This is a genomic window from Saccharopolyspora cebuensis, assembly GCF_039542665.1.
GTDB classification, from domain to species: Bacteria; Actinomycetota; Actinomycetes; order Mycobacteriales; family Pseudonocardiaceae; genus Saccharopolyspora; species Saccharopolyspora cebuensis.
Genome location: NZ_BAABII010000016.1, coordinates 1 through 109,589 on the forward strand (window position 1 = coordinate 1; position 109,589 = coordinate 109,589).

Consider the following 109,589-nt stretch of genomic DNA (forward strand, 5'->3'; position numbering starts at 1 on the left):
GGCGGAGTTGTGCGAGCGGGTGGGGGCCGATATCGGGGATGTGACCGAGGGGATGGGGTATGACCGGCGGATCGGGGGGTCGTTCCTGGCGCCGGGTCCGGGGTGGGGTGGGTCGTGCTTGCCGAAGGACACGGCGGCGTTGTTGGGGGTGGCGGAGTCGGTGGGGTTCGAGTTCGGGTTGTTGCGGGCGGCGGTGGCGGCCAATGAGCGGCAGCGGGAGCGGGTGGTGGGCAAGGTGGTGGCCGCGTGCGGGGGGTCGGTGGCCGGTAAGCGCGTGGGGTTGTGGGGGTTGGCGTTCAAGGCCGGTACCGATGATGTGCGGGAGTCGCCGGCGTTGGCGGTGGCGGGGTTGCTGGCCGAGCGGGGGGCGGAGCTGGTGGCCTGCGATCCGGGGTTGGCGGGTCCGGTCGAGGGGATCGCGTTGGTGGAGGATCCGTACGAGGTGGTCAAGGGTGCGGCGGGGTTGGTGGTGCTGACCGAGTGGCCGGTGTTCCGGTCGATGGACTGGGCGCGGGTGGCGGGGTTGATGGCCTCGCCGGTGGTGGTCGATGCCCGCAATCACCTGGACCCGGACGCGCTGGGCCGGGCGGGTCTGGTCTGGCACGGCATCGGCCACCCCACCCCGGACACCACCGCGGTGTGACCCGGGCACGGGGGACGGCTCGCTCGTCCGGGTGATCGTGGACGGGGTGAGGGGCACCCTTGTCCCAGTGTGTTGGGCAAGGGTGCCCCTCACTCCGATCCCGTCCCCGCGCACTATCGCTCGGAAGGGTGAGAGGTGGCGGAGGGAGCGGGCGTCCTGATCGGACCGTCGTGCGGGTGCACCGTGGACGGTCCGTCCGTACCGGGTGGACGTCGCGGCGGGACGGTGGCCCGCGAGAGCGCCGGTGCCGGGGCTGGACGTTCGCCGTACCCCGAGACCGCAGCGCGGAGCGTGGTGGGCCCGCGCCCTCGGGCGGTGCGGGCGATCGCGGCGCGATCCGGGGGTTCGCCGCGCGTCCGGTGCGGACCCCGGCCTTTGGCCTTGCTCGGTGCGTCGTGGCGGGGCCTGTTTCTTGGCCGGCTGACCGGGTGTACGCGGCGCCGCGCCGGTAGCTGGACCGAGTGATCACACCGATCGTGGTCTAGCTCTGGCAGGCGGTGGCGGGTTGTAGTGATCACCGTGACAGCGATCGGATTCCCGCGGCGGCCGGTGGACCCCGGCCCCACGCCCGTTCCCGCTCGGGAGAACACCCTCCGGGTGCGGCGGGGAGTCCGAGCCCGGTCCGGGACGCGGCGCGGTGGCGCACCGCCCCTCCCCGGCCCGGGGAAGCCCGCCACCACGGGCTGAGCCGGGCCGCCATGAATCCGCCGGCGCGTCCGGCTCCTTCGCACGAACGTTCCCTGACGTCCCAGGTGCACCCTGCCGGATGGAGGAGGCGGTGATCTTGACCCGTCCCGACGAGCCGCACCACACCCGGCTCACGCGCAACCTCAACGAACTGCTCCAAGAACTGCGGGTCGCCCAAGCGGGCGTCCAGATCCTGTTCGCGTTCCTGCTCTCGGTGGCGTTCACCGAGAGGTTCCAGACCGCCGGGGAAGGGGTCCACGACCTGCACCTGGTGATCGTGCTGCTGGCCACGCTCGCGGCGGCGCTGCTCATCGCCCCGGTCGCCTGGCACCGGGTGCTGTTCCGCAAGCGGCGCCGGGCCGAGATCATCCGGGCCGCGAACTGGTGCGCGCTGGTCGGGCTGACGCTGCTGGCGGCGGCGATGACCGGCACCGTGCTGCTCATCGTGATGGTGGTGCTCGGCTCGGGCTGGATCACCTTCACGATCGGCTCCGCCATCGGCTTCGTGTTCCTGCTGCTGTGGTTCGCGATGCCGTTGCGGATCCGGTGGCGGTGAGGCCCGGCCGGGGAGCGCCGCTAGGTGAGCTCGCCGGTGGTGGTGATCCGCTCGGCGACCTCGCGGAGCTTGATGTTGCGGTTCTGCGAGAGCGTGCGCAGCAGGTCGAACGCCTGGTCGGCGGGCACCTTGTAGCGCTCCATGGTGATGCCGACGGCTTCGCCGATGAGCTGGCGGGTGCTGATCGCGGTCTGGAGCTGGGCCTCGGTGCGGGCGGTCGCGTAGAGCACCGCCGCGTGCGAGGCCAGCAGCCAGCCGACCACTTCCGAATGTTCGGTGAACACGTCGGGTCGGGTGGAGTACAGGTTCAGCGCACCGAGCTCGCGTTCCTCGGTGTAGAGCAGGAAGCCCAGCATGCTGCCCAGCCCGAGGTCCCGGGCGCGCGGACCGAAGCGGGGCCACCGCTGGTCGCAGGTACCGATGTCGGAGATCCGGTAGACGGGTTCGCGGTCGACCAGCGCGCTGAAGCAGGGGCCCTCGCCGAGCTCGCTCTGCGACCGGTCGGACTCGCGGACGAGATCGCTGGTGGCCGCCGGGGTTTCCAGCGTCCGGTCCGGGTGCAGCAGCAGGATGCCCGCCTCGTCGCAGCCCTCCACCAGGTCGACCGCGTGCGCGACGATCCGCTCCAAGGTCGCCTGCACCGAGGCCTGCGCGGCGAGGTCGCGCGCCATCTCGGCGAGCGCCACGGAGAACTCCCGCAGTCCCTCCGTCATCCGCAGCACCTCCGGTCGGGCGGCGGGGGCCTCCCGTCCGGCGCCCGGCGTGGCGCCACTGTAGCGAACGCGCTGCGGCCCGGATCACCGGTCGCGGTCCAACGCCTCCACCAGCGTCGGGTAGCAGTCCACCAGCGCGTCGATCCCGCTGATGTGCAGCGCGTGGGCCACCTCGTGCCCGGCCACCACCAGGCGCAGGCCGATGCCGCGCTGCTGGCACCGCATGTGCGCCTGGGTGAGCAGTTGCAGGCCGGGGATCCCGAGGAAGCCCACGGCGGTCAGGTCCACCACGACCGAGCGCACCGACGCGGACAGCCGCGGCCACACCGTCTCCTGCAGGCGGTCGATGCTGGCGGCGTCGACCTCGCCGGAGACCGTGATGACCAGTCTGGTCGGGTCGGGGTAGCCGACGGCGACCCGGACCGAGGCATCCGGTCGGGTGGTGATCCAGTCCGGAACGGCGCCGGTGAGTTCGTCGATGGGCCGGGACTCTGCGGTCACGATCTGCCCCTTCGCGTCGAAGGCGCCGGGCCGACAGCACGTCGCCTCCCCCTCGCCGGGGGTGGACCGGTCTGCTGCGCTCGGGCGCATTCGTCCGGTATCGGCTGGGTGCTCAACCACCCGCAGCTTACCAACGGGGCGCGGATGCCACCACGAAGTCGCCGACCTCCGGCCGGGCCGGAGGTCGGCGACTCCGCCGATCAGGGCTGGAACAGCACCTTGATCGCGCCGTCGGCCTTGCGCTGGAACATGTCGTAGGCCTGCGGGGCCTCCTCCAGCCCGACGCGGTGCGTGGCCAGGTCCTGCACGCCCAGCGGATCGGACTCGTCGGAGGCCAGCGGCAGCACGTCCGGGATCCACTTCTTGACGTGGGCCTGGCCCATGGCGAGCCGCAACCCCTTGTCGAAGAGCGTGAGCATCGGCAGCGGATCGCTCATCCCGCCGTAGACGCCGCTGAGCGAGACCGTGCCGGAGCGGCGCACCGCGTCGACGCACTGCTGGAACACCGCGAGCCGGTCCACCCCGGCCTTGCTCATCAGCGGTTCGGAGATCGACTCCGGCAACGCGCTGGCCAGCTTCTGGGCGAACTCGGCGCCGGGCGAGCCGTGCGCCTCCATCCCGACCGCGTCGATGGCCGAGTCGGCGCCCCGGCCGCCGGTCAGGTCCCGCACGGCCGTCGGCACGTCGTCGGCGTCGCGCGCGTCGATCACCTCGATGCCGTTCCGCCGGGCCATCTCCAGGCGTTCGGGCACCAGGTCGACGCCGATCGCGCGGGCACCGAGGTGGCGGGCGATCCGGCTGGCCAGCTGCCCGATCGGTCCCAGCCCGAAGACCACCACCGAGCCCTCGGGCGGGATGTCGGCGTAGGCGACGGCCTGCCACGCGGTCGGCAGGACGTCGGAGAGGTAGAGGAACCGCTCGTCGGGTGGTCCCTCCGGGACCTTGACCGGACCGAACTGGGCCTGCGGCACCCGCAGGTACTCGGCCTGGCCGCCGGGCACGCTGCCGTACAGCCGGGTGTAGCCGAACAGCGCCGCCCCGCTGCCCTGCTCGCGGACCTGGGTGGTCTCGCACTGGGCGAAGTACCCCCGCAGGCACATCCAGCAGTGCCCGCAGGAGATGTTGAACGGGACCACCACGCGGTCGCCCGGCTTGATGTCCTTGACCCCGGAGCCGACCTCCTCGACGTAGCCCATCGGTTCGTGCCCGAGCACGTCGCCCGGGTCGAGGAACGGCGCCAGCACCTCGTAGAGGTGCAGGTCCGAGCCGCAGAGGCCGGAACTGGTGACGCGGATGATCGCATCGGTGTCGGTTTCGAGCTTCGGGTCGGGGACGTCCTCGACGCGGACGTCCCGCGGCCCCTGCCAGGTCACTGCCCTCATTCGGCTCCTCCGGTCGTCAGGCTCGCGAGCGGTGGAAGATCAGTCGGTAGAGCACCAGCAGGATCAGCGACCCGATGACCGCCCAGACGAAGCTCATGACGTTGAAGCCGGAGACGCCCTCCGCGCCGAGCAGGGTGCTGCCCAGCCAGCCGCCGAGCAGGCCGCCGACCACGCCGATCAGCATCGTGACGATGATGCCGCCCGGATCCTTGCCGGGGAGGATGAACTTGGCGATCGCGCCGGCGATCAGGCCGAACACGATCCAGGCGAGGATGCCCATGACGGCTCCCTCCTTCGGTTGCTCGCGCCCGGTGGGTTCCCCGGTGGCACGCCGGTCATGCACCCACCGTGTCCGCGCCGGTGGAGCGGGCCGCCGGCGGGTAGGCCGGGTGTGCCGCTTTCGCGAGGCCCACGTCACCTTGACGCCGATACCCCCGGGGGTACATTCGGAGATGAGCGAGGAGGTGGTCGTTGTGGAGATGACGCCGGAGTTCGTCGGCGACGCGCTGACCAGGCTGCGCCGGGCGCGCGGGCAGCTCGACGGCGTGATCGAGGCGATCGAGGAGGGCGGTGACTGCGCCGCGGTCCTCACGCAGCTCGCGGCGGTGTCGCGGGCGCTGGACCGGGCCGGTTTCAAGATCGTGGCGAGCGGGATGCGCTACTGCGCCCGCTCCGGCGAGGACGGCGAGGAGCCGAGGATGACCGAGCAGGAGCTGGAGCGCCTGTTCCTCTCCTTGGCGTGACGTGGGACCGCTCCCGGGTGTTTACCCCCGGGGGTATGTGGAAGGGAGCATTCCGGATGGTGCCGGAGATCGAGGTGGCGGCGCTGGCCGCCGCCCGGGACCGGGGAGCGCGGATCGTCGACGTGCGCTCGGCCGAGGAGTACGCGCGGGGGCACGTCCCCGGCGCGGAGAACGTGCCGCTGGAGGAGGTGCTCGCCGCACCGGAGCGCTTCGCGGGCGCGGCGCCGCACGTGGTGTGCCAGGCGGGCGGTCGCAGCGCGACGGCGACCGAGGCGATGAACGCGGCGGGGGCCCGCGCGGTGTCGGTGGCCGGCGGCACCGCGGCGTGGGTCGAGGCCGGCTACGAGGTCGCCACCGGCGACGCGGCAGGAGGAGGTGCGCGGTGAGCGCGACGGGGGACACGCGGGTGGAGGTCATCGAGACCTCCTCGCTCGGCGATCGCAGCTATCTGGCCACCGACGGCGAGGTCGCCGTGGTGGTCGACCCGCAGCGCGACGTGGACCGGGTGCTGGCCCTCGCCGGGCGGCTGGGCGTGCGCATCGCCTTGGTGCTGGAGACCCACGTGCACAACGACTACGTCTCGGGCGGGCTGGAGCTGGCCCGGTTGACCGGTGCCGACTACGGGGTGGCGGCGGCCGACGAGGTCGCCTTCGAGCGGTTGCCGCTGCACGACGGCGACGAGGTCGCGGTGTCCGACGGGTTGCGGGTGCGGGCGCTGGCCACGCCGGGGCACACCTTCCACCACCTGTCCTACGTGCTCGTCGGCGCGACCGGACCGGTGGGCGTGTTCACCGGCGGCTCGCTGCTGTTCGGCACCACCGGGCGCACCGACCTGCTGGGCGAGCAGCACAGCGAGGACCTGGCCCGCCACCAGCACGCTTCGGCGGCCCGGATCGTCGAGGCGCTGCCCGACGGCGCGCAGATCTGGCCCACGCACGGCTTCGGCAGCTTCTGCTCGGCGTCCCAGGCGTCCGGCGATTCCGCCACCGTGGGCGAGCAGAAGGAGATCAACCCGGCGCTGACCCTCGGCGAGGGCGAGTTCGTGGAGCAGACGTTGCGCGGGCTGGACGCCTACCCGGCCTACTACGCGCACATGGGCGTGCAGAACACGGCGGGAGCGCCGCCGCTGGACCTGCGCGCCCCGGCCCGCGCCGACGCCGGGGAGCTGGCGCGGCGGCTCGACCACGGCGAGTGGGTCGTGGACCTGCGCTCCCGCACCGCGTTCGCCGTCTCGCACCTCGCGGGCGCGGTGAGCATGGGCCTCGACGGTCCGATGGTCACCTGGCTCGGCTGGATGATCGACTGGGGCGCGCCCCTCACCTTGCTGGGCGAGAGCCGCGAGCAGGTCGCCGAGGCGCAGCGGGAACTCGCCCGGATCGGCATCGACCGGTTCGCCGCCGCCGCGACCGGTGCTCCGGAGGAGCTCGCGGAGCACCCGGAGCGGCTGCGCGCCACCCCGACGGCCGACTTCGGGGACCTGGCCGCCGCGCAGCGCGGGCCGACCGAGCTGCCGCACCCGGACGTGGTGCTGGACGTGCGGACCAACGGCGAGTACCGCGAGTCCCACGTCGAGGGAGCCGTCCACGTGCCGCTCTACGACGTGCCCCGCCGGCTGGCCGAGGTGCCCTCCGGCGTCGTCTGGGTGCACTGCGGCAGCGGCTACCGCGCCGCGGCGGCGGCCTCCGTGCTGGAAGGCGCGGGCCGCGACGTGGTGCTGATCGACGACCTGTTCGGGTCCGCGGCGGAGTCGGGCGTGGCGATGGCGTCCTGAGGCAGCGCGGCCACCTCGCGCGCGGGCGTCCGGTTTCGCGGGGCAGACCACCGGATATTCCGGGTGCGAGGGCCGGGGCTCCCGGCCCTCGCACCGCCGGGGGTCCACCTCGGCCACCCCGCCACCCGTACCGGAGGGAACCAGATGAGCTCCGCAGCCCAGTCCCGCCGCGTGGTCGTCGTGGGCGGCACCGGCAACATCGGTACCAGCGTGCTCGAGGCGCTGTCGGCCGCGCCGGAGGTCGCCGGGATCACCGCGCTGTCCCGCCGCGCGCCCGAGGACCTGCCCGCCAAGGTGACCTGGCACGGCGTCGACCTCTGCGGTGACGACCTGGTCCCGCACTTCGAGGCGGCCGACGCGGTGATCAACCTGGCGTGGATCTTCCAGCCGACCCGGGACCCGATCGCGACGTGGCGCAACAACGTGCTCGGCGCGCTGCGGGTGTTCGACGCGGTGGCCGCCGCCGGGGTGCCCGCGCTGCTGCACGCCTCGTCGGTCGCGGCGTACTCGCCCGGCCCGGAGCGACCGGTCGACGAGCGGTGGCCGACCCACGGCTGGCCCGGGGCCGCGTACAGCCGGGAGAAGGCCTACCTCGAACGGGTGCTGGACAGCTACTCCCGGGAACACCCGGAGATCCGCGTGGTGCGGATGCGCAACGCGTTCTGCTTCAAACCGGAGTCGGCCTCGCAGCAGCGCAGGCTGTTCCTCGGGCCGCTTGTGCCCGAGCAGCTCGTGCGGCCCGAGGCGCTGCCGGTGCTGCCCGCGCTGCCGGGGCTGCGGTTCCAGGCGGTGCACAGCGACGACGTCGGGGACGCCTACCGGCGCGCGGTGCTCCACGAGGTCTCCGGGGCGTTCAACATCGCCGCGGATCCGGTGATCGACAACGAGGTGCTGGGCGAGGTGTTCGGCGCCCAGCGGGTGCGCACGCCCCGCGTGCTGGCGCGAACCGCGCTGGCCGCCGCGTGGCAGCTCCGGTTGGTGCCCGCCTCCCCGGAGCTGTTCGACACCTTCATGCGGCTGCCGCTGATGGACACCTCGCGGGCGCGCTCGGAACTGGGCTGGGAACCGGAGCACTCGTCGATCGACGCGGTGCGGGGATTCCTGGCCGGGCTGCGCGCGACCGAGGGGGCGCCGACCCCGCCGCTGGCGCCGGAACTGCCCGGCGGCCGGGCCGAGGAACTGGCCACCGGTGTCGGCCGGCGGCAGTGATGGCGGCACGGCGAACGGCCCGGAGGGCGGCAAGGGGAAGGGCCCGGAGGTTTCGCCTCCGGGCCCTTCGCCGCTCGGCTCACACCGACAGCGCGTCCACCAGCTCACCGGTGCGCGGATGCGGCAACGACCGCGCCACGTCGGAGATCGCTATCATCCCGACGAGGCGGTCGCCGTCGATCACCGGCAGCCGCTTGACGCCGTGTTCGGACATCGTCGCCATGATCTCATCGGGCGAATCGTCGGCGCCGATGGTGACCGCCTCGGCCTGGTTCAGGTCGCCGGCGGGGAAGGTCCCGGCGTCCCGGCCCTCCGCCACCACCTTGATCACCAGGTCGCGGTCGGTGATCACACCCTTGATCTTGTTGTCCGGGCCGCAGATGGGCAGGGCGCCGACACCCTGCTCGGCCATCATCCGGGCCGCGTCCGCGGCCGTCTGGTCGGTGCGGACGCACTGCGGGTCCCTGGTCATGATCTCGCGCGCACTGCCCACGCTCATCTCGATCCCTCCACAGCGACAGGGGTGCGCCGGGCGCGGGCCCGGCACCGCGGTCGTGGTCGGCGACCGGGAACGTCCCGGCCGCACGTCTGGCCTACCCGGCGTTCGCCGGTGCCAACCCCGGGCGCGGCGGCCGGTCGGTGCGCGGCGGGCTCAGAAGTCCATCCCGGCGCGGAAGCGGTCCGCCAGCGCGCGCAGGTGGTCGACGGTGTCGTGGCGTTCCAGCGCCGCGCCGCGCAGCCGGTCCCAGGCGTCGACGAAGAGCTCGAAGTCCTGGTCGTCGTCGATGTAGAGGCCGCCGGCGACGTGCTCGACGAAGATGAAGTCCTTGGTGCCGTCGCCGAAGCGCATGATGGTGAAGTCGTTGGGCACGAACGGCAGCCGCACGTCGAACGGCAGCACGTGCACGAAGACGCGCGGGTAGCGCCGTTCGAGCTGGAGCAGGTGCTCGACCTGGTCCAGCGCCACGGCGGGTTGCGCCCCACCGGGCATCCGGTGGAACGCGCCCTCGCCGAGGATGAACCGGTAGTAGGGCGGCCGGTCGAGGTCGAAGACCTTCCGGCGGTCGAGCCGGTTGCGCACCAGCGGCGTCACGTCGGCGACCCGGTCCTCGGTGAACTGGGTGAGCATGTAGTGCTCGGACTGCAGCGGTCCGGGGATCCGCTCGCCGTGCCAGCTCAGCACCTCGGTCGCCGCCGGTTCCAGATCGGTGAAGGTGCGGAACCACTGCGGGATCGCGGAGCGGTAGCCGGACCACTGGCCGCGCTGGGTGCTGCTCGAACTCGCCAGCTCCAGCATCAGGTCGGATTCGGCCTTGCCCGCGCCGAACAGTTCGAGCAGGCGCTTGAGCTCGGCGGTCTTGACCGAGACGGCGCCCGATTCGATCTTGTTGACCTTGCCCTGACCGCAGCCGAGGAAGTCGGCGACCTCCTGCTGGGTCATCCCCGCCGCCGACCGCGCCCGGCGGATCTCGTTGCCCAGCTGCTTGCGCCGGGAGGTCACCGTGCTCGGCACCGAATCTCCGCTCGTCGCGTCGCCTCCACCGTTCTCCCAGGAGCCACTGTAGAACAGGTGATCGCCGGAGGTGGGTCGGCCGCGCGGCTGATCACAGCGCGATGCGGGCCGGGCAACTCTTTCGGATCAAGATTAATCCGGTAGAGGTGGGGTCGTCACTGACGGTCGAACCGACCGGCTCGTGCGGAATCGAGGAATGCCTGCCAGCCGGCGTTGCCGAAGACCAGCGCCACGTCGCCGGTGGCCCGCTTGGTGTCCCGAACGCCGACGGCATCGTGCCTGGTCAGGTTGACCTCGACGCAGTTCCCGCCGTTCGGTCCGCACGCCTGTGCGGTCCGCCAGCCGGTTCCCGGCAGCGGGATCGGCGCGGGGGACTGGTCGTGCTGGCTCATGCCAATACTCCTTTCCGGCGAACGATCTTGGCGCAAGATTAATCTTGAATTAGGCTCGCTGGCAAGCAAGGGAAGAGGGTGAGCACCGCGGAGTCGGGGGGCTCCGGACGTTCTCCGGCGGGGAGTGCGTCGTGTGGCGGAGGGCGCGGATGCCCGGCGGGGGGCCGGGTGTCCGCGCCCTCGGTGGCGCCGCGTGGAGTTCGGCGGGAAGTTCCCCGTGCTCGCCGGTGCGACAGCTCCTTCCGCCCGCCAGCGAGCAGAGAGGTGTGCCGATTGCACCCGTTCCACTGGGTTCCCGCGGACGGGGAACGCCACGCCACCACCGCCGGACGTCCGCTCGGCGGATATCCCGATGGCACGGTGCTGGAGACGCTGTGCGGTCGTGAGCTCCGCGCGGTGAGCGGGGAGCTCGCCTGGCTGTGGTTCACCTGCCCGGACTGCGACCACGAGGCGCACCGCATGGCGGGTGCCCCGCTCCCGCGCCGCCACCGGAGCCGGGTCGCCCCTTCGTCGACCGTCTGAATCCCCGCCCGGCCGGGTCGTGCTCCCGGGGCCCGCGCCCCGTACCCATCGTGCGAACCGCGCCGGGCGGTCCCGAGGTGGGCGCCGCGCCGATCCGGCACCGGATCGGCGCGGCGCCGTGCGCCCGGGTGCGCGCTCACTGCCGCCCGTTGAGGGCCTTGACCACCGCCGAGGTGCGGTCGCCCACCTCCAGCTTGGTGAAGATGCTGCGCAGGTGGTTCTTCACGGTGCGCTCCGAAATGCCCAGCGAGGTGGCGATCTGCCGGTTGGACCGGCCGTGCACGAGGTTGTCGAGGACTTCGCCCTCGCGCTTGGTCAGGTGGGTGAGGATCGGCGCGGGCACCGGGTCGTGGACGTGGTTGCGCGCCTGGCTGTCCCGGTCGAGCTGCGCCCGCAGCAGCAGGAGCTGGTTGATCTGTTCGAGTACCTGGTTGAGCGCGACCGAGTGCTCGACGGCCTCCCGCATCATGGTGGTGATCGCGGTGTCGAGGGCCCGGTCGTAGGAGCGGATCGTCACCGGACTCCGCCCGCCCTCGCTGTGCTCGCGTTGCTCGACACTGCTGCCCCCCGGTCGTTCCGTCATCCTCGCCGAGCCGTCTTCAGCGGCCACCTTGTATGTCGTCAGACAACCATCGGCGAGTGACCACGTCCGCTGTTTTTCCCCCTAATGCCGTCGATCATGAGCCGAAATGACCACACCTGTGGTCCGGTCGGCGCACGCGAACCGAAAGTAGTAGGCCGAAGTGCTCATGGTCGTTTCCGGCTGACCGGCCGTAGGTTTGCGACCGCAAGCAGCACGAATCTCGGTGAACATGGGGGGTAGCCATCATGCGGGCTCCGTCGCCTGCGGGCCGCGTGTCCGGTTCTTCACCTGACGAGCACCAGAGCACCATCCCCGAACTCGGCGTGGACGCGGCCAAGGCGGCGGAGCTGGTCGGCGCACGGCTGAGCCAGGACGTCTCCCCGGACCGGAACCTGGCGACGTTCCTCACCACCTCCTACGAGCCGGAGGCGGCGCAGCTCTTCGGCGACTACCTCCGGTACAACCTCGTCGACCGGGAGCAGTACCCCGCCATCGAGCTCATGGAACAGCAGTGCATCCGGATGCTGGGCGCGCTCTGGGGCGAGGACCCCGGGCGCGTCGTCGGTTCGGCCACCACCGGGTCGAGCGAAGCGGCGCTGATGGCCGGGGTGTCGCTGCTGCGCCACTGGGAGACCAGGAGGGGCAGCGGCGGTCGGCGGCCCAGCCTGGTCATGGGGGCCAACGCGCACGTGTGCTGGCACAAGTTCTGCCGCTACTGGGGAGTGGAGCCGCGGGTCGCGCCCGCCCTGCCGGGCCGGCTGGGGCTGGACGCGCCGACCGCCCGGGAGCTGTGCGACGAGACCACCATCGGCGTCATCGGCATCCTCGGCTCCACTTTGGACGGGAGTTACGAACCGGTGGCCGCGATCGCCGGCGCCCTCGACGAACTCGAAGCCGAGCGGGGCGTCGACGTACCGCTGCACGTCGACGCGGCCTCGGGCGGGTTCGTGGCGCCGTTCCTCGATCCCGAGCTGCTCTGGGACTTCCGGCTGGCCCGGGTGCGGTCGATCAACGCCTCCGGGCACAAGTACGGGCTGGTGCCACCGGGACTGGGCTGGGTGCTGTGGCGGGACCACGAGACGCGCAGCGGCAAGCTCACCTTCCGGGTGAACTACCTGGGCAGCCAGCACTCGCACGAGGAGTTGACGTTCTCCCGGTCGGCCGCGCCGGTGGTGCTGCAGTACTACAACTTCGTCCGCTTCGGCTTCCAGGGCTTCCGGTCGGTGCACGCCCGCAGCCGCGCGGTCGCCGTGCACCTGGCCGGGCAGCTCCGCGAGACCGGCCGGTTCGAGCTGCTCGGCGACGGCAGCGAGCTACCGGTGATCGCGCTGGCCGCCCATTCCGACGTCAAGCTCCGCCAGCTCTCGACCTACCTCGCCGACCTGGGCTGGGCCGTACCGGTGTACGAGCTCCCGCCGGACCTGGAGGACGTCGAGGTGCTGCGGATCGTCGTGCGCAACGACATGACCGCGGCCGCGGCCGACGCGTTCGCCGACGCCGTGCGCGACTACCTCTCCACCAGTACGAAGTGACCGAGGAAGGGGCACCCATGCATCCGATCCGCATCGTCAGCCGTCTGCTCACGAGCAGCCCGCCGGAACCGGGGGCGGGTCTGCGCCTCGGGATCTTCCAGGGCGAGAACCCGGTCGGTTCGCCGGGCGCCGTGGTCGAGAACCTGGACCGGATGGAGGAGGCGCTGGCGATCGCGGCCCGCTACGGCGCCCAGCTCTGCGTGTTCCCCGAGTGCTACAACACCGGGTACTCGCTGGGCCCGGCCCTGTGCCGGGAGCTCGCCGAGACCAGCGACGGGCACAGCGTGCGGACCGCCCGCAAGCTCTCCGAGCGCCACGGGGTGTCCGTCGTGCTGCCCTACGTCGAGCGCGGCGCCGGGGACGCGGTGCACGACTCGATCGCCGTGGTCAGCCGCGGTGAGCTGCTGGCGAACTACCGCAAGACCCACCTCTACGGCGCGGCGGAGCGGGCGAACTACGTGCCGGGGGAGGAGCTGCCCCCGGTCGTCGAGCTCAACGGGTTCCGGATCGGCGTGCTCAACTGCTACGAGTGCGAGTTCCCGCCGCTGTACCAGAGCCTGGTGCGGCGCGGCGCACGGCTGGTGGTCGGACCCACCGCCGCCGACCACCACTTCGTCCTGCACGACGGCGGTCCCACGCTGGTCCCCTACCCGGACGCCACCGAGCACATCATCCCGGCGATGGCCTCGGTGTGGCGGGTGTTCGTCGCCTACGCCAACCGGCGCGGCTGGGAGGTCTCCGAGCGCGGCCAGTGGGAGTACCGGGCGAACTCCGGGATCTGGGGGCCCGACGGGCGAGCGGTGGTCGCCGCCGGACCCGAGGAGCGCCACGAGGACAGCCTGCTGATCGCCGACTGCGTCCCCGCGGCGGTCACCCCGTTCAGCCCGGAGGGCGACCACACCGCCGACTCGCGGCTGCGCGTGGACGAGACGCTGCTGCCCGCTACCTGACGCGCTGGTCGGCGACCTCGGACAGGGGCGCCGTCCGCACCCCCTCGGCTTCGAACCGGTCGAGGATCGCCCGCGCGACCTCGACCGAGTTCGGCCGGTCCCCGTGCAGGCAGAGGGTGTCGGCGTCGACGGCGATCGCGGTGCCGCCGACCGAGGTGACCTCGCCCCGGAGCACCGCGATCGCCTGTTCGGCGCACCGCGCCGGATCCTTGGCCACCGGATCGGGTTCGATGATGATGTGCCCCGCGTCGTCGTAGTCGAGGTCGGCGAACGCCTCCCGCACCACCGGGTAGCCCTTCGCCGCGACCCGGTCGGCGGTCGGACCCGCCAGCAGCACGATCCGCACGCCGGGAGCGGCCTCGGCCACCGCGTCGGCCACGGCCTCGGCCACCGCCTCGTCCTTGATCGTCAGCCCGTACAGCGCGCCGTGCGGCTTGACGTGCCGCACCGGAACGCCCATCGAGTCGGCGATCGCGCGCAGCGCCCCGAACTGGTAGAGGCAGGCGTCGGCCGCCTCCCGCGGGGACATCGCCAGCGCCCGCCTGCCGAACCCAGTCAGGTCGGGGAATCCCGGGTGCGCGCCGACCGAGGTGCCGCCGTCGGCGGCCAGCCGCACCGAGCGCCGCATGGTCGCGGCGTCCCCGGCGTGCCAGCCGCACGCGACGTTGACCGACGTGACCAGCGGGATCAGCCGCTCGTCGTCGCCCAGCCGCCAGCGCCCGAAGCTCTCCCCCGCATCGGCGTTGAGATCGATCAACGTCCGCATCCGACCACCTCCCGGTCCGGTCCAGCACGCGCCGACCTCCATTGAAGACCTCGGCCCCGGAGACTGCACCGCCCGCCGCTTGCCCGCGATACCCCGAAGGTGGGATCTTCGTTCGCGAGCACCATGCGCCGGTCACGCCGACGGCGCATCCTCGGATCAGGGTGAGGTACCTCTCCGCCGCTAGGAGGTCGACCGTGACCGGAACGAGGCTCCAGCTCCCGCCGGCCCGCTACGAGTTCGGCGGGGATGAATTCGTCTTCGTCGAGCTCGACCAGGAGATGAGCCTGCAGGCCAACTTCAAGGCCATGGCGATCACCGGGGACCTGCGACGGGAGGACATCGACGGCGTCATCGACATCTGCCCGTCCAACGCTTCCTACATGGTCCGGCTCGACCCGGACCGGCTCGACCCCACCGAGCTCGTCGACGAACTCCGGCGCCTGGAGGGCTCGGCCGCCGAGATGCCGCCGGACTACTCGGTGCGGACCAGGATCGTCGACGTGCCGGTCCTGTTCGAGGACCCCTGGACCCACGAGACGCTGATGCGCTTCCGGGATCGCCACCAGGACCCGGATGTCACCGACTTGGAGTACGCCGCGCGCATCAACGGCTTCCGCGGCGTGCCGGACCTGATCGAGGCGATCTCCGCCGCGCCGTTCATCGTCACCATGCTCGGCTTCGTGCCCGGCCTGCCGTTCTGCTACCAGATGGTGCCCCGGGACCGGCAGATCGAGGTCCCGAAGTACGTCCGGCCGCGCACCGACACCCCGGAGCGCGCGTTCGGCTACGGCGGTGCGTTCGCGGTGGTGTACCCGGTGCGGGGCGCCGGCGGGTACCAGCTGTTCGGGATCGCCCCCGCACCGGTGTTCGACCTGGCCCAGCGATTGCCGGACTTCACCGAGGGCATCGCCTTCCCGCGCCCGACCGACATCCTGCGGTACCGCCCGATCGACCGGGGCGAGTACGACGCGCTCCGCTCGGAGGTGGAGGCGGGCACCTTCCGCTACCGCATCCGGGACGTGGAGTTCTCCCCGCCCGAATTCCTCGCCGATCCCGACGGGGTGAACCGCGAGCTGCTGGAGGTGCTGTACCGGTGAGCGAGGTCATGGTGCGCAAGGGCGGCCTGTCCACCACGGTGCAGGACGCCGGGCGGGACGGGCAGTACGCGATCGGGATGCCGCCCTCCGGGGCGATGGACCAGTTCTCCTACGAGGTGGCCAACCTGCTGGTCGGCAACGACGCGGGTGCGGCGGTGCTGGAGGCCACCTACCTCGGCCCCGAACTGGAGTTCACCGACGCGCGGCGGGTGGCGATCACCGGCGCCGACAGCGCGGTGACCCTCAACGGCGAGCCCGTCGGGATGTGGCGGACGACGTCGGTGGGAGCCGGGGACGTGCTGGCGTTCCAGGGCATCCGGGCCGGGGCGCGGCCCTACATCGCGGTCTCCGGCGGCATCGACGTGCCGCCGTACCTGGGATCGCGGTCGACCTACATGCTCACCGGGATCGGCGGCTTCGGCGGTCGCGCCCTGGCCGACGGCGACCGGGTGCCGCTGGGCGAGCCGGGCGCGCCGCCGCCGGAGGGCATCGAGGTGCCCGCGCGGTTGCGCCCGGAGCTGCCGGACGCGGTGGAGCTGCGCCTGGTCGTCGGGCTCTGCGCCTACCGGCTCACCGAGGAGGCGCTGAAGTCCTTCCTGGACACCCCGTGGAAGGTGACCAAGGACGCCGACCGGGTCGGGTACCGGCTGCGCGGCGGCACCCTCGGCTTCATCGAGCGGGAGCAGCCCTTCGGCGCGGGCAGCGACCCGGCCAACGTCGTGGACCTCGGCTACCCGGTGGGCTCGGTCCAGGTCCCCGGCGGGGACGAACCGATCGTGCTGCTCAACGACGCGGTCACCGGCGGCGGGTACGCCACCATCGGCACGGTGATCTCCGCCGACCGCGACCGCATCGCCCAGGCCCGCACCGGCAGCACCGTCTCGTTCGCCGCCGTGGAGGTCGACGCGGCGCTGGCGGCGCGCCGGGAGCGCAGGGCGCGGCTGGACGAGGTCCGAACGGCGCTGTCCGCGAACGTCCGATGAGAGGAGTGGTGCTGATGTCCACGGTGAACGCTCAGATGCCGGGCGTGTTCTACCGCCGACCGGCTCCGGACAAGGAGGCCTTCGTGGAGGAGGGCGTGGTCGTCGAGGTGGGGCAGACGATCGGCCTGATCGAGGTCATGAAGACCTTCAACGAGATCAAGGCCGACCAGAGCGGGCGGATCAGCAAGATCCTGCTCGAGGACGGCGACGAGGTGGAGCCGGGGCAGAGCCTGTTCGAAGTCGAGGACGCATGACGGGCCTCGGCCGGGTCCTGGTGGCGAACCGGGGCGAGATCGCGGTGCGGACCATCCGCGCCTGCCACGCGCTGGGCGTCGAGGCGGTCGCCGTGTACTCCGATGCCGACGAGCACTCCCGATGGGTCCGGATCGCCGACCACGCCGTGCACATCGGCCGCTCGGCGGCGAGCAAGTCCTACCTGGACGGTGAGGCGCTGCTCAAGGCGGCGAAGCAGTCCGAGTGCGACGCGGTGCACCCCGGCTACGGATTCCTCTCGGAGAGCGCGGAATTCGCCCGCGCGGTGCTGGACGCCGGACTGGTGTTCGTCGGTCCGACCCCCGAGGCGATCGAGCGGATGGGCGACAAGGCCACCGCGCGGCGGACCGCGCGCGACGCCGGGGTGCCGGTGGTGCCGGGCAGCGGTGCGGTCGCCGACCTGGCCGAGGCGGAGGCGGCGGCCGGCGACGTCGGCTACCCGATGCTGATCAAGGCCGCGGCGGGCGGCGGCGGACGCGGCATCCGCCCGGTCCGGGACGGCGCGGAGCTCGCCGCGGTGCTGCCCTCGGCGCAGGCGGAGGCGCGTTCGGCCTTCGGCGACGGCACCACGTACCTGGAGCGGGCGATTCCGCACGCGCGGCACATCGAGGTGCAGGTGCTCGCCGACGAGCACGGCAACGCGGTGCACCTGTTCGAGCGGGACTGCTCGGTGCAGCGGCGCAGGCAGAAGCTGATCGAGGAGGCCCCCGCGCCGGGGCTGCACGAGGTGACCCGGCAGGCGATCACCACCGCCGCGGTGCGGCTCGCCCACCACGTCGGCTACCGCGGCGCGGGTACGGTCGAATTCCTGGTCGACGCCGAGGAGAACTACTACTTCATCGAGATGAACACCCGGGTGCAGGTCGAGCACCCGATCACCGAGGCGATCACCGGCGTCGACGTCGTGGCCGAGCAGTTGCGGATCGCGGGCGGCGCGCCGCTGTCGTTCGCGCAGGACGAGGTGGACCGGCGGGGTGCGGCCGTCGAGCTGCGGATCAACGCCGAGGACCCGGACCACGACTTCGCGCCGTCCCCGGGCACCATCGAACGGCTGGACCTGCCCGGCGGGCCCGGCGTCCGGGTGGAGACCGGCGTGGTGCGCGGCGACCGGATCAGCCCGTTCTACGACTCGCTGATCGCCAAGCTGGTCTGCTGGGGCGCCGACCGGGACCAGGCGTACGCGCGGGCCCGCCAGGCGCTCGCGGAGCTCGAACTCGAAGGGGTGCACAGCACCGTCCCGCTGCACCGGCGGCTGGTGGCCGACGCGGAGCTGCGCGCCGGGCCGGTGCACACCCTGTGGTTGGAGCAGCGGTTGGGGGAGCGCCCGGCCGACGCCGACCGGTAGCGCGCCGGTGTGGCGGCGGGCGCTGCTGGGTAAGCCGGGGGCGCACCGCGCAGCCGACCGGAAGGACGACCGCGATGACCGACCTGCCCCGCACCGCGCCGGCGCAGCAGCAGGCCCCGCCCGGCACCACCGGCCCGATGGATCCGAAACCGCGCGACGAGATGCGCGACTACACCGGGGCGGGCCACTTGGCGGGGCGCAAGGCCCTGGTCACCGGCGGCGATTCGGGCATCGGCCGCGCCGTGGCGGTGGCCTTCGCCAAGGAGGGCGCCGACGTCGCCATCGCCTACCTCGACGAGTCCGAGGACCACGACGCCGAGCACACCGCCACGCTGGTGCGGCAGGAGGGGCGGCAGTGCCACCTGTTCCGCGGCGACCTCGCCGACGAGCAGCACTGCCTGCGGGTGGTCGACGAGGCCGCCGACCGGCTCGGCGGGCTCGACGTGCTGGTCAACCACGCGGGCACCCAGATGCCGGTGGACGACCTGTCCGAGATCAGCACCGAGCAGCTCGACCGCACCTTCCGGATCAACGTCTACGCGCTGTTCTGGCTGTGCCAGGCGGCGTTGCGGCACCTGCCGGACGGCGCGGCGATCATCAACACCGGCTCGGTGAACGCCCTGCGCGGCAACAAGGGCCTGATCGACTACTCGGCCAGCAAGGCGTCGGTGCACAGCCTCACCCAGTCGCTGGCCCAATCGCTGACCCCGCGGCGGATCCGGGTCAACTGCGTGGCCCCCGGTCCGGTGTGGACACCGCTGATCCCGTCGACCTTCGGGGAGGGCAAGGTCGAGGGCTTCGGCGAGGGGACCCCGATGGGGCGGATGGGCCATCCCGACGAGATCGCGCCGTCCTACGTCTTCTTCGCCACCGAGCGGCTCTCCAGCTACTACACCGGTGAGGTGCTGGCCCCGGTGGGCGGCGAGACGCACCCCGGCTGACCCGTCCGGCCACAGTGGACGACCACCGGGATCCGGCCTTGTTCGCCGGGTCCCGCCGGTCTACCTTCGGATGCGGCGACCCCGGCGGAGGGAGGTGCGATGGCGACGGTGCCGGAGGCCGGTCTGCGGGACAAGGTGGCCCTGGTGACCGGCGGTAGCCGCGGCCTGGGGCGGGAGATGGTGCTGGCCTTCGCCGCGGCCGGGGCGCACGTGGTCGTGGTGAGCCGCAAGTACGAGGCGTGCGCCGCGCTGGCCGCGCAGGTCCGCGAGCGCACCGGTCGGGAGGCGCTGCCGGTGGCCTGCCACATGGCCGACTGGGCGGCCCAGGAACGGCTCGTCGAGCAGGTGGAGCAGCACTTCGGCCGGATCGACGTGCTGGTCAACAACGCCGGGATGGCACCGCGCTACGACAACCTCGACGGGGTCACCGAGGAACTCTTCGACAAGGTGATCGGGGTCAACCTCAAGGGGCCGTTCCGGCTCACCGCTCTGGTCGGCACCCGGATGGCCGCGGCCGAGGGCGGATCGGTGATCAACATCGGCAGCGTCGCCGCCGAGCGGCCGACCCCGCACGAGCTGCCCTACGCCGCGGCGAAGGCCGGGCTCAACGCGCTGACCAAGGGCTTCGCCCAGGCGTTCGGCCCCCGCGTGCGGGTCAACGCGATCCTGGCGGGACCGTTCCTCACCGACGTGAGCAAGCACTGGGCCCCGGAGGCGACGCACCGCCGGTTCGGCGAGTACCCGCTGGGGCGCGCCGGGCGGCCCGAGGAGATCGTCGGCACCGCCCTGCACCTGGCGGGCCCGGGTTCGAGCTTCACCACCGGCGCGGTCATCCCGGTGGACGGCGGCCGGACCGCCAAGGCGTGACCCCCTAGCGGGCCCTCCGCTCCCGGACCGGGGTGCTGCCGGTGCGGGACTACCCGTCGGCGGGTGCCACGAACGGGACGAACCCGGTGCGGCGGCCGTCGGGGCGCAGCACGTGGCCGAGCCGCTTGCCGAAGCGCGGGGTGATCCAGCGGTCGATCACCCGGGTGCCGGGGAACCCGGCGGCCAGGTGCTCCTCGAAGCCGTCGAGGTCCTCCATCCGGTGCAGCCAGACCTGCACCACCAGGTTCGCCGCGCTGCCGACGGTGACGCACAGCCGGATCTCCGGCAGCCGGGAGATCGCGGTGGCCACCGAGGTGAGCTCGCGCTGCGCCACGTCCAGCCACAGCGTCGCGGCCACCTGCCAGCCCGCGGCGTGGTGCGCGACCTCGCAGCGGACCGAGACGTGCTCGTTGGCCAGCAGCCGGCGGATCGCCCGGCTCGCCGTGCTCACCGAGCACCCGAGGCGGGCGGCGACCGCCGTCGCGGGCAGCCGGGCGTCCGGTCCGAGCAGCCGCAGCAGCTCCAGGTCGCGGGTGCCGAGCGGCTGCCGGGTGCGGGCGTCGCCGGGGCCCAGCGCCCGCTGCTGCGCGGGGGACAGCGAATCCAGCCGCCAGGACGCGGCTTCGCGGATGATCCGGCGGAAGAAGTGGGTGCGGGTGGCCCGCACCCCGGGCAGCGTGGCGATGTCGGCGGCCACCTCCTCGTCGAGGGCGAGGATGCTGGGCGCGAGCACGGTCAGCATCAGCTCGCGCCGCCCGGAGGTGGCGTCGATGTTCCACACCGCGCGTCGCCGGGCCAACCGCGCCATCACCGCATCGCGGGCCCCGGCCAGGCACTCGACCTCGACGAACGCCCCGGCGTGCCAGTCGTGCCCGGTCCAGCCGGGACCGGCCACCGGGTAGGTGCTGAACCACGCCAGCCCGTCGCGCTCCAGCCGGGCCCAGCGCCGGGTCAGCGTCGAGGCGTCCACCTCCAGCACCCGGGCCAGCCGGGCCCAGGCGATCCGGGGCCGGATCTGCAACGCGTGGACCAGGCTCAGGTCGGTCTCGTCGACCGGGCAAGAATCATGCATCCGGGTGACCCTAGTGCGAATTCCGTGCGACGTGGGCCCCCTGCGCGCCGGGACCGGCAGCCTTCGCCGGGTCCGATGCCCCCGCGCTCCCGGAGGTCGAGGTGGACCTGCCGCCCGTCGCCCAGTCGCCGGTCCTGTGGACCGCCGCGATCGGGGTGTTCGTCGTCATCGTCGTGCAGTCGGTGCTCTACTGGCGCGCGGCGGTGCGCGCGGCACCCGAGGCAGGCATGAGCAGGGCGGAGCTGGTCCGGGCCTTGCGCACCGGCGCGGTGACCGCCATCGGCCCGTCGCTGGCGGTGGTGTTCGTCGCGGTCGGCCTGCTCGCGGTGTTCGGCACTCCGGCGGTGCTCACCCGGATCGGGTTGATCGGTTCGGCCGCCTTCGAGACCGCCGCGGCGCAGACCGCCGCCGACGCGGCCGGGATCGAGCTCGGCGGCGCCGGGTACGACGACCGGGCGTTCGCGCTGGTGCTGTTCACCATGAGCATCGGCGGGGCGGCCTGGATGGTCAGCACGCTGGTGCTCACCCCGCTGCTGCGCCGGGCCGACCACCGCATCCGCGCGCTGAACCCGGTCGTGATGACGATCGTGCCGAGCGCGGCGATGACCGCCGCGTTCAGCTACCTCGGCCTGGCCGAGACGCTGAAGTCCGGCGTCCACCTGATCACCTTCGTCGTCGGCGCCCTGACCATGGTGCTGTTGCAGGTCGCCGCGGCGCGCTGGCGGCAGCGGTGGCTCAAGGAGTGGTCGCTGGGCGTGGCGATGGCCGTGGCGCTGGGCGCCGCCGCCGTCGCGCTGTGAACGGAGGAGGCACCCGATGGTCGACGATTTCGAACGCACCACCTCGCGGTGGGGGCGCCTGACCATGCTCGTCGGGCTGGCGCTCTCGCTGGCCGGGCCCGCGTACCTGATGTTCGGCCTCGACCACTGGCCGGGACTGGACCTGGTCGGACAGGCGTGGCTGGCGGTGGCGCTGGTCTACGGCGTGCTGTGGGTCGCCGAGCCGGTGTCCTACTACCCGATGCTCGGGTCGGCGGCGACCTACCAGGCGTTCATGATCGGCAACATCGCGAACAAGCTGCTGCCCTCGGCGCTGGCCGCGCAGCAGGCGGTCGGCGCGGCCCAGGGTACCCGGAAGGCCGAGATCGCGGCGGTCACCGCGATCATCGGTGCGGCGGCGGTGCACCTGGCCTCGCTGCTGGTCCTGGTCGGCCTGCTCGGCACCTGGGTGGTGTCGGTCATCCCGCCGCAGGTGCAGGAGGTGTTCGGCTACGTGGTGCCGGCGATCTTCGGCCCGGTGCTGATCCAGTCGGTGCTCGCCGCCGACCGGCCCCGGACCGCGCTGATCGCCGGTGGCTGCGGCGCGGTCGGGGTGTTCGTGCTGGTCCCGCTGGTCCCCGCCACGCAGATGTTCGCGATGGCGCTGTGCGTGGTGGCGGCGGTGGTCCTGGCCCTGCTCGCCCGCCGCCGCGACGCCGCCTGAACCGCCCGCCGCGGTGGCCGGATGCGGGCGGGGGCGGGCGGGTGCGGCAAGATGGCGGCCGCACCACGTCGCCGAGCCACCGCGAGGGCCGCCCGATGAGCGATCGCACCGCGCGCAGCGCCGCCACCCGGCGGCGCTTCGTGGACGTGGCGTTGCGGCTGTTCCGGGAGAAGGGCTACGCGCAGACGTCGATGACCCAGATCGCCCAGGCCGCGGGCGGCAGCAGGGCCAACCTCTACCTGTACTTCAACAGCAAACCGCAGCTCGTGCTGAGCCGGATGCGGGAGCTGGAACCGGAGGTGGTCGAGCTGTACGCCGCGCTGGACGCGCTGCCGGACCACGGGCCGGAGGCGATGCGGGGCTGGATCGACCGCGCCCGGGGGATGTGGCGCCGGTACGGGGCCGAGTTCGAGGCGCTCACCCAGGCGACGAGCGCCGAACCGGACGTCCTGGAGGACTGGCTGGGGCTGCTGCGCAGGCTGTGCCGGGAGCAGGTCGTCCTCTACCGGGACTGCGCCTCCGAGGGGGAGCGGCTGGACCGGGAGGCGCACCTGCTGGTCCTGATGATGAGCCTCGAACACACCTTCCACTTGTTGTACGTGCGCGGGCGCGTCGAGCAGGAGGAGCGGATCCTGGCCGCGCTGGCCGTGCAGTGGGCGCGGCTGTACGGCCGCTGACCGCGCCGGGGACCGTCGGGGAGCTCCCCGACGCCGAGTTCACCCGACGCGGGGCTCACAGGTCGAGGACGAGCCGGGGACATCCGCGGGCGGCGCGGGACACGCAGATCATCATGGTGTCCCCGGCCTCGTGCTCGGCGGCGGACAGGATCGAATCGCGGTGGTCGGCGCGGCCGGCCAGGACGCGGGTCTCGCAGGTGCCGCAGGTGCCCTCCTGGCACGACGAGAGCACCGGAAGACCGGCGTTCGCCGCGGCGTCGAGCAGGGTTTCGTCGGCGCCGACGTCGACGACGGTGCCGGACGCGGCGCACTCCACCTGGAACGGGGTGTCCGGTTCGGCGCGTTCCACCGGTTTCGGGGCGAACCGCTCCAGCCGCAGGGAGCCCTTCGGCCACCCGGCCGTGGTCCGCTCGACGGCCCGCAGCAGCGGTTCGGGGCCGCAGGCGTAGACCAGGGTGCCGCGGCGGGCGGTGCCGAGCAGGCCGGGCACGTCGATGCGGCCGGCTTCGTCCTGCGGGACCAGGGTGACCTTGTCGCCGTGCGCGGCCAACTCGTCGAGGAAGGCCATGGAGGAGCGGCTGCGCCCGCCGTAGACGAGTTCCCACCGCGCTCCGGCGCGCTCGGCTTCGGCGATCATCGGCAGGATCGGGGTGATGCCGATGCCACCGGCGACGAACACGTACCGGTCGGCCGGGGCCAGCCGGAAGTTGTTGCGCGGCCAGGACGTCGTGACCGTCGAGCCGGGGACCAGGTGGTGCGCGGCCGCCGACCCGCCGCGGCCGTCCGGCTCGCGCAGCACCCCGATCCGGTATGTGGTGCGGTCCTCGGGGTCGGAGGACAGCGAGTACTGCCGCACCAGCGGTCCGTCCGCGCCGGGCAGGTGCAGGTCGAGGTGCGCGCCGGGCTTCCAGCGGGGCAGGTCCCCGCCGTCGGGGTGGCCGAGGGTCAGCGCGACCACGCCGTCGGCCACCTGCTCGCGCGCGAGGACGTCGAGGTCGAGGGTGCGCGCGGTGCGCGCGCGGGAACGCCGCACGTCGGCGGTGTCCCAGCTGACCCGCAGGTTCCGGCGGATCGGGACCAGGGCGGTCCGCCGGAAGTCGAGCTCGACGGGTTCGTCGGGGCGCAGCGACGGCAGCCGCTCGAACAGCACCCGCAGCCCGGTGGGCCCCTGCACCCGGGCCAGCGGGTTGCCCAGGCAGGTGTGCCGCCCGGTGGAGAACGCGAGGTGGTCGGTGGGGTCGGGACGGTGGATGTCGAACTCGAACGGCCGCTCGCGGTGCGCGGGGTCGGTGTTCGCGCTGCTCAACGCCACGTGGATCATGTCGCCGGCGGGAATGGTCACCCCGCCGATCTCGACGTCGGCGGTGGCGCGGCGCGAGGTGAACGTCGACGACGGTCGGCGGCGCACGGTTTCCTCGAACACCCGCGACCACAGCTCGGGCTCGGCCAGCGCGTCCCGCAGGGTGTCGGTGTCGCGGGACAGGAACAGGATGGCGTTGGCCATCGCCTGCGCCGTGGTGTCGGTGCCGGCGGCGGCGAACTCGGCGATGTGCAGGCCGATGCGCGCGGTGTCCAGGGACCAGGTCCCGTCGGCGTCGCGGGCCGAGGCCAGCACCGAGATGAGGTCGTCGGCCTCGGAACCGCGCCGGGACTCGATGATCTCCCGCAGTTCGAGGTTGGCGGCCACGAACCGGTCCCAGATCGCCAGCCGGTCGTCCTCGGTGATGTCCTCGTGCGCGCTGGAGAGCACGACGAACAGGTCGTCGCGCACCTGGCGCAGCATGGGTTCCCGGGCCCGGTCGAGGTCGAGCAGCGCCATGATGGTCTGGGTGGTCAGCTCCAGGCAGTAGTCCTCGACGATGTTGCCGGAGCCGTTGTCCTCGAACCGGTCGACGATGCGGTGGGCGCGGGCCTCGATCTCGGGCTGGAGCCGGTCCATGCGGCCCTTGAGGAACCCGCGCTGGGCGACCCGGCGGGTCTCGGTGTGCTCCGGTGGGTCCTGGCCCACGATCATGTGGGACACGAGTTCGGGCGGGAACACCGCGCGGTGCTCGTCCGGGACTTCCGCCGCGGTGTTGGCCGCCGAGGAGAACGCCTGCCAGTCGCCGAGGACGCGCAGCGCGTCCTCCCGCCGGGTCACGACCCAGCCGTGCAGCCGCTCGTACCAGAACACCGGGGTGTCGTCGCGGGCGGCGGCCAGGTGCAGGGCGGGGTCGCGGTAGTAGGCGTCGGCGAAGACGTCGAACCCGTGGGCGACCGGGCAGCGGCCGGGGTGCGTGCTGGTCATCGGGGTCACCTCACTGGTCGCGGACCGCCGCGGCGGTGATCGAGGACAACTTCTGGAAGCGGGCGACGTTGTCGCCCTCGTCCATCACGCCGGAGGACAGGAAGCAGAACGACACTCCGGAGGCGGGGTCGACCCACAGCAGGGAGGAACCCGCGCCGTAGGAGCCGAAGGTGCGCGGGGAGACGAACGGGCCGAAGAACCGGGCGTGCGTGCCGGTTCCGGCCAGGGCCATGCCCAGGCCCATGGTGCCCGGCGGCGGGTCCCACCTGCGCGCTTCGGCGACCATGCCGTAGAGGTCGTTGATCTCGTCGCCGGTCTGGTTCGTGGTGGCGAAGTCCAGCACCGGTTCGCCGATGAGCTGCTCGCCGGCGGCGGTGCGGCCCCGGTTGCGCAGCATCTCGGTGAAGGCGAAGACGTCGTCGACGGTGGACACCGCGCCGACCCAGGGCATTTCGGCGTCGGTGCGGGCGATGACCTCGTCGAGGCATTCGATGTCGTCGGGTTCGAGCCAGGAGCCGCCGCCGGTGAGGACCTTCAGCGGCACGGCGCGGTCCCGCCACTCGGCGGGCAGGCCGAACCGGGTGTGCCGCATGCCGATCGGGGCGAAGACCTTGTCGTGCACGAGCTGCCGGAACGACTCGGCGCCGTAGGCGCGGCGGGCCATCTCGCCCAGCAGCGCGTGGTTGATGGCCGCGGAGTAGTTCAGGTTGGTGCCGGGTTCGTGGACGACGTCGACGGAGCCGAGCGCGTCGATGACGTCGGCGAGCACGGCGAAGCGGTCCGGGCCCAGTCCGGGGTTGGGGGTGGCGGGCATCCCGGCGCGGTGGGTGAGCAGGTGGGCGACGTTGATCCGGTCCTTGCGGGCGGCGCGGAACGGTTCGGCACCGAGGAATTCCGGGATGAGGTCGACCACCCGCGTGGACAGCATCAGCTTGCCCTCGCTGAGCGCGCGCAGCACCAGGGCGTTGGTGAAGCCCTTGGACATCGACAGGATGCGGTAGACGTCGGTGGGTGCGGTGGGGCGTCCGGTGGCCGCCTCGGCGTGGCCGTAGCTGCCGCGCAGCGCGATCCGGCCGTGGCGGGCGACGACGATGTTGGCGCCGTGGTAGTCGCCGCGGGCGATGTCGTCGCGGAGGGTTTCGTCGAGCACGTCGAGGAACCGGCGTTCCAGCCCGGGGACGTCGGTGATGCTCACCTGGTGCTCGTGGCCTTCGGTCATGGCGGTTCGTGCGGAGGGATTCGGCGGCATCGGAGCCTCACACCATCAGGGCGCCGCCGGAGGGCGACAGCGTCTGGCCGGTGAAGTGCCGTCCGGCGTCGGAGGCCAGGAACAGGACGGTGCGGCCGACTTCGCCGGGGTCGGCGACGCGCTTGAGGGGTTGCAGCGCCAGCAGCGCCTCGACGTGGTCCGCGCCGGACGCGGTGAACATGGCGGTGTCGACACCGGCGGGCGCCAAGGCGTTGACGCGGATGTCGAACGGCGCCAGTTCGGCGGCCGCGGACTTGGTCAACCCGACGATGGCGGCTTTGGACGCCGGGTAGTAGGCGGGCATGGGCAGGCCGATGAGCCCGGCGACCGAGGCGAAGTTGACGATGCAACCGCCACCGGCGTTCTTGAGCAGCGCGACGGCGGCGCGGATGGCGTAGAAGGTGCCGTTGAGGTTGATGGCGACGACGCGGTCGAAGTCGGCGTCGGTGATGCCGCCCAGGAACTCGGGGTGGAAGGTCTCGCCGGTCTTGGCGGCGGTGACCATCCGGTCGTTGATGCCGTCGACCCAGGCCTGCTGCGGCGCGCCCGGGGTGGACACGCCCGCGGCGTTGACCAGGATGTCCAGCTTGCCGTGGTCGGCCCCGACCTGGGCGAAGACCTCCTCGATCCCGGCCGAGTCGGACACGTCCACGGCGAAGCCGCGGGCGCGCGGCAGGGCGCTGAACTCGCCGTCCAGCGCGTCGCGCCGGAGGTCGATGCCGTAGACGGTCGCCCCGGCGTCGGTCAGCGCCTTCGCCGTGGCCAGGCCCATGCCGGAGGCGGCTCCGGTCACGACCGCGATGGCGTCGTCCACTCTCATGCGGTTCTTCCTGTCGTCGCGGGACATCGATGCTCGTGCGCGCGGCCACCGCCGCGGGATGCGGCGAGCATGCCAAAGAAACTAGACACCTGTCCAGATCCAACGACAAGAAACGTGGACAATCTGTCCAAGTCTGCGTCCCGTTTCGGCGGAGATCCGTCCGATCACCGCTCGCAGCCGTCACCGCCCACGGCCGGTCAGCTCTCGTCCGGCGCCGAGAGCCTGCGGTCAGCGCGGTGGCCGATTGCGCGGTCTCCGGCCCGGCCGACAGCACTGCGCGCCCGGCGGATTCCCCGCCGGGCGCGCGAGCACCCCGATCAGCTCGGCAGGCCCAGGGCGGCCGGGAGGTCGCCGATCCCGGCGAGGACGTCGGTGGCGCCCGCGGCGCGCAGCTCGGCTTCGCCGTGCGCCCCGGTGCGCACCCCGTAGACCGCGCCCGCCCCGGCGCGGAGCCCGCTGAGCACGTCCGAGGTGGTGTCGCCGACGACGACCATCGCCCGCACCGAGCTCGCCCCGGTGCGCAGCAGCGCGGTCAGCGGCAGGTCCGGGTGCGGCCGGCCGCGGCCCGCGGTGGCCGGGCACAGCGCGACGTCGGCGGTCTCCCGCCAGCCCAGCGCGTCGAGGATCGCCTCCTGGGTGGCCTGGGCGAAACCGGTGGTCAGCGCGATCCGCACGTCGGCGGCGCGCAGCGCGGCGAAGGTCCGCTCGGCGCCCGGCAGCGGGGTGCACCACCCCTCGGACACCAGCTCGGCGTAGGCGGTCTCGAAGGCCTCGTTGGCCTCCTGCGCCCGCTGCTCGTCACCGCCGGTGAGGTGCCGGAACACGGTGATCTTCGACTGGCCCATCGTGGCGCGCACGTGCTCCAGCAGCGGCTCGGGGCCGTCCGGGCCGATCAGCCCGGTGCGGTCGGCCGCGGCGCGGAAGGCGCGCTCCACCAGGCCGTCGTCGGCGACGGTGGTCCCGGCCATGTCGAACACGACCAGTTCGACGGACTCGGCGCTCATGCTGTCTCCTCCTGCTCGGACGCGATCTGGTCCAGGACCGACTCGGCCAGCCCCATGCTGGTGGTCATCCCGATCCCGGTGGTGACGGTGACGACCCGCACGCCCGGCAGCGGTCGCTCCACCATGAACTCGTGCTCGGGCGCGCTGGCGTAGACGCCCTGCCACCGCTCCCGCACCCGCGGTGCGCGGCCGAACAGCCGCTCGGTCTCGGCGAGCAGCACCTCGAAGCCGCGCTCGTCCTGGAACGGCGGCGCCGCGCGGTCGCGGGCGTGGGTGTCGCCGACGATGGTGCTGCCGTCGGGCAGCCCGGTGTACATCTGGTTGAGGTCGAACCCGGCGAGCTCGGGGTGCTCGGCGTGCAACCGGTCGCGCAGCGCGGTGGTGCTCGGGCAGTCCCGGAAACCGGAGTAGCGCACCATCGACCAGCCGGTGAACACCGGCAGCGGCAGCGCGGCCCCGAGATCGGCGCGCAGCATGTGCAGCCGGCACCGCTGCACCCGGTAGGCGTCGGCGATCTCCGGGAACAGGTCGCCGACGTCGTGGTTGAGCGCGACGACGACGTGGTCGGCGGTGAAGGTGCCGCGCGTGGTGCGCACCGAACCGGGTTCCACGCCGAGCACCGCGGTGTCCCGGTGGAAGGCGACGCCCTGCTCGGCCAGCCAGGCGGCGATGGCCGGGGCGGCGCTGCGCGGGTCGACCTGGAAGCACCAGGGCAGCAGCGCGCCGCCGCGCAGGGCCGGATCGGCGATCGGGGCGCGGGCGGTGACCTCGTCGGGGTCGAGCAGCCGGATCTCGTCGGCCTCCCGCAGTTCGGCGAACTCGCGCAGCACCTGCCACTCGTCCTCGGCGCGGGCGACGGCGAGGGTGCCCTGCTCGCGGTGCCAGAAACCGGCCCGCCGGGCCAGTTCCAGCCAGTGCGGCCGTCCGGCCCGGGCGAACTCCAGGGCGCGGCCGGACTGGGCGGTCACGCAGCAGTGCCCGAAGTTCTGCACCGAGGAGCCGGTGGTGGCGGCGCTGCGGTCGAGGACGGCGACCGACAGGCCGCGGCGGTGGGCGTGGTAGGCGTGCGCGAGGCCGACGATGCCCGCGCCCGCGATCACGACGTCGTGGCGGGGTGGATGCACGGGACGATCCTGTCCTGGTCGGCCCCGTCTTGTCCATACAAGTTCTGTCTTGTCACGACATGTTCACCCGGTGATCGTCCTCGGGTCCTCCCCGCCGAGCGCGTTGGTGATCGTGAAGGTGACCCGTTCCGGCCGGTAGCGGTCGTCGGAGTGCTCGAAGGGCACCCCCGCGGCGGTGCGGCTGGTCCGGCGCTGGCGCAGCAGCGGGGCCCCGCGCTCGATCCCCAGCGCCTCGGCGTCCACCTCGTCGGCGAGCACCGCGTCGAGCACGTGGGTGATGGCGGCGAAGTCGGCGCCGCGCGCGGTGAGGTGCTCGGTGATCGACCCGCTGTCCGGGTCGAAGGACAGCAGGTGCCCGCCGACGTCCTCGGTGAACGCGCTGCGCTCGACCAGCACCGGCTCGCCGTCGAGGTAGCGGGCCCGCAGCACCACCACGACGAAGTCGTCCGGACCGAGCCCGAGCGCCTCGGCGACCGGTCCGGGCGCCCGCCTGCGCGCCACCTCCAGCGTCCGGCTGCCGGGTTCCCGGCCGCAGTCGCGCGCCCACCGGGAGAACGGGGTGAAGCTCCGCAGGCTCTGGCTGGGCTCCGGGCTGCGCACCACCGGCGGGCGCCCCTGGGCGGCGGTGATCAGCCCTTCGGCCTTCAGCGCGGCCAGGGCCTGCCGGACCGGTCCCCGGCTGACGCCCCACCGGCGGCACAGCGCCGACTCCGAGGGCAGCGCCTCGCCGACCGCGCGCCGCCCGGTGCGGATGTCCTCGCGCAGCGCGTCGGCGATGAGCCGGTGCCGTGGTTGTGCCATGACCGCCTCCCCGGTGTCCGTCGCGGGCACGGTACCGCCCCCGGCCGCGCGACCCCTCGCCGGTCCACTGCGGACTCCGCTGTCCGTCTGCTGTGGACACCGCGGCGGGAGCGCCGGGCGGCCGGGTCCGCGCGCCGCGCAGCGACGTAGAATCGGCGCCGACGACGCGCCCAGCACCCCAGGACGACCATGAACGCGAAGGAACCCGGCGGGTCCCCGGTGGCGGGGGCCCAGACCCTCGACCGCGGCATCCGGGTCCTCTGGCACCTCGCCGGAGAGCCCGACGGCGCGACGCTGACCGAGATGGCCCGGTCGCTGGGGTTCAACCGCAACGCGCTGCACCGGATGCTGGAGACGCTGGCGGCGCACGACCTGGTGCGCCGCACCGAGGACAAGCGGTTCCACCTGGCGCACGGCCTGGTCGAGCTCGCCGCGGCGGTGGACGGCGACCTGCGGGCGCTGGCCCGTCCGGTGCTCACCGAGCTCGCCGACGCGGTGCTGGCCACCGCGCACCTGATGGTGCCGATCAGCGACGCCGAGGTGCAGGCGGTGCTCGTCGTGGAACCGAGGCTGACCGCGGCGCACATCGCCTTCCGCACCGGGCAGCGGCACCCGCTGCGCCGGGGGTCCGGCGGGCTGGCGATCCTGGCCGGTCGCCCGGCGCGCGAGGACGATCCCGCCGAGGTCGTGGAGGCCCGCGCGCAGGGCTACGCGGTCTCCACCGGCCAGGTGGTGCCCGGGGTGATCGGGGTGTCGGTGCCGGTGCCCGCACCGCCGGGCCGCGCGGAGGCCAGCCTGGGGGTCTCCCTGGTCGACCCGGACGCGGTCGAGAAGGTGACCCCCGAGCTGGTCGAGGCCGCGCGGCGGCTCAGCGCGCAGTTGTTCGCCGCCGGATAGCACCGGTCAGCTAGCGCCTGTGCTCCTGGGGCCTGTGCTCCTAGTGCCTGTGCTCCTGGGAGCTGTGCCGCCGCGCGGCCTCGGAGCCCGCGGTCCGGCCCAGCACGAGGGCGTGCGCCACCGAGTTGCCGCCACCGACGTAGCGCTCGCCGAGCACGCCGCCCGCCGCCTCCCCGGCCGCGTACAGGCCCGGCACCGCGCGTCCGGCGGTGTCCAGCACCCGCGCCCGGTCGTCGATGCGCAGGCCGGTGTGGGTGCACACCAGCTCGCCCGGCACCATGCGCACGGCGTGGAACGGGCCGGTCGCCACCGGGGCGAGGTGCGGGTCGGCCCCTTTGGCGGCCAGCGATTCGTGGCGCAGGAAGTCCTCGTCCACGCCCGCCGTCATCAGCGCGTTGAACCGCTCGACGCTCGCGGTCAGGTTCCGCGCCGGGACGTCGATCAGCGCGGCCAGCTCGTCGAGGGTGCCGGCCCGGCGCACCACGCCCGACTCGACCTCGGCCAGCACCCGTTCGGCGGTCCAGTCCGCGTAGCCGGGCGGCAGCGCGGTGCGCGCGGCCTCGTCGAAGACCGCCCACACCCAGCCGCCGTGGTCGGCCAGGATGCCGGGGCTCACCGCGTACGGCGCGTCCTCGTCCATGCACCGGTTGCCCCGGGAATCGACGTGGAGCCGGGACGGCGGCGGGAAGCCGCTGCGCCAGTGGTGGAAGCGCTGGAACTCGGCGGTGACCAGCAGCAGCCCCCAGCCGGAGCCGAACAGCGCGAGGTCGTGCCGCTCGGCCAGGCGGACGTGGTCGCCCCGGCTGCCCGGCGCGGCCACCACGAACAGGTGCTCGCCGGCGATCGCGGCGTCGGGGAGGTGCTCGCGCACCAGGTCCGGGTCGCGGGCCAGCCCGCCGCTGGCCACCACCACCGACTCCGCGGTGACCGAGGCGTCGTCGACCACCACGCCGCGCACCCCGTCCGGGCCGAGCAGCAGGTCGGTGGCCCGGCTGCCCAGCGCGAGGTCCACGCCGAGGCGCCGCCGGGCCCGGTCCAGCGCCAGCACGAGCCCGTAGCCCTGGTCTACGGGCACGTGCCCGCGCCACACGTCCTCCACGCCCGCGCGGGTCAGGCCCGGGGTGTGCGCGTCGCCCGAGAACCGCGCGGGGATCTCGACGCCCAGGTCGAGCAGCCAGTCGACCACCGGTCCGGAGCGTTCGCAGAACGCGCGGGTCGGCCCGGGCAGCACCCGCCACTGGTTGAGGTCCATGTAGTGCTGGAACATCCGCGCCGGCGAGTCGGCCACGCCGAGCTCGCGCTGCACGCCGGTGGCCGAGGCGGTGAGCATCCCCGCGGAGAGCTGCGTCGAACCGCCGATCTCGTCCTCGGATTCCAGCACCAGCACCCGGAGGCCGCCTTCGGCGGCCGACACCGCGGCGGCCAGCCCGGCGCCGCCCGCACCGATCACCACCAGGTCGTAGTCGTGCTCCTCAGACATGCTGGGAGCCCCCGTCGACGGGCAGCACGGCACCGGTGATGTAGCGGGCGCTGTCGGAGAGCAGGAACTGCAACGCCCCGAAGACCTCGACGGGCGCGCCCACCCGGCGCAGCGGGACCGTGCTCAGCGCCCGGTCCAGGGCGGCCGGGTCCTCCCGCACCCAGCGGGTCATCTCGGTGTCGACGAAGCCGGGCGCGATCGCGTTGACCCGGATGTCGTCGGGCCCCAGCTCGACGGCCATGCAGCTGGTCAGGTGCCGGACGGCGGCCTTGGAGGAGTTGTAGGCCGCGCGGGTCACCCGGACCCGGACCCCGGCCACCGAGGCCATGTTCACGATCGCGCCGCCCCCGTGCCGCCGCAGGTGGCGGGCCGCGGTCTGCCCGCCGTAGACGACACCGTTGACGTTGACCTGGTAGGTGGCGGTGACCTGGTCCGGCGGGATGTCGGTGAACCCGGCCTGCGGGAACACGCCCGCGTTGTTCACCCAGTGGTCGACGCGGCCGAACTCCTCCAGCCCGGCCGCCAGCAGCGCGTCGTGGTCGTCGGGGTCGGTGACGTCGGTGCGGCGGGCCAGCACGCGGCCCGCGCCTTCGGCGGCACCGCTGTTGATCTTGTCGGCCAGCGCGGCCATGCCGTCGCCGTCGATGTCGCCGCCCACCGCGTGCACGCCGCGCCGGGCCAGCTCCTCGACGAACACCGCGCCCATGCCGCGCGCGGCACCGGTCACCACGACCACCTTGCCCACGAGCTCGGGGTAGCTCGCGGTCAGCGGTGCGGCGTTGGCCCGCGTCGGGTTGCTGCTGGACTCAGTCATGGGAATCTCTCCTGGTGTGCTGCGGGCGCCGGGCGGCGCCCGCGGGGATCAGTCGACGGAGACCGCGCGTTCGGCGATCAGCCACCGCCCGTCGACGCGGACGAGGCGGTCCCGCAGCGTCGCGACCCGCAGGATCCGCACCGCGCCGTCGGATTCGGTGCGCACGACGAGCAAGGTCGAGCGGGCCACCAGTGCGTCCGCGCCGCCGGGATCGACGCAGGTGCCGGTGACGACGTGGCGGGTGCGGGGGTTGGCCGGCGCGAACGCGGCGGCGAACCGGGTGAGCGCGGCCCGCCCGCGCACCGGCTCCGGGTAGGTGGGGGAGCGGAACACGCCGTCCGCGGTGAACGTCGCGGCCCACCCCGGCCCGTCCCCGCCGTCGATGGCGTGGGACTGGCGGCCGAGCAGGTCGAGGACTTCGGGCAACGCGGTGCTCATCGGTCCGCCAGGGCGCCGGTGATGCGGTGGTAGGTCCCGCCGGAGACCAGCCCGCCGTCGACCACCAGCTCGGTGCCGTTGACGTAGGAGGCGTCGTCGGAGAGCAGGAACGCCACCGCGCGGGCCACCTCCTCCGGGGTGGCGAGCCGCCCGGCCGGGACCGACCGCAGGCTCTCCTCGACGAACCGGGGGTCGCCGGAGTGCAGCAGCGGGGTGTCCACCAGCCCCGGGTGCACCGAGTTCACCCGCACGCCGCGGTCGGCGAGCTCCAGCGAGCCCACTTTGGACAGTCCGCGCACCGCCCACTTGGTCGTGCCGTAGGTCGCCGAGAAGTAGCCGAGCATCCCGGCGATCGACGACACGTTGACCACCGAGGCGCCCGGCGCCAGCGCGGGGGACAGGAACTTCATGCCGTAGAAGACGCTGGAGAGGTTCACCTCCAGCACCCGGTGCCAGTCGGCCACGGACGTCTCGGCGATGCCGGCGCGGAAGCTGATCCCGGCGTTGTTCACCAGCCCGTGCAGCGGGCCGTCGAGCGCGGTGGCCAGCTCCTGCCACCCGTCCGGGTCGGTGACGTCGAGGTGGTGGGCCCGGCAGCGGTCCCCGCCTTCGGCGGCGGTCGACTCGGCCGCGGCGAGGTCGATGTCGGTGACCAGGACCGAGGCGCCTTCGGCGGCCAGCGCGAGCGCTTCGGCGCGGCCCATCCCGCCGCCCGCTCCGGTCACCACCACGGTGCGGCCGTCGAAGCGGCTCATCGCGCCAGCTCCTTCCCCTTGGTCTCGGTGACGGTGATGGCGGCGCCGAGGCTGATCAGCGCGCACGCGACGAAGAACCACGACGGCGCCAGGTGGTTCCCGCTCGTGCTGACCAGCAGCGTCGCGATGAACGGGGCGGTGCCCCCGAGCAGCATGTTGGTGATGTTGTTGCCCAGCGCGATGCCGCTGTAGCGGAACCGGGCCCGCAGCATTTCCGCGTAGGCGGCGAAGGACACGCCGTTGACCACCGAGATGCAGATCAGCAGCACGGCCGGGGCGAACAGGGCGAGCGCGGCGGGGCCGTCGGCCATGAGCATGAACATCGGCACGCCGAGCACCGCCGCGGCCACCGAGCCGCCGATCAGCACCGGGCGGCGGCCGAACCGGTCGCCCAGGTACCCGGCGACGGGCAGCGTGATCACGCCGACGACCATCGCGACGCAGGTGGCGGTGAAGGCGAACTGCGGCGAGCGCCCGCCCGCGGTCTGCAGGTACGTGGCCGAGTAGACCGAGGCGATGTAGTAGCCCCCGGTGATCACCGCGCCCAGCAGGACGATCCGCACGATCTGCTGCCAGGCGGTGCGCACCAGCTCGAACAGCGGGACCTCGGCGACCTCGTCGTCGTCCTTGAGCTCCTCGAACTGCTCGGTCTCCGACAGCGAGCTGCGGATCCACAGGCCGATCAGTCCGATCACGACGCTGAGCAGGAACGGCAGCCGCCACGCCCACGCGGTGACCTGCTCGGCGGTGAACAGCGAGGTCACGCCCAGCGCCATCAGGGAGGCGAACAGCGAGCCGAGGTAGGTGCCGGAGTTGACCATCGAGGTCTGGAACGCCCGCCACCGCCGGGGCGCGTGCTCGGAGACGAACGAGTTCGCCCCGCCGAGCTCCCCGCCCGCGGCGAAGCCCTGCAGGCACCGCGCCAGGGTCAGCAGCGCGGTCGCCCAGACGCCGAGGGTGGCGTAGGTGGGCAGCAGTCCCATCAGCGCGGTGGCCGCGGCCATCAGCAGGATGGTCCAGGTCAGCGCCTTCTTGCGGCCGTACTTGTCGCCGATGTGGCCGAAGAAGATGCCGCCGGGCACCCGGAGGAAGAAGGCCACCGCGAACGCCGCGAAGGTGCCCAGCAACGCGGCCGTGGGATCCTCGGCGACGAAGAAGTGCGTGCTGATCAGGGTGGCCATGTAGCCGTAGATCCCGAAGTCGTAGTACTCGACGACGGTGCCCAGGATGGCGCCGCGGATCACCTTGGCGTTGGCCTTGTCGGGGCGCGGTCCGGCCTGGTCCTCGGCAGGAGCGGATACACCCCCGGACGTGGAATTCACCATTGAATGTCCTTACTGGCCCCTCCGGGAGCCGGAGCCGCATCGGAGGTGAGTTCAAATAGTGAGCTGAGCGCTCAATTAACGGGAAGTATAGGAAGGCTGTCCCGGTCTTGGCAATGGTCCGCCGCCGCGAACGGCCGGTGCGATCCAGCGGTCAGTGCGATCCCGGCCGGTCGCGGGTGCGGCGCGCGGGTTCCATGAGATAGTTCAGGTATTGATTAGTTCGCCGCGACGGTGGGAGTGCGCATGTCCGAGCTGGACTTCTGGTCGTTCGTCGAGCGCGCCAACCGCCGGCTGGCCGCCGAGTACGGCTTCCGCCACCAGTTGGCGACCGAGGTCCTGCTGACCCTGAACCGGGCGTCCAACATCGTCACCTACGACCTGGAGGCGGCGGTGCACCGGCCCCGTGGCCGGTCCTGGTCGGGCTTCCGGCTGATGTTCGTGACCTGGCTGGCCGGTCCGCTGGAGCCGAAGAAGGCCGCCGAACTCACCGGGATGAGCCGCGCGGCGGTGTCCAACCTGGCCAAGGGCCTGGTCGGGGACGGGCTGCTGGCCCGCGCCCCCGGGGAGCGCGACGGCCGGTCGGTGCTGCTGTCGCTGACCGAGGCGGGGCACCAGGAGATCGTCGAGGTCTTCCAGGCGCACAACGACCGCGAGCACGAGTGGACCAGCGTGCTCACCGAGACCGAGCAGCGCATCCTCGTGATGCTGCTGGACAAGCTGATCACCAACCGGGACCAGTTCGACGTCCGCGGCCGCAACTGAGCGCCCGCCCGCCGCGGTGCCGGGAACCGAGCACCCGGGCGGGTCTTGCGGTCCCGCCGAGTTGGTAAATACATTAACTACCCGCGCCGCGGGCGATCCGGCCCCAGGTCTCAGCGAGGAGGCGAGGTCATGGCGTACTACCGGCAGATCGGTGAGGTGCCGCCGAAACGGCACACCCAGCACCGCGGGCCCGACGGCGGGCTCTACTACGAGGAGCTGATGGGGGAGGAGGGATTCTCCAGCGACTCCTCGCTGCTCTACCACCGCGCGTTCCCGTCCGCGCTGGTCGACTCGACCGAGTGGGAGCTGCCCGACCTGACCACCGAGCCGAACCACCCGCTGCGCCCCCGGCACCTCCGGCTGCACGAGCTGACCGGCGCCGACGGGGTCGCCGAGCGCGACGTCGTCACCGGGCGGCGCCTGGTCCTGGGCAACGCCGACGTGCGGATCTCCTACGTCGTCGCCGGGGCGGCGTCCCCGCTGTACCGCAACGGGATCGGCGACGAGTGCGTCTACGTGGAATCCGGCTCCGGCACCGTGGAGACGGTGTTCGGCGCGCTGCCCTTCCGCGCCGGTGACTACGTGGTCCTCCCCCGGGCCACCACGCACCGCTGGGTGCCCGCGGGCGAGGAGCCGGTGCGGGCCTACTGCATCGAGGCGAACTCGCACATCACCCCACCGCGCCGCTACCTGTCCCGGTTCGGGCAGCTCCTGGAGCACGCGCCGTACTGCGAGCGCGACCTGCACGGGCCGACCGAACCGCTGCTGGCCACGGGCACCGACGTCGAGGTGCTGGTCAAGCACCGCGCCAGCACCGGGATCGTGGGCACCCGCTTCGTCGTCCCGGAGCACCCGTTCGACGTGGTCGGCTGGGACGGCTGCCTGTACCCCTACACCTTCAACGTCGCCGACTTCGAGCCGATCACCGGGCGCGTGCACCAGCCGCCGCCGGTGCACCAGGTCTTCGAGGGCGAGAACTTCGTGATCTGCAACTTCGTGCCGCGCAAGGTGGACTACCACCCGCTGTCGATCCCGGTGCCCTACTACCACTCCAACGTCGACTCCGACGAGGTCATGTTCTACTGCGGTGGCGACTACGAGGCCCGCAAGGGCTCCGGCATCGGCCAGGGCTCGATCTCGCTGCACCCGGGCGGCCACTCGCACGGTCCGCAGCCCGGCGCCTACGAGCGCAGCATCGGGGTGGAGTTCTTCGACGAGCTGGCCGTCATGGTCGACACCTTCCGCCCGCTCGAACTGGGCGAGGGCGGGCGCGCCGCCGAGGACCCGGAGTACGCCTGGACGTGGGCGGGAGGGCGGCGCCGGTGAGCGAGCTGCCCGCGTTCGCCCGCGCGCTCTGCGACGACGCCGCGGTGTTCCCCCCGGGGCTGGCACCGCTGGCCGAGGCGGTGCCCGCGCACCGCGCGCACCGCGCCGCCGCGCACGCCGACCTGGTCGGGCCGCTGGTGGTGGGCGCTCCGGCGGTGCCCGAGCTCGGCGGGCTGATCACCGACGCGCTGGACCTCGCGGTGACCGCCCCGGGAGGGCCGGCGCAGCTCGCGGGGCTGTTCGCCGACCTCGCCGGGCTGCCGGTGCGGTTGGCGGCCCTGGAGGTCGCCGTGCCGGACGAGGCCGCCCCCGCCGCGTTCCTGGCCGAGCTGGACCGGGCGTGCGCGCCGGTCCCGGAGGTCGCGGTGTTCGTCGAGGTCCCCCGGGACGACCGGCGCCCGGACCTGCTCCGGGCCCTGGCCGGGACGCGGTACCGGGCCAAGTTCCGCACCGGCGGGGTCACCGCCGAACTGCACCCGGACGAGGCCGAGCTGGCCGCCGCCGTGCACGCCGCCGTCGGTGCCGGGATCCCGTTCAAGGCCACCGCCGGGCTGCACCACGCGCTGCGCAACACCGATCCGCGCACCGGGTTCGAGCAGCACGGCTTCCTGAACCTGCTGCTGGCCACCGACGCCGCCGCCGACTGCGCCGATCCGGCGGAGATCGCCGCGGTGCTGGCCGAGCGGGACGGCGAGCCGATCGCCCGGCGGGTGGCCGCCCTGGACGCCCACCGGGTCGCGGCCGTGCGCGCCCGGTTCCTGTCCTTCGGCACCTGCAGCATCATCGAGCCGCTGACCGAGCTGGTGGACCTGGGCCTGGTGCCCGCCGCCGCTCGCGGCGGAGGAGGGGACCACCCGTGACCGTCATCGACATCCCCGAAGGTTCGCCCTTCGGTCCCGCCAACCTGCCCTACGGGGTGTTCTCGACCCCGGGGACCGCGCCGCGCGTCGGGGTCCGCGTCGGCGACTCGGTGCTGGACCTCGCCGTCGCGCTGGACGAGGAGGTGTTCGCGCGGCCGACGCTGAACCCGTTCATGGCCCAGGGCCACGCCCGCTGGGTGCAGGTGCGGGAGCGGATCACCGCGCTGATCGCCGGCGAGGTGCCGGACGCCGCGGTGCACCCGGTGGCCGAGGTGGAGCTGCACCTGCCGTTCGAGGTCGCCGACTACGTCGACTTCTACGCCTCGGAGCACCACGCCACCAACCTCGGCAGGCTGTTCCGCCCGAACGCCGAGCCGCTGATGCCGAACTGGAAGCACCTGCCGGTCGGCTACCACGGCCGCTCCGGGACCGTGGTGGTCTCCGGCACCGACATCGCGCGCCCGAACGGGCAGCGCAAGGCGCCCGACGAGGAGGCGCCCACCTTCGGGCCGTGCCGCCGGCTCGACATCGAGGCCGAGCTGGGCTTCGTCGTCGGCACCGGTTCCGAGCTCGGCAGCCCCGTGCCCTGCGAGGAGTTCGCCACCCGCGTCTTCGGCGCGGTGCTGGTCAACGACTGGTCCGCCCGCGACATCCAGGCCTGGGAGTACGTCCCGCTGGGCCCGTTCCTCGGCAAGAGCTTCGCCACCTCGGTCTCCCCGTGGGTGGTGCCGCTGCTCGCGCTGGAGGCCGCGCGGGTGCCGACCCCGGAGCAGGACCCGCGCCCGCTGCCCTACCTGCGGGAGGGCGAGCCGTGGGGCCTGGACATCGACCTCGCGGTGGACTGGAACGGTCGGCGCGTGGCGAACCCCCCGTACCGGGAGATGTACTGGTCGCCCGCGCAGCTGCTGGCGCACCTGACGGTGAACGGCGCTTCCACTCGGACGGGTGACCTTTACGCCTCGGGTACGATCTCCGGGCCGGAGAAGGACCAGCGCGGTGCGTTCATCGAACTGACCTGGGGCGGTAAGGAACCGATCGAGATCGGCGGTTCCGAACGCACCTTCCTGCAGGACGGTGACGAGGTCGTGATCTCGGCCACCGCTCCGGGTGCGGACGGGACGCGGATCGGGTTCGGCCAGGTCTCCGGCCGGATCGTGCCTGCAGAAGGAGGAGCGCGTTGAGCAAGGTGGTCGCGACACCGGCCGAAGCCGTCGCGGACATCGGAGACGGTGCGTCGCTGGCGGTCGGCGGGTTCGGGGTGTGCGGCATCCCGGACCGCCTCATCGCGGCGATCGCCGCCGGTACGGCGTCCCGCTTGGAAGTCTTCTCGAACAACTGCGGCGTGGACGGCCACGGGCTCGGGGTGCTGCTCGACGCCGGTCGCATCGGGCGGGTCACCGCCTCCTACGTCGGGGAGAACAAGGAGTTCGCGCGGCAGTACCTCTCCGGTGAGCTGGAGGTGGAGCTGGCCCCGCAGGGCACGCTGTCCGAGCGGCTGCGCGCGGGCGGCGTCGGCATCCCGGCGTTCTACACCCCGGCCGGGGTGGGCACCCCGATCGGGGACGGCGGGCTCCCGTGGCGCTACCGCGCCGACGGCTCGGTGGAGGTCAGCTCCCCGCCCAAGGAGGTCCGCGTCTTCGACGGCCGCCGCTACCTGATGGAGCGCGCGATCAACGCCGACTTCTCGCTGGTGCACGCCGAGATCGGCGACACCGACGGCAACCTGGTGTTCAACAAGACCGCGATGAACTTCAACCCGCTCGCCGCGATGGCGGGCCGGATCGCGATCGCCGAGGTGGAGCGCCTGGTGGAGCCCGGGGAGATCGATCCGGCGCAGGTGCACCTGCCCGGCGTGTTCGTGCAGCGCGTGGTGCACACCGGTGAGCAGGACAAGGTGATCGAGAAGCGCACCGTGCGCGCAGCTGAGGAGGGTCGGGCATGAGCGAGAACGCGGGCTGGTCCCGGACCGGCATGGCGGCGCGGGCCGCGCAGGAGCTGCGGGCCGGGGAGTACGTCAACCTGGGCATCGGGCTGCCGACGCTGATCCCGGGGCACCTGCCGGAGGGCGTCGACGTCATCCTGCACAGCGAGAACGGCATCCTGGGCACCGGGCCGTACCCGCTGGAGGAGGAGATCGACCCGGACCTGATCAACGCGGGCAAGGAGACGGTGACGGTCCGGGCCGGGGCGTCGTTCTTCGACTCGGCGCTGTCGTTCGGGATGATCCGCGGCGGGCACATCGACACCGCCGTGCTCGGCGGGATGCAGGTCGGCGCCAACGGCGACCTGGCCAACTGGATGGTCCCGGGCAAGATGGTCAAGGGCATGGGCGGTGCCATGGACCTGGTCCACGGCGCGCGCCGGGTGATCGTGCTGATGGAGCACACCACCCGAGACGGCGGCCCCAAGCTGCTGGAGCGGTGCACGCTGCCGCTGACCGGTGCGGGCGTGGTCAACCGGGTCATCACCGACCTGGCCGTGATCGACGTGGTGGGCGGCGCCCTGGTGCTGCGGGAGACCGCCCCCGGAGTCTCCGAGGACGAGGTCCGCGCGGCCACCGGCACCGACCTCCGGGTGGCCTGACTCCACCACCCGCTCAGGTGACCTTTACCCAGGTGAGGGGCACCCTTGCCCAAGTAACTCGGACAAGGGTGCCCCTCACTCATGGCGCGAACGGGTGAACGGATCCGGCGGGGACGGTGCGTCGGGCTGGTCCCGGGGCCGGGCGTCGGTGCTGGTCGGGGCTGTGCTGTCCTGGTCGGGTCGCTGCGGCTATGCTCGGCGGCATCCGATCATGACCAGGACGCGGCCGGACGCGCCGCGAGGACCGGAGGCGCGTGCGTGCTCCGCGGGCACCGGTGCGCCGCGCCCGGTCGGCGGGCCAGGGAGCTGACCATGAACACCACGCCCACCGGGGAGTTCCCGGACGTCGACGCGACCGCGCGGCGCGGTGCGGGCCGGTGGTGAGCCCCGAGGTCCCCGGTCCGGTGCCGCGCTTCCGGGGCAGGCGGGTGCGCCAGGACCGCCCGCTGATCATGGCGATCCTCAACCGCACCCCCGATTCGTTCTACGACCGGGGCCGCACCTACGCCTTCGACGCGGCGGTGGCCGCGGTGGACCGGAAGGTCGCCGACGGGGCCGACATCATCGACATCGGTGGGGTGAAGGCCGCCCCGGGCGCCGAGGTCGACGTCGCGGAGGAGATCGAGCGCACCGCGCCCTTCGTCGCCGCCGTCCGCGCCGCGCACCCCGACCTGGTGATCAGCGTGGACACCTGGCGCCACGAGGTCGGCCGGGCGGTGTGCCAGGAGGGCGCCGACCTGCTCAACGACACCTGGGCGGGCGCCGACCCGGCGCTGGTCGAGGTGGCCGCCGAGTTCGGCACCGGGTACGTCTGCTCGCACACCGGTGGCGCGGTGCCGCGCACCCGCTCGTTCCGGGTGCACTACCCCGACGTGGTGGCCTCGGTGGTCGAGGAGACGACCGCGCGGGCCGAGCGGGCGGTCGCCGCCGGGGTCCCGCGGGAGGGGGTCCTGATCGACCCGACGCACGACTTCGGCAAGAACACCTGGCACGGCCTCGAACTGCTGCGCCGCACCGGGACCCTGGTGGCGACCGGGTGGCCGGTGCTCATGGCGCTGTCCAACAAGGACTTCGTCGGGGAGACCCTCGGCGCCGACGTGCCCGACCGGCTCCCGGGCACGCTGGCCGCTACCGCGCTGGCCGCGCACGCCGGCGCCGCGGTGTTCCGGGCGCACGACGTGCCGGAGACGCGGCAGGTGCTGGAGATGGTCGCGACCGTGGACGGTCGGCGCCCCCCGACCTCCTGCGTGCGCGGCCTGGCCTGACCCGGCGCTCGGGTGCCGCACGTGCGGTCCGCCGCCACACTGGTCGTGCCCCACGAGAGGAGATCCGATGGGACAGGTCCGGGTGCGGCGCGTGCAGGAGGAGGCCGACGCCGCCGACGGCAGCCGGGTGCTGGTCGACCGGGTGTGGCCGCGCGGGATCAGCAAGTCCGCCGCCCGGCTGGACCGGTGGTGCAAGGAGGTGGCGCCGTCCACCGAGCTGCGGCACTGGTACGGCCACGACGTCGAGCGCTTCGACGAGTTCCGCCGCCGCTACCGCGCCGAACTGGACGATCCGGAGCGCTCGGCGGCGTTGGAGGAGCTGCGCGGCTACGCCGCGGACGGCGACCTCACGCTGCTCACCGCGACCAAGGAACCCGGCATCAGCCACGCCAGGGTGCTCGCCGACCTGCTCGGCGGCTGAGCGCCGTCGGGCACCCGGCGGCGCGCCGGGGGATAGTGGCACTCGCGTCGCGGGGCGGTGCGGCCGCAGCCGCGCGAGGACGCCGACCGCGCGAGGGAGGTGCCGCATGACGGGACCGGACGAAGGCCCCCGGGAGACGATCGGGGAGGACGACGGGGTGCTCGACCCCGCCGACTCGCTGGAGACCGACGACCTCGATGCCGACCCGCTGGACACCGGCATCGAAGCGGCCGACCGCTGGTCCTCCTTCGAGAGCAAGGGCACCACGGCCGACGAGACGCGGCGCGGCGAGTCGCTCGACGAACTGCTGTCCGAGGAGGAAGCGGACGCCGCGGACGAGTCGGTGGACGACCGCTGGGCGGGCGGTCCGGGACCCCGGTCCGGGCGGCTGGTGGCCGACGACGAGCGGGCCGACGCCGACGAGCTGCTGGCCTCGGACACCGGTGCGGACAGCGGCGCGTCCGGGGCCGAGGAGGCCGCCGTGCACGTCACCGACCAGGACGCCGACCGCCGCGCGGTGCGCGCCGATCCGGACGAGGAATCCCTCGACGAGGCCATCGCCAACATGGAGGCCGACGACCTCGGCGACGTCGAGCGCCGCGACCGCCGCCGCTGATTCACCCGAACGGGGGTGGTGGGCGGGGACGATCGCCGCCCGGGTTGCACCCGGAACGGGGACTGCCGAACCTGGGCGGGGGACGACGTTTTCCCGAGCGCGGCAGCCGCCCCGGCCCGCGCGGTGGCGCCGCGCCCGCGCGGCAACCCGGGACGAAGGTCCTGTGCGCGATCGCGTCACCGTGTGCATGCTGGGAGTAATCGCGGGACCGCGAGGTCCACCGCGATGGCGTGACCCCTGCTGGTGAGGGAGAACGATCATGACACAGCCCGGACCCGGCGCGGTCGCCCCCCGCGGCGCCGCGCGCACCGAGGAGCTGTCCGGACCCCGGCAGGAGACCCGGTCAGCGGCCGCCGTCCCCGCCCCCCGCGCCCCCGCCGAGACCACGACGGCCGCCCTGGTGATCAGCCGGGGCGATGCCGCGGGCACCGAGTTCGCGCTCACCCGCGACCGCACCGTCGTCGGCCGCAACCGCGAGTGCGACGTCGTCGTGGACGATCCGACCGTGTCCCGCGCGCACGCCGCGGTGGTGCGGGAGGACGGGAACTTCGTGCTCGTCGACGGCGGCTCCCTCAACGGCACCTACCTGAACCGGCGCCCGGTGGACAGCGCCGTGCTGGTGGACGGCGACGAGATCTGGATCGGCAAGATCAGGTTCACCTACCGGGCGCCCTGAGCCGTGCAGAACACCGAGTGCCACCCGGTCGCGCCGTCCGGCACGGTCGGCGCGCGCCGGGGGGTCTGCGCGTCACCGGTCCGGTCGGTGGCGCGGCACTCCAGCCGGTGACCGCCCGGCGGCAGGTCCAGCTCGATCCGCCACATGCGCCAGGTGTCCCCGCTGACCTCGGTGGACAGCTGCGCGGTGCGCCACGGTCCGCCGTCCACCCGCACCTCGACGCGCTCGATGCCGACCGGCTGCGCCCAGGCGATCCCGGCGGCGGTGAACCGGCCGGCGGGGACCTTCTCGAACGGGCCGGGCCGGTCGATGCGGGACTGGGTCTTGATCGGCGCGCGCTCGGCCCAGCCGCGCTCTTCCCAGTAGGTCCGCCGGTCGAAGGTGGTCACCTCCAGGTCCACCAGCCACTTGGTCGCCGACACGTAGCCGTAGAGCCCGGAGGTCACCATCCGCACCGGGAACCCGTGCTCCGGCGGCAGCGGCTCGCCGTTCATCCCGTAGGCCAGCAGCGCGTGGCGGTCCGGTTCGGCCAGCACGTCCAGCGGGGTACCCGCCGTGTACCCGTCGGCGCTGGTGCTGAACAGCTGCTCGGCGCCGGGCAGCACCCCCGCCTCGTCGAGCAGGCTCCGGATCGGCACGCCGGTGAAGTCCGCGGTGGAGATGTACGGGCCGCCGACCTCGTTGGACACGCAGGTCAGGGTGATCGGGCGGGTGACCTGGGGGCGGCGCAGCAGGTCGGCGAAGCTCAGCTCCAGCTCCCGCTCGACCATCCCGTGCACCCGCAGCCGCCACGACGCCGGATCGACCGACGGGACCACGAACGCCGTGTCCACCCGGTAGAACTCCGCGTTCGGGGTGCGGAACGCCGGGGTGCCCAGGTCCGCGAAGTCGGCGCCCGGCGGCGGTGGCGGCGGGGTGGGCAGCCGGACCCGGATCGCCTCCCGCGCGGCGGCGGCACCGGAGCGCGCGCTGAGCAGCGCGCCGCCGAGACCGGCCAGCACCGCGCCGCCCGCGACCGCCGCGCCGGTGATCAGGAAGCGGCGCCTGCCGGGTGCGGTGCCGGCTGAACCACCGTGCAGCAGCACGAACCCGAACACCCCGACGACGGCGGCGACCAGGGCGGGCAGCGCGCCGACCGGACCGAGGTCCGGCCGGGACAGGGCGGCGAGCACGCCCAGCGCGCCGAACCCGCCGATCAGCAGCGCACCGGGCGCCGGGCCGCGCCGGGACAGCAGTCCGGCGAGGACGGCCAGCGCGAGCACCACCACCGCCATCCCGCCGAGCAGCACCGCCTTGTCCGCCGCCCCGAACCAGTCGATCGCGAACCGCTTGACCGGTTCCGGCGCCAGGTCGATGGCGGTGTTGCCGACGGACACGAACGGGGAGGAAGTCGGTCCGACCAGGCCCGCGAGCAGGTGCCCGATGCCGAGCGCGAGAGCGGTGGCGAGCACGCCGACCGCGGCGCGGCGTGCGGATTCTCGTCCCATGCCCGGTATTCGACACCGTCGGCCGAGTGGTGCGGTCGCCGAATCGCGAAACCCGTGATCGCGTGCCAGCGTGGGGCGGTGCGAGCGCAGGAGGACGACCCCGGGGGAAGGCGCTACGGCTTCCCCCGGGCCTGGTGGCGCGGGGTGGCCCGGAACCGGGTGCCGGGTTTCGGCCGGAGCCGGATCTGGCGCAGCCCGCTGCGGGGACCGTGGCTGACCGCGGTGTTCGGTGCCGTGCTGCTGGTCGGGATGCCGGTGGTGGTCGGCACCGGCCTGCTGTCCTACATCGCCTACGGTCCCCAGTTCGGCCAGGCGCTGCCCGCCGAGGTCGGGTGGTTGCGGCTGCCCGGTTTCGAGTGGCCGACCCGGCCCGCCTGGCTGTACCGCCTGACCCAGGGCGTGCACGTCGGTCTCGGCATGGTGCTGGTGCCGGTGGTGCTGGCGAAGCTGTGGTCGGTGGCGCCGAAGCTGTTAGATTGGCCGCCGGCCGCCTCGCTCGCCCAGGTGCTGGAACGGCTGACGCTGCTGCTGCTCGTCGGCTCCGTCCTGTTCGAGATCGTCACCGGGCTGCTCAACATCCAGTACGACTACGTCTTCGGGTTCAGCTTCTACACCGCGCACTACTTCGGCGCGTGGGTCTTCCTGGGCGCGTTCGTCGCCCACGTGGTGATCAAGCTGCCGGTGCTGGTGCGGTCGCTGCGCTCCCGTTCGTTGCGGGCCGAGCTGCGCACGCCGCGCTCGCGCACCCGACCGGAGCCGGTGGACGACCAGCTCGTCGCGCTCGACCCCGCCGAACCGACCGTCTCGCGGCGCGGGGCGCTGGCGCTGGTCGGTGGTGGGGCCGCCTTGGTGGCGGTGCTGACCGTCGGGCAGTCCGTCGGCGGTGCGCTGCGGTCCACGTCCCTGCTGCTGCCTCGCGGGCGGACCACCGGCGAGGGCGCGAACCGGTTCCCGGTGAACCGGACGGCCTGGGCCGCCCGGGTCACCCCGGCGTCGACCGAGGGGTGGCGGCTGCTGCTGCGCGGCGGGCCGGAGGAGCGGCGCCTGGTCATCGACGCGTTGCGCGGGATGCCGCAGCACACCGCCCGGCTGCCCATCGCCTGCGTGGAGGGCTGGTCCACCACCCAGGACTGGTCCGGGGTGCGGTTGCGCGACCTGGCCGCGCTGGCCGGGGTGCCCGAACCGGCTTCGGCGCAGGTGCGGTCGCTGGAGGTCAGCGGACCCTTCGATTCGGCGGTGTTGCAGCGCAACCAGGTCCTCGACCCGGACTCGTTGCTGGCGCTTCGGGTCAACGGGGCGCCCTTGTCGCTGGACCACGGTTATCCGGCGCGGGTGATCGTGCCCGCGATGCCCGGGGTGCACAACACCAAGTGGGTGAGTTCGATCGAATTCCGGAGGATCTGATGTTCACGCGCGGCTACGGGGCGGGCCCGGTGCACCTGCTCGTGGTGCTGGGGTGCTTCGCGCTCACCGCGGTCAGCGTCGACCTGCTCGCGGCCGAGCCGAGGACCGGTCTGGTGCTGGTGTGGTTCGCCGCGGCCGTGGTGGCGCACGACGCCGCGCTGTTCCCGCTGTACTCGCTGGCCGACCGGGCGCTGACCGCCGCGACCCGCGGTGGGCGTCGAGCGCTCAACCACGTGCGGATACCGCTGCTGGCCTCCGGGCTCCTGCTGCTGCTGTTCTTCCCGGGCATCGTGCGCCAGGGCACCGCGACGCACCTGGCCGCGACCGGGCAGGACCAGCAGCCCTACCTCGGTCGCTGGTTGCTGCTCAGCGCGACCTTCGCGGGGATCAGCGCCCTGGTGTACGGGATCCGGCTGCTGCTGGGCCGGTCCGGGGAGGAGCAGCGGTGCGCGTCCTGATCACCGGCGGGGCCGGGTTCATCGGCTCCCACCTCGCCGACCTGCTGCGCGCCGAGGACCACCAGGTCCGGCTGCTCGACGCGCTGCTGCCCGCGGCGCACGGCGGTGCGCCGCCGACCTACCTGGACGGCTTCGAACTGGTGCGCGGCGACCTGCGGGACCGGGCGGTGCTGCACCGGGCGCTGGCCGGCGTCGACGTCGTGTTCCACCAGGCGGCGATGGTCGGCCTGGAATCCGGGATGGCCGACATGCCCGACTACGTCGCCCACAACGACCTCGGCACCGCCGAGCTGCTGGCCGCGCTGGCCCGGCAGGACGTCGGCAGGCTCGTGCTGGCCGGGTCGATGGTGGTCTACGGGGAGGGCCGCTACTCCTGCGCCGAGCACGGGGTCGTGCGCCCCGGCCCGCGCACCGCCGAGGACCTGGAACGCGGCGTGTTCGACCCGCGCTGCCCCCGCTGCGGTGGACTGCTCGACCCCGGCACCGTGCCGGAGGACGCGCCGCCGGATCCGCGCAACGCCTACGCCGCCACCAAGCTGGCCCAGGAGCACCTCGCGGCGGTGTGGGCGCGGCGCACCGGGGGCTCGGCCGTCTCGCTGCGCTACCACAACGTCTACGGTCCCCGGATGCCGCGCGACACGCCCTACGCCGGAGTGGCGTCGATCTTCCGCTCGGCGCTGGCCCGCGGTGCGGCGCCCCGGGTGTTCGAGGACGGCGCGCAGCGGCGGGACTTCGTCCACGTCCGGGACGTGGCGCGGGCCAACGCGGCGGCGGCCCGCAACGCCCGCCCCGGCTTCGCCGCGTACAACGTCTGCTCCGGGCGTCCGCGCACCATCGGCGACATGGCGCGTGCGCTCGCCGGGGCGGCGGGCGGACCGGAACCGGTCACCACCGGGCAGTACCGGCTGGGCGACGTCCGGCACGTGGTGGCCGACCCGTCGAGGGCCGCCGCCGAGCTGGGCTTCACCGCCGAGGTCGGCTTCGAGGAGGGCATGGCGGAGTTCGGCACCGCGGCGCTGCGGTGAGCCGTCACGGGACGAGCAGGTCGACGAACCAGCGGTGCTCGCGGTGCAGCCGTTCGGCCGGGACGAGTCCGGTGCGCGCCGCGACCACCGCCAGCCCGGCGGCGTCGGCCTCGGCCCACGGGAACCACGGGCCCCGGTCCAGCCGGGCGAAGCCCGTGCGCAGCCCCGCGCCCGGAGCGGCCACCTCGACCAGCGCGTGCCCCCGGCGGTCCAGCAGCGCGCGCACCCGGCGCAGCAGCGCCGCCGGGTCACCGCCGATGCCGAGGTTGCCGTCGACCAGCAGCACGTGCCGCCAACGGCCTTCGTCGGGCAGCGGTTCGAACACGTCGCGCCGCAGCGCCACGCCCCCGCGCCGCAGCGTCATCCGGACGGCTTCCGGCGAGACGTCGATGCCCAGCGCCGGGATGCCGCGCGACCGCAGCGCGCTGGTGAACCGCCCCGGCCCGCACCCGATGTCCAGGGTCGGACCGGTGCAGCGGTCGATCAGGCCGAGGTCGACCGGATCGGGGTCGTCGCACCAGCGCTGCACCGGCAGCGCCGCGCGACTGCCGTCGTCGAGTTCCAGCACCGCGCCAGCCGCGCGCAGCGCCGGGTCGAACTCGCCGCTCACCGGCCGACCCCGACGTGGTGCCGCACCGCGTCGCTGAACCGCGAGTCCGGGATGAGCGCCGCCACCTGCCGGGCGTCGGCGATCGTGTCCACGTCGGCCAGCCCGGGTAGCGGGCCCACCGCGGGCAGCACGGCGCGCAGCGCCTCCTCGGTGCGCCGCCCGGTGTCCTCGGCCGACATCGCAACGCCGCGCAGCAGCCGGGCCTGCCGCGGGTCGCGCAGGCCCAGCGCCCACCAGCCGCCGTCGTCGGCCGGGCCCAGCACGGCCCCCGGGCCGCCCGCCGTCCGCAGCGGTTCGATCGACTCGGCCAGCAGCGGTCCGGTGATCTGCGGGGTGTCCATCCCGATCTGCAGCACCGGGGTGGTGGGCAGTTCCTCGGCGACCTGCCGGTGCGCCGCCGCCAGCCGTTCGGCCAGCCCGCCACCGCACTGCGGGAACACCGAGGTGCGGGCCAGCGCGTCGCCGACCTCCGCGTCGCGCCGGGCGCCGGCCAGCTCGCCGGTCCACGCCACCCGGACCGCCGCGTCCGGCACCGCGCACACCGCTTCGAGCGTGTCCAGCAGGCTCGCGGCGGCGATCTCGGCCGCGGCGACCGGACCGATCGAGGCGGCCAGCCGCGTCTTGGCCTCGCCCGGCCGCGGGGCCTTGGCCACCACGAGGATCACCGCCCGGCTCACCGCAGCACCCCGATCATGTCCCGCGCCGCGCGCGCGGTGCCCCGGATCGAGCCGGAGACCTTGGAGGTCGTGCCCGCCGCCCTCGGCCGGTAGGCGACCGGGAGCTCGCGCACCCGCCACCCCGCTCGTCCGGCGCGCAGCAGCAGTTCGAGCGGGTAGCCGAAGGCGCGGTCCTGGACGCCGAGCGCGAGCAGGTCGGCGCGCCGCGCGGCCCGGACCGGCGCCAGGTCGCGCACCGCCACCCCGTGGCGGCGCAGCAGCCCGGCCAGCAGCGCGTTGCCCGCGCGGGCGTGCCACGGCAGCACCCCGCGTTCCACCGGCACCCGCCGTCCCGCCGCCAGGTCCGCCGCCCCGGTGCGGACCAGCTCGAGCAGCGCGGGCAGTTCGGCGGGGTCGACGGAGCCGTCGGCGTCGAGCACGCAGACCAGGGCGGCGTCGGCGCGCACGAGACCGGCGTGCACCGCCGCCCCGTACCCCGGTCGGGACTCGGTCACCACGACGGCGCCGTGCGCGGCGGCGACCTCGGCCGAGCCGTCGGTGGAGCCGTTGTCGACCACCACCGCCCGGGCCCCGATGGCCCGGACCCCGTCGAGCACGCCCGGCAGCGCCGCCGCCTCGTTCAGGCAAGGCAGCACGACGTCGACCTCCGGCTCGTCCATCGCGTCCTCCTCCGGTCCAGCGGTACCGCTGTGCGGCCCATCTCGGAGCCATACCCGCGGCGCGGCCGTCCGTCACGTGTTCGTGTCGGTCAGCGGGGTCCGGTCCCCTTCCCAGCCCCAGCGGAGCACCTCGTGGGTCCGGGTGTCGTAGGCGTCCCGCCGCTGCGGGTAGGACACGAGCACGAACTCGCCCCAGTCGGCGTACTCGGGGGCGTCCTCGGTGCCCCGCAGCCGGGTCGGCACGGTCGTCCGGTCCCCGGCTTCGGACACCCCGGCGAAGCTGCCCCCGATGTCGCGGACGAAGGCCGCCTCGCCGCTGAAGCCGAGCTCCTCCGGGGGGATCAGCAGCGCGGTCGGCGCCTCGGCGAGGCCGCCGCCGACGCGTGGGGAACGGCGCACGCACGGGGCGTTCCACACCATCGACCAGTCCACGTAGACCGACTCCTGGGCGCGCAGCAGGCTCCGCAGCGGCACCACCCGGCGCAACCGGGGCGCGGTCGTCGCCAGCCAGCCGCCCCCGTCGGTGGTGCCGTCCACGGCGTGCACCCGGACCAGGTCCGCCCCCGGCGGGACCTCCGCGGGGTCCAGGTGCAGCGCCCGCCACTCGGGGGTGTCCTGCGGCCGGTCCCGCACCAGGCGGTCGCTCGGGTAGACCGGGCGTTCGTCGGCGTCCCGGTAGGCGTCGTCGAGTACGCGCTCGCCGAGCCACCGCACGTCACCGGCCGGGTCGCGGCGGCCGAACTCCAGCGCGAGCCGGTTGCCGTCGCCGGTGCGACCGGCCACCGACACGGTGAGCTCCTCCTCCAGGGCGAGCCGGGGGAGCCCGAACCACCGGCTGGTCATCCGCCCGGTCGACGGTGGCCCGCCGCCCGCGCTGCCCCACCACGTCCACTCCCCGGGCGGTCCGCCGGAGCGGGAGCCGCCCGCCTCCTCGAACCCGGTGAGCTCCGCCTGGCCGCGGACGGGGCGCAGCACGCCGCCGGGGAAGTCCCGGAGGGCGTCGACGTGGTCGACGATGCCGCACCCGCCCGCCGCGTCGGGGATGCTCCGGCCGCCCACCGAGAAGCTCTCCGCGCGGCGGACCGGCGCGACCGCGAACGAGCCGAGCAGCACCACGACCGCCAGGCCGAGCGCGGTGGCGGCCAGCGGCGCGGGCAGCCCGGCCAGCGCCCGCCGGGCCGCCGGCCGACCCCGCCACCGGGCGAGGGCGAGCACCGCCACGGCGCCCAGCGCCCACAGCAGCGGTGAGTCGAACGGGCGCAGCGGACCGTCGTCCCGGGGCACGCCGTGGTGCGAGTGCAGGAACCAGGTGTTGGTCCCGGCGTAGGCCAGGCCCGCCGCGAGCGCGGTCAGCCCCGCCCCGATCCCGCCGATGACCCGGACCGAGGTGTGCTCGGACCAGTGCCGGGCGGCGCAGGCGATGAGCACCACCGACATCGTCGCGGCCAGCGCGCCCAACCCCGCCAGCGCCCCGAAGTAGTGGGTCCACTTCGACGGGGTCAGCGCCAGGGCGGCCACGGCCAGCGCGGTGGCGGGCAGCACGGTGGCCGCCGAGCGCAGTCCGGGCAGCTGCTGCCCGCCCCGGGCCAGGAGCAGCGCCGCGCAGGCCAGCAGCGCCAGGGTGATCAGCACCGGCAACCGGCGGGCGAAACCACCCTGTTCGGGGAACTCCTCGAAGCCGAGCAGGTACCCGTACCGGCGGAACTCCTCGAACCACGGCACGTCCGGTCCGTAGAACCGGTGCAGTTCGGTGGCGCGCAGCACGCCGTACCAGCTCTGGTCGGCGAACATCGCCACCAGTCCCACGGCGGCCAGGCAGCAGACCAGCGCCAGCGCGGCGAGCGCGCCGAGCGCCGGTCCGGTGCCGCGCAGCGCGCGCCAGATCCGCGGTGCCAGCACCAGCACCGGCGCGAGCGCGGTGATCCCCGCCGGGTTCACCGCGATCGTCAGGCCGGCCGCCAAGGCGCCGAGCCCGAGGAGCAGCGCGCCGCCGTCCCGCTCGGTGCCCCGCAGCACGCAGGTCAGCACCGCCGTGGTGCCCAGGGCGATGAACGGTTCCGGCCGGACGCCCAGCCCGAACGGCAGCCACCAGGCCAGCAGCGCGATCGCCAGCAACCAGCGCACCCCGACGCGGTGGGCGGCGGCCGGGAGCGCGACCGGCAGCGCACCGCGGCTGAGCAGCACCCAGGTCAGCACCGCGGCCACCGCGCTGGGCAGCCGCAGCACCAGCGGAGCGGCGTGCAGCGCCACCAGCGGTTCGACCAGGTGCAGGACCAGGGTGAACGGCGCTTCGGCCGCGTTCTGCCAGCGGTAGTAGTTGGTGAACGCGCCGGTCTCCAGGGCGTTGCGCACGATGCCCTCGGTGAACGCGTCGTCCGGGGTGCGCGGCCCCAGCGCGGTCCAGGCGCCGACGGCGGCCAGCAGGCCGAGATCGGCGGTCCACCACCACCGGCCCGGAGCCCGCCGGGGCGCTCCGGGCGCGCGGTGCCCGCGGTCCCGCCGCCGCAGCAGCACCAGCGCCGCGGCGGCCAGCACGAGCTGCGCCGCCGCCAGCGCCACCTTGGCGGCGGTCGGGGAGCTCTCGAACCACGTGGCGGTGCGCGCCCGCACCTCCAACCCGGCGGCCTCCTCCGGGGCGAGGTCGGTGCTGAAGGTGACGATCTCCCGCACCCGGTCGTCGGGCAGGTCGATCCGCCATCCGCCGACGGAGAGTTCGCCGCCGCCGACACCGGAGCGCAGCCGCACCGAGCAGTCCCCGCCGGGGATCGGCGCGCGGTGCACCTGCTGCCCGCCGAGCAGCACGACCAGGTCGCCGGCGGCCGTGCCGACCGCGAAGCCCTCGGTCGGCTGACCCGGCGGCGTGCTGCTGACCAGCGTCGTCGGTGCCCCGGCGCGGTCGCCCGCGCGGACCACCGGGCACGGCACCGCCACCCGCACGTCCGCGGGCGCGTAGGGCACGAAGAAGGCGGTGGTCGATTCGGGCAGCCGTCCGGCCTGCGGCCAGGTCACCACCGTCTCCTCGGCGTGGACGGGCGCGAACGGCAGCAGCAGCGCCGCGACGACGCCGGCCAGGCCCAGCAGGAGGGTGGCGGCTCGGGAGGTGCTCACGTCGGCACGGTCCCACCGGCGGGGCTGATCCGTGCGGCACGGGGCGAGCGTCGCCACCGGAACGGGTGGGCTCCGGGGACTGTGCCCGTCCCCGGAGCCCGATCGTGCGGCGCGAGAGAGGACCGCACGAGCCTGGTCAGCTCCGCTTCGGCGGCAGCGGGACGAACCCGCTGGTGCGCGCCACGTAGTCAGCGTAGCCGGGACGGCGCTGCTCGATGTCCTTCTCCAGCATCGGCTTGCCGGTGCCCCGCGCCAGCAGCCAGGTCATCAGCAGCGGCGAGAGGACGGTCAGTGGCCCGGGCCAGTGCTGGCAGGCGATGAGGTACAGCCCCCACCAGACGCAGGCGTCGCCGAAGTAGTTGGGGTGCCGCGTGTACCGCCACAGGCCGGTGTCCAGCACCCCGCCCTCGTTGGCCGGGTCGGCGCGGAACCGGCGGAGCTGCTCGTCGCCGACCACCTCGAAGCCGAACCCGACCAGCCACACCAGCACCCCGGCGACGGTGAACGCCCCCGCGCCGGGGGCGGAGAACTGCACCGGCAGCGACACGAACCACATCGCCACCGCCTGCGTGAGGTAGGTCCGGGCGTACATCCGCAGCACCGGCCGCTTCCCCTTGCGCAGCATCGCGGCGTAGCGGCGGTCCTCGGGCCCGCCCGCGTTGCGGCGGTGCAGGTGCCAGGACAGCCGCACGCCCCACACCGCGGTCAGCGCCACCGCCACCGGGCTGATCCCGCCGACGACCAGCGAGACCGCGGCGATCACCGCGAACCCGGCGCCCCACGCGGTGTCGATGGTGTCGTACTTGCCGCGCAGGTGGGCGATGCCGAACGTCGCGGTCACCACCAGCAGCGCGGTCACCAGGGCGATCAGCGGCAGGAAGGCGTTCACGGCAGGGCCTCCCGCAGGACCGGCGGCATCCCGGAAGCACCGGTGGTGTCCGGGCGGACGGCGAGGAACTGGTCGACGCCCATCCGGTTCTCCTCGAAGGCCAGCATCCCGCCCGCCAGGTACAGCCGCCACACGCGGTACCCCTGTTCGCCGAGCAGTCGCACCACCTCGCCGCGCCGCTCCTCGAGGGTGCGGGTCCAGGCCGCCACGGTCCGCACGTAGTGCTCGCGCATCGCCTCCACGTCGCGCACCTCGAACCCGGCCTCCTGGAGGTGCCGCGCCGTGCCGGCCATCGGCACCATCGCCATGTCCGGGGCGATGTAGGACTCGATGAACGCCCCGCCGCCCGGAGCGGTGGACCCGCGCGACATCTGCTGGAGCAGCAGCCGCCCGGTCGGCCGCAGCATCCGGAACAGCGCGGCGGTGTAGGCGGGGTAGTTCGCCGCGCCCACGTGCTCGCCCATCTCGACGCTGGCGACCGCGTCGTAGGGGATGTCGGACAGCTCCCGGTAGTCCTGCAACCGCACCTCGACCGAGCCCCGCAGGCCGAACTGCTCGATGCGCCGCCGGACGTGGTCGCGCTGCTGCCGGGACAGCGTGATGCCGGTGGCGCGCACGCCGTGGTGGCGGGCCGCGTGGATCAGCAGCGATCCCCAGCCGCAGCCCACGTCGAGCAACCGCATCCCCGCCCGCAGGCCCAGCTTGCGGCAGATCAGCTCGGACTTGGCCCGCTGCGCCTCGGCGAGGTCCTCGGTGCCGGTGGCGAAGTAGCCGCAGGAGTAGGCCATGGCCGGGTCCAGCAGCAGTTCGTAGAACTCGTTGCCGAGGTCGTAGTGGTGCGCGATCGCCGATCGGTCCCGGGCCCGGCTGTGCAGCGCGCCGCGCTGCCTGGCCTCGGCGGCGGGCACCGGCGGGCGCGGGCCCACCGCGCCCAGCCGCGCCGCGCCCGCCGCGATGCCCCACCACCCGCTGATGCGCTGGATCCCGACGCCGTGCTCGCGGGCCAGGGCCCAGCAGCGGCGCAGCGCCTCGGTCAGGTCGCCCTCCACGGCGAGGTCGCCGAGCACGAACGCGCGCGCCAGGCCGAGCTCGCCGGGGGACCACACCAGGTGGCGCAGCGCCCGCCTGCGCCGCACCACCACCTGCGGTCCGCTCGCGGGCCCGGCGCGGCTGCCGTCCCAGGCCCGCAGCCCGACGGGCAGCGGTACGCCGAGCAGCTCCTCGACGAGCCGCTCGATGGCCTTCGCGGCTCCGGTCTTCGCGCGCGGCACTCGTCCTCCCGAGGTCGGTGGTCTCGTCCTGCTCTTCGGGGCGCCGGAGCACCCGGATTGGCGGATGTGTCGACCGTCACAGGAGAAGAAACCGCCGGGGGACCAATCCAGCGGTGAGCGGGATCCGAACAACCGGTATGCGCATGAACGACCCGGAGATCCGCATCCGGATGTCCCGATCGGACACCACGGACACCGTGTTCCTGGTGCTGCACGGTGGCCGGGCGACCAGCAGCGAGCCGGTGCGGGCCACCCAGCTCGCCTTCCGGCGGATGCTGCCGCTGGCCGGCGCCGTGCACCGCGGCACCGCCCACTTCGGTGCGGCGGTGTGGGTGCTGCGCAACCGGGTGCGGGGCTGGAACGACGACCGGCTCGACGCCGTCCGGGACGCCCGGTGGGCGCTGGACATCATCGGCCGGGCCCACCCGCGGGCGCGGGTGGCGCTCATCGGGCACTCGATGGGCGCCCGGGCGGCACTGCGGGTCGCCGACGCGCCTGCGGTGCGGTCGGTGTGCGCGCTGGCGCCGTGGACGCTGCGGACCGACCCGGTGGCGCAGCTGCGGGACCGGGGGCTGCTCATCGTCCACGGCGACCGCGACCGCACCACCTCGCCCGCGGCGTCGCAGGACTTCGCCCGGCGCGCCCGCGCGGCCGGGGCGAGGGTGGAACGCATCGTCATCAGCGGCTCCGGGCACGCGATGCTGCGGCACGCCCGGTCGTGGAACGAGCACGTCCGCCGCTTCGCGGTGGAGCACGCGAGGGGAGACGCGCGATGACCGGGACGATCGGCGTGATCGGCGCGGGCGTGTCCGGGCTGACCGCCGCGCACCTGCTGGCCACCCGCCACGACGTGGTGCTGTTCGAGGCCGACGACCGGCTCGGCGGGCACGCCCACACCCACGACCTGACCGCGGAGGACGGCCGCCCGGTGCCCGTCGACACCGGCTTCCTGGTGCACAACGAGCGGACCTACCCGAACCTGCTGCGGCTGTTCGCCGAGCTCGGCGTCACCACCCGCGACACCGAGATGTCGATGAGCGTGCGCTGCGAGGGCTGCGGCCTGGAGTACGCGGGCGCGCGGAAGCTGGCCGGCCTGTTCCCCACCGCCGCCACCGCCCGCAACGGCCGCTACCTGCGGATGCTCGCCCAGGTGCCGCGCTTCCACCGGGAGGCCAACCGGCTGCTGGACGACCCGGCGGCCGACCCCGGCACCACGCTCGGCGAGTTCCTGGCGCGCGGCGGCCACTCCCGCTACTTCACCGAGCACTTCGCGCTGCCGCTGGTCTCGGCGGTGTGGTCCACCGAGCGCGGGCTGGCCGAGCGCTACCCGGCCCGCTACCTGTTCCACTTCCTGCGCAACCACGGGATGCTGTCCGTCGGCGGGTCGCCGGCCTGGCGCACGGTCGTCGGCGGGTCCGGCGAGTACGTCCGGCGGATCGCCGAGCGGCTGCCCGCGGTGCGGTCCTCGACGCCGGTGCGCTCGGTGCACCCGCGCGCCGACGGCGTCGACGTCCGCGACCACGCCGACGTGGTGCACCGGGTGGACCGCGTCGTGCTCGCCACCCACGCCGACCAGGCGCTGGGCCTGCTGGCCGAGCCGACCGAGCGGCAGCGCCGGGTGCTGGGCGCGTTCGGCTACTCGGACAACGAGACGCTGCTGCACACGGACCCGGGGCCGCTGCCGGACCACGCCCGCGCGTCCTGGAACTACCTCAAGCCCGGGTGCGCGGGCGGCAGCGGCGCGGTGCGGGTCAGCTACGACCTCAACCGCCTGATGCGGCTGGCCGAACCGGTCGACTACGTCGTGACCCTCAACGGTGCCGACCGGGTGGCCCCGGACCGGGTGCTGGCCAAGATGCAGTACCGGCACCCGGTCTACACCCCGGAGTCCGTCGCGGCGCAGCGCGACCTGCCCGGCATCGGCGACGAGCGCGTCCGCTTCGCCGGGGCCTACCACGGCTGGGGTTTCCACGAGGACGGCTGCGCCTCCGGGGTCCGGGCCGCCGAGGCGATGGGGGTGCGGTGGTGATGCGGGCCCGGCTCTACGACGTGGTGGTCGCCCACCGCAGGCACGTCGACCCGGCGATGACCTTCCGGCACCGCCTGCACACCTGGCTGGTCGACCTGGACGCGCTGCCCCGGCTGCCGCTGCCGCTGCGCCCGCTGGCCCGGTTCGACTCCCGCGACCACCTCGGCGACCCGGCGCGGAGCATCCGGGAGAACCTGGACCGCTGGTTGGCCCTGCGGGGCGTGGACCTGCGCGGCGGGCAGGTGCTGATGCTGGCGAACGCCCGGGTCCTCGGCCACGCGTTCAACCCGCTCACCGTCTACTGGTGCCACGGCCCCGGCGGCGATCTGGAGTGCGTGGTGGCCGAGGTGCACAACACCTACGGCGAGCGGCACTGCTACCTGCTGCACCCGGACGCCGACGGGATCGGCGAGACCGCCAAGGAGTTCTACGTCTCGCCGTTCCTGCCCGAGCGCGGCGAGTACCGGATGCGGCTGGACCCGCCGGGGGAGCGGGTGGCGCTGCGCATCGAGTTCGGCCAGGACGGGCAGCGGATGCTCACCGCGACGCTGTCCGGCCACCGGCTGCCCGCGACCCGGCGGCGGATCCTGGGCCTGGCGCTGCGCCGACCCCTGGTCCCGCAACGGGTCTCGGCGCTGATCCGCGCGCACGGCCTCGCCCTGTGGGTCCGCGGTGCGCCGCGGACGCCCCGGCATCCCCACCACCACCAGGAAGGAGTCCGATGACCTCCGCGACCGCTCCGCCGCGCTCGACGGCGGCACCGTGGGACGAGCTCGGCGCCCCGCCGCACGCCCCGTTCCGGGCGGCCGTCGCCGAGCGGCTGTTCCGCCGCGCCGTCCGGGACCTGCCGGTCCGGATCGCGCTCGCCGGCGGGCCGCGGCTGGGCTCCGGCGGCCCGGGGTCCCCGCTGATGCGGATCGAACGCCCCGGGGCGTTCTTCCACCGGCTCGGCGCCGACGCCAAGATCGGCTTCGGCGAGGCCTACATGGCCGGGGACTGGTCCAGCCCGGAGCCCGCCGAGCTGCTCACGCCCTTCGCCGAGCGGATGGCCGCGCTGATCCCCGCGCCGCTGCAACTGGCGCGGCGCTGGGTGGACGCCCGGCAGCCGGGCACCGACCGGGGGACCGGCGCCGGCGCCCGCCGCAACGCCGAACACCACTACGACCTGTCCAACGACGTGTTCGCGGCGTTCCTCGACGAGACCATGACCTATTCCGCCGGTCTGTTCGTCCCGGGCGAGGACGACCTGGCCGCGGCGCAGCGGCGCAAGCTCGACCGGGTGCTGGACCTCGCGCACGTCACCGCGGGCACCGAGGTGCTGGAGATCGGCACCGGGTGGGGTTCGCTGGCGATCCGCGCGGCGCGGCGCGGGGCTCGGGTGACCACCGTGACGTTGTCCGCCGAGCAGCGGCGGTTGGCGTGGGAGCGGATCGCCGCGGCCGGGCTGGCCGACCGGGTGGAAGTCCGGCTGGCCGACTACCGCGAGGTCACCGGTACCTTCGACGCGATCGTCAGCGTGGAGATGATCGAGGCGGTGGGCCGCGACTTCTGGCCGGTCTACTTCCGCACCCTGGACCGGCTGCTCGCGCCGGGCGGGCGGATCGGGTTGCAGCTCATCACGATGCCGCACGACCGGATGCTGGCCACCCGCCGGTCCTACACCTGGATCCACAAGTACGTCTTCCCCGGCGGGCTGATCCCGTCGCCGGAAGCGGTGCGCCAGGTGGTCGCCGAGCACACCTCGCTGCGCGGCACCGACGGGTGCTCCTTCGGCGAGCACTACGCGCGGACGCTCGCGCAGTGGCGGGAGCGCTTCGGAGCGCGCTGGCAGGACGTCGCGGACCTGGGCTTCAGCGAGCGGTTCCGCCGCATGTGGGAGTTCTACCTGGCCTACAGCGAAGCCGGTTTCCGCGCGGGATATCTGGACGTGCGGCAGTGGGGCTTGCGCAAGCCGGGCCGGAGTTGACCGACGCCGGGGCGGACCCGGCCGGGGAGGAATCGATGGAAGACGCGACCGGCCGTCCGGCCGGGGAGACCGAGGCGGCGGACGGGCCGGGGCCGGAGCAGTTGCTCGTGGCCGTGGCCAGGGGCGACGAGCGGGCCTTCGCCCGGCTCTACGACCAGGTCGCGCCGCAGGTCTTCGGGCTCGTCCAGCGCATCGTGCGCGACGCCGCGCAGTCCGAGGAAGTTTCCCAGGAGGTGCTGGTCGAGGTGTGGCGCAGCGCCACCCGGTACCGCCCGGAGCGCGGCGGGGCGATGACCTGGATCCTCACCCTCGCGCACCGCCGCGCGGTGGACCGGGTGCGCGCGGCGCAGGCCGCCGCCGACCGGGAGGCCAAGGTCGGCAGGCAGGCCCCGGGGCGGCCCTACGACGAGGTGTCGGAGACCGTGCTGTCCCGGCTGGAGCAACGCCAGCTCCGGCGCTGCCTGACCACGCTGACCGAGCTGCAACGCGAGTCGGTGCTGCTGACCTACTACCGCGGCTACACCTACCGCCAGGCGGCGGGCCTGCTGGAGGCGCCGACGGCGACGGTCAAGACGCGCCTGCGCGACGGCCTGATCCGGTTGCGCGACTGCTTGGGGGTGGGGCGATGAACACCGATCCGTCCACGTTGACCGGTGCCTACGCGGTGGACGCGGTGGTCGGCGAGGAGCGAGCCGAGTTCGAGCGGCACCTCGCCTCCTGCGCGGACTGCGCGCAGGAGGTCGCCGAGCTGCGGGCGACCGCGGCGCGGCTGGGCGCCGACATCTCGGTGCCGCCACCGGAGGAGCTCAAGGCGAAGGTGCTGGAGCAGGTCTCCCGCACCCGGCAGGACCCGCCGCGGGTCACCGAGCTGCGGGCGCGGCGCCGCCCCGCTCGCCCCCGGGTCTGGACCACCCGGCTGGCGACCGCCGCCGCCGTGGTGGGGATCGCGCTGGCCGGGGTGTTCGGCGGGATGGCCTGGCACACCCAGCAGCAGCTCGCGCAGGTCACCGAGCAGATGCGGGAAGCGGGGGACGCCGGTCGCGAGATGGCCGAGGTGCTGCAGGCCCCGGACGCCGAACTGCTGCGCTCCTCGATGGGCACCGGCGAGACCACCGCGGTGGTGTCCCGGCAGACCGGGCAGGCCATGTTCCTCGGTTCCGACCTGCCCAGCCCGCCGCCGAGCCGCGTCTACCAGCTCTGGTTCATCGGGGAGGGCGGGCCGGTCTCGGCCGGGCTGCTCGAAGCGGATCCGGGCGAGCAGACCTCCTCCGTGGTCGCGCCGCTGCCACCGGGTACCCAGGCGTTGGCGGTCACCGTCGAACCCGCGGGCGGTTCGGCGCAGCCGACCGCGGACCCGGTGCTGACGTTGTCGCTGTGATCCGCCGAGCCCGGCGGAGGAGGGGAGGTGGGATGCCGACCGCGACCACCCGGAACCGGCCACCGGTGCGCTCCGCCGTCGTCGCGGCGGTGCTGTTCGCCGCGGCCGTCGCGCTGGTGGCCGCCGTCGGTTCGTGGGCGGCGGCCACCTCGGCCGAGCAGTACGCGGCGCTGCGGTTGCCCGGCTGGGCGCCGCCCGCCGCGCTGTTCGGTCCGGTGTGGACGGTGCTGTACGTGCTGCTGGCCTTCGCCGGGTGGCGGCTCTGGTACCGCGCGGCCGACGGTCGCGAGCTGCGCCGGTCGCTGACCTGGTACGGCGTCGGGCTGGTGCTCAACGCGCTGTGGACGCCGCTGTTCTTCGCCGCGCAGGCGCGGGCGTGGGCGCTGCTGGACATCGCGCTGCTGGACGTCGCGGTCGTCGGCCTGCTGGTGCTGGCCGCGCGCCGCGACCGGCTCGCCGCCGCGGCCCTGGTGCCGTACCTGCTCTGGGTGCTCTACGCCACCGCCCTCACCGCCGCGATCCTCACCCTGAACGGGTGAGCCAGGTGAGGGGCACCTCCATCCGACATGGCCGGAGGAGGTGCCCCTCGCTCAGTCCCCTTCCGGGTGGTCCCGGGGTGTGCGGCGCGGGGGTGGGATCTCGGCGGGGCGCCGGGCGCGGTGGTGGCGCACCCGCGGTGCGGCGGCCAGCACCCGGTCCGGGTCGAGCCGGTCGCGGAGCTGGTGCCGGACGAGCTCGGCGTCGGCGACCGTCCAGGTCACCACGACCTCCTCGCCGTGCACCCGCCCCCGCTGCTCCAGCCACCGGGCCGCGTGCCGGACGACCAGCGCGGGCCGGTCCCGTTCGGCGGCCAGCCGGGCGGCGACCGAGCAGAGGTCCTGCCACCGGTCGTGCTCGTCCACCCGGTTCCTGCTCCGCGTGGTCATCGGCCACCTCCGCGGTCGGCGTCGGCCTCCAGTGAACCGCGACGCCGGACCGCGGCGGTACCGGCGAACGGGGCGCGGTGGGTCAGCCGTCGACCGCGCGCAGCACCAGGCCGGGGTGCGGCACCGGGCGGAACGCCGTGGACTTGCACGGCAGCCGCAGCCCCGCCGAGAACGCGCTGCGCAGTTCGGCTTGGCGGGGCGGGGTGACCAGCACCGCGATCCCGCCGTCGCGCTGCACCCGGCGCACCGCGCGGCCGGGGCTGGATTCGTAGCCGATCGCGCCCGGCGCGGCCGGCACCCGCCACAACCAGTCGATCAGCGCCGCGTGCAGCACCGCCAGCTGCATCCGGTGCAGCGGGGCGGGAACCGCGGCGAGCGCCTCGGCCAGCAGCGGCTCCACCGGGTCGGTCAGCAGGAACGTCCCGTGCCCGGTGACCACGGCGAAGGCGGTGGTGTGCTCGGCGGTGTGCCGCAGCACCCGCAGCCATTCCCCCAGATCCCCGCGCAGCCGCGTCATCCGGAAGGCCCCGGCCGCGCTGTCCAGCGCCGTCCACGGGTCCGCGGCGGGCAGCACCCGGTGCACCGGGGCCACCAGCAGCGGACTGCGCCGGGTGTCCACCAGCAGCGCCGAGGCGTAGTCCCACGGCCCGGTGCCGCTGCCCCGGGCGTGCCGGAGGCGCCGGAGCTGCCGGGCGGCGATCCAGCGGTGGTGGCCGTCGGCGAGCAGGGCGGGGGAGCGGGCCAGCTCGGCGGCGATCTCCTCGTGCACGGCGGGCTGGGTGATGCGCCAGAGCTGGTGGCGCTGGCCGTCCGGGCCGAGCACCTCCGCGGTCGGCGGGCGCTGGCCGAGCGCGTCCAGGTGCCCGGCGGTGGTCCCGGTCCCGGAGTAGCCCAGCAGCAGCGGCCCGAGGTCGAGGCCGCCGGTCGCCATCATCCGGGACAGCGCCTCGGCGCGTTCGGGCAGCACGTCCTGGTGCGGCAGCAACCTGCTGTCCAGGTGCACCGCGCCGAGCACGCCGCGCTGGTCGCCGTGCGGCCCGGACTGCCGGTAGGCGTAGAGGGCGTCGCGCGGCTCCCGCAGCACGGTGCCGCTGCGCTGCCACGAGCGCAGCACCGCCGCCGCCTCCTGCGCCGCGCCGTCGGAGAGGTCGGTGAGCTGGCCCCACGGGGTCGCGTACCGCCCGGCCAGCTCGCGCATCCGCTCCGGGGCGATCCGCCACCCGCGGAACGGTTCGACCACGACGCCGCGCTCGGTCCCGGCGCGCCGCGGCGCGACCCGGTGCGGACTGGACTCGGGCACCTGAGGACTCCCGGCGTTGATCGAACTCGCCGCGCCACGGTATCGGGTCCACCGGTGGCGGCCCGCCGGGGAGGTGGTCCGCCGCTGCCGGGCGGTTGGTACATCGGCACTAGTCAGCGACCCGGCGTTCGGCGCAGCGTGCGCGCCGCTCGGCGCGGCACCGGGGGCGCGGTGCGGGCGGCTCCGAGATGCTGGCCGCGCGGTGCGACGGCGCGGTGTGCGCGCGACCCGGTGCGAGAGGACGGCGATGCAGGAGCTGCTGGCGGACAAGGCGGTGGTGGTGACCGGCGCGGGGCGGGGGCTGGGCGAGGCGTTCGCCCTGCACGCCGCGCACGCGGGCGCCTCGGTCGTGGTCAACGACGTGGACGGCCCGCTGGCCGAAGCGACCGCGGCCACCATCCGCGCGCACGGCGGCCGGGCCGTGCCCAGCGCGGCGTCGGTGGCCGACGCCGAGCAGGCGGACGGGATCGTCGAGACCTGCGTGCGGGAGTTCGGCCGGATCGACGGCCTGGTCAACAACGCGGGCCTGAACTACGAGGCGCTGCCGTGGCAGGACGACGCGGCGCGGGCCCGGGAGCTGATCGAGGTCAACGTGCTCGGCGTGCTGCACACCGGGCTCGCCGCGCTGCGCGAGATGCACCGGACCGGGGCCGGCGGGGCGATCGTGAACATCTCCTCGGGGGCGTCCCTGGGCCAGCGCGCGCTCGGCGCGTACGCGGCGAGCAAGGGCGCGGTGGCCTCGCTGACCTACTCGTGGGCGCTGGACGCCGAGCAGATCGGGGTGCGGGTGAACGCGGTGTGCCCGCTGGCGCACACCCGGATGGTGTGGAACTCCGAGCGCTCGCTGCGCAACTGCCCGCCGGAGCGGACGCCGTCCCGGATCGCACCGCTGGTGCTCTACCTGCTCAGCGACGCGGCGGCGGGGATCACCGGCCAGCTCGTCCGGTGCAACGGACCGCAGCTGCACCTGATCGGCCAGCCCCACCTCAAGGAACCGATCCTGGAGCGCGAGGTGTGGGACACCGAGGCGGTGCGCGAGGCGTTCGACGAGGTCTTCGGCGCGCACCTCGAACCCTACGGGCTGGAGAAGCGGGTGCCGCCCCGGCTGCGGAAGTGGACCGCCCGCAGCGCGTGACCGCTCAGCCGGGTGCGGTGCCGCGCAGCGGGATCCGGGCCTCGCCCAGCCGGACGCCGTCCCGGTCGATCCAGTACCGGCGCAGCACGTCGAGCACCACCGAGACCTCCGTCGACCGGATGCCCGGCAGACCGGCGAGATCGTCGGAGAGGAAGTCGGCGAGCGCGTCCTCGTCGCCGAACACGCCCTGGTGGATGACGGTCGCGCTGCCCGCCACCACCGAGACGTAGCGGGCCGACGGGTGGTTCCCGAGCGCCCGGCCGACCTCGGCGGTGGTGCCGGGCTCGGTGGCCAGCGCGACCACCGCTTCGACCTGGAAGCCGAGCACGGCGGGCTCCACCTCCACGCGGGGGCGCACGACGCGGCGCTCCAGCAGACCGCCGAGCAGCCGGTGCGCGCTGGACTGGCTCACGCCGAGCTCGCGCGCCAGGTCGCTGGAGGTCAGCCGGGCGTTGCCGTGCAGCAGCGCGGCGGCGCGCCGTTCCGGTTCCGACAGCGACTCGAAAGCGACGGCGGGGGACGGGGGATCGGCGCGCCGGTGCGCGGCCAGCGCGGCGCGCACCGGGTCGGGCACGGGGGCGCCGCACCAGGCGTCGGCCCGGCCGACGGCGCGCAGCACCAGGTCGGACCGGGTGTCGCGCACCCCGCCGACCGCCGGGATGCGCCGGGTGAGCAGATCCCGGGCCGCGGCGCGGTTCCCGGGGTGCGCGGTGCAGTAGACGTCGGCGCGACCGGAGGTCAGCGCGACGTACTGCACCTCGGGCAGCGCGGCCAGCCGGCGGGCGACCTCGGGCGAGCGCCCCGGAGCGGTGGTGATCCAGACGTGCCGGGGCCGGGTCTCGGAGACCAGGTTCCAGTCGAGCTGGCCGATCACCCGCAGCAGCCGGTCGTCGTGCAGCCGCTGCCACCGCCGGCCGATGGTGCTCGCCGAGCTGCCGAGCGCGTCGGCCAGCGCGCGCAACGGCGCGCGGGGCGCCTGCTGGAGGGCGCCGATCAGGGCCAGGTCCAGTTCGTCGACGAGCGCTGCGCCGGTCACGGACGAATAGTATCCCCGCCGCGAGCCGGTTTACCGAATGGATACACCGCAGACTTCCCCGTTCTTGACAGGAACTGCCGCGCCGGATTTGAATCGCACGCCAGTGCCCGGCGCAGCGCCGAGCGCCCCGATCGTCGAACCGAGGAGTCGCGGTGGGTCCCAGAACGAGCGCAGACGGCTCCCGGTCGATGGGCGCGGTGCTGCGGTTCCTGCACCTCGTCGAACGCGTCGGCAACCGGTTGCCGCACCCGTTCTGGCTGTTCACGATCATGGCCGGGCTGGTCGTCGTGCTCAGCGCGGTGCTCAGCGCCCTCGGCGTCTCGGCGGTGTCCCCGGTGGACGGCGAGACGATCCGGGTCCGGAGCCTGCTCTCCGCCGAGGGCGTCGGGGTGATCGTCGGCGACGCGGTGGACAACTTCGCCGCGTTCCCGCCGCTGGCGCTGATCATCGTGGTGATGCTGGGCGTGTCGGTGGCCGAGCGCAGCGGGCTGCTCGGCGCGCTGCTGCGCGGCAGCGTGAGCCGGGTACCGCCGAAGTACCTGACCTTCGCCCTGGCGCTGACCGGGATCAGCGGCAGCGTGGCCTCCGACGCGGCCTACGTGGTGCTCATCCCGTTGGGAGCCCTGGTCTTCAAGGCCGCCGGGCGCAGCCCCGTGCTGGGGCTCGTCGTGGCGTTCGGCTCGATCTCGGCGGGCTACAACGCCTCGCTGCTGCTCACCCCGACCGACGCGATCCTGGCCGGCCTGACCACCGGCGCCGCGCAGTTCATCGAACCCGGCCGGGTCGTCACCCCGCTGGCCAACTACTACTTCTCGATCGGCTCCGCGCTGTTCCTCGCCGTGGTGATCACCCTGGTCACCGAGTTCCTGCTGTCCCGGCGCACCCAGGGGATGCCCGCCGACGGCGAGGGCGCGGACGAGGAGCTCGGCGCGATGCGGCTGGGCCCGGACGAGCGCCGGGGGCTGCGCAACGCGGGGCTGGTGCTGTTCGGCTTCCTGCTCGTGGTGGTGCTGGCGATGCTGCCCGCCGGTTCGCCGTTGCGGGGTGAGGACGGCGGCATCCTCGACTCGCCGGTGATCACCGGGGTGGCCTACGTGCTCGGGCTGGTGTTCCTGCTGACCGGCGCGGTGTACGGGCGGACCACCGGCAGCATCCCGAAGGCGCGCGACGTCCCGCCCGCGATGACCGGCGGGGTGGTGGACCTGGCGCCGGTGGTGGTGCTGTTCTTCGCCGCCTCGCAGTTCCTGGCGTACTTCAAGTGGACCGGGCTGGGGGAGGTCGTCGCGATCCGCGGTGCGGCGGTGCTCGGTTCGGCCGACGTGCACCCGCTGCTGCTGTTCGCCGGGCTGATCGGCGTGGTCACGGTGATCAACCTGCTGATCACCAGCGGTTCGGCGCAGTGGGCGCTGGTCGGCCCGGTCTTCGTGCCGATGCTGATGCTGCTGGACGTGGCGCCGGAGACGACCCAGGCGGTGTTCCGGATCGCCGACTCGGCGACGAACCTGATCAGCCCGATGAGCCCGTACTTCGCGATGGCCCTCGGGTTGCTGCAGCGCTACCGCAAGGACGCGGGCATCGGCACGCTGATGTCGCTGACGCTCCCGATCGCCTTCGCGGTGCTGGTGATGTGGTCGCTGCTGTTCGCGGCGTGGTGGGCGCTGGGCATCCCGCTCGGCCCCGGCGCGCCGGTGCGGTGACGCGTGGGATCGACGACGGGAAAGGCGGCGATGTGGTGAGCAGGGCACTGGCGGACGCGGCGCGGCGGCGGCAGGAGGACGTGCTGGACGACCTGCGGCGGCTCGTGGAGAGCGAGACGCCGAGCGGTGACAAGGCCGCGCTGGACGCCGGATTGGCGGACCTGGAGGTGTGGCTGGGCGAGCGGCTCGGCGACCCCGCCGCGCGGGTCCGGCACGACGGCGGGGCGCGCGGCGACGTGCTGGACGTGACCTACCGGGGGACCGCGCCGGGCGCGGTGCTGCTGCTGTGCCACTACGACACGGTGTGGCCGGTCGGCACCTTGGCCGAGATGCCCTTCGCGGTGGACGGCGACCGGATCACCGGACCGGGGTGCCTGGACATGAAGCTGGGCATCGTGCACGGTGTCTGGGCGCTGCGGTTGCTGCGCGAGCTCGGGATCGCCCACCCGTCGGTGCGGTTCCTGCTCACCGGCGACGAGGAGATCGGCAGCCGCGCCTCGCAGCACCACATCGAACGCGCCTGCGCGGAGGTCGCCGCCACGCTGGTGCTGGAACCCGGCCGCGACGGCATGGTGAAGGTCCGCCGCAAGGGGCTGGGCCTGTTCGACGTGACCGCGCACGGCCTCGAAGCGCACGCCGGGCTGGACCCCTTCGCCGGGGCCAGCGCCGTGCACGCGCTGGCCGAGCTGGTACCGCGGATCACCGGCCTGGCCGACCCGGAGCGCGGCACCACGATCAACGTGGGGTTGTTCAGCGGGGGCACCGGGCGCAACGTGATCGCCGGCCGGGCGTCCTGCGAGGTCGACGTCCGCATCCAGGACCCGGCCGAGATGCCGCGCATCGACGCCGGTCTCGCGGCGCTGGGGCATGCCGACGAGCGCATCCGGATCGAGGTCTCCGGCGGGTGGAACCGCCCGCCGATGAACCCGGGTCCGCCGTCGGAAGCGCTGTTCGCCGGTGCCCGGGAGGTGGCGCGGGAGCTGGGGATGGACCTGGCCGGCACCTCGGTCGGCGGGGTCAGCGACGCGAACTTCGTGTCCGCGCTGGGATTCCCGGTGCTCGACGGGCTCGGCGCGGTCGGCGCCGGACCGCACTCCCGGGACGAGCACGTCGTGCCGAGCGCCTCGCCGGGGCAGATCGGCTTGGTCGGGGGACTGCTGCACCGGCTGGCCGGGAGCTGAGCAGCGCCGCCGGCTCGGTCAGCCGGGTTCGCCGCGGAGCTTGCGGTAGAGCACCCAGCCGAAGTCGACCGCGGCGATGGCGGCCAGCACGACGAGCGCCCACGCCAGCCAGCTCAGCTCGGGCAGGTTCAGGAAGATCAGGACCGCGGCGACCGCGCAGAACACGAGGCCGAATCCGGCCAGCCACAACCGCAGGGTGAGCGCGCTGCGGGCGTACGGCGCGCCGGCCACCCCGGCCATCGGGTCGTGGTAGCCGGGCAGACCGCGTTCGTAGTCCTCTCGCTTGCGCTTGGGCATGTCCCCGGAGTACCCGGTGCGGCGGGCGGCCATGCCGGTGGCGGGCCCCGACCGGGCCCGCCACCGGTGCCTCAGCCACCGATGTTGAGATCGATGCAGGCGTAGAAGGCGTTGGCGGTGTCGGCGACGTTCCACCGCGCCAGCACCGTCTGCTCCCCGCTGTAGCCGCTGAGGTCGACGGTGTGCGACAGCTGCCGCGGCGGCTGCTGACCGCCCTGGTCGAAGGTGGCGACCTTGTTGCCGCCGATGAAGTACTCCCAGGTCGAGGTGCGGTGCGGCGCCGTGAGGGTCCAGTCGAAGTTGACCGTGGTGCCGACCGGGGTGTGCACCCAGCCCTTGCTGTCGTCGTCCAGCTCGGCGAACCGGGAGTTGCCGCCGCTGCAGCTCATCAGGCCCTTCGGGCCCTCCACGCTGTGCGGCTCCCACTTGATGGCGCCGCACTCGATGGTGCCCTCGGCGCACTGCGCCTGCCTGCTCGGCGGCGAGTTGACGTAGCCGTGCGCGCTCGCGGTGCCCGCGGGGATGCCTACCAGGAGAGGTGCGATCGCCGCGCCGACCGCGGCAGCCGTCACCTTGCGCTTCTTGCTCATCTCAGCTCCTTGTCGTGCGGACGCGCGGCGAGGGGTTCCCGCGCGGCCGGGGATCCACAACGGCGACGGGGGAGTGATTGCGGTGCCGGTGGGCGGAACCGCGAACGGCCGTTGTGTGGTCTGGACCATATTCGGGTATGTCAGCGCAGGTCAAGCGCCCGCAAATCCGTCACCGACTTGGCGTAAACCAGTTTGTCGGGTGGTCCGGACGGCAATTGATGATGTCAGAGGAATTGTTCCCGCGATAACAATTGCGGACTATCGCCAACTTAAGGGCGCTTCAGCTCGTGACATCGATTCAGAGCAGTCCCGGCACCACCAGGACCACCCACGCCAGCGCCGGACCGAGCAGCACCACGGCCCCGCTGTAGGCGAGCATCCGCCGGTACAGCGCTTCCCGGGCGTCGTCGGCGGCGTTGGCCAGCACCAGCGCGCCGTTGGTGGAGAACGGGCTGACGTCCACCACGGTCGCCGCCACCGCCAGCGCCGCGACCATGCCGACCGCGCCGATCTCGCCCTGGGCCAGGAACGGCACCGACAGCGGGATCAGCACCCCCAGGATCGCCACCGAGGAGGCGAAGGCGCTGGCGATCCCGCCGATCAGGCACAGCAGCAGCGCCGCCACCAGCGGCATCCCCATCCCGGCGACCGCCCGGCTGACGTAGTCGACGGTCCCGGCCCGCTCCAGCACGCCGACGTAGGTCAGCACCCCGCCGATGAGCAGCACGGTCGACCAGCTGATCCGCTCGACCGCCCCGGTGCGGGCGGCCGGGGAGACCAGCACGAGCACCACCGACAGGGTCAGCGCGAGGAACCCGACGTCGAGGTCGAACAGCACGGTGCCCAGGGCCAGCGCCAGCACGGCGCCGCCGGTGAGCACCTGGTCGAGGCGCACCCGCTGCGCCCGCGCTCCCGCGTCGTCCTCGACCCGCAGCCGCACCAGCCGGCGCCCGCCGCGCAGCGCGAACACGACCGCGCCGGCCGCGATGTTGAACAGCAGCGGGGCCAGCGCCAGCACGACCGGATCGCCGGGCAGCCCCGCGCCGCCCACCACCCCGTTGACGAAGCTGCCGTACACGCTGGTCGGGGCGAACGCGCCGCCGAGCGCACCGTGCACGACCAGCATCCCCATCAGCAGCGGGTCGATCCCGTACCGGCGGGCGCAGCCCAGCGCCAGCGGCGCCACGATCGCCACCGCGAACAGCGCGCCGATCGACATCAGCAGGGCGGCGACCGCGAAGAAGATCCACGGCACCAGGGCGGCCCGGCCGCGCACCGAGCGCACCGCCGCGCCCACCAGCAGGTCGACGGTGCCGTTGCGCTCGGCGATCCCGAACAGGTAGGTGACGCCGACCAGCGTGAGGAACAGGTCGCCCGGGAACCCGGCGATGATGTCCTCGGTGCTCATGCCGACCGCCAGGGTGCCGACGCCGAACGCGGCCACGAAGCCGAGCACGCCCAGGTTCACCGGCAGCGTCGTCCCCGCGGCGAAGATCAGGACGAGCACGACCAGCGACACGACCTGCGGTCCCATCCGCCACCTCCACGTCGAGCGCGGTCAGCCTCCACGGGCCCCGCGCGGGTCGTCAAGATCACCCGATCGGCTGGACAGTCCCGCGACCGGCCCCTAGCGTCAGAGGGAATCGGGCGTCAGAAGGAATCGGGGCACCAGAAGGACTCGGGCGGGAGGGGATGCGATGCGCGCGCTCACCACCCGGGGGTCGGTCGTCGACCTGCCCGAGCCGTCCCCGGCCGAGGGGGAACTGCTGGTCGAGGCGGTGGCGCTGGGCGTTTGCGGGACCGACCGCGAGGTCCTGGCGGGCCGCATCGGCAGGCCGCCGCCGGACCGGAACTGGTACGTGCTCGGTCACGAATCGCTGGGCCGGGTGGTGCGGGCCCCGGAGGGCTCCGGCTTCGCGCCCGGGGACCTGGTCACCGGCATCGTCCGCCGCCCCGACCCGCTGCCCTGCCCGCTGTGCGCCGTCGGCCGGTTCGACCTGTGCGAGAACGGGCGGTACGCCGAGCGCGGCATCCAGGGCCTCGACGGCTACGGCGCGCAGCGCTTCCCCCTGGAACCGGAGTACGCCGTCGGCGTCGCCGACGCCCTCGGCGGGCTCGGCGTGCTCGTCGAACCCACCAGCGTGGTCGCCAAGGCCTGGCAGCGGATCGACCACGTCGTCCAACGCCCGCTGCGGCGCGCGCTGGTGCTGGGCGCGGGACCGATCGGCCTGCTGGCCGCGCTGCTCGGCGTGCAGCGCGGGCTGGAGGTGCACGTGGTCGACCGGGTGGTGGGCGGCCCGAAGCAGCGGCAGGCCCGCGCGCTCGGCGCCGAGTACCACGCCTCGCCGGAGGGGCTGGGCCGCTTCGACGCGGTGCTGGAGTGCACCGGCGTGCTCGTGCCGGAAGCGGTCGAGCACACCGCCGCGGCAGGCGGTGCGGTGCTGATCGGCCACGGTGGCGGGAGCCGCACGCTCGACCTGGCGGCGTTCAACGACGACCTGCTGGGCGGGAACAAGGCGGTGCTCGGCTCGGTCAACTCGCGCCGCGAGCACTTCGCGGCGGCCCACGACGCCCTGTGCGCCGCCGACCCGGACTGGCTGGCGGGCCTGGTGACCTGCACCGTCCCGCTGGAGCAGTGGGGCGTCGCGTTCGAGACCGGCCCGGACGACATCAAGTCGATCATCACCTTCGGCTAGCGGGTCGCTCGCCGGCGCGGCCCCGTCCCTCAGCACGGCGGTTCGACGGCGGCGCCCGCGGCGACCAGATCGTCGATCTCGGCGTTGGAGTAGCCCAGCGAAGCCAGCACGCCGCGGGTGTCGGCGCCGTGCCCGCGCGGTGCGCTGCGCACCGCGCCCGGCGTCCGCTCCAGCGTGATCGGGATGCCGGTCGCGCGGTAGTCGCCGTCGGTCACCACCATCCCGCGGTGCAGGACGTGCGGATCGGTGAGCGCCTCGCCGACGTCGTGCACCGGGGTGGCCGGGACCCCGCGCGCGAGCAGCGCGGTGGCCAGCTCCCGCCGCGGGTGCCGGGCGATCCGCTCGGCCAGCAGCGGGCGCAGCGCCGCCACGTTGCCGACCCGGTCGGCGTTGGTGCGGAACCTCGGGTCGTCGGCGAGTTCGGGAATCCCCAGCAGCTCGGTGAACCCGCCGAACTGGCGGTCGTTGCCGACGCCGATGAAGACCAGTCCGTCGGCGGCCTCGAAGGTGTCGTAGGGGGCGATCGACGGGTGCGCCGACCCGGTCCGGCGGGCCGGCTCGCCGTCGGCCAGCCACGACGGGGAATGCGGGTGCAGCAACGAGATCGCGGTGTCGATCAGCGCGCAGTCCACCAGCTGGCCCCGCCCGCTGCGCCGCCGCTCGTGCAGCGCGAGCAGGATGCCGGAGAACGCGTAGATCCCGGTGACCATGTCCACCACGGGCACGCCGACCCGCAGCGGCGGACCGGTGGGTTCGCCGTTGATGCTCATCAGCCCGCCGTAGGCCTGGGCCACCGCGTCGTAGCCGGGCATCCCGCCCATCGGCCCGTCGGTGCCGAAGCCGGTGATCCGGCACTGGACCAGCCGCGGGTAGCGCTCGCGCAGCACCTCGTCGGGCAGCCCCCACCCGGCCAGCGTCCCGGCCTTGAAGTTCTCCACCAGCACGTCGCTGCCGGCCAGCAGCTCGGCGAGCACCCGCTGCCCGGACTCGGTGCGCAGGTCCAGTCCGATGTTGGCCTTGTTGCGGTTGACCCCGGTGTAGTAGGCGCTCGTGGTCGCGTCCACGAACGGCGGTCCCCACGTCCGGGTCTCGTCCCCGGCCGGTGCTTCGACCTTGACGACCTCGGCACCGTGGTCGGCGAGCATCTGGGTGCACAGCGGTCCGGCGAGCACCCGCGAGAGGTCCAGCACGCGCAGCCCGTCGAGGCTTCCGGTCATGACATCTCCTGGTCAGTACGACTTGGGCAGGCCGAGCACGTGCTGGGCGACGTAGTTGAGCACCATCTCCTGGCTGACCGGGGCCAGGCGCAGGATCCGGGACTCCCGGAAGTAGCGCTCGACGTGGTAATCGCGGGCGTAACCCATGCCGCCGTGGGTCTGCACGGCCTGGTCGGCGGCCTGGAAACCGGCCTCGGCGCACAGCCACTTGGCCATGTTCGCCTCCCGGCCGCAGGGCAGTCCCCGGTCGTAGCGCCAGGCGGCGTTGCGCGCCATGAGCTCGGCGGCGTCGAGGCGGGTCGCGGCTTCGGCCAGCGGGAAGGCGACGCCCTGGTTCTGCCCGATGGGGCGGTCGAACACCACTCGCTCCCCGGCGTAGCGCACCGCGCGCTCCAGCGCGGCCCGGCCGATGCCCAGCGCTTCGTGGGCGAGCAGGATGCGCTCGGGGTTCAGCCCGTCGAGCAGGTGGCGGAACCCCTCGCCCTCCTCGCCGACCCGGGCGGAGTCCGGCACGAACAGGTCGTCGAGGAGCACCTCGTAGGAGGCCACCGCGTTGCGGCCGAGCTTGGGGATCGGGTTCAGGTGGACGTGCGCCGGGTCGAGGTCGACGAGGAACAGGCTCATCCCGTCGGTGGGGCGCGCGACTTCCTCGCGCCGGGTGGTGCGGGCGATGAGCACCATCTTCTGGGAGTCGCCCGCCTTGGTGATCCACACCTTGCGCCCGTTGACCCGGTAGCCGCCGGGCACGCGTTCGGCGAAGGTGGTGATCCGGGTGGTGTCGGTGCCCGCGTCGGGTTCGGTGACGCCGAAGCACACGTGCAGCGAGCCGTCGGCCGCGGCGGGCAGCACCTCCCGGCGCAGCCGCTCGCTGCCGTGCTTGACGATGGTGTTGAGCCCGAAGATGGTCAGGTGCATCGTGCTGCACCCGTTCATCCCCGCCCCGGCGGCGGCGACCTCCTCCAGCAGCAGCGCCGCTTCGCTGATCCCGAGCCCGCCGCCGCCGTACCGCTCGGGGATGGCGATGCCGAGCCAGCCGCCGGCGGCGAAGGCGTCGTAGAACTCCCACGGGAATTCGCCCGCGTGGTCGCGCTCGGCCCAGTACTCGTCGGAGAACGTCCGGGCGAGGGCGCGCGCCCCTTCCCGCAGCGCCTGCTGGTCCTCGGTCGGTGCGAAGTCCATCGGATCCTCTCGCGTTCTCAAATACGGACGCGAATCGTTGATCCGCGAACGTAGCGCAGTGTTGTCCGCGATCTGCCCGGCTGTCAACGCCGGAACTAATAAAGAAAAGCGGACTGTTGACGTGACCGAGGCCACTCCCTAGCATCGCCGCTCAATAGTCGTTCGGATATGCGGATGAGGGCGAGGACGATGACCGAGCAGCCGACTGCGCCGTCGAGGACGCCCCGGGCCGTGGGGCCCGCCGTGGTGATCGGCTCGGCCCTGGAGTGGTTCGACTTCTACCTCTACGCCTCGATGGCGGCGCTGGTGTTCGGACCGGTGTTCTTCCCGTCGGCGAGCCCGGCCGCGGGCACGCTGGCCTCCGTCGCGACCTTCGCGGTCGGCTTCCTGGCCCGGCCCTTCGGCGGCATCGTGTTCGGGATGCTCGGCGACCGGGTGGGGCGCAAAGCGGTGCTCACCCTGACCTTCCTGCTGATGGGGGTCTCCTCGGGCCTGATCGGGCTGCTGCCCACCTACGAGACGGCGGGCATCCTCGCCCCGGTGCTGCTGGTCGTGCTGCGGGTGTTCCAGGGCCTCGGGGCCGGTGCGGAGCTGGGCAGCGCCATCGCCGTGTCCTACGAGCACGCCGCGCCCGGATCGCGCGGCCGGATCGCCTCGTTGCCCGCGCTCGGCGTGAACATCGGCCTGCTGGTGTCCTCGCTGACCGTCACCGTGCTGACCAGCACCAGCGAGGAGTTCTTGCACGGCTGGGGTTGGCGGCTGCCCTACCTGGCCAGCTTCGCCCTGGTCGGGCTGGGGATCTGGGTGCGCACCCGGCTGCCGGAGACCCCGGAGTTCGAGCGGGTCTCGCGCGCCGAGCGCTCCGGGCGGCGCCCGCTGCGGGACCTGCTGCGCTCGGACTGGCGCGGCCTGGCGGTGGTCATGGCGATCACCATCGGCTACAACGGCGTCAGCTACATCTTCAAGACGTTCTCGCTGTCCTACCTGACCCAGTTCCAGGGCGTGGCGGCCAACGTCGGGGCGTTCGGCGTCACCCTGGCCAGCGCGGTGGCCATCGCCACCGTGCCGATCGCCGGGCGGATCTGCGACGTGGTGGGCGCCCGGCGGCTCGTGCTCCTCGGCGCGGTCGGCACCGCGGCGCTGGCGTTCCCGTTCTTCTGGCTGCTCGACTCCGGGCACGACCTGGCGATCTGGGCGGCGCTGGTGCTGGCCACCGGCATCGTGGTGCCCATGATGCTCGCGGCGCAGGGCGCCTTCCTGGCCTCGCAGTTCCCGGCCGGGGTGCGGGCGTCGGGACTCGGCACCGGGCGGGAGGTCGGCGGCGCGTTCTCCGGCGGCCTGGCGCCGTTGGCGGCGCTGGCCCTGGTGACCGCCTCCCCGACGCACGCGACGTGGGGCGTTTCGATGCTGTTCCTGGCGGGCGCGCTGTTCATCGGCGTCGGAGCGCTGTGCGACCAGAGCCGCCGCGTGGCGACCGCCGAAGCCGCCGAGGCCGAGCGCGCGCTGCGCGGGTGAGCCGGGTCAGCCGGTGGCGGGCGGATCGGCGTAGCGGCCCTCCAGGATCCCGGTCGCCTGGCCGATCTCGATCAGGTAGCCGTCGGGATCGCGGAGGTAGCAGCGGATCTCGGCGGTGCGGTCCAGCGGTTCGGTGACGAACTCGGCCCCTTTGGCGCGGGCGTCGGCGTAGAAGGCCGCGATGTCGGCCACCCGCACGTTGAGGAACGCGGAGGCGGTGTCGGTGCGCTCCGGTGGCGCCAGGGTGATGCCCGGCTTGTCCGGGGTGGGGCCGCCGCCCGGGTTCATGATGAGCCAGGAGTTGGCGATCCGGATCGTGCACGGGTTCTCCGGCAGCACCACCTCGCCGTCGAAGACGTCGGTGTAGAAGGCGCGGGAGCGGGCGACGTCGGACACGGTGAGGAAGTGCGTGACGAGCATCCCCCGCTCCGGCGCGGGAAAGCGGTGCGGGTCCATGGTGCCTGCCCCCTCCGTGGCGGGCCGGGAGCGCGGCGTCCCGGCGCAGCTACCGATGGTGGGCCACCCGGCCCCGGCCCGCCACCGCCGCGGCCGGGCGCACGGCCCCTGTCCGCCACCGGCGGTAGCCTGTCGCGGCCCGCGCTCGCCGTCGCGGGGCCTGCGTCCCGAGCGAGCCGAGGGCCGCCGTCCAGCCGAGGGGGACACGATGAGCACGGACGCGGATCCGCCCGCCGCCGACAGCCACGACCTGATCCGCGTGCACGGCGCGCGCGAGAACAACCTCGCCGATGTCAGCATCGAGCTGCCGAAGCGCAGGCTGACGGTGTTCACCGGCGTCTCCGGCTCGGGCAAGAGCTCGCTGGTGTTCGGCACGATCGCCGCGGAGTCGCAGCGGCTGATCAACGAGACCTACACCGCGTTCGTGCAGGGTTTCATGCCGACCCTGGCCCGGCCCGAGGTCGACGTGCTCGACGGCCTGACCACCGCGATCATCGTCGACCAGCAGCGGATGGGCGCCGATCCGCGCTCCACGGTCGGCACCGCCACCGATGCCAACGCGATGCTGCGCATCCTCTTCAGCCGGCTCGGGCAGCCGCACCTCGGCCCGCCCACCGCCTTCGCCTTCAACCTCCCCACGGTCCGGGCCAGCGGTGCGATCACCGCCGAACGGGGCGACCGCAAGACGGTCAAGCAGACCTTCACCCGGGCCGGTGGCATGTGCCCGCACTGCGACGGCCGGGGCGCGGTCACCGACATCGACCTCGCCCAGCTCTACGACGACACCAAGTCGCTGTCCGAAGGGGCCTTCACCATCCCGGGCTGGAAGTCGGACAGCTTCTGGACGGTGCGGCTCTACGCGGAGTCGGGTTTCCTCGACCCGCACAAGCCGATCCGCGAGTTCACCGAGCAGGAGATGCGGGACTTCCTGCACCGGGAGCCGACCAAGGTGAAGGTCGACGGCGTGAACCTCACCTACGAAGGGCTGCTGCCCAAGATCCGCAAGTCGTTCCTGGCCAAGGACCGGGAAGCGATGCAGCCGCACATCCGGGAGTTCGTGGACCGGGCGGTCACCTTCACCGCGTGCCCCGAGTGCGGCGGCACCCGGCTCAGCGAGGCGGCCCGGTCGTCGAAGATCGGCGGGACCAGCATCGCCGACGCCTGCGCGATGCAGATCAGCGACCTGGCCGAGTGGGTGCGCGGCCTCGACGAGCCGTCGGTGGCACCGCTGCTCACCGCGCTGCGGCGGACCCTCGACTCGTTCGTGGAGATCGGCCTCGGCTACCTCTCGCTGGACCGGCCGTCGGGTTCGCTGTCGGGCGGCGAGGCCCAGCGCACCAAGATGATCCGCCACCTCGGTTCCTCCCTCACCGACGTCACCTACGTCTTCGACGAGCCCACCGCCGGCCTGCACCCGCACGACGTCCGGCGGATGAACGACCTGCTCCTGCTGCTGCGGGACAAGGGCAACACGGTGCTGGTCGTGGAGCACGAGCCGGAGGTGATCGAGATCGCCGACCACGTGGTCGACCTCGGTCCCGGCGCCGGTGCGGCGGGCGGCACCGTCTGCTTCGAGGGCACCGTCGACGGGCTGCGCGCCAGCGGCACCCGCACCGGCCGCCACCTCGACGACCGCGCCGCCCTCAAGGAGCAGGTGCGCACGCCCACCGGCGCGCTGGAGATCCGCGGTGCCTCGACGCACAACCTGCGCGACGTCGACGTCGACATCCCGCTCGGGGTGCTCGTCGTCGTCACCGGCGTCGCCGGGTCCGGCAAGAGCTCGCTGGTGCACGGGTCGATCCCGGCGGGCGCGGGCGTGGTGTCGATCGACCAGGACCCGATCCGCGGTTCGCGGCGCAGCAACCCGGCGACCTACACCGGCGCGCTCGACCCGATCCGCAAGGCGTTCGCGAAGGCCAACGGCGTGAAGCCCGCGCTGTTCAGCTCGAACTCGGAGGGGGCCTGCCCGCAGTGCGGCGGCGCGGGCGTCCTGCACACCGACCTGGCGATGATGGCCGAGGTCGCCGTCACCTGCGAGGAGTGCGAGGGCAAGCGGTTCCAGCCGTCCGTGCTGCGGTACCGGCTCGGCGGCAAGGACATCAGCGAGGTGCTCGCGCTGTCGGTGGGCGAGGCGGCGGAGTTCTTCGGCGCCGGGGACGCGCGCACCCCGGCCGCGCACGCCGTCCTGCGCCGGCTCGTCGACGTCGGGCTCGGCTACCTCACCCTCGGCCAGCCGCTCACGACGCTGTCCGGCGGCGAGCGGCAGCGGCTCAAGCTGGCCTCCCGGATGGCCGAGGAGGGCGGCGTCTACGTCCTCGACGAGCCGACCACCGGCCTGCACCTCGCCGACGTCGAGCACCTGCTCGGCCTGCTCGACCGGCTCGTCGACGGGGGCACCTCGGTGATCGTCGTCGAACACCACCAGGCGGTGATGGCGCACGCCGACTGGATCGTCGACCTCGGTCCCGGCGCCGGGCACGACGGTGGCCGGGTCGTCTTCGAAGGCACCCCCGCCGAGCTCGTCGCCGCCCGCTCCACCCTCACCGGCGACCACCTCGCGGCCGCCGTCGGGCGAGGCGCCTCCCGAGCGCCCTAGCGGCCGCTCCAGCGCGGCGGGCGCTTCTCCAGGAACGCCTGGACGCCCTCCCGCTGGTCCGCGGTGTCGTGCACGGCGGCGATGGCCTCCTCGGTGGCCCGCCAGCCCTCCGCCTCCGAGGCCGCGGCCCAGCGCCGCATCGCCGCCAGGCTGGCCCCGACCGCGGTGGGGGAGTTGCGGCAGATGCGCTCGGCCAGCGCCAGGGCGGCGGGCTCCGCCGCGCCGTCCTCGGTCACCTCGTTGACGAGCCCGGCGGCGTGGGCCCGCGCGGCGTCGAAGGGATCGCCGGTGAGCGCGAGCTCGTGGGCCAGATTCAGCGGCAGCGCGCGCGGACCGCGGAACAGCCCGGCGCAGGTCGGCACCACGCCGCGGGCGACCTCGGGCAGCCCGAACCGGGCCGACCGCCCGGCCACCACCAGATCGCAGGCGAGCACCATTTCGAGGCCGCCGCCCAGCGCCGGGCCTTCCACGGCGGCGATCAGCGGGGTGCGCCGGTCGCGGCGGATCAGCCCGTACTCGCCGCCCCGCTCGGTGGAGTAGTCGCCGAGGGCCGTCAGGTCGCTGCCCGCCGAGAAGACCGCCGGTGTCCCGGTGAGCACCCCGGCCCGCAGGTCGGGGTCGTCGTCGAGGAGGTTGAACGCCTCGTCCAGCGCGTCGGCCAGCGCCCGGTCGACCGCGTTGCGCTTGTGCTCCCGGTTCATCCGGATCAGCAGGACGTGGCCGCGGCGTTCGGTGATCGTCAGGGTCATGCGGGCCTCCCGGTGGTCATCGCCGCTTGTTCCGGAACAGCGTCTCCTGGGCCAGGCTCGCGAGCAGGAGCCCGTCGGCGCCGAACAGCGACCCGGTGTACCAGCCGCGACCGGCCGCCGCCGCGTGCGGGACCAGGTCGGTGAGCACCCAGTCGTCCATCCGGGCCGGGTGGTGGAACCAGACGGCGTGGTCGAGGCTCGACCCGGGCTTGGCCTCGTCGGTGCGCAGCGGTCCCAGCCCGGTGGAGATGTCCGACAGGTAGGTCAGCACCGAGGCGTGCAGCAGCGGGTCGGCCGGCAGCTCGCTGGTGCAGCGCGCCCAGAACCGCGTCGGGTAGCCCGGGTCCTCGTGCGGCTGCGGGACCGCGCGGCCCTCCATCGAGAACAGCCGGGGGATCGGGTAGGGCTCCGACCCGGCCGGGTCCGGCACCTCGGGCATCGTCGAGAGCTGCGCCTCCACGCCTTCCTGGCGCAGGTGGAACGAGGACGACATGTTGAAGATGACCTCGCCGCGCTGGGTGGCCACCACCCGCCGCGCCGAGAAGGACCGGCCGTCCCGGTCCCGGTACACCCGGAACACGGTGGGCAGGGTGGCGTCGCCGGCGCGCAGGAAGTAGCCGTGCAGGGAGTGCGGCAGCCGGTCGGCTTCGACGGTGCGCCCGGCCGCCAGCAGCGCCTGGGCGGCGACCTGGCCGCCGTAGAGCGCGTAGGGCTCGGCGAAGACCATGCCCGCGCGGAAGATGTCGCTCTCGATCCGTTCCAGGTCGAGCATGGTCAGCAGCGGATCGTGGCCGGGCGCGGCCGGCCCGCCGGGCGCGGTGTCGAGCGTCGGTTCCATGCCGACATGATGGCAGCCCGGCGCCGCGTCCGGATGTGACGCACGGCTCGCCCGGCCGGGGCCGCGTCGCGCCGCGGTTAGTCCAATGTGGACTGGCGCCGCCGAACGGCGCAGCGGAATTGGCGCACCTGGCGGATTTTCCGTTTCGCGCGGTCCGTGCCGAGTCTTCCGCTACTGGCGGGTATACGACAATTCTGACGGTATATCGGGAATCCGACCTTGAATGAACGTCGTCCGCACTCCGCTCCCCGTTACCGGAGGAAGCAATGCGCCACGTTCCCCAGGTCGCCGCCCTCGGTGCGCTCGCCTTGGCGGGTACGCTGCTGGCCGCTCCCGCCCACGCCCAGTCCGCCGCCGAGAACTACGTCGCCTTGGGCGACTCCTACTCCTCCGGGGTGGGCACCCGCGAGTACTTCGAGGACAGCGGCGACTGCCGGCGCAGTCCGCACGCCTACCCGCAGCTGTGGGCCGACGCCAACGGCGTGGCCGACTTCGCCTTCGACGCCTGCGGCGGGGCCACCACCGACGACGTCAACGCCGAACAGCTCGGCTCGCTCGGCGCGGACACCACCCTGGTCACCCTCTCGGTCGGCGGCAACGACGTCGGGTTCGCCGACGTCGTGCAGTCCTGCTTGCTGGGCACCGACTCCAGCTGCGACGACGCGGTGACCGAGGCCGTGCAGGAGGCCACCTCGGTGCTGCCCGGCAAGCTCGACACCACCTACGCCAACATCGGCGAGGCCGCGCCCAACGCCGAGGTCGTGGTGCTCGGCTACCCGCGCCTCAACGATCTCGGGGACTGCGGCATCCCCGGCTTCACCGTGGCCAAGCGGGAGCGGCTCAACGAGGGCGCCGACGAGCTGGCCGCGGTGATCTCCGAGCGCGCGCGGGCGGCCGGGTTCACCTTCGCCGATCCGCGCGAGCGGTTCGACGGCCACGGCGTGTGCAGCGACGCGGAGTGGATCAACGGGCCCAGCCTGCCGCTGGTGGAGTCGTTCCACCCGAACGTCGCCGGCCAGGCCGAGGGCTACCTGCCCACCCTCGAAGCGGCGCTGTGACGCCTGACCCCCGCGCCCCGGGCGGCGGTGCCACCCGCACCGCCGCCCGGGGCCGTCGAGATGCGGCTCACCCGCCCGGAGCCGCGCCGCCCGGCGGACCGCCGCCCCGGGCCCGGCGGATCATCTCCTCGATGCGGCGGGAGTGCGCACCCCGCCAGTAGACCTGGCCGCAGTCCCGGCAGCGGGCGAACTCGTCGTGCTCGCGCAGGGTTCCGGGCTGGAGCCGGTGGGCGACCTCCTGCTTGGCCACCGGCTCCAGCGGCCCACCGCAGGCCGCGCAGCGGGTCCACGGGGCCAGCGCTGGGCGGAACCGGTCCAGGACGTCGGCGAGCTGCTCGTCGGTGGTCCGGCCCCGGACGTAGGCGCCGGTGGTGACCGCGCGCCGGCGCAGCAGCCCCCGGTCCTGGGTGAGCAGCACCCGGTCTTCCCGGTGCGCCCGCTCGGCGAGCTCGTCGTCGGTGGCGTCGTTGCGGTAGGACGCGTCCAGCCCGAGCAGCCGCATCCGGCGGGCCAGCGCGCCGAAGTGGACGTCCAGCAGGAAGCGGGCCGGCACCGGCTGCGGACGCCGCACCGGCCGGACCTCGACGCTCGACCCGGCGGCGGCCCGCGCGCCGGGCGCGGCCGCGGCGCCGTCCAGCAGCAGCGCCCCGACCTCGGGCAGCGGGACGCCGAGCGATTCGACGACGTGGCCGATCGTGGCGGTCGGGTCGTGGCGCACCGCGGCCTGCCCGCCCCGGTACCGCCGGGGCAGGAAGAACCGCAGTTCCGGGGCGATCAGCACCCGCACCGCTCGATCGGCCATGCGCGGTCCTCAGCCCGGGAGCCCGCTGCTCATCGCGCGGCCTCCCGCGCCGCGCGCAGCGAGGCGTGGGTGGGCGCGTCGGGCACGTGGGCGGGCCGGTCCTTGGCGAACTCCGCGCGCAGCACCGCGACCACCTCGCCGAGGTGGTCGAGCTGCTCCAGGACGGTCTTGAGCGGCAGCCCGGCGTGGTCGACGAGGAACAGCTGGCGCTGGTAGTCCCCGACGTAGTCGCGGAAGCCGAGGGTCCGGTCGATGACCTGCTGCGGGCTGCCCACGGTCAGCGGGGTCTGGGTGGAGAAGTCCTCCAACGACGGCCCGCCGCCGTAGACCGGGGCGTGGTCGAAGTAGGGGCGGAACTCCCGGACCGCGTCCTGGGAGTTCGGCCGGATGAACACCTGGCCGCCCAGCCCGACGATGGCCTGGTCGGCGCGTCCGTGCCCGTGGTGCTCGAACCGCCTGCGGTACACCTCGATCATGCGGCGGGTGTGCTCGGCGGGCCAGAAGATGTGGTTGTGGAAGAAGCCGTCGCCGTAGTAGGCGGCCTGCTCGGCGATCTCCGGGCTGCGGATCGAGCCGTGCCAGACGAAGGGCGGCACGCCGTCGAGCGGACGCGGCGTCGAGGTGAAGCCCTGCAGCGGGGTGCGGAACCGGCCTTCCCAGTCCACCACGTCCTCCCGCCACAGCCGGTGCAGCAGCGCGTAGTTCTCGATCGCCAGCGGGATGCCCTGCCGGATGTCCTGGCCGAACCACGGGTACACCGGCGGGGTGTTGCCCCGGCCCAGCATGAGGTCGGCGCGGCCGTCGGCGAGGTGCTGCAGCATCGCGAAGTCCTCGGCGATCTTCACCGGGTCGTTGGTGGTGATCAGCGTCGTGGACGTCGACAGCACGAGCCGTTCGGTGCTCGCGGCGAGGTAGCCGAGCATCGTGGTGGGGGAGGAGGGCACGAACGGCGGGTTGTGGTGCTCGCCGGTGGCGAACACGTCGAGGCCGACCTCCTCGGCCTTCTGCGCGATCCGCACCATCGCCTTGATCCGCTCGGCCTCCGTCGGCGTCCGACCCGTCGTCGGGTCGGTGGTGACATCACCGACGGTGAAGACCCCGAACTGCATGGCGCATCCTCCCGGAAAGTTCAATGTTCAACTAAACGTCCCCAACGGCGCCCTTCCGGGAGATATTCCCCGGTCGCGCGGTGTGACGCACGGCACGGGTCAACCGCGCTCCGGGGGTGAATCAGCGCTGAACGGTCGGAAACGATCGCCCGAGGGGCTGACCCGGGGTGCGGGCAGCGGCTAGGATCGGCGACCAGCGGCGCGCGGGATCCGCCCGCCGCGCCCGGGAACCACCTCGTACCCGGGTCGTGCGGTCGTCGGCGCCAACCACGGCAGGCACGGCCGGTGGAGGCGACCAGAAGGGAGGAGCGGCGGTGCCGCTCCGGTCGCCGTGTGGAGAGCCCGCTGGCCGAACGGTCAGCGGGTTTTTCGCGTCCGGACGCCGGTCCGCCGTCGCGCCGGTGGTCGTGCCGCCGATGTCCGGTCGGTGGATTTCGCCGGAGTCGATGATCTTGTGCCGGATCCACGTCCTATCATGGCCGCGCAGTCCTGGGAGGTGGGCGGAGTCGTGCGCGAGGTCGACTACTACGAGTTGCTCGGTATCGGCCGCGATGCCGGTGCGGCGGAGATCAAGTCCGCCTACCGCACGCTCGCCCGCAGCATGCATCCCGACGTCGGCGGGACGCCGGGCACCTTCCGGCTGCTGCAGCAGGCCTACGAGACGCTGAGCGATCCCGCGCGGCGCGCCGAGTACGACCGGCCCGTGCCCGATCCGCCGGCCCGGCCCGCCGCCCGCAAGCGGCCCCGGGGATTCGGCGACGATCCGCACTTCGAGCCGAGGCTGCCGAAGCTGGGCCCGCACGACGTGCCGTGGTGGTACGGCGTCGACCCGGACGCGCGGATCCGCTACCTGCCGCAGACCGGTCCGGACCGGGCGCCCGCGCTGGCCATGCTCGGCGGCTGGAGCCTGCTGCTGGTGTCCGGGCTCGCGGTGCCGCTGCCGCCGCTGCTGCTCATGGTGTGGCTGGGCGTGCTGGTGGGCAGCGGCGCGGTGCTGGTGCTGCTGCTGCGCAAGCACCTCCGGGCCCGCCGCACCGACCGCGAGTTCACCGCCGAGTTCGGCGGTCGCAAGGTCTTCGGGTTGCCCGACGGGCAGGACGAGCGGGCGCGGTTGCTCACCGCGGAGCTCTGCGCCAAGTACCTCACCCGGTTGCCGGGGGTGCGCATCTTCCACGGACTGGCGTGGCCGGATTCGGTCTTCGAGGACGTCGACCACGCGGTGCTGTGCGGGCGTCGGCTGGTGCTGGTGGAGTCGAAGTCGTGGCTGCCCGGGCACTACGCCGCCGACGAAGGCGGCGAGCTGTGGCGCAACGGCCACGTCTTCCGGGGCGGCAGCACCCGGCTGGACCGCAGCGTGGCCGCGTTCGAGGAGCTGCTGCCCGGCGTCGAGGTGTGCGGCGCGGTGCTCATCTACCCGAGCCGGGCCGGTGAAGTGACCACAGTGGACCAGCCCGAGGTCCCGGTCGCCCCGATGACCCCCGCCCAGTTCGTCCGCGACATCGGCCGCTGGCTGGCCGAGGACCCGGTGGGCGTGGACCGCGACGCCTTCGTCACCGTGCTCGACCAGGTCGTCTCGGCCTGACGAGCGCCCTTTCCCCGGATTCCCGGTGCGCCCGTGGTGGTGGAAAGCGGTGCGCACCCGCGTTTCCCGGACGCCCGTTCGGATTTCGCGAGGGCAGCGGGGATTTCCGTTCCCACCGCGCCGCCCGGCTTCGGTGCGGCGGATTAGCGGCGCATTATCCGGCGCGCCGTGCAGGGAAATCGGGGGCGGACGTCCTGCCCCGGCGGGCCGCCGCAGGAGCCGCCTCGGCGGGGGAGGTGGGAATCCGTTCCCGGGAGGCGGTTTCGCGCCGGTGGCGGACGTTCCAGGCGCCGCGGCCGTGCCGGGAGGCGGTCATCATGAGTCGTCGGAACGGCATTCGGGGCGGGAATTAACCGGATCTTAAACCCATTCCGCGCGCCGGGCGGATCCGGTTCGCCGGTCGGGACCGCGCGGGAATGCGCCCGGCGGAGGTTCGCCGCGTCTCCAAGATCACTCCGGATGGATCTGGCGGGCATTGTACTCGGCGGCTAAGGTGACCGCTCGTTACTCGGCCTCGCACCACGGGATGAGGCCAAAAGGCAATCCACCAGATCGGGGGTCACATGCGCCTCACCGATGTCACGTTAGGTAGACACGTGACAGGTCAAATGCGCAACCTGTGCACGCTCCTCGGAATCGAGGAAGAGGTGCCGTCGCGGCTGCTGGCGGACCTGCTCGGCGTGCATGCCGAACGACCGCTGACGGACCCGCCTCCGTTCCCGTCCGACGTGGCCGACGACGGCACGCCGGTCGAGTTCTCGATCCAGTTCGACGACGACGGGCGCCGCCACCTGCGGACGCTCTGCGAAGCCCTCGCCCCGGAACCCACCGCGGCGAACAACCTGACCGCCGCCCAGGACCTGCTGTCGGTGCTCGCCGAGCGCCACCACCTCGACCTCGGCAAGCTGGACGCGGTCCGCGACCTGCTGACACCGGAACACCCCCAGGGCGACTTCTCCTGGTGGTGGTCGTTCATCTTCCCGCAGGGCGCCGCCGCGCCGAAGATCAAGATCTACGTCAACCCCGCGATGCACGGCGAGGAGGAGGCGCCCAAGCTGGTCGAGGAGGCGTTCCAGCGGCTCGGTCTGCACGGCGCCTTCGCCACCGCGACCAAGTTCGGGATGCAGCGGCACGGCCAGGACAGGTTCGCCTTCTTCGCCCTGGACCTCGACGATTCGCCCACCGCCCGGGTCAAGCTCTACCTCGCCCACCGCGACGCCGACGTCGCGGTCGCCGAGCGGGCCGCGGCCGCGGTGCCGGGCATCGAGGCCGGGCGGATCCGCGAGTTCTGCGACGTGCTGGCCCCCGGCACCGCGGAATTCACCCGGCGTCCGCTGATCTCCAGCTACTCCTTCGTCGAAGGCGACGACTCCACCCCGAGCAACTACAGCCTCTACCTCCCGCTGCGGGACTACGTCGAGCACGACGGGATCGCGCTGGAACGGGTCCAGGAGCTGTTCCGCGGCCAGGACCTCGCCCCCGAGTCGATCACCGAGGTGCTGCGCGCGGTCACCGACCGACCGCTGGCGGACAACACCGGGCTGATCGCGCACGTGTCGCTGCGGCTGAGCCCCGGTACGAGCGGCAACTCCGTCTACGTCTCCTCGGAGGCCTACGGCGGTACCCGCCGCTGACCGGCGGCGTTCCCCTCGGGCGCGGAGCCGCATCCCGGGCACCGGCCCCGCTCCCTCCCCCCACCCCACGCGAGGACACCGAACACCCCATGCCGCATCTGCGACCCTTCGTCTCCGCCGTCGTGCGCCCCATCCCGGTCACCACGCGCGAGCAGCGCATCCAGGAACTCGACCGGGCGGGCCACAACCCGTTCAACCTGCCCTCCGACAAGGTCAGCATCGACCTGCTCTCCGACTCCGGGACCGGCGCCCTGTCCACCGACCAGCAGGCGTGGGCGCAGCGCGCCGACGAGCGCTACGCCGGCGCGGATTCCTTCTTCCGCTTCCAGGAGGCGGTGCGCGACGTCGTGCCCTACCGGCACATCCTGCCGGTGCACCAGGGCCGCGCCGCCGAGCGCGTGCTGTTCACGGCCCTGCTCGGTCCCGGGCGGATCAGTGTGAGCAACACCCATTTCGACACCACGCGGGCCAACGTCGAGCTCCTCGGCGCCCACGCGATCGACCTGCCCTGCCCGCAGGCGCAGGACCTCGACAGCGAGGAACCGTTCAAGGGCGACATCGACCTCGACGCGCTCAAGGACGTCCTCACCGGCCCGGACGGTCCCCGCGTCGGGCAGGTCCTGATCACCATCACCAACAACGGCGGCGGCGGCCAGCCGGTGTCGATGGGCAACCTGGAGGCGGCGAGCGCGCTGGCCCGCGAGCACGGCGTGCCGCTGATCCTCGACGCCGCCCGGTTCGCCGAGAACGCCTGGCTGGTGACCCGGCGCGACCCGGCCTACGCCGGGTGGAGCCCGCGCGACGTGGCGCGCCGCGCCTTCGAGCTCGCCGACGGCTGCGTGGCCAGCCTGAAGAAGGACGGCCTGTCCCACGAGGGCGGGCTGATCGCGCTGCACGACGGCAAGGTCGCCGACGAGTGCGAGGTCAACGTCATCGCCACCGAGGGGTTCCGCACCTACGGCGGCCTGACCGGGCACACCCTGGAGACCTTGGCCCAGGGGCTGCGCGAGGTGCTGGACCCGAACTACCTGGCCGATCGGGAGCGGGAGGCGGCGTTCCTGGCCGACCGGGCGCACGCCGCCGGGGTCGCCACCGTGCGGCCCTCCGGGCTGCACGGCGTGTACCTCAACGCCGGGCGCCTGCTGCCGCACCTGCAGCCGTGGCAGTTCCCGGGGCACGCGCTGGCCTGCGCGCTGTACCGCGAGGGCGGGATCCGCTGCTCCGAGCTGGGTTCGCTGTACCTGGGCGAGCTGGACGAGAACAACGCGCTGGTCACCCCGGCACCGTTCGAGCTGGTCCGGCTGGCGCTGCCGCGCCGGGTCTACGACCACGGGCACCTGGAGTACGTCGCCGAGGTGTTGGCCGACATCGCCAAGCACCCCGAGCAGGTCCCGGGCTACCGGTTCGTGTCGGCGCCGCCGCTGCTGCGGCACTTCCGGTGCGTCACCGCGCCGATCACCGCGAGCTGACCCGCGAACGGGCCGGGTGGGCGAGCGCCCACCCGGCCCGTTGCCGTCCGCTGCCCGTCAGGCGGTCTCGACCGGCTTGGCGACCCGGTCCAGCGCGTGCCGCGCCAGCGTGATCAGGGTCTGCTTGCACGACTCGCGGTCGCGCGCGTCGCAGTAGACCACCGGCACCTCGGGCGGGATCACGCACGCCTCCCGCAGCTCCTCGGCCTCGTAGTCGTAGGCGTCGGTGAACTTGTTCACCGCCACCACGAAGGGGATCCGGCGCTTCTCGAAGAAGTCGACCGCGGCGAATCCCTCCTGGAGCTTGCGGGTGTCCAGCAGCACGACGGCACCGATGGCGCCGAAGGCCAGGTCCGGCCACAACCGCACGAAGCGGTTCTGCCCGGGGGCGCCGAACAGGTAGAGCACGATCTCCTCGTCGAAGGTGATCCGCCCGAAGTCCAGCGCGACCGTGGTGGTGCGCTTGCGCTCCACGCCGGAGAGGTCGTCCTTGCCCTCGCTGGCAACGGTCATCTCCTCCTCGGTGCTCAGCGGAGGGATCTCGCTGACCGCGCCGACGAAGGTCGTCTTGCCCACGCCGAAGCCGCCGGCGACGACGATCTTGACCGGCATCGGCGCTGCCACGCGGTCTTCCTTCGGGCTAGAGCCTGCAGAGACCATCAAGCACCTTCTTCAAGACATCGTGACTGACTGTTGCGGTTGGGGAGTGGACGTGCACCACCCCGTGGTCGAGCAGATCGCTGCACAACACCCGGACCACGCCCAGCGGCTGCGCCAGCCGGGCGCCGAGTTCGGCCACCGATGCCGGACGGCGGCACACATCGAGGATGGTGCGGTGCTCCGGGGTCAGTTCCAGACGCGGCGCCGGCGGGCGCGGTTGCACGGTCACGACCTGGGTGGCGCGGTCGAGCCTGCTGTGCTTGCTGGGGATCCGCCCGCCCGTGATCGTGTACGGGCGGACGAGAGTGCCTGCATCGTCGTCGTACCACGCCTCGTCCATGCTCAGGTCCTCTCGCCGGCCAGGTCGGGACGGGGGGCCGCGGTCAGGAAGCTGCCGACCCGGGTGACCAGGCGGCCCATCTCGTAGGCCACCGAGGGGATGTCCGCGTCGGCACCGGTGAGCACGGCGAGGCAGGCCCCGCTGCCCGCGGCGCAGACGAAGAGGAAACCCCGCTCCATCTCGACGTGGGTCTGGGCGACCGAGCCGCGGTCGAAGTCCCGGCTGACGGTGTGGGCGATGCTGCGCAGGCTCGACGAGGCGGCGGCCAGGATGTCGGCCTTGTCCCGGTCGAGGCTCTCCGAGTGGGCCAGCGCGAGCCCGTCGTTGGAGATCACCAACGCGTGCTCGGCACCGACGACGCCGTTGACGAAGTCGTCCAGCAACCAACTCAGCTTCGAAGCGTTTTCGATCATCTCATGCCTCACTTGCGGTTATTTCGAGCGGTCGTCGGGGTTGTCGGAGAACGCACCGCGGAAGGCCTGGTGGAAACCGGCCAACCTGCCCGGGTCGGCGACGACGTTCTGCGTCGGTGTCTCCTCCTGGAGGTCTTCCAGGTGGGTGCCTGGGTCGCGGCGGGGCAGCGGGGGGCGTTCCCGCTTGTCCGCCGAGGACTGCCGCCGCTCGGGGATCGAGGTGGTGGCGGTGGCGGGCAACTGGCCGCTGAGCTCGTGGTCCGGCCACGCGGGCTGCTCGCCGGTCGTTTCCACAGTGGACAGCAGTGCGGTGGCCTCGTCCTGGATGGCCCCGTCCCAGCCGGTGGTCGAGTCGGTCAGCGCGGGGGCGCTCGTCGGCTCGTCGAGGTTGTTCAGGATGCGGTCCGGCAGCAGCACGGTGGCGCGGGTGCCGCCGTAGGCGCTGGTGCCGAACTCGACGCCGATGTCCCGGCGCTGGGCCAGCCGCGCCGCGGTGAACAGCCCGAGCTGCTCGGCCTTGCTGCTCTCCAGCACCAGGCGGTCGAACTCGGGCGGATCGGACATCATCACGTTGGCCCGCACCCGGATGTTCTCGTCCATCCCGAGGCCCTGGTCGTCGATGGTGATGGCGACCCCGCGGGCGACCGCGACGGCGGTGATGTGCACCTGGGTGTTCGGCGGCGAGAACGCGGTGGCGTTGTCGATCAGCTCCGAGGCCAGGTGGATGGTGTCGCCGACGGCCAGGCCGGAGACGGCCACGTTGGGCACGTGGCCGAGCATGACGCGCTTGTACTGGCCGATCTCCGAGGTCGCCGAGCGGAGCACGTCGTAGAGCGGGACGGGCTTGCTCCACCGCCGACCCGGGGTCTGGTCACCGAGCACGAGCAGGTTCTCCACCTTCCGCCGCGCGCGGGTGAGCAGGTTGTCCAGGTTCCACAGCCGGGCGAGCTGCTGGGAGTTCTCCTCGTTGCGCTCGAGCTGGTCGATCTCGTTGTAGGCGCTGCGCAGGAGCTGCTGGAGCCGGTGCGCCATGCCGACGAACACCGCGCGGGCGCCCTGCCGCGCCCGGGTCTCGCCGACCGCCGCGTCCATGGCCTCGCGCTGGAAGAGCTGGATCGCGTTGGCGACCTGCCCCACCTCGTCGTTGCCGTAGCGGCGCAGCGTGGACATGCTGTCGTCGACGTCGACCGACTCGCCCTCGCGCAGCTTCTCCACCACCTCGGGCAGGTGCTGGGCCAGGTGCAGCGATTCGGTGCGCAGGTTCTGCAGCCGGGTCAGCAGCGCGTGGTCGACCACGTGCGTGTAGACCCGCCGGGTGCCGATGAAGAACGCCGCCGCGACGACCAGCACCGCCAGGGCGGACCACAGCACGGTGGTCATCGCGCTGGTGCCGTCGGCGACCGCCTGCTGGGACACCAGGTCGGCCTGCTTGGCGACCAGGCCGGAGACCTGGCCGAGCACCTGGTCGGAGACCCGGCGCCAGTCGGCCGCCGAGATCGGCGGCGTGTCGCCGCTGTCCCACGGGCCGTTGACGATCAGCGCGTTCTCCAGCGCCAGGAGCTGCTGCCACTCGGGCGTGGTGGTCAGCGCCTCGTAGTCGGCCTGCACCGAGGGGCGCAGGAACTCGAGGTTGTCGTCCAGGGTGGCGTGCATCCCGCCGTTGAGCCGGGCGAACTCCTGGTGCTGCCCGGGCTGCAGCTCGCCGACCGCCAGCGCGGTCGAGATCAGGGAGCTCTGCCGCGCCAGCATGTCCGAGGCGCGGAACAGCTCGGCCGCCGCCGTACCGCCTTGCAGCGTGTCGGCCGAGGGCACGATCCGGGCCTGGGTCTCGAACAGCTGGGTCGCGGTGTCGAACGTGCCGTTGAAGTAGGCGTTGAGCTCGTTGATCGACATCGTTCCGGAGGCGATCCGGGAACGGATCTCGGGCAGCCGGTCGAACTGCCCGGTGAGCTCGGTCATCGGCTCCTTGAGCTCGTCCGGGGCGGAGGCCATCATCGGCTCGGCGGCGGAGGACATCTCGCGCAGCGTCCGGTCGGTCTCGGCCTGCTGCGCGAGCAGCTCCGGTGGGGACGACGCCCCCCGGCTGACCGCGTCCAGGCTGACCTGGCGTTCCCGCTGGAGCGATTCGAGCGCCTTCACCGCGGGCAGCGACATCTCGCGGACGCCCTGACCGACCTGCTGGGTGTAGACCGCTTCCGAGACGAACACAGCGCTGCCGCCGACGAACACGACCAGCAACACGATCCAGGGAATGGTGACGAGCCAGGTCAACCGCGTCTTGATCGACCGCTCGCCCCGCTGGTCCGATCGGTCTCCCGATGGAGCAGCGAGTTGCTCACTTTCGTTTGCCACGTCCATGCACTTTCTCTCGCGTCTGCTCGCCCGGTACCGGCGAGCTGATCCTTGTGTGCGGACACATGCCGAGGTGCACCGGCGTGCCGAAATCGGGCGCGCGTCATCGAGAACTGGCGGTCGACCGGTGCGCGCACACGACGTCGAGTGGTCGGTGCAGCCGCGCCGTTCCGCGCAGCGACGACGTTCCGCAGCCTGGCAAGGCACGCTCATCGTCCGAGTACTTCTGGAAAGAGCCGCTCCCTTCCGCTATGACCGCTGTTGGTGCTCTCCCCTGAACTCGCACCTCTCGGTGCCCCCGTGACGCGACGCACTGTAGCTGATCATGTCGCCCGGACGGGACTTGAGTCCGCTTTTGATGAGGCGATCCGGCGGGCGGCGACCGAGCTCGGCGGCAGCGCGCGCGGTCGCCGCTTTCCGCGCGCGGCGGCGGAATCGGCGTGCCGCGGCGGACGCGCGGGACGTGCGGTCCCGCGGTGGGCGGCGCGCGGAGCACCGGCGGAGGAGGCGTTACGCCCCGGGCCGGTGATCAAGATCAAAAATGGGTGCCACCCGATCGGGGACATCCCGGGGCGGTTCCGGGCGCGTCGCGGGGCCGGTCGGCGGTCGTTCCGCGCAGCGGTGCGGCCACCGCCGGCCCGCACGCTCACGGGTGCTCAGGCGCGGCGGCCCACGCCCGCCCAGCTCCGGCTCAGCTCGGGCGGGACGGTGGCGGGGCGGCCGGGCGCCGGTCGCCACTGCGCCGGTCGCACCACGCCCGGCGGGACCAGCGCGAAGCCGTCGAACAGCGCGCGCACCTCGCCGCGGGAGCGCGGTCCCGCGGCGTCGTCCCAGGGCGCCGGTCCGGTCGGGGGCACCTCGTCGTCGGTGCGGTGCGTGAGCGCCAGCAGGCTGCCCGGCACCAGCGCCTCGCGGTACCCGGCCACCACCGAGGGCGCCGGGACGTCGATGTGGTGCAGCACCGCGACCGCGAACACGGCCACCGGGCGGTCGAGGTCGAGCAGCTCCGCCGCGGCGCCGAGCACCGCGGCGGGATCGCGCAGGTCGGCGGCCAGCGCGTCGGCACCCGCGGTGCCGGACAGCAGCGCGCGGGCCGCCTCGGCGGTGTCCGGGTCGTGGTCGACGCAGAGCACCCGCGCCCGCGGGTCGGCGGCCTGCGCGGTCGGCACGACCCCGCCCGCGGTGGGGAGGCCGGAGCCGAGGTCGAGGAACTGGTCCACGCCCTCGTCGAGGCAGAACCGCACGGCGCGGCGCAGGAACTCCCGGTCGGCCACCGCGCCGAGCGCGGCGTCCGGGTCGGCGCGCAGCGCCCGGTCCACCGCGTCCCGGTCCGCGGCCCGGTGCCGCGTCCCGCCGAGCACGTAGTCGTACATCCGGGCGGGGTCGGCGACCGCGCCGGTCGAGGCGGCGGTGCCGGGGAGCTTCGCGGGCGTGGTCATGTCGCACCCCTCTCTGCGCGGACGGCCGGGTCGAGCGTAAGTCGACCGCCGGGGCCGGGACATCGCCGCGCGGGGCGAATTTCGGCGGATTTTCACGTCCCGGCGGATCGCTCGCGGCTTGCCCCGGCGGAAAATCCGCCTTCTTCACGCACGCCGAACTCCCCGGTGGTGCGGTCGCGCCCGACCGCACCACCCGCGCCGCCGGTCAGATGTGCCTGCCGCCGGTGATCTCCAGGACGCAGCCCGTCATGTAGGACGACAGGTCCGAGGCCAGGAACAGCACGACGTTGCCGACCTCCTCGGGTTCGCCCGCGCGCTGCATCGGGATCTCGGCGAGCTTGGCGGTCCAGACGTCCTCGCGCAGCGCCGCGGTCATGTCGGTGCGGATCAGCCCGGGCTGCACCGCGTTGACCCGCACGCCCTTGTGCGCGACCTCCTTGGCGGCGGCCTTGGTGAGACCCACGATGCCCGCCTTGGCGGCGCTGTAGTTGGTCTGGCCGATCATGCCGACCTTGCCCGAGATGGACGAGACGTTGATGATCGAGCCGCTGCCCTGCTCGCGCATCACCGCGCTGGCCGCCTGGGTGCCCAGCCACGCGCCCTTGAGGTGCACGTCGAGCACGGCCTCGAAGTCGGCGACGCCCATCCGGCGCATCGTCGCGTCCCGGGTGATCCCGGCGTTGTTCACCATGACGTCCAGCGAACCGAACCGGTCGACCGCCGCGCGGGTCGCGGCGGCCACCGCGTCGGGATCGGTGACGTCGCAGGTGACGCCGAGCGCGGTGTCCTCGCCGAGCTTCTCGGCCGAGGCCCGCGCGCTGTCCCCGTCGACGTCGGCCAGCACCACGCGGGCGCCCCGGTCGTGGAAGGTCCGCGCGATGGCGAACCCGATCCCCTTCGCGCCGCCGGTGATGACGGCGACCTTGTCCTCCAGCATTCGAGCACTCCGTTCCCGCGTGTTCTCGTCAGGGTTCTGCGGTCAGCGCACGTCCTCGGTGCCGAACAGCGCGGTGACCTGGCTGGACAGCACGCCGCCGTTGCCGTGCGCGAGGGCGGTCCGGGCGCCGGCGACCTGCCGGGCGCCGCACTCGCCGCGCAACTGCCGGACCGCCTCGATGATGGTGAAGATGCCGTACATGCCGGGGTGGCAGTACGACAGCCCCCCGCCGTTGGTGTTGACCGGCAGCGTCCCGCCGGGCGCCAGCGCGCCGTCGGCGACGAACGCCCCGCCCTCGCCCTTCGCGCAGAACCCGAGGTCCTCCAGGAACAGGACCGGGTTGATGGTGAAGGCGTCGTAGAGCTCCACCACGTCGACGTCCGAGGGCCGCAGCCCGGCCATCGCGAAGGCCCGGCGGCCGGAGTCGGTGGCGGCGGTGGTGGTCAGGTCGGGCATCGTCGAGATGGCGCGGTGCCAGGTCGCCTCCCCCGCACCGAGCAGGTACGCCGGGGTGACGTCGAGCTGCCGGGCGCGGTCGGCGCCGGTGAGCACCACGGCCCCGCCGCCGTCGGTGACCAGGCAGCAGTCCAGCTTCGTCAGCGGATCGCTGACCATCCGGGAGGACAGCACGTCCTCGCGGGTCAGCGGGTCGCGGGCGAAGGCGGCCGGGTTCAGCCGGGCCCATTCCCGGGCGGCGACCGCCACGTCGGCGAGCTGTTCCCGGGTGGTGCCGTACTCGTGCATGTGCCGCGCGGCGGCCAGCGCGTACATGCTGATCGGGTGGCGGGCCCGGTACGGCGCCTCGTACGGGTTGGCCTTGGACGGCGAGCGCAGCCTGCCGCCGTCGGAGCGCTGGGTGCTGCCGTAGACGATCAGCGCGGTCCCGATCACCCCGGCGTGGATCGCCGAGGCCGCGTGCAGCAGGTGCGACACGAAGGAGCTGCCGCCGATGGTGGAGCCGTCGACGTAGCTCGGCCGGATGCCCAGGTACTCGGCGGTGTCCATGCCCGACATCGGGAAGTACGAGGAGGCGGTGAACAGCCCGTCCACCTCCGACTTGGCCAGCCCCGCGTCGGCCAGCGCCCGCGCGGTGGCCTGGCCGACCAGGTCCAGCGGGGTCAGCCCGGGCGCCACCTCGCCCAGGTCGGACTCGGCGACGCCGACGACCGCGGTGGTCGCGCGCAACGTCATGACCGCACCTCCCGGAACACCGCGACCGGCTCACCGGCCTCCTCGACGACGGCGAAGTCCAGCCGACCGCCGATGGTCACCGCGTCCGGCTCGACGCCGTCGACCCGCGACATCATCCGGAAGCCCTCGTCCAGGTCGACCAGCACGACGTTGTGCGCCCCGGCGCGGGAGCGCACCGCGGTGGTGGAGTAGGTGGTGCCGCGCCCGGCGCTGCGGTGCCAGGCCAGCTCCTCACCACCGCAGCCCGGGCACAGCACGCGCGGCGGGAACACCGCGGTGGTGCAGCTCCGGCAGCGCTGGTAGCGCAGCTCCCCGGCGGACAGACCTTCCCGGTACACCACCTCCGGTGCACCGCTGGTGGGCAGTTCGGTCATGCTCGGCTCCCTTCCTCGGTCAGCAGGGCCAGGCAGTCCACCGCGACGGCGCCCGCGCCCTCGGCGCCGAGCAGCAGCGGGTTCACGTCCAGCTCGGCCACGTCGTCGGCCAGGTCGGCGGCCAGCCAGGACAGCCGCACCACGACGTCGGCCGCGGCGGCCAGGTCGCGGGCCGGTTCCCCGCGCGGGCCGTCGAACACCCGGCTGCCGCGCAACGACCGCAGCAGCCGCTCGGCCGCGGCGTGGTCCAGCGGGGCGATCGCCGCGCGGCTGTCGGCCAGCACCTCCACCAGCACCCCGCCGAGCCCGACGACCACCACCGGGCCGAACGCGGGGTCGCGCTTGATCCCGGCGATCAGCTCGGTGCCGCCCCCGGCCATCCGCTGCACCAGCACCCGGGCGTCCCCGGCGATCCGCAGCAGGTCCTCGGTCGCGGCCCGGACCTCGGACTCCTCGGTGAGCCCGAGCCGCACGCCGCCGACGTCGCTCTTGTGCGCGATCCGGTGCGACAGCAGCTTCACCGCGACCGGGCCGCCGAGCTCGCGGGCCGCCGCGACCGCGGCGTCCGGGTCGGCGGCCGGGAAGGCGCCCGCGCAGCGCACCCCGTAGGCGGCGATCAACCGGGTCGACTCGTGCTCGTCGAGCTGGGTGCGGCCCTGCTCGCGGACCTCGGTGAGCACCGCCCGGGCCACCCGGTCGTCGATGTCGGCCGGGCGCACCGGGGCGCTCAGCGGTGGGCGGAGGCTGTGGTCGGCCAGCGCGCCCATCGCCGCCGCCGCGCGGCCCGGATCGGTGTAGCAGGGGATGCCGAGCTCCTGGAGCCGCTGCCGGGGACGTCCGCTGCCGCCGGTCCACACCACGACCACCGGCCGGTCGGACGCCCGGTGCGCCTGCTCGATGGCGTCGATGAGCTGCTCCGAGCCCTTGTCGGCGTTGCCCAGCAGCACGGCGATCATGTCGGTGCCGGGGTGCTCGGTGGCCACCGCGAGCGCCCGCCGCAGCAGGTCCGGCTCGCTGATCAGGGTGGCGGTCAGGTCCACCGGGTTGCGCGGCGAGCCGAACGCCGGGATCACCTCGGCCATCCGCCGCTGCCACTCGGCGTCCCACGGCTCCACCCGCAGCCCGTGCTCGGCGGCCACGTCGGCCATCAGCACCCCGGCGCCGCCGGACAGCGACAGCGTGGTGATCCGCCGGCCCCGGGTCCGGCGCCCACCGGCGAACAGCTGCGCGGCGTCCAGCAGCGGTTCGAGCCCGTCGAGCCGGATGATGCCGTGCTGGGCCGCGACGCCGTCGAAGACCGCGTCGGCACCGGCCAGCGAGGCGGTGTGCGAGGCCGCCGCGCGCGCTCCCGCCTCGGACCGGCCGACCTTGACCGCCAGGATCGGCTTGTCCAGCTCGTGCGCCCGCCGGGCCACCTCGACCAGCCGGTCGCCGCCGCTGACGCCTTCCAGGTAGGCCATCAGCACCGACACGTCCTCGGTCTCCACCAGCCCGCCGAGGATCTCGGCCACCGACAGGTCGGCTTCGTTGCCGGTGTTGAGGAAGTGCGAGATGCCCAGCCCGGCGCGCTGGGCCGCGCTGAAGATGAAGGTGCCGAAGGCGCCGCTCTGGCTGACGAACGCCACCGGCCCCTCGTGCAGCTCGACGTCCTCGTCCATCGCCGAGGTGAAGGTCGGCATCGCCCGGTCCCGCAGGCTGATCATGCCTAGGCAGTTCGGCCCGAGCACCCGGATGCCGGTCTCGGCGATGGCGGCTTCGAGCCGCCGTTGCAGCGCCGCGCCGCGCTCGCCGGTCTCGGCGAACCCGGCGGCGGCCACGATCGCGGCCGGGATGCCCCGGCGGGCGCAGTCCCGGAGGCCCTCGACGGCGTGCTCGGCGGGCAGCATCACCATCGCCAGGTCGATGTCGCCGTCGATGTCGTCCAGGCTCCGGTAGGCGGGCAGGCCCTGGACCTCGGAGCGGCGCTCGTTGACCGGCAGCACGCGGCCGGTGTAGCCGAACCGCTTGAGCAGGTCGACGGGGCGCCCGGAGAGCTTGATCGGGTTGTCCGAGGCGCCGAGGACGGCGATGGAGCGGGGGTGCAGGAGCTTCTGGATTGCCTCGTCGGCGGCCACGGTGCCTCCTTCGTCGCGGTGGGTGCGCTCGGCGCCGGTCGGTGGGCTCGCCCTGCGCGGCGGTGGGCCGGTCGACGGCCCCGCCGCGTCAGACCCGGCGCAGGAGCTGCTTGGCGATGATCAGCTTCTGGATCTCGCTGGTGCCCTCGTAGATCCGGAACACGCGCGCGTCGCGGTAGAACCGCTCCACGGCGACCCCGCGCATGTAGCCCGACCCGCCGTGCACCTGCACCGCCCGGTCGGCGACCCGGGAGACCATCTCGCTGCAGAACAGCTTCGCGCTGGAGGGGGCCAGCCGGGTGTCGGCGCCGGAGTCGTACTCGCGGGCGGCTTCGAGCACCATCGCCCGGCCCGCGTAGAGCTCGGCCTGCGATTCGGCCAGCATGGCCTGCACGAGCTGGAACCGGCCGATCGGCGCGCCGCCCTGCTCGGCCTCGGCGGCGAAGCGCACCGACTCCTCGACGATGCGGGTCGCCAGCCCGACGCAGATCGCCGCGATGTGCAGCCGTCCCCGGGTGAGCGAGGACATCGCCGCGCCGAAGCCGGTGCCCTCCTGCCCGCCGACCAGCGCGCTCGTCGGCACCCGGGCGTCCTGGAAGTGCACCTCGGCGGTGTGCGCCCCGGCCTGGCCCATCTTGGCGTCGGGCGGACCGATCACCACGCCGGGCGTGCCGGTCTCCACCAGGAACACCGAGATGCCCCGGTGCGGTTCGGCGTCCGGGTCGGTGCGGGCGAACACGACGAGCACGTCGGCGTGCGGGGCGTTGGTGATGAACCGCTTGCTGCCGGAGAGCACGAAGTGATCGCCGTCGCGCACCGCGGTGGTGCGCACGCTGCTCGGGTCCGATCCGGCGCCGTCCTCGGTCAGCGCGAAGGACGCGATCGCTTCGCCGGCGGCCAGCCGGGGCAGCCAGGTGCGCCGCTGCTCCTCGGTGCCGGACTTGACGATCACCTGCCCGGCGATGCCGTTGTTGGTGCCGAACAAGGACCGGAAGGACGGCACGGTGTAGCCCAGCTCCATCGCCAGCCGGACGTCCTCGCTCGTGGTCAGCCCCAGCCCGCCGTGCTCCTCGGGCAGCGCGAAGCCGAACAGCCCCATCTTCGCGGCGGTGTCGCGCAGCCGCCGCGGGATGGCGTCGGTGCGCTCGATCTCGTCCTCGGCCGGGACGACCTCGCCGCGGACGAAGTCGCGGACGGTGCGCAGCACGTCCTCGAATTCGGTGGGTTCCATGGTGGTCCTCATTTCTGCTCCGGAACGGGTTCGGGCGCGGGCCGCTCGGTCGCGCGCCGAGCGGTGTAGGCGAGCAGGGCGCGGGTGCCGAACAGCGAGATCAGCACGGTGAGCAGCGCGTAACCGACGACCGGGACGATCGAGCCGCTGGCGGTCAGCAGCGCCTGGCCGACCATCGGCGCGGTGCCGCCGAGCACCGTGCCGCACAGCGCGTAGGACAGCGAGATGCCGGTGTAGCGGACCCGGGCGGGGAAGGAGGCGGCGAGGATGCCGGCGAGCGTGGAGTAGAACATCACGTGCGGGACGGTGGCCAGCACCATGCCCAGCACCGAAAGCCCCCAGCTCCCGGTGCTGATCAGCACGAACATCAGCGGCATCACCGGCAGCTCGGCGATCAGCAGCACGGTCACCACCCGCCGCACGCCGTAGCGGTTGGCCAGCAGCGCGCCGAAGGGCTGCACCAGGAACTGCGAGATCGCGGCGATGAGCACCACGGTGAGGAAGTCCTCGCGTTCGAAGCCGAGCTCGGCGGTGGCCCAGGAGACCGCGAAGGTCGTCTTGAAGTAGGTCGCGGAGAAGGCGATCGTGCACGCCAGCATGCCGAGGACCACCAGCGCGGTGTGGTTGCGGAACACCTCCACCACGGGGAAGCGGGCGGTCGCGCCGCGCTCCCGCAGCCGGGCGACCTCGGGGGATTCCTCGATCCGCAGCCGGATCACCAGGCCGACCACCACCAGCAGCGCCGAGACCAGGAACGGCACCCGCCAGCCCCAGGAGAAGAACTGCTCGTCGGGCAGCCCGGAGGCCAGGGCGAACGACAGGGTCGCCAGGATCTTCCCGGCGGGGGAGCCCTGCTGGGCGAACGCGCCGAACAGGATGCCCCGGCTCTGGTGCGCGTGCTCGGTGGCGATGAGCACCGCGCCGCCCCACTCGCCGCCGACCGCCAGCCCCTGCACCACCCGGAACAGCACCAGCAGCACCGGCGCGGCCATCCCGATGGCGGAGTAGGTCGGCAGCAGGCCGATGCCCACCGTGGTGACGCCCATCAGCAGCAGCGTGGTGATCAGGGCGTTCTTCCGGCCCACCCGGTCGCCGAGGTGGCCGAAGATGACGCCGCCGACCGGCCGGGCCACGAACCCGACCCAGAAGGTCGCGAACGAGACGAGCACGCCCATCGCGGGGCTGACGGCGGGGAAGAACAGCGGTCCGAACACCAGCGCGGACGCCGTGCCGTAGATGTAGAAGTCGTACCACTCGACGGTGGTGCCGACGAACGACGCCATGCCCGCTTTGCGGCCCATGCGTTCGTCCGGTCGAAGACGGCTCATCCGGGAGAACCTTTCCGGTGGCGGGCGGCGGTGCCCACGTGCGGATCTGCCGGTCGGGGCGGGATTCCCGTCCGGCGCAACGCGTTTCGCGGCTGGGTCGACGCTAGGTCAGGCAGTGTGTTCCGTCTAACACCAAATTCGTGTACGTTTGATTCGGCCGCGCGACACAATCCGCGCTGAGCAGGGCGAAGGTGCTCTCGGGCCGGGAGGTGGGGCGCGTGGAACTGCGCCATCTGCGGGCTTTCATCGCCGTCGCGGAGGAGCTGAACTTCCGCCGTGCGGCGGTCCGGCTGCACATGTCCCAACCGCCGCTGTCGCAGCAGATCAAGCGCCTGGAGCACGAGGTCGGCGTGGCGCTGCTGCACCGCACCACGCGGCAGGTGGCGCTCACCGCGGCGGGAGAGGCGTTCCTGGTCGAAGCGCGCAAGACGCTCAAGGCGGCGCAGGCCGCGCCGCGGGTGGCCAGGCAGGCGGCGGCGGGGGAGATCGGTTCGATCCGGCTCGGGTTCAGCGGGCCGACGTCGTACCAGGTGCTGCTGCTCATCGTGCGCAAGTTCCGGGAGCGCTTCCCGCAGGTGCGCTTCGACATCGTCAGCCCGCTGCTGGGCGGGGAACTCGTCGGGCTGCTCAACCGGCAGGACGTGGACGCGGGACTGCTCCGGCTGCCGATCTCGGCCAGCGGGCTGCGGGTGCGCGAGTTGCAGCGCCATCCGCTCGCGGCGGCGCTGCCCGCCGGGCACCCGCTGGCCGGCGACGCCGAGGTGGTGCTGCCCGACCTGCGCGACGAGGGCTTCATCAGCTATCCCGCCGACCGCGGTTCGGTCGTCAACCAGGTGGTCCAGGCCGCCTGCCTGCAGCACGGCTTCCGGCCCGAGTTCGTGCAGGAGGCCCCGGACACGCACACCATCCTGTCGCTGGTCGGCGCCGGTGCCGGTGTCGGCCTGGTGCCGCTGTCGGCCGGACACCTGGAGGTGCCCGGCGTCGTGCTGCTGCCGGTGCGCGACGCCCCGGTGGTGCCGCTGGCGCTGGCCTGGCGGGAGGACGACCCGAATCCCGCGCTGCGCGGGCTCGTCGGGCTCCTCGACGAGGTCGTCGCCGAACTCTGAGGCTTCGCCGGGGTGCTCGCCCTGCGCGGCGGTGCCGGTGGCGGAACCTCGGCGGCCTTCTCGCTGCGGGATCCGCTCCTGATGTACCCACTTCGTACACGGCGTCGCGGCTGTCCTCGCGAGAAGACCGCTGAGAACCCGCGGCGGTGCCGGTGGCGTGCTCGGTGGGAAGCGGCTTCGCCGTTTCGCCCTGCGCGGCGGTGCCGGTGGCGGGACGGCTGTGTGTCCACTGGGGACGATGTGGCGGAATGCACGTCGTGGCGGGGTAACCGCGCGCCCGCGTCCGGCGACGTAGTGGGTGGAGCCGGACGCGCGATCCGGGCTCCGCCGACGCGGACCGCGCCGGAGAACGGGTTCGCGCGAATCCCGGGCCGTGTCGCGCTGTGAGGCCGGGGTCCGCGCGCGGGACACCGGAGCTCCCGCGATCGCCGCCCGTGCGGTGCGGTCCCACAGCTGAACAAGGAGGATTCTGGTGGCTGCCGACCGACCGGGGAGTCGGGCTTGGTGGATCTGGGGCGCGGCGGTGGTCGCCTACCTCGCCGCGGTGTTTCACAGGGGCAGCTTGGGGGTCGCGGGCCCGACGGCGCTGGAGCGCTTCGACGTCGGGCCCGCCGCGCTGAGCGCGTTCACGGTGCTGCAGGTGGGGATCTACGCGGCGATGCAGATCCCCACCGGTCTGCTGGTGGACCGCTTCGGCTCCCGCAAGGTGATCACGGCGGCGGTGCTGCTGCTGGGCACCGGACAGGTGCTCTTCGCCGTCGCGGCGACCTACCCGATGGGATTGCTGGCGCGCGCGGTGCTGGGCACCGGCGACGCGCTGATGTGGGTGAGCATCCTGCGGCTGGTCGCGACGCACTTCTCGCCGCGCCGGTACGCGCTGGTCGCCACGATCTCCAGCGGCCTGGGGGCGCTGGGCGGCGTGGCGGCGACGTTCCCGCTGGCGGCGGCGTTGCGCAGCATGGGGTGGACCGCCACCTTCCTGCTGGTCGGGGCGCTGACCCTCGGCTACGCCGCGATCACCGGTGCGGTGGTGCGCGACCGCCCGATGAGCGCGCCGGTCGGGGAGCGGGGCGCGGCGGCGCTGCTGGGCCAGGTGACCGCGGCGTGGTCGGTGCCGGGCACCCGGCTGGCGTTCTGGGTGCACTTCGCGACCCTGTTCGCCTCGGGCGCGCTGACCCTGCTGTGGGGGTTCCCGTACCTCGTGGAGGGGCTGGGGGTGCCCGCCGCGACGGCGAGCGTGCTGCTCAGCGTGCTCATCGTCGGTCAGGTGGTGGGCGGCCCGGTGGTCGGCGCGCTGATCGGCAGCCGCCCGCAGTGCCGGATGTGGATCGTGGTCGGCTACCTCGCGACGAACGCGCTGAGCTGGTCGGTGCTGCTGGTCTGGCCGGGCGGGCGCCCGCCGCTGGGCGTGATCGGGGTGGCCTTCCTGGTCTTCGCGCTCGGCGGTCCGGTATCGGCGGTGGCCTTCGCGCTGGTGCGCGACTTCAACCCGGTGCACCAGGTCGGCACGGCGACCGGGGTGGCCAACGCGGGCGGGCACACCGCCACCGCGCTGGGCGTGCTGTCGGTCGGCGTGGTGCTGGAACTGGCCGCCGGGCTGCCCGCGGGGCAGGCGTACCGGGTGGCGATGCTGGTGCTGGTGGCGATGCTGCTGTTCGCCGCGCACCGCACGCTGGTGTGGTGGCGGCGGGCCCGCGCGGTCGTCTTCGACGCCGAGGCCCGCGGTGACGAGGTGCCGGTGGTGCTGCGCAGGCACCGGTGGGATCTCACCCCGCCCCGCGAACCCGCCCGGGTCTGAGGGTCTGCCGCACTCGCCCTGCGGGGCGGTGCGGGTGGCGGAACCTCAGCGGCCTTCTCGCTCCGGGAGCCCCTCCTGAGGTACCCACTCCGTACCCGGCGTCGGGGCTGTCCTCGCGAGAAGGCCGCTGAGAACCCGCGGCGGCGCCGGTTGCTCGGGTGGTGTGCAAGCGGCTTCGCCGCACGCCTAGCGGGGCGGAACCACCGGCCTGAGGCCGTCGTGGTTCCGCCCCGCCCGCCGCGCTGCTGGTGGCCACAGTGGACAGCGCGGCGCCCGCGTTCGGGTGCATCGCCGGGCCGGGGCTTGACAGCCGGTCGATGCGGTGGTGACTCTGGCTGGAGATCGTCCGTCCCGGGAGGAGGTCCGCAGGCGACGACCCGGCGCTACCGAGGATTCGCGGAAGGGCGGGAGCGATGGTGCTTCCCCACCGGCGTGAACTCGCCGAATACCCCACCGGCTCGCGACGGCTGCGCATCCTCGCGATGGCCGTGCTGGCGAGCCTGATCGGCTCCTACGAGGGCCAGATCGCCCCCGTCGTGCCGCTGCTGCTCGACGACCTCGACATGAGCCTGGTGACCTACGGTTCGGTGTCGGCGATCGCCCTGATCGCCGGGGCGGTCGCTGCGATGGCCGGGGGAAGGCTCACCGACATCGTGGGCCGGGTGCGGCTGCTGGTGCCGCTGCTGCTGGTCACCGCCCTGATGTGCTACGGCATGACGCTGGTGACCACCCCGGGGCAGCTGCTGTTCGCGCGGGCCGCGCTGTCGGTGGTCGACGGCATGGTGATGGCCGCGTCCGCCCCGCTGGTCCGGGACTTCTCGCCCCGCCTCGGCCGCGCCCAGGCGTTCGCGTTCTGGACCTGGGGGCCGGTGGGGGCGAACTTCCTCGCGGCGGCCATCGCCGGTGCCACGCTGCCGCTGTTCGACGGGCAGTGGCGCTCGCAGTTCATCATCATGGGCACCGTCTCGCTGATCGTCTCGCTGGTGATCGCCTGCAACATCGCCGACCTGTCCCCGCAGCTCCGGGCGCGGATCCAGCAGACCGAGCAGCGCGCGGTGGGCCAGGTCCGCGCCGACCGGCCGCCGCGGTCGCGGGACCTGTTCGGGCATCCGGTGATGTGGGCGCACGTCGTCGGCATCTCGGTGTGGCTGGTGCTGTACCTGACCCTGTCGCTGTTCGGCCAGACCATGCTGGCCGAGACCTTCGGGCTCAGCGCCGCCGCGGCGTCGTCGGTGATGAGCGGCTTCTGGGTGCTCAACCTGGGCACCTTGATCGCGGTGGGCCGGTTCTCCGACCGGTTGCAGCTGCGCAAACCGTTCATCGCGATCGGCACGGTGATCGCGGTGCTGATGACGGCCTACTTCGGCGTCCTGATGGCGCGGGACGACGTCGGCGTGGTGCACCTGCTGGTGGCCGGTGCGCTGCTCGGCGCCGGGATGGGCACCGCCTACGCGCCGTGGATGGCGAACTTCTCCGAGAACACCGAGGACCTCGACCCGCGCTTGCAGGGCACCGCGTGGGGCGTGTTCTCGCTGCTGACCCGCGTGGTGGCGGTGCTGGTGCTGTTCGCGCTGCCGCGCGTGGTGGCGGCGACCGACTGGTCGACCTGGATGCTGGTGGCGCTGCTGTGCCTGGTGGCGTTCCTGCCGATCACGCTGCTGTTCCGCGGGCCGTGGCGCCGGACGACGCCGCCCGACGCCGTCGCGGTCCCGGAACGGGAAGGGGAACCGAGATGACGACCTCGCCGGACGCGCTGGTGGAGGGCACCGATCTGGCCGGCATCGGTGCCGTCGACATCGACGACGTCCTCGACTACGTGCACCGCGACCTCAAGCGGCTGCCCGGCTACCTGGACCTCTACCGCCGCTACCTGCGCCAGCGCTGGGACGTCTACGAGCTGGACTTCGCCCGCGACCGCGAGGACTGGACCGAGCGGATGACCGAGCAGGAGCGGCAGGCGTTCGTGTCGATCTCCTCGGGCTTCCACCACGGCGAGCGGCAGGTGGAGGTGGAGCTGCCGGTGTTCATGCTCGGCGGCAGCGAGGAATCCCGGATCTACATGTCCAGCCAGATCGAGGACGAGGCGCGGCACACGCTGTTCTTCGACCGGTTCTACCGGGAGGTCGTGGGGCTGCCCGGCGAGTCGATCCAGGAGGTGCTGGACGCCTCGTTCCACCACGTCGCGGAGACCTTCGTGGGACCGTTCGGGCTGCTGGCCTACCAGGCCGACGAGCTGCGCGCCGATCCGGAGAACCCGGTGCTGCGGGTCCGCTACGGCACCACCTACTTCCTCTGGATCGAGGGGGTGCTGGCGCTGTCGGTCATGAAGATCACCCTGTCCTACTGCCGCGACCGGGGTTTCCTGCCCGCCTACTACGCGGGTTTCACCGCGACCTGCCGGGACGAGGCCCGGCACGTGCAGGGCGGGATGCGGTTCCTGCGCGACGCGGTGGACGAGGACCCGGCGCTGCTGCTGGAGATCCACGAGACGCTGCGGACCATCCTGGCGATCAACGGGGCCACCAGCAGGCGGGTGGCGCTGGAGGCGCTGGGCTGGACACCGGAGGAGGTCCGCGGGCTGATGATCCGGCAGCTCCGGATGAAGCTCAACGACGTGGGCATCGACCTGGCCCCGGACGTGGAGAAGATGGTCGCGCGGATCGAACCCGAACTCGCGGGAGGGTGAACGTGGTTGCTCGGCTGTTCAGCCCCGAGTGGGCGCGGCGGGCCAGGGAGGTCGCCGACGCCGGTGCCGACGAGTCGCTGCGGGCCACCAAGCTCGCCTCCTACTGGGAGTGGATCGACCGGGTGCGCGCCGAGCACACGGCGTCCTGGGCGCTGGGCTGGGACGAACCCGGCGCGTCCCGCTACCTCGTGCTGCGCTGGGAGGAAGGCCGCTGCGTCGCGGAGTCGGTGCGCGGTCCCGAACGACCCGAGGCCGACTACGTGCTCACCGCCGGACCGCAGGTGTGGGCGGACCTGCTCGCCGGTGAGGACACCGGTCGGCTCGTGATGTACCGCAGGCTGCGGCTGGTGCGCGGCGACGTGCTGCACTTCTTCCGCGCCGTGTACTTCGTGGTGGAGACCGTCGCCGCCATCGGCCGCATCCCGGCCAGCCTCCCGACCGACCCGGCCCCGACCACCCCCGGCTGAGCGCGGGCGGATCTCGGGCCGCCGGTCACCGCCCGGAGTCGGGCTCGTCGAGCAACGCCTGCAACGCCTCCGGCGTGATGGCCGGATCCACGAGGGGCATCGCGTCGTGGTAGCCGGTCCACGAGAGGCAGGTCGGCCGCTCCCCGGTCGCGGCGAACTCCTCCGCCGCATCGAGCACGGCCGCCGCGTCGACTTCCGCGCCAGGGGGAAACGGGATCTCCGACCACCCGTAGATCTCGACCCCCTCGTTGCGCCCACCGGTCGTCACCAGGCCATCGTCGAGCTGCCAGAGGCATACACCCCGGTCACCTCGGAAGCCGACGATGAGTTCGGAGCCGTTGTCGTGGACCAGGTGCACGACCACCCGTTCGTCCGCTTGCTGGGAGGCCAGCGCCGATCGCACGTCTGTCGCGTCGAGCGACGTCATGTCTTCGAGTTCGATCGACAACGTCACGTCAGCTCCTCCCACTCGACGCACGTCGGACGTTCACCGGTGCGGGCGTACTCGCGCACCGCGGTGAGCACAAGATCGATAGGCAGTTCGGTACGAGGCGGAAACGGGCTGTGGTCCCGGTTCCCCAGGAAGTAGTCCGCGTCTTCGTCGTTCGTTCCGTCGACCGGCCGGAACGCGGTCGTGCCGTGGTCCCACAGGAGCGCGCCGACCTCGCGGCGCAACCCGACTGTCAACACGGGGAAGTCGTCTCCATCGCTGACCACCCAACAGGGCGCGGTCCCCGGATTTCCTTCGATCTCGCCCCGCATGATCGCGACGAGGTCGATGCCCTCCGGAAGCGTGCGCAGATCGAACGCGGGAGTCGTGCCCGAAAACCCGTCGGCGTTGGTCGTCATGTCGCCTTCCCTCGGTAGGTCTGGGAGAACGGCTTCCCCTGTTCTGTCGTGCCTCGCACGGTCAGGGTAGAACCGTCGGGGAGGAACCGCTCTAGCGTTTGGTGACATCCAGGCGTCTGACCTGGTTGGGAACCACATGGGGCGTTGTTGATCGTGATCATTCCTTCTGCAATCCCCGTGTCTATCATCATCGCGGCAAGCTTCATTTCCGCATGCGCGTGCATGATTCGTGGGAGCGCGATACCGAGCCGCTTGAGCCGCGTCGAGACCGACGCGGACCATGCATCGTTCCCGGATCGCATCTCGCCGACTGGTCGGCCGTTGAGGGTCACTTGTCCTACGGTGCGTTGTCCGCTGCGCGGCTCGACTCGGGCAGGCAGGTTGACGACATCCGCCGCCGCGTCGGCCGGGTACTCGGAGCCGTCGACGCCGACGGCGTTCGGCGGGCGCCTCGGTGCTGGCCGGTCCGGTGGCTCGCTCGTGACCCTGCCTTCCTCCGGAGTCGGTCTGAGCGTGTCCCGGCGGTACCGCTCTACCTGCTCCCGGATTGCCTTCACCTGCGCCCGTGCTCTATCGAGCTGCTCGGCGGCCGCCCCCTGCGCACCGAGCGCGTCGAGCGCTTCCGGGTCGGTCGTGCCCGTGATCGCGGCGTGGAGAGCGTCCCGGCTCTCGGCACACGCGAGCGCCGCAGCCGTGATCGTTCCGGCCGTCTCGTCGAGCTTGCCGACGGCCGTCGCCAGCGTCCGGTCGACTTCCTCCACCGACATCGGTGCCCCCAGATCCTGTCGCCGTCACGGCTTCCTGATCATGCCGGGACGCACCGACAGCGCTGCATGTTCAGGAGCTCGCGGGGCACGAGCGGAGTAGTCGCGAGCACGAATTGGTGACCGGGGCGCGGACGGGTGTTGGTCACGTCCGCGCCCCGGTGATCGTGGCGCACCCGTCGCACAGCGGCCATCCCGGGGGAGGGGCCATCGGGCCCCAGCCGAGTTCGCCGCAGCGCGCGAGCACGACCGGGCGGCCGTAGAGGGTGGAACGGGGAGCGCCCGGTTCGACGGCGTGCGTCGCGCGGATCGACCAGGACGCCGCCCACTCCGCGCCGAGGGCGGGATCGGGTGCCGCGACCGGTTCGGGCGCTGCGGCCGGTTCGGGGACCGCGCGGGCGAACTCGTCCCGGCCGACCGGGGCGGCGTCGCTGCCGAGGGCGACGAGCAGCCAGCACCGGTCGCACGGCGCACCGGCGAAGCGCGGCACGAGCTCGGCGTTCTCCGGCGTGATCTTGGCGCCGCACGGCGCCCACCACGCCGCCGTGGAGGTGTCGTCGTCGGGGCGCCAGTAGGCGTGGACCTCCGGGGGACCGCCGCGTTCCGCACCGCGGCGGCGCGCCAGCACTACCCGCATATCGGCCGCCCCTGACGAGCGGTGGGACGGGACGTAGCGCCGAACACCCTCGCGAGCAGCGCGCTACCCACGGCGACCACCCCGCAGGAGGCGGCGGAGCTGAGCCCGCTTCCCGGCGGCGATGCCCCGGAGCAGCACCCACCAATCCGGGTCGCGGGGGATCGACAGGGTGGCGGT

General features: G+C 73.5%; 112 protein-coding genes (1 of these 112 running past the window's edge). 55 read left to right on the forward strand and 57 right to left on the reverse strand.

The annotated features are described in order from the left end of the window. Positions 1-7 precede the first annotated feature (7 nt). A complete protein-coding gene (locus ABD976_RS20115) occupies positions 8-643 on the forward strand; it encodes a UDP binding domain-containing protein (protein WP_345366827.1) in 636 nt (211 codons plus the stop codon). Between the two features lie 778 nt (positions 644-1,421). Further along, complete coding sequence (locus ABD976_RS20120; protein ID WP_345365473.1) at positions 1,422-1,886, forward strand: DUF6328 family protein; 465 nt, start codon at positions 1,422-1,424, stop codon at positions 1,884-1,886. A 20-nt stretch (positions 1,887-1,906) separates the two neighbouring features. On the opposite strand, the gene ABD976_RS20125 is transcribed toward ABD976_RS20120, so the two are convergent. The 4 genes from ABD976_RS20125 to ABD976_RS20140 all read right to left on the reverse strand — a co-directional run bounded on the left by ABD976_RS20125 (position 1,907) and on the right by ABD976_RS20140 (position 4,762). Next, positions 1,907-2,599, reverse strand: coding sequence for a GAF and ANTAR domain-containing protein (locus ABD976_RS20125; protein ID WP_345365476.1), 693 nt, complete (start codon positions 2,597-2,599; stop codon positions 1,907-1,909). Positions 2,600-2,683: 84 nt separating this feature from the next. Next, positions 2,684-3,100, reverse strand: coding sequence for an STAS domain-containing protein (locus tag ABD976_RS20130; protein ID WP_345365478.1), 417 nt, complete (start codon positions 3,098-3,100; stop codon positions 2,684-2,686). Between the two features lie 200 nt (positions 3,101-3,300). Continuing rightward, positions 3,301-4,482 carry a zinc-dependent alcohol dehydrogenase gene (locus tag ABD976_RS20135; RefSeq protein WP_345365480.1) on the reverse strand — a complete coding sequence of 394 codons (1,182 nt, stop codon included), beginning with the start codon at positions 4,480-4,482 and terminating at the stop codon, positions 3,301-3,303. A gap of 16 nt (positions 4,483-4,498) precedes the next feature. Beyond that, positions 4,499-4,762 carry a GlsB/YeaQ/YmgE family stress response membrane protein gene (locus tag ABD976_RS20140; RefSeq protein ID WP_345365482.1) on the reverse strand — a complete coding sequence of 88 codons (264 nt, stop codon included), beginning with the start codon at positions 4,760-4,762 and terminating at the stop codon, positions 4,499-4,501. 193 nt (positions 4,763-4,955) lie between these two features. Between ABD976_RS20140 and ABD976_RS20145 the strand changes: the two genes are divergently transcribed. From ABD976_RS20145 to ABD976_RS20160, 4 genes are all read left to right on the forward strand, one after another. Continuing rightward, positions 4,956-5,225 carry a metal-sensitive transcriptional regulator gene (locus tag ABD976_RS20145; RefSeq protein WP_425570122.1) on the forward strand — a complete coding sequence of 90 codons (270 nt, stop codon included), beginning with the start codon at positions 4,956-4,958 and terminating at the stop codon, positions 5,223-5,225. Positions 5,226-5,260: 35 nt separating this feature from the next. Next, complete coding sequence (locus ABD976_RS20150; RefSeq protein ID WP_345365484.1) at positions 5,261-5,611, forward strand: rhodanese-like domain-containing protein; 351 nt, start codon at positions 5,261-5,263, stop codon at positions 5,609-5,611. Further along, on the forward strand, positions 5,608-6,996 hold the full coding sequence (locus ABD976_RS20155; protein WP_345365486.1) for a rhodanese-like domain-containing protein: 1,389 nt from the start codon (positions 5,608-5,610) through the stop codon (positions 6,994-6,996). Before ABD976_RS20150 ends, ABD976_RS20155 begins: the two co-directional genes overlap by 4 nt. Before the next feature lie 144 nt (positions 6,997-7,140). Beyond that, complete coding sequence (locus tag ABD976_RS20160) at positions 7,141-8,205, forward strand: NAD-dependent epimerase/dehydratase family protein (RefSeq protein WP_345365488.1); 1,065 nt, start codon at positions 7,141-7,143, stop codon at positions 8,203-8,205. Between the two features lie 79 nt (positions 8,206-8,284). Here the strand turns inward: ABD976_RS20160 and ABD976_RS20165 are convergent, their stop codons facing one another. From ABD976_RS20165 to ABD976_RS20175, 3 genes are all read right to left on the reverse strand, one after another. Beyond that, the gene (locus ABD976_RS20165; protein WP_345366831.1) at positions 8,285-8,698 is read right to left on the reverse strand and encodes a CBS domain-containing protein; all 414 of its coding nucleotides are present in this window, start codon (positions 8,696-8,698) and stop codon (positions 8,285-8,287) included. Between the two features lie 159 nt (positions 8,699-8,857). After that, positions 8,858-9,718 (reverse strand): helix-turn-helix domain-containing protein, encoded by an 861-nt coding sequence (locus ABD976_RS20170; protein WP_345365491.1) that lies wholly within the window; start codon positions 9,716-9,718, stop codon positions 8,858-8,860. A gap of 155 nt (positions 9,719-9,873) precedes the next feature. Next, positions 9,874-10,110 carry a DUF397 domain-containing protein gene (locus ABD976_RS20175; RefSeq protein WP_345365493.1) on the reverse strand — a complete coding sequence of 79 codons (237 nt, stop codon included), beginning with the start codon at positions 10,108-10,110 and terminating at the stop codon, positions 9,874-9,876. 264 nt (positions 10,111-10,374) lie between these two features. Between ABD976_RS20175 and ABD976_RS20180 the strand changes: the two genes are divergently transcribed. Continuing rightward, positions 10,375-10,632 (forward strand): HC3 family zinc finger protein, encoded by a 258-nt coding sequence (locus ABD976_RS20180; protein ID WP_369775726.1) that lies wholly within the window; start codon positions 10,375-10,377, stop codon positions 10,630-10,632. A gap of 136 nt (positions 10,633-10,768) precedes the next feature. Here the strand turns inward: ABD976_RS20180 and ABD976_RS20185 are convergent, their stop codons facing one another. Then, positions 10,769-11,149 carry a helix-turn-helix transcriptional regulator gene (locus tag ABD976_RS20185; protein WP_345365497.1) on the reverse strand — a complete coding sequence of 127 codons (381 nt, stop codon included), beginning with the start codon at positions 11,147-11,149 and terminating at the stop codon, positions 10,769-10,771. A 338-nt stretch (positions 11,150-11,487) separates the two neighbouring features. Here ABD976_RS20185 and gad point away from each other — a divergent pair, with 338 nt between their 5' ends. Together gad and ABD976_RS20195 are read left to right on the forward strand one after the other, a co-directional pair. After that, positions 11,488-12,747: a glutamate decarboxylase gene (gene gad, locus ABD976_RS20190; protein ID WP_345365499.1), complete on the forward strand. Its 1,260-nt coding sequence runs from the start codon at positions 11,488-11,490 to the stop codon at positions 12,745-12,747. Positions 12,748-12,764: 17 nt separating this feature from the next. Beyond that, positions 12,765-13,697 (forward strand): nitrilase-related carbon-nitrogen hydrolase, encoded by a 933-nt coding sequence (locus ABD976_RS20195; RefSeq protein WP_345365500.1) that lies wholly within the window; start codon positions 12,765-12,767, stop codon positions 13,695-13,697. Here ABD976_RS20195 and ABD976_RS20200 read toward each other — a convergent pair. Beyond that, positions 13,690-14,463: a LamB/YcsF family protein gene (locus ABD976_RS20200; RefSeq protein ID WP_345365502.1), complete on the reverse strand. Its 774-nt coding sequence runs from the start codon at positions 14,461-14,463 to the stop codon at positions 13,690-13,692. The two genes, ABD976_RS20195 and ABD976_RS20200, sit on opposite strands and share 8 nt — an antisense overlap. Positions 14,464-14,657: 194 nt before the next feature. Here ABD976_RS20200 and ABD976_RS20205 point away from each other — a divergent pair, with 194 nt between their 5' ends. The 6 genes from ABD976_RS20205 to ABD976_RS20230 all read left to right on the forward strand — a co-directional run bounded on the left by ABD976_RS20205 (position 14,658) and on the right by ABD976_RS20230 (position 19,969). Then, on the forward strand, positions 14,658-15,560 hold the full coding sequence (locus ABD976_RS20205) for a 5-oxoprolinase subunit B family protein (protein ID WP_345365504.1): 903 nt from the start codon (positions 14,658-14,660) through the stop codon (positions 15,558-15,560). Beyond that, entirely contained in the window at positions 15,557-16,543 is a 987-nt protein-coding gene (locus ABD976_RS20210) for a 5-oxoprolinase subunit C family protein (protein ID WP_345365506.1), read from the forward strand. The genes ABD976_RS20205 and ABD976_RS20210 overlap by 4 nt, the downstream gene beginning before the upstream one ends. A 14-nt stretch (positions 16,544-16,557) precedes the next feature. Beyond that, positions 16,558-16,797, forward strand: coding sequence for an acetyl-CoA carboxylase (locus tag ABD976_RS20215; protein WP_345365508.1), 240 nt, complete (start codon positions 16,558-16,560; stop codon positions 16,795-16,797). Next, positions 16,794-18,161: an acetyl-CoA carboxylase biotin carboxylase subunit gene (locus ABD976_RS20220; RefSeq protein WP_345365510.1), complete on the forward strand. Its 1,368-nt coding sequence runs from the start codon at positions 16,794-16,796 to the stop codon at positions 18,159-18,161. The genes ABD976_RS20215 and ABD976_RS20220 overlap by 4 nt, the downstream gene beginning before the upstream one ends. Positions 18,162-18,235: 74 nt before the next feature. Then, on the forward strand, positions 18,236-19,102 hold the full coding sequence (locus tag ABD976_RS20225) for an SDR family oxidoreductase (protein ID WP_345365512.1): 867 nt from the start codon (positions 18,236-18,238) through the stop codon (positions 19,100-19,102). Positions 19,103-19,201: 99 nt separating this feature from the next. Then, on the forward strand, positions 19,202-19,969 hold the full coding sequence (locus tag ABD976_RS20230; protein ID WP_345365514.1) for an SDR family NAD(P)-dependent oxidoreductase: 768 nt from the start codon (positions 19,202-19,204) through the stop codon (positions 19,967-19,969). Between the two features lie 49 nt (positions 19,970-20,018). Here ABD976_RS20230 and ABD976_RS20235 read toward each other — a convergent pair whose 3' ends face one another. Beyond that, on the reverse strand, positions 20,019-21,041 hold the full coding sequence (locus ABD976_RS20235; RefSeq protein ID WP_345365516.1) for an Lrp/AsnC family transcriptional regulator: 1,023 nt from the start codon (positions 21,039-21,041) through the stop codon (positions 20,019-20,021). A 101-nt stretch (positions 21,042-21,142) separates the two neighbouring features. Between ABD976_RS20235 and ABD976_RS20240 the strand changes: the two genes are divergently transcribed. The 3 genes from ABD976_RS20240 to ABD976_RS20250 all read left to right on the forward strand — a co-directional run bounded on the left by ABD976_RS20240 (position 21,143) and on the right by ABD976_RS20250 (position 23,200). After that, a complete protein-coding gene (locus ABD976_RS20240) occupies positions 21,143-21,841 on the forward strand; it encodes a DUF5058 family protein (RefSeq protein ID WP_345365518.1) in 699 nt (232 codons plus the stop codon). A gap of 16 nt (positions 21,842-21,857) precedes the next feature. After that, positions 21,858-22,523, forward strand: a complete 666-nt coding sequence (locus ABD976_RS20245) for a hypothetical protein (protein WP_345365520.1) — start codon at positions 21,858-21,860, stop codon at positions 22,521-22,523. Between the two features lie 95 nt (positions 22,524-22,618). Then, entirely contained in the window at positions 22,619-23,200 is a 582-nt protein-coding gene (locus ABD976_RS20250; protein ID WP_345365522.1) for a TetR/AcrR family transcriptional regulator, read from the forward strand. Positions 23,201-23,255: 55 nt separating this feature from the next. Here ABD976_RS20250 and ABD976_RS20255 read toward each other — a convergent pair whose 3' ends face one another. The 6 genes from ABD976_RS20255 to ABD976_RS20280 form a co-directional block, all read right to left on the reverse strand. Beyond that, entirely contained in the window at positions 23,256-25,487 is a 2,232-nt protein-coding gene (locus tag ABD976_RS20255) for a cytochrome P450 (RefSeq protein ID WP_345365525.1), read from the reverse strand. 10 nt (positions 25,488-25,497) lie between these two features. Beyond that, positions 25,498-26,706, reverse strand: coding sequence for a serine hydrolase domain-containing protein (locus ABD976_RS20260; protein ID WP_345365527.1), 1,209 nt, complete (start codon positions 26,704-26,706; stop codon positions 25,498-25,500). A gap of 37 nt (positions 26,707-26,743) precedes the next feature. Beyond that, a complete protein-coding gene (locus ABD976_RS20265) occupies positions 26,744-27,556 on the reverse strand; it encodes an SDR family NAD(P)-dependent oxidoreductase (RefSeq protein ID WP_345365529.1) in 813 nt (270 codons plus the stop codon). A 317-nt stretch (positions 27,557-27,873) separates the two neighbouring features. Next, complete coding sequence (locus ABD976_RS20270) at positions 27,874-28,560, reverse strand: phosphonatase-like hydrolase (protein ID WP_345365531.1); 687 nt, start codon at positions 28,558-28,560, stop codon at positions 27,874-27,876. After that, on the reverse strand, positions 28,557-29,684 hold the full coding sequence (locus ABD976_RS20275; RefSeq protein WP_345365533.1) for a TIGR03364 family FAD-dependent oxidoreductase: 1,128 nt from the start codon (positions 29,682-29,684) through the stop codon (positions 28,557-28,559). The genes ABD976_RS20270 and ABD976_RS20275 overlap by 4 nt, the downstream gene beginning before the upstream one ends. Before the next feature lie 63 nt (positions 29,685-29,747). Continuing rightward, a complete protein-coding gene (locus ABD976_RS20280) occupies positions 29,748-30,485 on the reverse strand; it encodes a GntR family transcriptional regulator (RefSeq protein ID WP_345365535.1) in 738 nt (245 codons plus the stop codon). 189 nt (positions 30,486-30,674) lie between these two features. On the opposite strand from ABD976_RS20280, the gene ABD976_RS20285 reads away from it, so the two are divergent. After that, on the forward strand, positions 30,675-31,382 hold the full coding sequence (locus ABD976_RS20285; RefSeq protein ID WP_345365537.1) for an IclR family transcriptional regulator: 708 nt from the start codon (positions 30,675-30,677) through the stop codon (positions 31,380-31,382). Positions 31,383-31,422: 40 nt separating this feature from the next. Here ABD976_RS20285 and ABD976_RS20290 read toward each other — a convergent pair whose 3' ends face one another. From ABD976_RS20290 to ABD976_RS20310, 5 genes are read right to left on the reverse strand one after another with little or no spacing between them, the layout of a single operon-like run. Beyond that, complete coding sequence (locus ABD976_RS20290) at positions 31,423-32,862, reverse strand: FAD-dependent oxidoreductase (RefSeq protein WP_345365539.1); 1,440 nt, start codon at positions 32,860-32,862, stop codon at positions 31,423-31,425. Beyond that, the gene (locus ABD976_RS20295; protein WP_345365541.1) at positions 32,855-33,676 is read right to left on the reverse strand and encodes an SDR family NAD(P)-dependent oxidoreductase; all 822 of its coding nucleotides are present in this window, start codon (positions 33,674-33,676) and stop codon (positions 32,855-32,857) included. The genes ABD976_RS20290 and ABD976_RS20295 overlap by 8 nt, the downstream gene beginning before the upstream one ends. A gap of 48 nt (positions 33,677-33,724) precedes the next feature. Further along, positions 33,725-34,114 (reverse strand): nuclear transport factor 2 family protein, encoded by a 390-nt coding sequence (locus ABD976_RS20300; protein WP_345365543.1) that lies wholly within the window; start codon positions 34,112-34,114, stop codon positions 33,725-33,727. Then, complete coding sequence (locus tag ABD976_RS20305) at positions 34,111-34,869, reverse strand: SDR family NAD(P)-dependent oxidoreductase (protein WP_345365545.1); 759 nt, start codon at positions 34,867-34,869, stop codon at positions 34,111-34,113. Before ABD976_RS20305 ends, ABD976_RS20300 begins: the two co-directional genes overlap by 4 nt. Then, entirely contained in the window at positions 34,866-36,194 is a 1,329-nt protein-coding gene (locus ABD976_RS20310) for an MFS transporter (protein WP_345365547.1), read from the reverse strand. The genes ABD976_RS20305 and ABD976_RS20310 overlap by 4 nt, the downstream gene beginning before the upstream one ends. Before the next feature lie 243 nt (positions 36,195-36,437). Between ABD976_RS20310 and ABD976_RS20315 the strand changes: the two genes are divergently transcribed. The 11 genes from ABD976_RS20315 (at position 36,438) to ABD976_RS20365 (ending at position 44,703) form a co-directional block, all read left to right on the forward strand. Beyond that, complete coding sequence (locus ABD976_RS20315; protein WP_345365549.1) at positions 36,438-36,956, forward strand: MarR family winged helix-turn-helix transcriptional regulator; 519 nt, start codon at positions 36,438-36,440, stop codon at positions 36,954-36,956. 129 nt (positions 36,957-37,085) lie between these two features. Further along, complete coding sequence (locus ABD976_RS20320; protein WP_345365551.1) at positions 37,086-38,282, forward strand: homogentisate 1,2-dioxygenase; 1,197 nt, start codon at positions 37,086-37,088, stop codon at positions 38,280-38,282. Further along, positions 38,279-39,142, forward strand: a complete 864-nt coding sequence (locus tag ABD976_RS20325) for a hypothetical protein (protein ID WP_345365553.1) — start codon at positions 38,279-38,281, stop codon at positions 39,140-39,142. The genes ABD976_RS20320 and ABD976_RS20325 overlap by 4 nt, the downstream gene beginning before the upstream one ends. Beyond that, positions 39,139-40,323: a fumarylacetoacetase gene (gene fahA / locus ABD976_RS20330; RefSeq protein ID WP_345365555.1), complete on the forward strand. Its 1,185-nt coding sequence runs from the start codon at positions 39,139-39,141 to the stop codon at positions 40,321-40,323. The genes ABD976_RS20325 and fahA overlap by 4 nt, the downstream gene beginning before the upstream one ends. Next, positions 40,320-41,084, forward strand: coding sequence for a CoA transferase subunit A (locus ABD976_RS20335; protein WP_345365557.1), 765 nt, complete (start codon positions 40,320-40,322; stop codon positions 41,082-41,084). The genes fahA and ABD976_RS20335 overlap by 4 nt, the downstream gene beginning before the upstream one ends. Beyond that, positions 41,081-41,725, forward strand: a complete 645-nt coding sequence (locus ABD976_RS20340) for a CoA transferase subunit B (protein ID WP_345365559.1) — start codon at positions 41,081-41,083, stop codon at positions 41,723-41,725. Before ABD976_RS20335 ends, ABD976_RS20340 begins: the two co-directional genes overlap by 4 nt. A 258-nt stretch (positions 41,726-41,983) precedes the next feature. After that, a complete protein-coding gene (locus tag ABD976_RS20345; RefSeq protein ID WP_345365561.1) occupies positions 41,984-42,109 on the forward strand; it encodes a hypothetical protein in 126 nt (41 codons plus the stop codon). 68 nt (positions 42,110-42,177) lie between these two features. Next, the gene (folP, locus tag ABD976_RS20350) at positions 42,178-42,990 is read left to right on the forward strand and encodes a dihydropteroate synthase (protein ID WP_345366833.1); all 813 of its coding nucleotides are present in this window, start codon (positions 42,178-42,180) and stop codon (positions 42,988-42,990) included. 67 nt (positions 42,991-43,057) lie between these two features. Further along, on the forward strand, positions 43,058-43,411 hold the full coding sequence (locus tag ABD976_RS20355; protein WP_345365563.1) for a DUF488 domain-containing protein: 354 nt from the start codon (positions 43,058-43,060) through the stop codon (positions 43,409-43,411). Between the two features lie 106 nt (positions 43,412-43,517). After that, positions 43,518-44,027, forward strand: a complete 510-nt coding sequence (locus ABD976_RS20360) for a DUF5709 domain-containing protein (protein WP_345365565.1) — start codon at positions 43,518-43,520, stop codon at positions 44,025-44,027. A 259-nt stretch (positions 44,028-44,286) separates the two neighbouring features. Continuing rightward, positions 44,287-44,703 (forward strand): FHA domain-containing protein, encoded by a 417-nt coding sequence (locus tag ABD976_RS20365; RefSeq protein WP_345365567.1) that lies wholly within the window; start codon positions 44,287-44,289, stop codon positions 44,701-44,703. Here the strand turns inward: ABD976_RS20365 and ABD976_RS20370 are convergent. After that, positions 44,688-46,190, reverse strand: coding sequence for a molybdopterin-dependent oxidoreductase (locus ABD976_RS20370; RefSeq protein WP_345365569.1), 1,503 nt, complete (start codon positions 46,188-46,190; stop codon positions 44,688-44,690). The two genes, ABD976_RS20365 and ABD976_RS20370, sit on opposite strands and share 16 nt — an antisense overlap. A gap of 78 nt (positions 46,191-46,268) precedes the next feature. Here ABD976_RS20370 and ABD976_RS20375 point away from each other — a divergent pair, with 78 nt between their 5' ends. The 3 genes from ABD976_RS20375 to ABD976_RS20385 are packed head-to-tail and all read left to right on the forward strand — an operon-like array spanning position 46,269 to position 49,077. Continuing rightward, entirely contained in the window at positions 46,269-47,594 is a 1,326-nt protein-coding gene (locus ABD976_RS20375; protein WP_345365571.1) for a molybdopterin-dependent oxidoreductase, read from the forward strand. Beyond that, positions 47,594-48,052, forward strand: a complete 459-nt coding sequence (locus tag ABD976_RS20380) for a hypothetical protein (protein WP_345365573.1) — start codon at positions 47,594-47,596, stop codon at positions 48,050-48,052. Before ABD976_RS20375 ends, ABD976_RS20380 begins: the two co-directional genes overlap by 1 nt. Next, positions 48,040-49,077 carry an NAD-dependent epimerase/dehydratase family protein gene (locus tag ABD976_RS20385; RefSeq protein WP_345365575.1) on the forward strand — a complete coding sequence of 346 codons (1,038 nt, stop codon included), beginning with the start codon at positions 48,040-48,042 and terminating at the stop codon, positions 49,075-49,077. Before ABD976_RS20380 ends, ABD976_RS20385 begins: the two co-directional genes overlap by 13 nt. Before the next feature lie 4 nt (positions 49,078-49,081). On the opposite strand, the gene ABD976_RS20390 is transcribed toward ABD976_RS20385, so the two are convergent. From ABD976_RS20390 to ABD976_RS20415, 6 genes are all read right to left on the reverse strand, one after another. Next, positions 49,082-49,687 (reverse strand): methyltransferase domain-containing protein, encoded by a 606-nt coding sequence (locus tag ABD976_RS20390; protein WP_345365577.1) that lies wholly within the window; start codon positions 49,685-49,687, stop codon positions 49,082-49,084. Beyond that, positions 49,684-50,364, reverse strand: a complete 681-nt coding sequence (locus ABD976_RS20395) for a TIGR04282 family arsenosugar biosynthesis glycosyltransferase (protein ID WP_345365579.1) — start codon at positions 50,362-50,364, stop codon at positions 49,684-49,686. Before ABD976_RS20395 ends, ABD976_RS20390 begins: the two co-directional genes overlap by 4 nt. Continuing rightward, positions 50,361-51,023 (reverse strand): glycosyltransferase family 2 protein, encoded by a 663-nt coding sequence (locus ABD976_RS20400; RefSeq protein WP_345365581.1) that lies wholly within the window; start codon positions 51,021-51,023, stop codon positions 50,361-50,363. The genes ABD976_RS20395 and ABD976_RS20400 overlap by 4 nt, the downstream gene beginning before the upstream one ends. Before the next feature lie 72 nt (positions 51,024-51,095). After that, positions 51,096-54,131 carry an arabinosyltransferase domain-containing protein gene (locus tag ABD976_RS20405; RefSeq protein ID WP_345365583.1) on the reverse strand — a complete coding sequence of 1,012 codons (3,036 nt, stop codon included), beginning with the start codon at positions 54,129-54,131 and terminating at the stop codon, positions 51,096-51,098. Between the two features lie 136 nt (positions 54,132-54,267). After that, positions 54,268-55,020, reverse strand: coding sequence for a DUF1295 domain-containing protein (locus tag ABD976_RS20410; RefSeq protein ID WP_345365585.1), 753 nt, complete (start codon positions 55,018-55,020; stop codon positions 54,268-54,270). Then, entirely contained in the window at positions 55,017-56,291 is a 1,275-nt protein-coding gene (locus ABD976_RS20415) for a class I SAM-dependent methyltransferase (RefSeq protein WP_345365587.1), read from the reverse strand. The genes ABD976_RS20410 and ABD976_RS20415 overlap by 4 nt, the downstream gene beginning before the upstream one ends. A gap of 143 nt (positions 56,292-56,434) precedes the next feature. Here ABD976_RS20415 and ABD976_RS20420 point away from each other — a divergent pair, with 143 nt between their 5' ends. Genes ABD976_RS20420 through ABD976_RS20450 form a run of 7 tightly spaced genes read left to right on the forward strand, consistent with a single transcriptional unit; the run spans position 56,435 to position 62,203 of the window. Further along, positions 56,435-57,067 (forward strand): alpha/beta hydrolase, encoded by a 633-nt coding sequence (locus ABD976_RS20420; protein WP_345365589.1) that lies wholly within the window; start codon positions 56,435-56,437, stop codon positions 57,065-57,067. Further along, complete coding sequence (locus ABD976_RS20425) at positions 57,064-58,320, forward strand: NAD(P)/FAD-dependent oxidoreductase (RefSeq protein ID WP_345365591.1); 1,257 nt, start codon at positions 57,064-57,066, stop codon at positions 58,318-58,320. Before ABD976_RS20420 ends, ABD976_RS20425 begins: the two co-directional genes overlap by 4 nt. Beyond that, positions 58,320-59,045 (forward strand): DUF1365 domain-containing protein, encoded by a 726-nt coding sequence (locus ABD976_RS20430; protein ID WP_345366835.1) that lies wholly within the window; start codon positions 58,320-58,322, stop codon positions 59,043-59,045. Before ABD976_RS20425 ends, ABD976_RS20430 begins: the two co-directional genes overlap by 1 nt. Beyond that, on the forward strand, positions 59,042-60,286 hold the full coding sequence (locus tag ABD976_RS20435; RefSeq protein ID WP_345365593.1) for a class I SAM-dependent methyltransferase: 1,245 nt from the start codon (positions 59,042-59,044) through the stop codon (positions 60,284-60,286). The genes ABD976_RS20430 and ABD976_RS20435 overlap by 4 nt, the downstream gene beginning before the upstream one ends. A gap of 35 nt (positions 60,287-60,321) precedes the next feature. After that, entirely contained in the window at positions 60,322-60,915 is a 594-nt protein-coding gene (sigK, locus tag ABD976_RS20440; protein ID WP_345365595.1) for an ECF RNA polymerase sigma factor SigK, read from the forward strand. Beyond that, positions 60,912-61,664 carry an anti-sigma factor gene (locus ABD976_RS20445; protein WP_345365597.1) on the forward strand — a complete coding sequence of 251 codons (753 nt, stop codon included), beginning with the start codon at positions 60,912-60,914 and terminating at the stop codon, positions 61,662-61,664. The genes sigK and ABD976_RS20445 overlap by 4 nt, the downstream gene beginning before the upstream one ends. A 32-nt stretch (positions 61,665-61,696) precedes the next feature. Further along, positions 61,697-62,203 carry a TspO/MBR family protein gene (locus ABD976_RS20450; RefSeq protein ID WP_345365599.1) on the forward strand — a complete coding sequence of 169 codons (507 nt, stop codon included), beginning with the start codon at positions 61,697-61,699 and terminating at the stop codon, positions 62,201-62,203. Between the two features lie 51 nt (positions 62,204-62,254). Here the strand turns inward: ABD976_RS20450 and ABD976_RS20455 are convergent, their stop codons facing one another. Both ABD976_RS20455 and ABD976_RS20460 read right to left on the reverse strand, forming a co-directional pair. Continuing rightward, complete coding sequence (locus tag ABD976_RS20455) at positions 62,255-62,590, reverse strand: hypothetical protein (RefSeq protein ID WP_345365601.1); 336 nt, start codon at positions 62,588-62,590, stop codon at positions 62,255-62,257. A gap of 82 nt (positions 62,591-62,672) precedes the next feature. Next, a complete protein-coding gene (locus tag ABD976_RS20460; RefSeq protein ID WP_345365603.1) occupies positions 62,673-63,890 on the reverse strand; it encodes a DUF1015 family protein in 1,218 nt (405 codons plus the stop codon). 247 nt (positions 63,891-64,137) lie between these two features. On the opposite strand from ABD976_RS20460, the gene ABD976_RS20465 reads away from it, so the two are divergent. Further along, positions 64,138-65,025, forward strand: coding sequence for an SDR family NAD(P)-dependent oxidoreductase (locus ABD976_RS20465; protein ID WP_345365605.1), 888 nt, complete (start codon positions 64,138-64,140; stop codon positions 65,023-65,025). Positions 65,026-65,029: 4 nt separating this feature from the next. On the opposite strand, the gene ABD976_RS20470 is transcribed toward ABD976_RS20465, so the two are convergent. Beyond that, positions 65,030-66,061: an Lrp/AsnC family transcriptional regulator gene (locus tag ABD976_RS20470; RefSeq protein WP_345365607.1), complete on the reverse strand. Its 1,032-nt coding sequence runs from the start codon at positions 66,059-66,061 to the stop codon at positions 65,030-65,032. A gap of 188 nt (positions 66,062-66,249) precedes the next feature. Between ABD976_RS20470 and ABD976_RS20475 the strand changes: the two genes are divergently transcribed. Together ABD976_RS20475 and ABD976_RS20480 are read left to right on the forward strand one after the other, a co-directional pair. Next, on the forward strand, positions 66,250-67,758 hold the full coding sequence (locus ABD976_RS20475; protein WP_345366837.1) for an AbgT family transporter: 1,509 nt from the start codon (positions 66,250-66,252) through the stop codon (positions 67,756-67,758). A gap of 32 nt (positions 67,759-67,790) precedes the next feature. After that, on the forward strand, positions 67,791-68,939 hold the full coding sequence (locus ABD976_RS20480; protein WP_345365609.1) for a M20 family metallopeptidase: 1,149 nt from the start codon (positions 67,791-67,793) through the stop codon (positions 68,937-68,939). An 18-nt stretch (positions 68,940-68,957) separates the two neighbouring features. Here ABD976_RS20480 and ABD976_RS20485 read toward each other — a convergent pair whose 3' ends face one another. From ABD976_RS20485 to ABD976_RS20495, 3 genes are all read right to left on the reverse strand, one after another. Next, positions 68,958-69,236: a DUF6343 family protein gene (locus ABD976_RS20485; protein WP_345365611.1), complete on the reverse strand. Its 279-nt coding sequence runs from the start codon at positions 69,234-69,236 to the stop codon at positions 68,958-68,960. Positions 69,237-69,307: 71 nt separating this feature from the next. Then, a complete protein-coding gene (locus tag ABD976_RS20490) occupies positions 69,308-69,826 on the reverse strand; it encodes a lytic polysaccharide monooxygenase auxiliary activity family 9 protein (protein WP_345365613.1) in 519 nt (172 codons plus the stop codon). Between the two features lie 298 nt (positions 69,827-70,124). Beyond that, entirely contained in the window at positions 70,125-71,360 is a 1,236-nt protein-coding gene (locus ABD976_RS20495) for an SLC13 family permease (protein ID WP_345365615.1), read from the reverse strand. Positions 71,361-71,523: 163 nt separating this feature from the next. On the opposite strand from ABD976_RS20495, the gene ABD976_RS20500 reads away from it, so the two are divergent. Then, positions 71,524-72,522: an alcohol dehydrogenase catalytic domain-containing protein gene (locus ABD976_RS20500; RefSeq protein ID WP_345365617.1), complete on the forward strand. Its 999-nt coding sequence runs from the start codon at positions 71,524-71,526 to the stop codon at positions 72,520-72,522. Between the two features lie 29 nt (positions 72,523-72,551). On the opposite strand, the gene ABD976_RS20505 is transcribed toward ABD976_RS20500, so the two are convergent. Continuing rightward, positions 72,552-73,739 carry a CaiB/BaiF CoA transferase family protein gene (locus tag ABD976_RS20505; protein WP_345365619.1) on the reverse strand — a complete coding sequence of 396 codons (1,188 nt, stop codon included), beginning with the start codon at positions 73,737-73,739 and terminating at the stop codon, positions 72,552-72,554. A gap of 12 nt (positions 73,740-73,751) precedes the next feature. Beyond that, entirely contained in the window at positions 73,752-74,918 is a 1,167-nt protein-coding gene (locus tag ABD976_RS20510; RefSeq protein WP_345365621.1) for an acyl-CoA dehydrogenase family protein, read from the reverse strand. Positions 74,919-75,092: 174 nt separating this feature from the next. On the opposite strand from ABD976_RS20510, the gene ABD976_RS20515 reads away from it, so the two are divergent. Continuing rightward, a complete protein-coding gene (locus tag ABD976_RS20515; RefSeq protein WP_345365623.1) occupies positions 75,093-76,433 on the forward strand; it encodes an MFS transporter in 1,341 nt (446 codons plus the stop codon). A gap of 6 nt (positions 76,434-76,439) precedes the next feature. Here the strand turns inward: ABD976_RS20515 and ABD976_RS20520 are convergent, their stop codons facing one another. Then, the gene (locus tag ABD976_RS20520; RefSeq protein ID WP_345365625.1) at positions 76,440-76,853 is read right to left on the reverse strand and encodes a VOC family protein; all 414 of its coding nucleotides are present in this window, start codon (positions 76,851-76,853) and stop codon (positions 76,440-76,442) included. 244 nt (positions 76,854-77,097) lie between these two features. Between ABD976_RS20520 and ABD976_RS20525 the strand changes: the two genes are divergently transcribed. Continuing rightward, the gene (locus tag ABD976_RS20525) at positions 77,098-79,485 is read left to right on the forward strand and encodes an ATP-binding cassette domain-containing protein (protein WP_345365628.1); all 2,388 of its coding nucleotides are present in this window, start codon (positions 77,098-77,100) and stop codon (positions 79,483-79,485) included. On the opposite strand, the gene ABD976_RS20530 is transcribed toward ABD976_RS20525, so the two are convergent. Then, positions 79,482-80,234: an enoyl-CoA hydratase-related protein gene (locus ABD976_RS20530; RefSeq protein WP_345365630.1), complete on the reverse strand. Its 753-nt coding sequence runs from the start codon at positions 80,232-80,234 to the stop codon at positions 79,482-79,484. The two genes, ABD976_RS20525 and ABD976_RS20530, sit on opposite strands and share 4 nt — an antisense overlap. A 16-nt stretch (positions 80,235-80,250) precedes the next feature. After that, entirely contained in the window at positions 80,251-81,072 is an 822-nt protein-coding gene (locus ABD976_RS20535) for an acyl-CoA thioesterase (RefSeq protein ID WP_345365632.1), read from the reverse strand. A gap of 266 nt (positions 81,073-81,338) precedes the next feature. On the opposite strand from ABD976_RS20535, the gene ABD976_RS20540 reads away from it, so the two are divergent. After that, positions 81,339-82,130, forward strand: a complete 792-nt coding sequence (locus ABD976_RS20540; RefSeq protein ID WP_345365634.1) for an SGNH/GDSL hydrolase family protein — start codon at positions 81,339-81,341, stop codon at positions 82,128-82,130. Between the two features lie 67 nt (positions 82,131-82,197). Here ABD976_RS20540 and ABD976_RS20545 read toward each other — a convergent pair whose 3' ends face one another. Beyond that, positions 82,198-82,932 (reverse strand): Mut7-C RNAse domain-containing protein, encoded by a 735-nt coding sequence (locus tag ABD976_RS20545; protein WP_345365636.1) that lies wholly within the window; start codon positions 82,930-82,932, stop codon positions 82,198-82,200. Between the two features lie 29 nt (positions 82,933-82,961). Continuing rightward, entirely contained in the window at positions 82,962-84,041 is a 1,080-nt protein-coding gene (locus ABD976_RS20550; protein WP_345365638.1) for an LLM class flavin-dependent oxidoreductase, read from the reverse strand. Positions 84,042-84,516: 475 nt separating this feature from the next. Here ABD976_RS20550 and ABD976_RS20555 point away from each other — a divergent pair, with 475 nt between their 5' ends. The 3 genes from ABD976_RS20555 (at position 84,517) to ABD976_RS20565 (ending at position 88,726) form a co-directional block, all read left to right on the forward strand. Next, positions 84,517-85,623 (forward strand): J domain-containing protein, encoded by a 1,107-nt coding sequence (locus ABD976_RS20555; protein ID WP_345365640.1) that lies wholly within the window; start codon positions 84,517-84,519, stop codon positions 85,621-85,623. Between the two features lie 596 nt (positions 85,624-86,219). Then, on the forward strand, positions 86,220-87,257 hold the full coding sequence (locus tag ABD976_RS20560; RefSeq protein WP_345365642.1) for a tryptophan dimethylallyltransferase family protein: 1,038 nt from the start codon (positions 86,220-86,222) through the stop codon (positions 87,255-87,257). Positions 87,258-87,346: 89 nt separating this feature from the next. Continuing rightward, positions 87,347-88,726, forward strand: a complete 1,380-nt coding sequence (locus tag ABD976_RS20565) for a tryptophanase (protein ID WP_345365644.1) — start codon at positions 87,347-87,349, stop codon at positions 88,724-88,726. A gap of 57 nt (positions 88,727-88,783) precedes the next feature. On the opposite strand, the gene ABD976_RS20570 is transcribed toward ABD976_RS20565, so the two are convergent. The 11 genes from ABD976_RS20570 to ABD976_RS20620 all read right to left on the reverse strand — a co-directional run bounded on the left by ABD976_RS20570 (position 88,784) and on the right by ABD976_RS20620 (position 101,105). Further along, positions 88,784-89,386, reverse strand: a complete 603-nt coding sequence (locus ABD976_RS20570) for a GTP-binding protein (protein WP_345365646.1) — start codon at positions 89,384-89,386, stop codon at positions 88,784-88,786. Further along, positions 89,367-89,726, reverse strand: a complete 360-nt coding sequence (locus ABD976_RS20575) for a DUF742 domain-containing protein (RefSeq protein WP_345365648.1) — start codon at positions 89,724-89,726, stop codon at positions 89,367-89,369. Before ABD976_RS20575 ends, ABD976_RS20570 begins: the two co-directional genes overlap by 20 nt. 2 nt (positions 89,727-89,728) lie before the next feature. Continuing rightward, positions 89,729-90,139, reverse strand: a complete 411-nt coding sequence (locus ABD976_RS20580; RefSeq protein ID WP_345365650.1) for a roadblock/LC7 domain-containing protein — start codon at positions 90,137-90,139, stop codon at positions 89,729-89,731. Between the two features lie 18 nt (positions 90,140-90,157). After that, positions 90,158-92,380 (reverse strand): sensor histidine kinase, encoded by a 2,223-nt coding sequence (locus tag ABD976_RS20585; RefSeq protein ID WP_345365652.1) that lies wholly within the window; start codon positions 92,378-92,380, stop codon positions 90,158-90,160. 767 nt (positions 92,381-93,147) lie between these two features. After that, entirely contained in the window at positions 93,148-93,930 is a 783-nt protein-coding gene (locus ABD976_RS20590) for an SAM-dependent methyltransferase (protein ID WP_345365654.1), read from the reverse strand. A gap of 205 nt (positions 93,931-94,135) precedes the next feature. Further along, on the reverse strand, positions 94,136-94,867 hold the full coding sequence (gene fabG / locus ABD976_RS20595; protein ID WP_345365656.1) for a 3-oxoacyl-ACP reductase FabG: 732 nt from the start codon (positions 94,865-94,867) through the stop codon (positions 94,136-94,138). Positions 94,868-94,909: 42 nt separating this feature from the next. Beyond that, entirely contained in the window at positions 94,910-96,058 is a 1,149-nt protein-coding gene (locus tag ABD976_RS20600) for a thiolase (protein WP_345365658.1), read from the reverse strand. Next, positions 96,055-96,432 carry a Zn-ribbon domain-containing OB-fold protein gene (locus ABD976_RS20605; RefSeq protein ID WP_345365660.1) on the reverse strand — a complete coding sequence of 126 codons (378 nt, stop codon included), beginning with the start codon at positions 96,430-96,432 and terminating at the stop codon, positions 96,055-96,057. Before ABD976_RS20605 ends, ABD976_RS20600 begins: the two co-directional genes overlap by 4 nt. After that, complete coding sequence (locus ABD976_RS20610; protein WP_345365662.1) at positions 96,429-98,546, reverse strand: acetate--CoA ligase family protein; 2,118 nt, start codon at positions 98,544-98,546, stop codon at positions 96,429-96,431. Before ABD976_RS20610 ends, ABD976_RS20605 begins: the two co-directional genes overlap by 4 nt. A gap of 88 nt (positions 98,547-98,634) precedes the next feature. Beyond that, positions 98,635-99,777, reverse strand: a complete 1,143-nt coding sequence (locus ABD976_RS20615; protein ID WP_345365664.1) for an acyl-CoA dehydrogenase family protein — start codon at positions 99,775-99,777, stop codon at positions 98,635-98,637. Positions 99,778-99,785: 8 nt separating this feature from the next. Beyond that, positions 99,786-101,105, reverse strand: a complete 1,320-nt coding sequence (locus tag ABD976_RS20620) for an MFS transporter (RefSeq protein WP_345365666.1) — start codon at positions 101,103-101,105, stop codon at positions 99,786-99,788. A 218-nt stretch (positions 101,106-101,323) separates the two neighbouring features. Here ABD976_RS20620 and ABD976_RS20625 point away from each other — a divergent pair, with 218 nt between their 5' ends. From ABD976_RS20625 to ABD976_RS20645, 5 genes are all read left to right on the forward strand, one after another. Beyond that, on the forward strand, positions 101,324-102,211 hold the full coding sequence (locus ABD976_RS20625) for a LysR substrate-binding domain-containing protein (protein ID WP_345365668.1): 888 nt from the start codon (positions 101,324-101,326) through the stop codon (positions 102,209-102,211). A gap of 472 nt (positions 102,212-102,683) precedes the next feature. Beyond that, a complete protein-coding gene (locus ABD976_RS20630) occupies positions 102,684-104,009 on the forward strand; it encodes an MFS transporter (RefSeq protein ID WP_345365670.1) in 1,326 nt (441 codons plus the stop codon). A gap of 413 nt (positions 104,010-104,422) precedes the next feature. Further along, on the forward strand, positions 104,423-105,745 hold the full coding sequence (locus tag ABD976_RS20635; RefSeq protein WP_345365672.1) for an MFS transporter: 1,323 nt from the start codon (positions 104,423-104,425) through the stop codon (positions 105,743-105,745). Then, entirely contained in the window at positions 105,742-106,695 is a 954-nt protein-coding gene (locus tag ABD976_RS20640) for a ribonucleotide-diphosphate reductase subunit beta (RefSeq protein ID WP_345365674.1), read from the forward strand. The genes ABD976_RS20635 and ABD976_RS20640 overlap by 4 nt, the downstream gene beginning before the upstream one ends. A 2-nt stretch (positions 106,696-106,697) precedes the next feature. Further along, complete coding sequence (locus ABD976_RS20645; protein WP_345365676.1) at positions 106,698-107,162, forward strand: hypothetical protein; 465 nt, start codon at positions 106,698-106,700, stop codon at positions 107,160-107,162. Positions 107,163-107,187: 25 nt separating this feature from the next. Here ABD976_RS20645 and ABD976_RS20650 read toward each other — a convergent pair whose 3' ends face one another. The 5 genes from ABD976_RS20650 to ABD976_RS20670 form a co-directional block, all read right to left on the reverse strand. Beyond that, a complete protein-coding gene (locus ABD976_RS20650) occupies positions 107,188-107,616 on the reverse strand; it encodes an Imm1 family immunity protein (protein WP_345365678.1) in 429 nt (142 codons plus the stop codon). Further along, entirely contained in the window at positions 107,613-108,011 is a 399-nt protein-coding gene (locus ABD976_RS20655; protein WP_345365681.1) for an Imm1 family immunity protein, read from the reverse strand. Before ABD976_RS20655 ends, ABD976_RS20650 begins: the two co-directional genes overlap by 4 nt. Then, complete coding sequence (locus ABD976_RS20660; RefSeq protein ID WP_345365684.1) at positions 108,008-108,778, reverse strand: DddA-like double-stranded DNA deaminase toxin; 771 nt, start codon at positions 108,776-108,778, stop codon at positions 108,008-108,010. Before ABD976_RS20660 ends, ABD976_RS20655 begins: the two co-directional genes overlap by 4 nt. A gap of 142 nt (positions 108,779-108,920) precedes the next feature. Then, positions 108,921-109,412 carry a hypothetical protein gene (locus tag ABD976_RS20665; protein ID WP_345365687.1) on the reverse strand — a complete coding sequence of 164 codons (492 nt, stop codon included), beginning with the start codon at positions 109,410-109,412 and terminating at the stop codon, positions 108,921-108,923. Positions 109,413-109,475: 63 nt separating this feature from the next. After that, positions 109,476-109,589 carry the 3' portion of a hypothetical protein gene (locus ABD976_RS20670; RefSeq protein WP_345365690.1) on the reverse strand. It continues 72 nt past the right edge of the window, so only the last 114 of its 186 coding nucleotides appear in the window; the start codon falls outside the window, past its right edge; the stop codon is at positions 109,476-109,478.

Excerpts from the sequence above, each read along its gene's own strand:
- ABD976_RS20125 (WP_345365476.1), bottom strand. The coding sequence starts at position 2,599 with ATGACGGAGGGACTGCGGGAGTTCTCCGTGGCGCTCGCCGAGATGGCG.
- ABD976_RS20135 (WP_345365480.1), bottom strand. The coding sequence starts at position 4,482 with ATGAGGGCAGTGACCTGGCAGGGGCCGCGGGACGTCCGCGTCGAGGAC.
- ABD976_RS20140 (WP_345365482.1), bottom strand. The coding sequence starts at position 4,762 with ATGGGCATCCTCGCCTGGATCGTGTTCGGCCTGATCGCCGGCGCGATC.
- ABD976_RS20150 (WP_345365484.1), top strand. The coding sequence starts at position 5,261 with ATGTGGAAGGGAGCATTCCGGATGGTGCCGGAGATCGAGGTGGCGGCG.
- ABD976_RS20160 (WP_345365488.1), top strand. The coding sequence starts at position 7,141 with ATGAGCTCCGCAGCCCAGTCCCGCCGCGTGGTCGTCGTGGGCGGCACC.
- ABD976_RS20175 (WP_345365493.1), bottom strand. The coding sequence starts at position 10,110 with ATGAGCCAGCACGACCAGTCCCCCGCGCCGATCCCGCTGCCGGGAACC.
- ABD976_RS20195 (WP_345365500.1), top strand. The coding sequence starts at position 12,765 with ATGCATCCGATCCGCATCGTCAGCCGTCTGCTCACGAGCAGCCCGCCG.
- ABD976_RS20200 (WP_345365502.1), bottom strand. The coding sequence starts at position 14,463 with ATGCGGACGTTGATCGATCTCAACGCCGATGCGGGGGAGAGCTTCGGG.
- ABD976_RS20215 (WP_345365508.1), top strand. The coding sequence starts at position 16,558 with ATGTCCACGGTGAACGCTCAGATGCCGGGCGTGTTCTACCGCCGACCG.
- ABD976_RS20220 (WP_345365510.1), top strand. The coding sequence starts at position 16,794 with ATGACGGGCCTCGGCCGGGTCCTGGTGGCGAACCGGGGCGAGATCGCG.
- ABD976_RS20225 (WP_345365512.1), top strand. The coding sequence starts at position 18,236 with ATGACCGACCTGCCCCGCACCGCGCCGGCGCAGCAGCAGGCCCCGCCC.
- ABD976_RS20230 (WP_345365514.1), top strand. The coding sequence starts at position 19,202 with ATGGCGACGGTGCCGGAGGCCGGTCTGCGGGACAAGGTGGCCCTGGTG.
- ABD976_RS20235 (WP_345365516.1), bottom strand. The coding sequence starts at position 21,041 with ATGCATGATTCTTGCCCGGTCGACGAGACCGACCTGAGCCTGGTCCAC.
- ABD976_RS20245 (WP_345365520.1), top strand. The coding sequence starts at position 21,858 with ATGGTCGACGATTTCGAACGCACCACCTCGCGGTGGGGGCGCCTGACC.
- ABD976_RS20250 (WP_345365522.1), top strand. The coding sequence starts at position 22,619 with ATGAGCGATCGCACCGCGCGCAGCGCCGCCACCCGGCGGCGCTTCGTG.
- ABD976_RS20255 (WP_345365525.1), bottom strand. The coding sequence starts at position 25,487 with ATGACCAGCACGCACCCCGGCCGCTGCCCGGTCGCCCACGGGTTCGAC.
- ABD976_RS20260 (WP_345365527.1), bottom strand. The coding sequence starts at position 26,706 with ATGACCGAAGGCCACGAGCACCAGGTGAGCATCACCGACGTCCCCGGG.
- ABD976_RS20265 (WP_345365529.1), bottom strand. The coding sequence starts at position 27,556 with ATGAGAGTGGACGACGCCATCGCGGTCGTGACCGGAGCCGCCTCCGGC.
- ABD976_RS20270 (WP_345365531.1), bottom strand. The coding sequence starts at position 28,560 with ATGAGCGCCGAGTCCGTCGAACTGGTCGTGTTCGACATGGCCGGGACC.
- ABD976_RS20280 (WP_345365535.1), bottom strand. The coding sequence starts at position 30,485 with ATGGCACAACCACGGCACCGGCTCATCGCCGACGCGCTGCGCGAGGAC.
- ABD976_RS20285 (WP_345365537.1), top strand. The coding sequence starts at position 30,675 with ATGAACGCGAAGGAACCCGGCGGGTCCCCGGTGGCGGGGGCCCAGACC.
- ABD976_RS20290 (WP_345365539.1), bottom strand. The coding sequence starts at position 32,862 with ATGTCTGAGGAGCACGACTACGACCTGGTGGTGATCGGTGCGGGCGGC.
- ABD976_RS20295 (WP_345365541.1), bottom strand. The coding sequence starts at position 33,676 with ATGACTGAGTCCAGCAGCAACCCGACGCGGGCCAACGCCGCACCGCTG.
- ABD976_RS20300 (WP_345365543.1), bottom strand. The coding sequence starts at position 34,114 with ATGAGCACCGCGTTGCCCGAAGTCCTCGACCTGCTCGGCCGCCAGTCC.
- ABD976_RS20305 (WP_345365545.1), bottom strand. The coding sequence starts at position 34,869 with ATGAGCCGCTTCGACGGCCGCACCGTGGTGGTGACCGGAGCGGGCGGC.
- ABD976_RS20310 (WP_345365547.1), bottom strand. The coding sequence starts at position 36,194 with ATGGTGAATTCCACGTCCGGGGGTGTATCCGCTCCTGCCGAGGACCAG.
- ABD976_RS20315 (WP_345365549.1), top strand. The coding sequence starts at position 36,438 with ATGTCCGAGCTGGACTTCTGGTCGTTCGTCGAGCGCGCCAACCGCCGG.
- ABD976_RS20320 (WP_345365551.1), top strand. The coding sequence starts at position 37,086 with ATGGCGTACTACCGGCAGATCGGTGAGGTGCCGCCGAAACGGCACACC.
- ABD976_RS20340 (WP_345365559.1), top strand. The coding sequence starts at position 41,081 with ATGAGCGAGAACGCGGGCTGGTCCCGGACCGGCATGGCGGCGCGGGCC.
- folP (WP_345366833.1), top strand. The coding sequence starts at position 42,178 with ATGGCGATCCTCAACCGCACCCCCGATTCGTTCTACGACCGGGGCCGC.
- ABD976_RS20355 (WP_345365563.1), top strand. The coding sequence starts at position 43,058 with ATGGGACAGGTCCGGGTGCGGCGCGTGCAGGAGGAGGCCGACGCCGCC.
- ABD976_RS20360 (WP_345365565.1), top strand. The coding sequence starts at position 43,518 with ATGACGGGACCGGACGAAGGCCCCCGGGAGACGATCGGGGAGGACGAC.
- ABD976_RS20365 (WP_345365567.1), top strand. The coding sequence starts at position 44,287 with ATGACACAGCCCGGACCCGGCGCGGTCGCCCCCCGCGGCGCCGCGCGC.
- ABD976_RS20370 (WP_345365569.1), bottom strand. The coding sequence starts at position 46,190 with ATGGGACGAGAATCCGCACGCCGCGCCGCGGTCGGCGTGCTCGCCACC.
- ABD976_RS20380 (WP_345365573.1), top strand. The coding sequence starts at position 47,594 with ATGTTCACGCGCGGCTACGGGGCGGGCCCGGTGCACCTGCTCGTGGTG.
- ABD976_RS20400 (WP_345365581.1), bottom strand. The coding sequence starts at position 51,023 with ATGGACGAGCCGGAGGTCGACGTCGTGCTGCCTTGCCTGAACGAGGCG.
- ABD976_RS20420 (WP_345365589.1), top strand. The coding sequence starts at position 56,435 with ATGAACGACCCGGAGATCCGCATCCGGATGTCCCGATCGGACACCACG.
- ABD976_RS20425 (WP_345365591.1), top strand. The coding sequence starts at position 57,064 with ATGACCGGGACGATCGGCGTGATCGGCGCGGGCGTGTCCGGGCTGACC.
- ABD976_RS20430 (WP_345366835.1), top strand. The coding sequence starts at position 58,320 with ATGCGGGCCCGGCTCTACGACGTGGTGGTCGCCCACCGCAGGCACGTC.
- ABD976_RS20435 (WP_345365593.1), top strand. The coding sequence starts at position 59,042 with ATGACCTCCGCGACCGCTCCGCCGCGCTCGACGGCGGCACCGTGGGAC.
- sigK (WP_345365595.1), top strand. The coding sequence starts at position 60,322 with ATGGAAGACGCGACCGGCCGTCCGGCCGGGGAGACCGAGGCGGCGGAC.
- ABD976_RS20445 (WP_345365597.1), top strand. The coding sequence starts at position 60,912 with ATGAACACCGATCCGTCCACGTTGACCGGTGCCTACGCGGTGGACGCG.
- ABD976_RS20450 (WP_345365599.1), top strand. The coding sequence starts at position 61,697 with ATGCCGACCGCGACCACCCGGAACCGGCCACCGGTGCGCTCCGCCGTC.
- ABD976_RS20455 (WP_345365601.1), bottom strand. The coding sequence starts at position 62,590 with ATGACCACGCGGAGCAGGAACCGGGTGGACGAGCACGACCGGTGGCAG.
- ABD976_RS20465 (WP_345365605.1), top strand. The coding sequence starts at position 64,138 with ATGCAGGAGCTGCTGGCGGACAAGGCGGTGGTGGTGACCGGCGCGGGG.
- ABD976_RS20475 (WP_345366837.1), top strand. The coding sequence starts at position 66,250 with ATGGGCGCGGTGCTGCGGTTCCTGCACCTCGTCGAACGCGTCGGCAAC.
- ABD976_RS20485 (WP_345365611.1), bottom strand. The coding sequence starts at position 69,236 with ATGCCCAAGCGCAAGCGAGAGGACTACGAACGCGGTCTGCCCGGCTAC.
- ABD976_RS20490 (WP_345365613.1), bottom strand. The coding sequence starts at position 69,826 with ATGAGCAAGAAGCGCAAGGTGACGGCTGCCGCGGTCGGCGCGGCGATC.
- ABD976_RS20495 (WP_345365615.1), bottom strand. The coding sequence starts at position 71,360 with ATGGGACCGCAGGTCGTGTCGCTGGTCGTGCTCGTCCTGATCTTCGCC.
- ABD976_RS20500 (WP_345365617.1), top strand. The coding sequence starts at position 71,524 with ATGCGCGCGCTCACCACCCGGGGGTCGGTCGTCGACCTGCCCGAGCCG.
- ABD976_RS20505 (WP_345365619.1), bottom strand. The coding sequence starts at position 73,739 with ATGACCGGAAGCCTCGACGGGCTGCGCGTGCTGGACCTCTCGCGGGTG.
- ABD976_RS20510 (WP_345365621.1), bottom strand. The coding sequence starts at position 74,918 with ATGGACTTCGCACCGACCGAGGACCAGCAGGCGCTGCGGGAAGGGGCG.
- ABD976_RS20515 (WP_345365623.1), top strand. The coding sequence starts at position 75,093 with ATGAGGGCGAGGACGATGACCGAGCAGCCGACTGCGCCGTCGAGGACG.
- ABD976_RS20520 (WP_345365625.1), bottom strand. The coding sequence starts at position 76,853 with ATGCTCGTCACGCACTTCCTCACCGTGTCCGACGTCGCCCGCTCCCGC.
- ABD976_RS20525 (WP_345365628.1), top strand. The coding sequence starts at position 77,098 with ATGAGCACGGACGCGGATCCGCCCGCCGCCGACAGCCACGACCTGATC.
- ABD976_RS20530 (WP_345365630.1), bottom strand. The coding sequence starts at position 80,234 with ATGACCCTGACGATCACCGAACGCCGCGGCCACGTCCTGCTGATCCGG.
- ABD976_RS20535 (WP_345365632.1), bottom strand. The coding sequence starts at position 81,072 with ATGGAACCGACGCTCGACACCGCGCCCGGCGGGCCGGCCGCGCCCGGC.
- ABD976_RS20540 (WP_345365634.1), top strand. The coding sequence starts at position 81,339 with ATGCGCCACGTTCCCCAGGTCGCCGCCCTCGGTGCGCTCGCCTTGGCG.
- ABD976_RS20545 (WP_345365636.1), bottom strand. The coding sequence starts at position 82,932 with ATGGCCGATCGAGCGGTGCGGGTGCTGATCGCCCCGGAACTGCGGTTC.
- ABD976_RS20550 (WP_345365638.1), bottom strand. The coding sequence starts at position 84,041 with ATGCAGTTCGGGGTCTTCACCGTCGGTGATGTCACCACCGACCCGACG.
- ABD976_RS20555 (WP_345365640.1), top strand. The coding sequence starts at position 84,517 with ATGGCCGCGCAGTCCTGGGAGGTGGGCGGAGTCGTGCGCGAGGTCGAC.
- ABD976_RS20565 (WP_345365644.1), top strand. The coding sequence starts at position 87,347 with ATGCCGCATCTGCGACCCTTCGTCTCCGCCGTCGTGCGCCCCATCCCG.
- ABD976_RS20570 (WP_345365646.1), bottom strand. The coding sequence starts at position 89,386 with ATGGTCTCTGCAGGCTCTAGCCCGAAGGAAGACCGCGTGGCAGCGCCG.
- ABD976_RS20575 (WP_345365648.1), bottom strand. The coding sequence starts at position 89,726 with ATGGACGAGGCGTGGTACGACGACGATGCAGGCACTCTCGTCCGCCCG.
- ABD976_RS20580 (WP_345365650.1), bottom strand. The coding sequence starts at position 90,139 with ATGATCGAAAACGCTTCGAAGCTGAGTTGGTTGCTGGACGACTTCGTC.
- ABD976_RS20590 (WP_345365654.1), bottom strand. The coding sequence starts at position 93,930 with ATGACCACGCCCGCGAAGCTCCCCGGCACCGCCGCCTCGACCGGCGCG.
- fabG (WP_345365656.1), bottom strand. The coding sequence starts at position 94,867 with ATGCTGGAGGACAAGGTCGCCGTCATCACCGGCGGCGCGAAGGGGATC.
- ABD976_RS20600 (WP_345365658.1), bottom strand. The coding sequence starts at position 96,058 with ATGACGTTGCGCGCGACCACCGCGGTCGTCGGCGTCGCCGAGTCCGAC.
- ABD976_RS20605 (WP_345365660.1), bottom strand. The coding sequence starts at position 96,432 with ATGACCGAACTGCCCACCAGCGGTGCACCGGAGGTGGTGTACCGGGAA.
- ABD976_RS20615 (WP_345365664.1), bottom strand. The coding sequence starts at position 99,777 with ATGGAACCCACCGAATTCGAGGACGTGCTGCGCACCGTCCGCGACTTC.
- ABD976_RS20620 (WP_345365666.1), bottom strand. The coding sequence starts at position 101,105 with ATGAGCCGTCTTCGACCGGACGAACGCATGGGCCGCAAAGCGGGCATG.
- ABD976_RS20635 (WP_345365672.1), top strand. The coding sequence starts at position 104,423 with ATGGTGCTTCCCCACCGGCGTGAACTCGCCGAATACCCCACCGGCTCG.
- ABD976_RS20640 (WP_345365674.1), top strand. The coding sequence starts at position 105,742 with ATGACGACCTCGCCGGACGCGCTGGTGGAGGGCACCGATCTGGCCGGC.
- ABD976_RS20655 (WP_345365681.1), bottom strand. The coding sequence starts at position 108,011 with ATGACGACCAACGCCGACGGGTTTTCGGGCACGACTCCCGCGTTCGAT.
- ABD976_RS20660 (WP_345365684.1), bottom strand. The coding sequence starts at position 108,778 with ATGTCGGTGGAGGAAGTCGACCGGACGCTGGCGACGGCCGTCGGCAAG.
- ABD976_RS20665 (WP_345365687.1), bottom strand. The coding sequence starts at position 109,412 with ATGCGGGTAGTGCTGGCGCGCCGCCGCGGTGCGGAACGCGGCGGTCCC.